General features: G+C 36.6%; 86 protein-coding genes and 2 tRNA genes (2 of these 88 running past the window's edge). 43 read left to right on the forward strand and 45 right to left on the reverse strand.

Annotation, left to right across the window (positions count from 1 at the left end; translation table 11 throughout):
• Both cysD and cysN read left to right on the forward strand, forming a co-directional pair.
• A protein-coding gene (gene cysD, locus EO244_RS04910) for a sulfate adenylyltransferase subunit CysD (RefSeq protein WP_129253525.1) crosses the window boundary here: on the forward strand, window positions 1-268 show its end. Its footprint begins 638 nt before the window's first position; the window shows 268 of its 906 coding nt (coding positions 639-906); the start codon falls outside the window, past its left edge; it ends in the stop codon at window positions 266-268.
• A 106-nt stretch (window positions 269-374) separates the two neighbouring features.
• Window positions 375-1,646 carry a sulfate adenylyltransferase subunit CysN gene (gene cysN / locus EO244_RS04915; protein WP_129253527.1) on the forward strand — a complete coding sequence of 424 codons (1,272 nt, stop codon included), beginning with the start codon at window positions 375-377 and terminating at the stop codon, window positions 1,644-1,646.
• 100 nt (window positions 1,647-1,746) lie between these two features.
• Here the strand turns inward: cysN and EO244_RS04920 are convergent, their stop codons facing one another.
• The gene (locus EO244_RS04920) at window positions 1,747-3,237 is read right to left on the reverse strand and encodes an OmpP1/FadL family transporter (protein WP_129253529.1); all 1,491 of its coding nucleotides are present in this window, start codon (window positions 3,235-3,237) and stop codon (window positions 1,747-1,749) included.
• Window positions 3,238-3,301: 64 nt separating this feature from the next.
• The gene (locus tag EO244_RS04925) at window positions 3,302-4,741 is read right to left on the reverse strand and encodes a hypothetical protein (RefSeq protein WP_129253531.1); all 1,440 of its coding nucleotides are present in this window, start codon (window positions 4,739-4,741) and stop codon (window positions 3,302-3,304) included.
• Between the two features lie 282 nt (window positions 4,742-5,023).
• Between EO244_RS04925 and proS the strand changes: the two genes are divergently transcribed.
• From proS to EO244_RS04945, 4 genes are all read left to right on the forward strand, one after another.
• Window positions 5,024-6,499, forward strand: a complete 1,476-nt coding sequence (proS, locus tag EO244_RS04930; protein ID WP_129253533.1) for a proline--tRNA ligase — start codon at window positions 5,024-5,026, stop codon at window positions 6,497-6,499.
• A 141-nt stretch (window positions 6,500-6,640) separates the two neighbouring features.
• Window positions 6,641-7,327, forward strand: a complete 687-nt coding sequence (locus tag EO244_RS04935; RefSeq protein WP_206734483.1) for a hypothetical protein — start codon at window positions 6,641-6,643, stop codon at window positions 7,325-7,327.
• A 39-nt stretch (window positions 7,328-7,366) separates the two neighbouring features.
• Complete coding sequence (gene pepT, locus EO244_RS04940) at window positions 7,367-8,593, forward strand: peptidase T (protein WP_129253535.1); 1,227 nt, start codon at window positions 7,367-7,369, stop codon at window positions 8,591-8,593.
• A 140-nt stretch (window positions 8,594-8,733) separates the two neighbouring features.
• Entirely contained in the window at window positions 8,734-9,240 is a 507-nt protein-coding gene (locus EO244_RS04945; protein WP_129253537.1) for a hypothetical protein, read from the forward strand.
• A gap of 7 nt (window positions 9,241-9,247) precedes the next feature.
• Here the strand turns inward: EO244_RS04945 and EO244_RS04950 are convergent, their stop codons facing one another.
• On the reverse strand, window positions 9,248-9,565 hold the full coding sequence (locus tag EO244_RS04950) for a winged helix-turn-helix transcriptional regulator (protein WP_129253539.1): 318 nt from the start codon (window positions 9,563-9,565) through the stop codon (window positions 9,248-9,250).
• A 149-nt stretch (window positions 9,566-9,714) separates the two neighbouring features.
• On the opposite strand from EO244_RS04950, the gene EO244_RS04955 reads away from it, so the two are divergent.
• The 3 genes from EO244_RS04955 (at window position 9,715) to tilS (ending at window position 13,531) form a co-directional block, all read left to right on the forward strand.
• Entirely contained in the window at window positions 9,715-10,713 is a 999-nt protein-coding gene (locus EO244_RS04955) for a YhdH/YhfP family quinone oxidoreductase (RefSeq protein ID WP_129253541.1), read from the forward strand.
• A 104-nt stretch (window positions 10,714-10,817) separates the two neighbouring features.
• Window positions 10,818-12,131 (forward strand): aminodeoxychorismate synthase component I, encoded by a 1,314-nt coding sequence (pabB, locus tag EO244_RS04960; RefSeq protein WP_129253543.1) that lies wholly within the window; start codon window positions 10,818-10,820, stop codon window positions 12,129-12,131.
• Between the two features lie 77 nt (window positions 12,132-12,208).
• Complete coding sequence (gene tilS, locus EO244_RS04965; protein WP_129253545.1) at window positions 12,209-13,531, forward strand: tRNA lysidine(34) synthetase TilS; 1,323 nt, start codon at window positions 12,209-12,211, stop codon at window positions 13,529-13,531.
• A 70-nt stretch (window positions 13,532-13,601) separates the two neighbouring features.
• On the opposite strand, the gene EO244_RS16870 is transcribed toward tilS, so the two are convergent.
• The 3 genes from EO244_RS16870 to EO244_RS16880 form a co-directional block, all read right to left on the reverse strand.
• Complete coding sequence (locus tag EO244_RS16870) at window positions 13,602-13,769, reverse strand: hypothetical protein (RefSeq protein WP_164977405.1); 168 nt, start codon at window positions 13,767-13,769, stop codon at window positions 13,602-13,604.
• A 26-nt stretch (window positions 13,770-13,795) separates the two neighbouring features.
• Entirely contained in the window at window positions 13,796-13,972 is a 177-nt protein-coding gene (locus EO244_RS16875) for a hypothetical protein (RefSeq protein WP_164977406.1), read from the reverse strand.
• Window positions 13,973-14,054: 82 nt separating this feature from the next.
• Window positions 14,055-14,231 carry a hypothetical protein gene (locus EO244_RS16880; protein WP_164977407.1) on the reverse strand — a complete coding sequence of 59 codons (177 nt, stop codon included), beginning with the start codon at window positions 14,229-14,231 and terminating at the stop codon, window positions 14,055-14,057.
• A gap of 546 nt (window positions 14,232-14,777) precedes the next feature.
• Here EO244_RS16880 and EO244_RS04970 point away from each other — a divergent pair.
• Window positions 14,778-15,860, forward strand: coding sequence for an alpha/beta hydrolase family protein (locus tag EO244_RS04970; RefSeq protein WP_206734484.1), 1,083 nt, complete (start codon window positions 14,778-14,780; stop codon window positions 15,858-15,860).
• A 73-nt stretch (window positions 15,861-15,933) separates the two neighbouring features.
• On the opposite strand, the gene EO244_RS04975 is transcribed toward EO244_RS04970, so the two are convergent.
• The gene (locus EO244_RS04975; protein WP_241687942.1) at window positions 15,934-18,144 is read right to left on the reverse strand and encodes a S9 family peptidase; all 2,211 of its coding nucleotides are present in this window, start codon (window positions 18,142-18,144) and stop codon (window positions 15,934-15,936) included.
• 342 nt (window positions 18,145-18,486) lie between these two features.
• Here EO244_RS04975 and thrS point away from each other — a divergent pair, with 342 nt between their 5' ends.
• The 4 genes from thrS to rplT all read left to right on the forward strand — a co-directional run bounded on the left by thrS (window position 18,487) and on the right by rplT (window position 21,691).
• Window positions 18,487-20,439 carry a threonine--tRNA ligase gene (gene thrS, locus EO244_RS04980; RefSeq protein ID WP_129253547.1) on the forward strand — a complete coding sequence of 651 codons (1,953 nt, stop codon included), beginning with the start codon at window positions 18,487-18,489 and terminating at the stop codon, window positions 20,437-20,439.
• A 22-nt stretch (window positions 20,440-20,461) separates the two neighbouring features.
• A complete protein-coding gene (infC, locus tag EO244_RS04985; RefSeq protein ID WP_129253549.1) occupies window positions 20,462-21,019 on the forward strand; it encodes a translation initiation factor IF-3 in 558 nt (185 codons plus the stop codon).
• A 37-nt stretch (window positions 21,020-21,056) separates the two neighbouring features.
• Window positions 21,057-21,245, forward strand: coding sequence for a 50S ribosomal protein L35 (gene rpmI / locus EO244_RS04990; protein WP_449371682.1), 189 nt, complete (start codon window positions 21,057-21,059; stop codon window positions 21,243-21,245).
• Between the two features lie 92 nt (window positions 21,246-21,337).
• Entirely contained in the window at window positions 21,338-21,691 is a 354-nt protein-coding gene (gene rplT, locus EO244_RS04995; protein WP_129253553.1) for a 50S ribosomal protein L20, read from the forward strand.
• A 178-nt stretch (window positions 21,692-21,869) separates the two neighbouring features.
• Here rplT and EO244_RS05000 read toward each other — a convergent pair whose 3' ends face one another.
• The 6 genes from EO244_RS05000 to EO244_RS05025 are packed head-to-tail and all read right to left on the reverse strand — an operon-like array spanning window position 21,870 to window position 28,915.
• Window positions 21,870-22,823: a YitT family protein gene (locus tag EO244_RS05000; RefSeq protein WP_129253555.1), complete on the reverse strand. Its 954-nt coding sequence runs from the start codon at window positions 22,821-22,823 to the stop codon at window positions 21,870-21,872.
• A 49-nt stretch (window positions 22,824-22,872) separates the two neighbouring features.
• On the reverse strand, window positions 22,873-24,171 hold the full coding sequence (locus EO244_RS05005) for an AmpG family muropeptide MFS transporter (RefSeq protein ID WP_129253557.1): 1,299 nt from the start codon (window positions 24,169-24,171) through the stop codon (window positions 22,873-22,875).
• Between the two features lie 25 nt (window positions 24,172-24,196).
• Window positions 24,197-25,522, reverse strand: coding sequence for a SpoIID/LytB domain-containing protein (locus tag EO244_RS05010; protein ID WP_129253559.1), 1,326 nt, complete (start codon window positions 25,520-25,522; stop codon window positions 24,197-24,199).
• Window positions 25,523-25,537: 15 nt separating this feature from the next.
• Window positions 25,538-26,500, reverse strand: a complete 963-nt coding sequence (locus EO244_RS05015; RefSeq protein ID WP_129253560.1) for a DUF4922 domain-containing protein — start codon at window positions 26,498-26,500, stop codon at window positions 25,538-25,540.
• A gap of 56 nt (window positions 26,501-26,556) precedes the next feature.
• Window positions 26,557-27,456 carry an N-acetylmuramoyl-L-alanine amidase-like domain-containing protein gene (locus EO244_RS05020; RefSeq protein ID WP_129253561.1) on the reverse strand — a complete coding sequence of 300 codons (900 nt, stop codon included), beginning with the start codon at window positions 27,454-27,456 and terminating at the stop codon, window positions 26,557-26,559.
• A gap of 4 nt (window positions 27,457-27,460) precedes the next feature.
• Window positions 27,461-28,915, reverse strand: a complete 1,455-nt coding sequence (locus tag EO244_RS05025; RefSeq protein WP_129253562.1) for a glycosyltransferase family 2 protein — start codon at window positions 28,913-28,915, stop codon at window positions 27,461-27,463.
• A gap of 398 nt (window positions 28,916-29,313) precedes the next feature.
• On the opposite strand from EO244_RS05025, the gene dapB reads away from it, so the two are divergent.
• The 4 genes from dapB (at window position 29,314) to EO244_RS05045 (ending at window position 33,782) form a co-directional block, all read left to right on the forward strand.
• Window positions 29,314-30,027, forward strand: a complete 714-nt coding sequence (gene dapB, locus EO244_RS05030; protein WP_129253563.1) for a 4-hydroxy-tetrahydrodipicolinate reductase — start codon at window positions 29,314-29,316, stop codon at window positions 30,025-30,027.
• A 66-nt stretch (window positions 30,028-30,093) separates the two neighbouring features.
• The gene (gene lepB / locus EO244_RS05035; RefSeq protein WP_129253564.1) at window positions 30,094-31,485 is read left to right on the forward strand and encodes a signal peptidase I; all 1,392 of its coding nucleotides are present in this window, start codon (window positions 30,094-30,096) and stop codon (window positions 31,483-31,485) included.
• Between the two features lie 166 nt (window positions 31,486-31,651).
• A complete protein-coding gene (lepB, locus tag EO244_RS05040) occupies window positions 31,652-33,043 on the forward strand; it encodes a signal peptidase I (RefSeq protein WP_129253565.1) in 1,392 nt (463 codons plus the stop codon).
• Window positions 33,044-33,143: 100 nt separating this feature from the next.
• Window positions 33,144-33,782: a WbqC family protein gene (locus tag EO244_RS05045; RefSeq protein WP_206734485.1), complete on the forward strand. Its 639-nt coding sequence runs from the start codon at window positions 33,144-33,146 to the stop codon at window positions 33,780-33,782.
• Between the two features lie 124 nt (window positions 33,783-33,906).
• Here the strand turns inward: EO244_RS05045 and EO244_RS05050 are convergent, their stop codons facing one another.
• Both EO244_RS05050 and nth read right to left on the reverse strand, forming a co-directional pair.
• Window positions 33,907-34,341: an NUDIX domain-containing protein gene (locus tag EO244_RS05050; protein WP_206734486.1), complete on the reverse strand. Its 435-nt coding sequence runs from the start codon at window positions 34,339-34,341 to the stop codon at window positions 33,907-33,909.
• Complete coding sequence (gene nth / locus EO244_RS05055; protein ID WP_129253567.1) at window positions 34,341-34,991, reverse strand: endonuclease III; 651 nt, start codon at window positions 34,989-34,991, stop codon at window positions 34,341-34,343. Before nth ends, EO244_RS05050 begins: the two co-directional genes overlap by 1 nt.
• Before the next feature lie 495 nt (window positions 34,992-35,486).
• Here nth and EO244_RS05060 point away from each other — a divergent pair, with 495 nt between their 5' ends.
• Both EO244_RS05060 and EO244_RS05065 read left to right on the forward strand, forming a co-directional pair.
• Window positions 35,487-36,344, forward strand: coding sequence for a C1 family peptidase (locus EO244_RS05060; RefSeq protein WP_129253568.1), 858 nt, complete (start codon window positions 35,487-35,489; stop codon window positions 36,342-36,344).
• Between the two features lie 153 nt (window positions 36,345-36,497).
• A complete protein-coding gene (locus EO244_RS05065) occupies window positions 36,498-38,363 on the forward strand; it encodes an ABC-F family ATP-binding cassette domain-containing protein (protein WP_129253569.1) in 1,866 nt (621 codons plus the stop codon).
• Between the two features lie 60 nt (window positions 38,364-38,423).
• Here the strand turns inward: EO244_RS05065 and EO244_RS05070 are convergent, their stop codons facing one another.
• The 4 genes from EO244_RS05070 to htpG all read right to left on the reverse strand — a co-directional run bounded on the left by EO244_RS05070 (window position 38,424) and on the right by htpG (window position 45,803).
• Entirely contained in the window at window positions 38,424-39,545 is a 1,122-nt protein-coding gene (locus tag EO244_RS05070) for a mechanosensitive ion channel family protein (protein ID WP_206734487.1), read from the reverse strand.
• A gap of 7 nt (window positions 39,546-39,552) precedes the next feature.
• A complete protein-coding gene (locus EO244_RS16885; protein ID WP_164977408.1) occupies window positions 39,553-42,588 on the reverse strand; it encodes a hypothetical protein in 3,036 nt (1,011 codons plus the stop codon).
• Between the two features lie 485 nt (window positions 42,589-43,073).
• Window positions 43,074-43,517 carry a hypothetical protein gene (locus tag EO244_RS05080; protein WP_129253571.1) on the reverse strand — a complete coding sequence of 148 codons (444 nt, stop codon included), beginning with the start codon at window positions 43,515-43,517 and terminating at the stop codon, window positions 43,074-43,076.
• A gap of 234 nt (window positions 43,518-43,751) precedes the next feature.
• Window positions 43,752-45,803 carry a molecular chaperone HtpG gene (gene htpG / locus EO244_RS05085; protein WP_129253572.1) on the reverse strand — a complete coding sequence of 684 codons (2,052 nt, stop codon included), beginning with the start codon at window positions 45,801-45,803 and terminating at the stop codon, window positions 43,752-43,754.
• A gap of 238 nt (window positions 45,804-46,041) precedes the next feature.
• Here htpG and EO244_RS05090 point away from each other — a divergent pair, with 238 nt between their 5' ends.
• From EO244_RS05090 to EO244_RS05110, 5 genes are all read left to right on the forward strand, one after another.
• Window positions 46,042-46,833 carry an ABC transporter ATP-binding protein gene (locus tag EO244_RS05090; protein WP_129253573.1) on the forward strand — a complete coding sequence of 264 codons (792 nt, stop codon included), beginning with the start codon at window positions 46,042-46,044 and terminating at the stop codon, window positions 46,831-46,833.
• 3 nt (window positions 46,834-46,836) lie between these two features.
• Complete coding sequence (locus EO244_RS05095) at window positions 46,837-48,492, forward strand: hypothetical protein (protein WP_129253574.1); 1,656 nt, start codon at window positions 46,837-46,839, stop codon at window positions 48,490-48,492.
• A gap of 106 nt (window positions 48,493-48,598) precedes the next feature.
• Window positions 48,599-50,059 (forward strand): aminoacyl-histidine dipeptidase, encoded by a 1,461-nt coding sequence (locus tag EO244_RS05100; RefSeq protein WP_129253575.1) that lies wholly within the window; start codon window positions 48,599-48,601, stop codon window positions 50,057-50,059.
• Between the two features lie 214 nt (window positions 50,060-50,273).
• Window positions 50,274-52,292, forward strand: a complete 2,019-nt coding sequence (locus EO244_RS05105; RefSeq protein ID WP_129253576.1) for an alpha amylase C-terminal domain-containing protein — start codon at window positions 50,274-50,276, stop codon at window positions 52,290-52,292.
• A 124-nt stretch (window positions 52,293-52,416) separates the two neighbouring features.
• Complete coding sequence (locus EO244_RS05110; protein WP_129253577.1) at window positions 52,417-54,108, forward strand: alpha-amylase family glycosyl hydrolase; 1,692 nt, start codon at window positions 52,417-52,419, stop codon at window positions 54,106-54,108.
• A 145-nt stretch (window positions 54,109-54,253) separates the two neighbouring features.
• Here the strand turns inward: EO244_RS05110 and glgP are convergent, their stop codons facing one another.
• The 3 genes from glgP to EO244_RS05125 form a co-directional block, all read right to left on the reverse strand.
• Window positions 54,254-58,501 carry an alpha-glucan family phosphorylase gene (glgP, locus tag EO244_RS05115; RefSeq protein ID WP_129253578.1) on the reverse strand — a complete coding sequence of 1,416 codons (4,248 nt, stop codon included), beginning with the start codon at window positions 58,499-58,501 and terminating at the stop codon, window positions 54,254-54,256.
• A 168-nt stretch (window positions 58,502-58,669) separates the two neighbouring features.
• A complete protein-coding gene (locus tag EO244_RS05120) occupies window positions 58,670-59,869 on the reverse strand; it encodes a glycoside hydrolase family 57 protein (RefSeq protein WP_129253579.1) in 1,200 nt (399 codons plus the stop codon).
• 44 nt (window positions 59,870-59,913) lie between these two features.
• Window positions 59,914-61,227, reverse strand: a complete 1,314-nt coding sequence (locus EO244_RS05125) for a glycosyltransferase family 4 protein (RefSeq protein WP_129253580.1) — start codon at window positions 61,225-61,227, stop codon at window positions 59,914-59,916.
• Window positions 61,228-62,237: 1,010 nt separating this feature from the next.
• On the opposite strand from EO244_RS05125, the gene EO244_RS05135 reads away from it, so the two are divergent.
• Window positions 62,238-62,468 (forward strand): hypothetical protein, encoded by a 231-nt coding sequence (locus tag EO244_RS05135; protein WP_129253581.1) that lies wholly within the window; start codon window positions 62,238-62,240, stop codon window positions 62,466-62,468.
• A 64-nt stretch (window positions 62,469-62,532) separates the two neighbouring features.
• Here EO244_RS05135 and EO244_RS05140 read toward each other — a convergent pair whose 3' ends face one another.
• Window positions 62,533-63,081: a hypothetical protein gene (locus EO244_RS05140; RefSeq protein WP_129253582.1), complete on the reverse strand. Its 549-nt coding sequence runs from the start codon at window positions 63,079-63,081 to the stop codon at window positions 62,533-62,535.
• Between the two features lie 169 nt (window positions 63,082-63,250).
• Here EO244_RS05140 and EO244_RS05145 point away from each other — a divergent pair.
• Window positions 63,251-63,334: transfer RNA gene (locus tag EO244_RS05145), tRNA-Leu, on the forward strand.
• Window positions 63,335-63,536: 202 nt separating this feature from the next.
• Here the strand turns inward: EO244_RS05145 and EO244_RS05150 are convergent.
• The 3 genes from EO244_RS05150 to EO244_RS05160 all read right to left on the reverse strand — a co-directional run bounded on the left by EO244_RS05150 (window position 63,537) and on the right by EO244_RS05160 (window position 70,241).
• The gene (locus EO244_RS05150) at window positions 63,537-64,244 is read right to left on the reverse strand and encodes a DUF5715 family protein (protein WP_129253583.1); all 708 of its coding nucleotides are present in this window, start codon (window positions 64,242-64,244) and stop codon (window positions 63,537-63,539) included.
• 317 nt (window positions 64,245-64,561) lie between these two features.
• Window positions 64,562-68,398 carry a translocation/assembly module TamB domain-containing protein gene (locus EO244_RS05155; RefSeq protein ID WP_129253584.1) on the reverse strand — a complete coding sequence of 1,279 codons (3,837 nt, stop codon included), beginning with the start codon at window positions 68,396-68,398 and terminating at the stop codon, window positions 64,562-64,564.
• A gap of 31 nt (window positions 68,399-68,429) precedes the next feature.
• On the reverse strand, window positions 68,430-70,241 hold the full coding sequence (locus EO244_RS05160; RefSeq protein WP_129253585.1) for a BamA/OMP85 family outer membrane protein: 1,812 nt from the start codon (window positions 70,239-70,241) through the stop codon (window positions 68,430-68,432).
• A 527-nt stretch (window positions 70,242-70,768) separates the two neighbouring features.
• Between EO244_RS05160 and EO244_RS05165 the strand changes: the two genes are divergently transcribed.
• Complete coding sequence (locus EO244_RS05165) at window positions 70,769-71,125, forward strand: hypothetical protein (protein WP_129253586.1); 357 nt, start codon at window positions 70,769-70,771, stop codon at window positions 71,123-71,125.
• 27 nt (window positions 71,126-71,152) lie between these two features.
• Complete coding sequence (locus EO244_RS05170) at window positions 71,153-71,467, forward strand: putative quinol monooxygenase (RefSeq protein ID WP_129253587.1); 315 nt, start codon at window positions 71,153-71,155, stop codon at window positions 71,465-71,467.
• A gap of 74 nt (window positions 71,468-71,541) precedes the next feature.
• Here EO244_RS05170 and EO244_RS05175 read toward each other — a convergent pair whose 3' ends face one another.
• The 3 genes from EO244_RS05175 to accC all read right to left on the reverse strand — a co-directional run bounded on the left by EO244_RS05175 (window position 71,542) and on the right by accC (window position 75,198).
• The gene (locus EO244_RS05175) at window positions 71,542-73,077 is read right to left on the reverse strand and encodes an acyl-CoA carboxylase subunit beta (RefSeq protein ID WP_129253588.1); all 1,536 of its coding nucleotides are present in this window, start codon (window positions 73,075-73,077) and stop codon (window positions 71,542-71,544) included.
• 66 nt (window positions 73,078-73,143) lie between these two features.
• A complete protein-coding gene (locus tag EO244_RS05180) occupies window positions 73,144-73,653 on the reverse strand; it encodes a biotin/lipoyl-containing protein (protein WP_129253589.1) in 510 nt (169 codons plus the stop codon).
• A 21-nt stretch (window positions 73,654-73,674) separates the two neighbouring features.
• Complete coding sequence (gene accC / locus EO244_RS05185; protein WP_129253590.1) at window positions 73,675-75,198, reverse strand: acetyl-CoA carboxylase biotin carboxylase subunit; 1,524 nt, start codon at window positions 75,196-75,198, stop codon at window positions 73,675-73,677.
• 465 nt (window positions 75,199-75,663) lie between these two features.
• Here accC and EO244_RS05190 point away from each other — a divergent pair, with 465 nt between their 5' ends.
• From EO244_RS05190 to EO244_RS05210, 5 genes are all read left to right on the forward strand, one after another.
• On the forward strand, window positions 75,664-75,900 hold the full coding sequence (locus EO244_RS05190) for a VF530 family protein (protein ID WP_129253591.1): 237 nt from the start codon (window positions 75,664-75,666) through the stop codon (window positions 75,898-75,900).
• 201 nt (window positions 75,901-76,101) lie between these two features.
• Complete coding sequence (locus EO244_RS05195; RefSeq protein ID WP_129253592.1) at window positions 76,102-76,605, forward strand: GbsR/MarR family transcriptional regulator; 504 nt, start codon at window positions 76,102-76,104, stop codon at window positions 76,603-76,605.
• A 128-nt stretch (window positions 76,606-76,733) separates the two neighbouring features.
• Window positions 76,734-77,897 carry an efflux RND transporter periplasmic adaptor subunit gene (locus tag EO244_RS05200; RefSeq protein ID WP_164977409.1) on the forward strand — a complete coding sequence of 388 codons (1,164 nt, stop codon included), beginning with the start codon at window positions 76,734-76,736 and terminating at the stop codon, window positions 77,895-77,897.
• A 42-nt stretch (window positions 77,898-77,939) separates the two neighbouring features.
• Entirely contained in the window at window positions 77,940-81,122 is a 3,183-nt protein-coding gene (locus tag EO244_RS05205; RefSeq protein ID WP_129253594.1) for an efflux RND transporter permease subunit, read from the forward strand.
• Window positions 81,123-81,197: 75 nt separating this feature from the next.
• Window positions 81,198-82,613, forward strand: a complete 1,416-nt coding sequence (locus EO244_RS05210) for an efflux transporter outer membrane subunit (RefSeq protein ID WP_129253595.1) — start codon at window positions 81,198-81,200, stop codon at window positions 82,611-82,613.
• Between the two features lie 90 nt (window positions 82,614-82,703).
• Here EO244_RS05210 and EO244_RS05215 read toward each other — a convergent pair whose 3' ends face one another.
• A complete protein-coding gene (locus EO244_RS05215) occupies window positions 82,704-84,056 on the reverse strand; it encodes an SO_0444 family Cu/Zn efflux transporter (RefSeq protein WP_129253596.1) in 1,353 nt (450 codons plus the stop codon).
• Window positions 84,057-84,256: 200 nt separating this feature from the next.
• Between EO244_RS05215 and EO244_RS05220 the strand changes: the two genes are divergently transcribed.
• On the forward strand, window positions 84,257-85,435 hold the full coding sequence (locus EO244_RS05220; protein ID WP_129253597.1) for a hypothetical protein: 1,179 nt from the start codon (window positions 84,257-84,259) through the stop codon (window positions 85,433-85,435).
• A gap of 88 nt (window positions 85,436-85,523) precedes the next feature.
• Window positions 85,524-86,045: an FMN-binding protein gene (locus EO244_RS05225; RefSeq protein WP_129253598.1), complete on the forward strand. Its 522-nt coding sequence runs from the start codon at window positions 85,524-85,526 to the stop codon at window positions 86,043-86,045.
• On the opposite strand, the gene EO244_RS05230 is transcribed toward EO244_RS05225, so the two are convergent.
• The 4 genes from EO244_RS05230 to nadB form a co-directional block, all read right to left on the reverse strand.
• Window positions 86,042-88,177: a tetratricopeptide repeat-containing sensor histidine kinase gene (locus tag EO244_RS05230; RefSeq protein WP_129253599.1), complete on the reverse strand. Its 2,136-nt coding sequence runs from the start codon at window positions 88,175-88,177 to the stop codon at window positions 86,042-86,044. The genes EO244_RS05225 and EO244_RS05230 overlap by 4 nt on opposite strands.
• Before the next feature lie 212 nt (window positions 88,178-88,389).
• On the reverse strand, window positions 88,390-89,316 hold the full coding sequence (gene nadA, locus EO244_RS05235; RefSeq protein ID WP_129253600.1) for a quinolinate synthase NadA: 927 nt from the start codon (window positions 89,314-89,316) through the stop codon (window positions 88,390-88,392).
• 12 nt (window positions 89,317-89,328) lie between these two features.
• Entirely contained in the window at window positions 89,329-90,180 is an 852-nt protein-coding gene (nadC, locus tag EO244_RS05240) for a carboxylating nicotinate-nucleotide diphosphorylase (RefSeq protein WP_129253601.1), read from the reverse strand.
• Between the two features lie 17 nt (window positions 90,181-90,197).
• Window positions 90,198-91,772 carry an L-aspartate oxidase gene (gene nadB / locus EO244_RS05245; protein WP_129253602.1) on the reverse strand — a complete coding sequence of 525 codons (1,575 nt, stop codon included), beginning with the start codon at window positions 91,770-91,772 and terminating at the stop codon, window positions 90,198-90,200.
• Between the two features lie 406 nt (window positions 91,773-92,178).
• On the opposite strand from nadB, the gene EO244_RS05250 reads away from it, so the two are divergent.
• The 3 genes from EO244_RS05250 to EO244_RS05260 all read left to right on the forward strand — a co-directional run bounded on the left by EO244_RS05250 (window position 92,179) and on the right by EO244_RS05260 (window position 94,266).
• Complete coding sequence (locus tag EO244_RS05250; RefSeq protein ID WP_129253603.1) at window positions 92,179-92,976, forward strand: sulfite exporter TauE/SafE family protein; 798 nt, start codon at window positions 92,179-92,181, stop codon at window positions 92,974-92,976.
• A 130-nt stretch (window positions 92,977-93,106) separates the two neighbouring features.
• A complete protein-coding gene (locus EO244_RS05255) occupies window positions 93,107-93,886 on the forward strand; it encodes an HD domain-containing protein (RefSeq protein ID WP_164977410.1) in 780 nt (259 codons plus the stop codon).
• 158 nt (window positions 93,887-94,044) lie between these two features.
• A complete protein-coding gene (locus tag EO244_RS05260; protein WP_129253605.1) occupies window positions 94,045-94,266 on the forward strand; it encodes a (2Fe-2S)-binding protein in 222 nt (73 codons plus the stop codon).
• Between the two features lie 139 nt (window positions 94,267-94,405).
• Here the strand turns inward: EO244_RS05260 and trxB are convergent, their stop codons facing one another.
• Entirely contained in the window at window positions 94,406-95,401 is a 996-nt protein-coding gene (trxB, locus tag EO244_RS05265; protein WP_129253606.1) for a thioredoxin-disulfide reductase, read from the reverse strand.
• 508 nt (window positions 95,402-95,909) lie between these two features.
• Between trxB and EO244_RS05270 the strand changes: the two genes are divergently transcribed.
• Window positions 95,910-96,326, forward strand: a complete 417-nt coding sequence (locus EO244_RS05270; protein ID WP_129253607.1) for a BT0820 family HAD-type phosphatase — start codon at window positions 95,910-95,912, stop codon at window positions 96,324-96,326.
• Between the two features lie 168 nt (window positions 96,327-96,494).
• On the opposite strand, the gene EO244_RS05275 is transcribed toward EO244_RS05270, so the two are convergent.
• From EO244_RS05275 to EO244_RS05285, 3 genes are all read right to left on the reverse strand, one after another.
• Window positions 96,495-96,944 (reverse strand): DUF3859 domain-containing protein, encoded by a 450-nt coding sequence (locus EO244_RS05275; RefSeq protein ID WP_129253608.1) that lies wholly within the window; start codon window positions 96,942-96,944, stop codon window positions 96,495-96,497.
• Window positions 96,945-97,383: 439 nt separating this feature from the next.
• Window positions 97,384-97,457 (reverse strand) — tRNA-Pro (locus tag EO244_RS05280).
• Window positions 97,458-97,623: 166 nt separating this feature from the next.
• Complete coding sequence (locus tag EO244_RS05285; RefSeq protein WP_129253609.1) at window positions 97,624-98,817, reverse strand: pyridoxal phosphate-dependent aminotransferase; 1,194 nt, start codon at window positions 98,815-98,817, stop codon at window positions 97,624-97,626.
• A gap of 177 nt (window positions 98,818-98,994) precedes the next feature.
• Here EO244_RS05285 and EO244_RS05290 point away from each other — a divergent pair, with 177 nt between their 5' ends.
• The 3 genes from EO244_RS05290 (at window position 98,995) to EO244_RS05300 (ending at window position 102,021) form a co-directional block, all read left to right on the forward strand.
• A complete protein-coding gene (locus EO244_RS05290; RefSeq protein ID WP_129253610.1) occupies window positions 98,995-99,507 on the forward strand; it encodes a DUF7935 family protein in 513 nt (170 codons plus the stop codon).
• Between the two features lie 99 nt (window positions 99,508-99,606).
• Window positions 99,607-100,935: a DEAD/DEAH box helicase gene (locus EO244_RS05295; RefSeq protein ID WP_129253611.1), complete on the forward strand. Its 1,329-nt coding sequence runs from the start codon at window positions 99,607-99,609 to the stop codon at window positions 100,933-100,935.
• Window positions 100,936-101,094: 159 nt separating this feature from the next.
• Window positions 101,095-102,021, forward strand: coding sequence for a CPBP family intramembrane glutamic endopeptidase (locus tag EO244_RS05300; RefSeq protein ID WP_129253612.1), 927 nt, complete (start codon window positions 101,095-101,097; stop codon window positions 102,019-102,021).
• 127 nt (window positions 102,022-102,148) lie between these two features.
• Here the strand turns inward: EO244_RS05300 and EO244_RS05305 are convergent, their stop codons facing one another.
• From EO244_RS05305 to EO244_RS05335, 7 genes are all read right to left on the reverse strand, one after another.
• Window positions 102,149-103,126, reverse strand: coding sequence for a type I phosphomannose isomerase catalytic subunit (locus EO244_RS05305; protein ID WP_129253613.1), 978 nt, complete (start codon window positions 103,124-103,126; stop codon window positions 102,149-102,151).
• A gap of 112 nt (window positions 103,127-103,238) precedes the next feature.
• Window positions 103,239-106,166 (reverse strand): GH92 family glycosyl hydrolase, encoded by a 2,928-nt coding sequence (locus EO244_RS05310; protein WP_129253614.1) that lies wholly within the window; start codon window positions 106,164-106,166, stop codon window positions 103,239-103,241.
• A gap of 79 nt (window positions 106,167-106,245) precedes the next feature.
• The gene (locus tag EO244_RS05315; protein ID WP_164977411.1) at window positions 106,246-108,270 is read right to left on the reverse strand and encodes a basic secretory protein-like protein; all 2,025 of its coding nucleotides are present in this window, start codon (window positions 108,268-108,270) and stop codon (window positions 106,246-106,248) included.
• Between the two features lie 40 nt (window positions 108,271-108,310).
• A complete protein-coding gene (locus EO244_RS05320; protein WP_129253616.1) occupies window positions 108,311-109,780 on the reverse strand; it encodes a basic secretory protein-like protein in 1,470 nt (489 codons plus the stop codon).
• Between the two features lie 90 nt (window positions 109,781-109,870).
• Window positions 109,871-112,213 (reverse strand): GH92 family glycosyl hydrolase, encoded by a 2,343-nt coding sequence (locus EO244_RS05325; RefSeq protein ID WP_129253617.1) that lies wholly within the window; start codon window positions 112,211-112,213, stop codon window positions 109,871-109,873.
• A gap of 75 nt (window positions 112,214-112,288) precedes the next feature.
• Window positions 112,289-114,595 carry a GH92 family glycosyl hydrolase gene (locus EO244_RS05330; RefSeq protein ID WP_129253618.1) on the reverse strand — a complete coding sequence of 769 codons (2,307 nt, stop codon included), beginning with the start codon at window positions 114,593-114,595 and terminating at the stop codon, window positions 112,289-112,291.
• 70 nt (window positions 114,596-114,665) lie between these two features.
• Window positions 114,666-115,343, reverse strand: partial view of a RagB/SusD family nutrient uptake outer membrane protein gene (locus tag EO244_RS05335; RefSeq protein WP_129253619.1) — the 3' portion only. The gene runs 837 nt beyond the window's last position; 678 of the gene's 1,515 nt are visible here — the last part of the coding sequence; its start codon lies off the right edge, out of view — the gene reads right to left on this strand; it ends in the stop codon at window positions 114,666-114,668.

Genomic DNA, 115,343 nt, shown 5'->3' on the forward strand with positions numbered 1-115,343 from the left:
ACGTGAAGTATTCTTACGTCATGGTAACTTGTTGTCAGTTTCTGATTTTATTCCTATGCGTGATTCTGAAAAAGTAGAGAAACGAATTGTTCGTTTTAGAACCATTGGTGATGCGACTTGTACAGGTGCTGTTGAGTCACAGGCGAATAGTCTTGAAGATATTATTGAAGAGGTTGCTGCGACAAGAACAACTGAACGTGGCACACGTCATGACGATAAGCGTTCAGAAGCAGCCATGGAAGATCGTAAAAAAGAAGGGTACTTTTAAACCACTTCGAAGCTTTAAATATTAATTCAGGTGATTATTGCTTGAATCAAAAGATAGATTGGAGATTCGGTTCTCGTTTATAAATCTAGAATAAAAAGAAATAAATATGTCAGATAAAACATCAGGATATTTAGATATGGAGCTTTTACGTTTCACTACTGCCGGTAGTGTTGATGATGGTAAAAGTACCCTAATTGGTCGTTTGTTGTATGATAGTAAAGCCATTTTTGAAGATCAAATGGAGGCTATTGAGATTTCAAGCCAAAAGCGTGGAGACACTGAGGTTGATCTAGCTTTACTAACCGATGGTTTAAGAGCTGAGCGTGAGCAGGGGATTACCATTGATGTGGCTTATCGCTACTTTGCAACACCTAAACGTAAATTCATTATTGCGGATACACCAGGTCATATTCAGTATACTCGAAATATGGTGACAGGGGCTTCTACAGCTAACTGTGCCCTTATTTTAGTTGATGCCCGTAATGGTGTGATTGAGCAAACACTTCGTCATTCATATATCGCAAACTTGCTTCAGATACCACATCTTATTGTCTGTATCAATAAGATGGATTTGATGAATTATTCAGAAGAGACTTACGAAAATATTAAGAACGAATATCAGAGAGTTGCAGATAAATTGAATATTAAAGATGTTCGTTTTATTCCTATTTCAGCCAAATTTGGTGACAATGTGGTTGATGCTTCTCAAAATATGGATTGGTATAAGGGTGAGACTTTATTGAGTTTATTGGAAACTATTGAAATTGTTGACGATAGAAATCATGAAGATGCGCGTTTTCCGGTACAATATGTGATTCGTCCTCAGAGCGATGAGTATCACGATTATCGTGGTTTTGCAGGTCGTGTAGCAAGTGGTGTATTCAAACCGGGTGATAAGGTGAAAGTCTTACCATCAGGTAAAGAAAGTACAATTAAAGCTATTGATACCATGACTGGGGAATTGGATATGGCTTTCACACCTCAATCAGTTACTTTAAGGTTGAATGACGAAATCGATACCTCAAGAGGAGACATGATTGTTGCCATAGATAATGTTCCTTTTATGGAACAAGAATTTGATGCAATGGTGTGTTGGATGAATGAGCGTCCAATGATAGCCGGTGGAAAGTATACCATTAAGCATACTTCAAATGAAACGCGTTGTATGGTTCGTAATGTGAACTTCAAAGTTGATATTAATACTTTGGAAGAAATGACGGATGATAAAACGATTGGCTTAAATGATATTGCCTGTTTAAGACTTAAGACTGCTAAGCCTTTGTTTTTTGATTCATATAAGAAAAACCGCAATACAGGGAGTTTCATTTTAATCGATGAAGGAACTAACGAAACAGTTGCAGCAGGAATGATTAGATAGATTTGAGTTGAAATTTACTTTTGACTATTGTTCATATAACAAAAAAAAAGCTCCGAATAGGAGCTTTTTTTTGTTTGATCAAATCCTGTTTTATTACCGATTAAAATTTGAATCCAAAGCTTAATTTAATTTGATGGTTTTCGTCTTCGAGATTTACTCTATCTGAAGAAATTATGTTTCCATCTAAGTCTGTTGAGTTGTAATACAAAAACGACTCATCTTTATTTGAATAGCTATAAGCAGCATCGAAAAAGAAATTGCCCTGACGAATACCAAAACCAGCTGAATAAACATTGTACGATTCGTCGACAGCACTCGATTTGTAGGGATTACCATAATTTGCAAATCCACCTCTTAAGCTAAATGCAGATGAGACACGGTATTCTAGTCCAGCTCTTAAGTTACCTACACTTTCATAGGATGACTTAATGATATCATTTGCTTCGGGGAATTCAGCAGTACCGTTAAAATCAAAATCATCTTGGCCATCTGTGAATTTTGCTTTTGAGTAATCGATAAATTCATAGTCCAAACTCAGGAGGGCTTTCTTAGATAAAACAACTGCACCACTCAAAGTAAATTTCATTGGAGTTCGATAATTATATGTGTAATTCGATCGCAGGGTTCTGTCACGATAGTTCGAATAGCCATCAAGATCTTCTGTTTTAAAATGAGAAGCCATTTCATTTTGAAACTCATCTTCCATTGAGAAGAAAGTTGGCGTATGAAGCGAGGCTCCTAATCGGATGTTTTGATTAGGCTTATAAATAAGGCCCAGTTTAAGATTAGCACCAACTCCGGTTGTCTTTACATATTCTTCAAAATAATAATTGCTTAAGTCAGAAGCACTATTAGTTAAAGTACTCTCAGTAAAACGAGCTGTTGATTTGTAATTGATACTTTGGATACCGAGAGTAGCTCCCAGATAAAGTTTGTGAGCATAGTTGGCTCCGAAAGATATGTTGAATTCACCCATAGAGCCTTTTTCTTCTACGGTTTTTCTTTGGTTCATTTTTTCTCCAGGAAAGATTGGAAGATCGTAGTCAAGAGGGTTTTCATCTTGTGGATTCAATAAGTAAGTTTCGTAAGCTAGTCTTTCCGTTGGGTTTAATTGGTTTTCAGTAAATCCATCTGCATTTGCTTCAAATACATCAAGCATACTGGTTTCAGAGGCTAAGATTTGAGAGATAGATGATTTTCTAAAATTATTGATACGATTGTAGCCAATTCCAAAGTTGAAATTCTGCCAGCCATCTTTAGACGTTATTCTGGGTTTAAAAGTGGCGACATAACCAATATTACTTAAGCCTAAAGTGAATTTATCATCGTTTAAATTACCACTGGTGCTTTTTCTCATTTCCATTGTAGGTGTAAATGTGAATTCAGAACTTTGGTAGACAGCCAGACCAGCAGGGTTGATACCAATGCTGGAAAAATCGCCACCAAGGGCTCCAAATGCGCCCCCCATAGCTGTTGATCGTGCAGTTCCAGTATAGAACTGTTGAGAATATCGCAGAGCATCATCTGCAGTTTGTGCGTATAATATTCCAGAAAAGACTGTAAGGAATAATAATGTGATGTATCTTTTCATAGTATGTGTATTTATAGTAGGTTATGAAAAATAGTAAAATCAATATCCAGAATTAACGAATCACTTACCTTCTTCTTGAGCCACCCCCTGAACGGCTTCCGCTATTGGATGATCTTGAAGAAGAGCTTGAAGAACGAACAGCACCCGATGAATGTGATGATGAAGATCTTGAAGGGCTGTACGAACTTGAAGAGCTTCTTGTTGAACTTCTGTTAGAGCTAGGCGTACTTCTCACCTTACTATATCCGGATGTTCTTGTGCTTGTACCTCGTGTATTGATCGATCGTTTGGTTCCTGAATTATTATACGATGGACGTGAATTACTTTGAGGTTTTGTATAATTACTTGTTCTTCTTCTTGTGGTTGTTGCACTTTTTGTTCCACTATAGCTTGAGCGGTTTTGTGTCCCGTATCGTGTTGTAGTTCCCTGGTAGTTTGATCGTCTGACAGTTCCTGAAGGATTCATTTGTCTTGTACTTGTTCCAACTCGATTGCTGTATGAACCTCTACTATTTCGCGAACCGTATCTTTGAGCAGCAGTCGATCTTCTGATAGATTCCTGAGCTGTTGTTGCAGAACGAGAAGTTGTAGTTCCCGATTTTGTATAACCAGCAGAGCGATTAATTCGGCTTACTGTACCATTAGTTCTTGTGGCGGCACTTCTGTTTGTGTAAGTTTGGTTTGTACCAAGTTTGGTTCCCATACTTGTTCTGTGCCCGTAATAGTTGTTCGAGTATCTGGCAGAACCATAGTAACCCCCATGGTGATGGTGGTTGTATCCGAAGTATGGATAACATCCGCCATAGTATGAATAAGGGCTGTAGTAAGGATACCCCCAACCAAAGTTCAATGACCAATAGAAATCATCGTAAAATCCATAGCCTAATCCAAATCCAAACCCAAAGCTTGAACCACAATATGGGTAGTTGTATGCAAAAGTTCGACCATAACGAACGGGTGAATATCTGTAAGAACTGTAGTATCTGGGGTTTGTCCAGCTTGGTGTCCACCAAACTTTATCCCCTTCAATATATACGTTCCAGTCAGGATCTCCCGCTAGCCACATGGCTGTGTTGTAGCCGGTGTTATCGTAAAATCCAAAACCTTGAGGATACCAGCGTCTAAGACTTTCAGCGTCTTCACGATCCCATTCACTACCTTTAAATTCGCTTAGATAATAGCCTTGGTCTTCGTTATAGAATGTTGTGTCGATACTCTCAATAGAATCATTCTGAATCATTTTATTGTATTCTTCCTGAATACGTTGGAAATCCCGTTCATCTTTGAAGGTAGACTTAGTTGCAGGTTCAACTGCTTTTGTTTCAATCCTAGGTTCTTTTTTCTCGGCATGAGTCGCGTAGACCGCCATTTCCTGATCAATTAGAGATGCCTCACCAGGAACGTAATAAATGTCATCCTGATAGGCTGATGTTCCCACATAAGATGGAGAACAGGCCGTTGCAATTAGCAAGGGAACGATTAATAATTTGAAGTAAGCTTTCATCTGGATATGATTTAAGTTTTAGCTTTAATGTAATTTAGTCGATTGGATTATTAATCCATTTAGGTATAAGCAAAAATCGCGCCTAAAATGTGTTTAATAATTATTTAATCTCCTAAGTTTCATGACAAGCCTTCAATATGATTATCTAATAATATTTTATACTTTTGTAGCCAAAATTTAAAAGTCTTAAGTCCTTTTATTTGATATTTATCTTATAAAAGGATTTTTTAACAGCTTTTAAGTGTTATTTAGTAAGCAAATACTATACCAAAACAATATAAAATGGCAAAAGTTTTAACCAGTAGAAGCGAAAATTATTCGCAATGGTATAACGACTTAGTAATTAAGGCAGATCTTGCAGAAAATTCTGCAGTTAGAGGTTGTATGGTGATTAAACCATATGGTTATGCTATTTGGGAAAAAATACAAGCAGTTCTTGATGGAAAGTTTAAGGAAACTGGACATCAGAATGCCTATTTCCCTCTTTTAATTCCTAAGTCATTTCTAAGTAAGGAAGCTGATCACGTTGAAGGATTCGCAAAAGAGTGTGCAGTTGTAACCCATTATCGTTTGATGAACGATCCCAATGGAAAGGGTGTTGTTGTTGATCCTGAGGCTCGTTTGGAAGAGGAATTGATTATTCGACCGACTTCTGAAACTATTATTTGGAATACCTATAAAAACTGGATTCAATCATATCGCGATTTGCCTATTTTAGTTAATCAGTGGGCAAACGTTATGCGTTGGGAAATGCGTACGCGTTTGTTTTTACGTACTGCAGAATTTCTTTGGCAAGAAGGGCATACTGCTCATGCTACAGAAAAAGAAGCTTTGGCTGAAACGGAGCAAATGATTAATGTTTACGGCGATTTTGCTGAAGGTTGGATGGCTGTTCCTGTACTGAAAGGTAGAAAAACTGAATCTGAGCGATTTGCCGGAGCTCTGGATACCTATTGTATTGAAGCATTGATGCAGGATGGTAAAGCTCTTCAGGCTGGTACGTCTCACTTTTTAGGACAAAACTTCGCAAAAGCTTTTGACGTAAAGTTTGCAAATAAAGAAGGTAAGGAAGATTATGTATGGGCAACTTCATGGGGAGTATCAACCCGACTGATGGGAGCTTTGGTAATGGCACATTCTGATGATCATGGTTTGGTACTGCCTCCAAAATTGGCTCCAATTCAGGTTGTTATTGTTCCTATTTATCGTAAAGAGGAAGAGTTAGCTAAGTTAACAGAGGTCATCGCTCCTATCGTGGCTAAACTTAAAGCGAAAGGAATTTCAGTTAAGTTTGACGATAGTGATAACCGTAAACCAGGCTGGAAGTTTGCCGAATACGAATTGAAGGGTGTCCCTGTACGTTTGGCTATGGGAGCTCGTGATCTTGAGAATGGAACGGTTGAGTTGGCTCGTCGTGATATCTTAACTAAGGAAACTGTTGCTGTCGATGGTGTTGAAGATTTAATCGAAAATCTTCTTGAAGAAATTCAGAATAGCATTTTTCAAAAAGCACTTGATTTCAGAACAGAGAAAACAACTAAGGTTGATTCTTACGATGAATTCAAGGAACTTTTAGAAACGAAAACAGGATTTTTCTTAGCGCACTGGGATGGCACTGTTGAGACTGAAGAGAAAATCAAAAATGAAACAAAAGCAACAATCCGTTGTATTCCTTTTGATAATGAGCTGGAAGAGGGCGTTTGCATGGTAACAGGTAAGCCATCGAAACAACGTGTTGTATTTGCTAAATCATATTAATATCTCAGATATTACCATTTCTTTAAATTTTGTTGTTTAACGAAATTTAAACTTATAAATAACCGTCACCGATTCTTCGGAGACGGTTTTTTTTTACCTTTATCTGATCATTTTAAATTAGGTTAATTATTTATACGATATATGATGAATATACTTAATACAAAATCAGCCATTTTACAGACGATCCGCGAAAAATCTATTCTAAAACAACTGGTTTATAAGAATACATCCGAAGTTTTTGCTCAATTGAAACAGGTTCTTGAGAATTTGGTTCTGGAATACAATACTGAACTTCAGGACGAATTGGATGCTGTAAAATTGGAATATGTTGATAGAGGAAAATCTGAGGTTCAAATTCGGGTCGCATCGGATATTCTTGTTTTTAGTATGTATTCAAATGTTTTTCAGTTTGATAGAGATCATGCTGTTTGGCAGAAGGATTATGTGAAGCAAAAGCCCGATAATGCTTATTCCGGAATTATTAATATTTATAATTTCTTATCCGATTCATTTAAGTATAACCGATCTGAAGACCTGGGGTATCTGGTTGCTCGTATTTTTATCAATCAGGAAAAGCATTATATCGTTGAGGGAAAAAGACAGATGGGCTTATTGGAGCATGATTTATCTCAATCGATTAGTGATGAGAATAGCTTAAGAAAGATTGTCGAAACAGCGATTAACTATTCCTTAAATTTTGATTTATTGGTGCCACCATATGATGATGTTAAAATTTTGGCTGTAGCCGATATCGAAGAGAAAATTCATAATGCAAAGATCAAGACAGGTAAGCGTTTGGGCTTTCAGTTTAAGTCAGATGATGTTTAAAAAAATATTAGCAATTAATAAAAGACAATAATATAAAAGATGACTGCAGTAGTAGATAAATTTATAAAATACGTTCAGTTTGATACTGAATCTGATACACAAACAGGCCTAACACCAAGTACTCCAGGACAAATGTTTTTAGCCGAAGAATTGGTTAAGGAGTTAGAAGAAATGGGGATGAGTCATGTCTCTCTTGACGAAAATGGTTATGTAATGGCTGTTTTACCATCGAATATGGACAAGGAAGTTCCTACTGTAGGCTTTGTGTCGCACATGGATACCAGCCCTGATTTTACGGGAAAACATGTAAAACCTCAGTTTGTTGAAAACTACGATGGGGGCGATATTGTTTTGAACAAGGAGCAAAACATTGTGATGAAGGTGGCTGATTTCCCGGATTTGAAAATGTATGTGGGACAAACTTTGATCACGACTGATGGAACAACACTTTTAGGTGCTGATGATAAAGCCGGAGTTGCTGAAATAATGACGGCTGTTGAGTATTTGATTAATCATCCTGAAATTAAACACGGTGCTGTTCATGTTGGTTTTACACCTGATGAGGAGATTGGTCAGGGAGCTGATTTTTTCAATGTCGAAAAATTTGGGGCTGATTTTGCTTACACGCTTGATGGTGGTGAGATAGGGGAGTTGCAATTCGAAAATTTCAATGCAGCTTATGCTGAAGTCTCCTTTAAAGGACGTAATGTTCACCCAGGGATGGCTAAGGACAAGATGATTAATTCGATGAATATTGTTCAGGAATTCAGATCGCAATTACCTATGGATGAGGTGCCGGAAAAAACCGAAAATTATGAAGGTTTTTACCACCTTTTAGGTATCGAAGGCAGTGTTGAGAATTCAAAATTGCAATACATCATTCGTGATTTTGATATGGATGCTTATAATGCACGTAAAAACAAGTTTGAAACAATTTGTAAAGACTTACGAGCGAAGTATGGTGAGGAAAATGTGACTCTTCAAATGAAGGATCAGTATTTTAATATGCGTGAGAAGATTGAGCCTGTTAAGTATATTGTTGACATTGCTGAGCAGGCAATGAAAGATGTGGGGGTAACGCCTAAGGTGGTTCCAATTCGTGGTGGAACTGATGGCAGCCGTTTATCGTATATGGGTTTGCCTTGTCCTAATATTTTTGCAGGGGGGCACAATTTCCATGGTCGATTCGAATATGTGCCGGTAGACTCCATGCAGAAAGCTGTTGATGTTATTTTAAAGGTGGTTGACTTAATCGCAAAGCGATAAGCTTAATTTATAATTTATAGAGAACGGTACACATAAATTTGTGTGCCGTTTTTTTCTGCACATGATTCTGTAGAGAAATTAGTTACCTTCGGAACTTTAAAACACAAAAGTTTACTATTTGACCCTAACTCAGAATGAAGATGTCGAAGCTTAAAAAATATAGTGCACCGGAATTGCACAATGAGGTGAGTAGGCTTTATAGCCAAAAGGCTTATTCTGAGATGATTCAATTTGAGCAAGCCTATCTTAAGCTTGAGATTCAAAATATGGATGAACTACAATCTTTGACTGAAATGTTTTCCCGGGCTTATATGATATTGGGTCAGCAAGATAGAAAACTAGCTTTGTCAAGGCAGTATAGAATTGCATTGAAGTCTCTTGCTTGTGGGTTTGATAATTCAGAAATTCACAATTGGAAACTGAATCTGGAAGAAGCGTTTTTTATGCGATATGTGAAAGTGAATAAATATATTCTTTATTTTATTTTGCTTGCCGTTCTGTTGGTAAATTTAGATTTTGTTCCGTCCAATAGTGCTTATATGCCCATACTCACACTTACTGCTGTTGTTTGGTATATTATGAATTATGTGATGAATTGTCGGGTGAAGCGTTTATATTTGAGACTGATTCGTTTTATCTATAGCTAATGCCTGTTTATTCTTCCATTCTTTTCTCAAACAAACGGCCCCCTTTTAGCATGGCTTTTAAAATTGGTGAAATTTGATCACCCAATTCAGTTAAACTGTATTCAACTTTTGGTGGAATAATGGGATAGGCTTTTCTGTTAACAATGCCGGCCTCTTCCAGTTCTTTTAGATTTTTACTGAGCATCCTGTCACTGATATCAGGCAAGAGTTGTCCCAATTCTTTATAACGTTTGGTGCCTTGCTTGAGGTGCAAGATGATGGTCGCTTTTCGTTTTCCTTTAACGAAATTGATGAATGTGTCGACGGGGCAGTAACCTTTTTCCAAAATTTATTAAGATTAGTGACTTGTAAATCAGTATTTCTGACAGAAATGTTAGTGGCAGACCTAAATGTAAGCTCTTGATTGATAGATAAACTCCATGTAACTTTGCACAAGATAAGGATAATCCTGAACAAATAGAATTTAGATTAATTATGGAATCGACTAAAACTTTTAAGGCCTTACGTGTAAACGAAGAGGATGGAAAATATATAAGAAGAATTGAAGAACGTCAACTGTCTGATTTGCCTGAAGGCGATGTGCTTGTGCGTGTCAACTATTCTTCATTAAATTTTAAGGATGCTCTTTCTTGCATTGGGAACAAGGGCGTGACTCGCAATTACCCTCACACACCAGGGATTGATGCTTCGGGTATTGTTGAAGCTTCTTCTGATTCCCGATTTCAAGCGGGTGATGAGGTGATTGTGACTTCGTATGATTTGGGGATGAATACCGATGGCGGATTTAGTGAATATATTCGTGTTCCGGCTGATTGGATTGTTCGTAAACCTAAAAATTTAAGCTTGAAACAAGCTATGGTATACGGAACAGCTGGTTTTACAGCGGCTTTATCGGTTTATCGTTTGTTGGCAGCTGGACAAACGCCGGAAATGGGACCTGTTGTTGTTACCGGAGCACTTGGGGGTGTTGGCGCGGTTGCTGTTTGTATTTTAAATCACCTGGGTTTTGAGGTGATTGCTGCAACATCCGATTTGAATGATGGTGAAGAAGCGCTTAAAAAATTGGGAGCAGCCAGCAGAATTGATAAGACCGAAACGGATGATCAATCAGGCCGTCCTATGTTGCGACCAAAGTGGGCTGGTGCTATTGATGTTGTTGGCGGTAATGTGCTTTCGACACTTTTGAAAGCTTGTCAACCTATGGGAAATGTGACCTGTTGTGGTAATATTGGATCAGGTGATTTGAATGGAACGGTTTATCCTTTTATTCTAAAAGGTATTAGTCTGATTGGTATCGATTCTCAAAACTGCCCAATGGCTTTGCGCCAGAAAGTTTGGGATAAGTTGGCTGATGAATGGCAGTGCGAAAACTTGGAAGAGGTAACTGTTGAGTGTAACCTTGAAGAGTTGGATACATACATTGATAAAATGATTGAGAAGAAAAGTCGCGGTCGTGTGATTGTGAAATTATAATCCTTCGAAAACTAAATATTATAAGATAATGCTTGTCATTTTTATGGCAGGCATTTTTTTATCCTTGATTAATTAATCCTCTGAAATTGCCTTATCTTTGCGGCATGCGTAAAATCTTAAGTTTTCAGATATCGGATGTTGCTCGTTTTAAAGAGCAGTTGTTGATTTGGTCCAGACCATTTAAAAGGTTTGCCATACTCGATAGTCATGAGGTGAATCAGAAAGCCAATTCGAAAAAGGAATACAACTCATACGAATTACTTGCAGGGATAGCTGCTTTGCAGGAGATTCAGATTGAGGCGAATTGTTTTGAGACTTTGAGGCAGACTTATGATGCCAATCAGGATTGGTGGTTTGGTTTTATGACCTACGATTTAAAAAATGAATTGGAAGATCTTACTTCTGAGAATTTTGACGGGGTACAGATGCCAGCTCTTCATTTTTTTCAGCCACGCTGGGTTTTGGTTCTGAAGGAATCCAATCTTGAAGTTCATTATTTTGAGAAAGAGAATTCAGCTGATGAGGCACACGAGTTAATACAGCAGATTCTGGAAATTGAAATCGAGGCGCCCAAGGCCTCGTTAGTTCCCAATATTAAACATCGCATAAGCAAACAGGAATATCTCGATGCGGTGAATGCTTTAAAGGAGCACATTCGTTTAGGCGATATTTATGAGGTGAATTTTTGTCAGGAATTTTATGCTGAACACACTAAGATTGATCCATTGGAAACCTATCGAAGTTTGAGACAGGTTTCACCTACACCTTATTCATGCTATTATGCGTTGGGGGATAAATTCCTTTTGTCGGCATCACCGGAACGATATATCAAGAAGCAAGGTTCTAAAATTATATCGCAACCCATTAAAGGCACTGCCAAAAGAGGAGCGACTCCTGATGAAGATAATCAGATTAAGGAATTTTTATTTACCGATCCTAAAGAGCGAGCTGAGAATATCATGATTGTGGATTTGGTTCGCAATGATTTATCCAGAACTGCGGCCAAAGGGACTGTCAAAGTGGAGGAATTGTGTGGAATTTATACCTTCCCTCAGGTGCATCAGATGATTTCAACTGTGGTGTCGGAATTGAGGGAGGATGCACATTTTGTAGATTGCATCAAACACAGTTTTCCTATGGGATCGATGACCGGAGCGCCAAAGGTTCGTGCCATGAAATTGATTGAGAAGTATGAGGTGACCAAGCGTGGCCTTTTTTCAGCGGCTGTAGGATATATTACTCCCGAAGCTGATTTTGATTTTAATGTTGTGATTCGTAGCATACAATATAACGCCAAAGATGATTATCTTTCCTTCATGGTTGGTGGTGCTATTACCATGCAATCTGAACCTGAAAAGGAATACCAGGAATGTCTGCTGAAAGCAAAGGCAATTAAGCAGGTCTTGGGAAATGACTAGTACTTAACCCCGTTGTCTGTTGTCAGTTGTCGGTCTTTCGATAATTGTAAATGGATAGCTGATAACCGATAACTGAAATGCTTAGGAAATTAGTTCGTCATATCGAAAAGGAAGACTTGTTTTATAGAAACGAAAGAATTTTAGTTGCTGTTAGTGGTGGTCTTGATTCGGTGGTTTTGCTCCATCTTTTGCACAAAATGGAAATGGATTGCGTGGTGGCACATTGCAATTTTCAATTACGGGATAAGGATTCGGATGGTGATGAGATTTTTGTGAAGAATCTGGCTGAACATTACAAATTTCCCGTTTACTCAGTCACTTTTGAAACCACTGAGTATGCAAAAGAAAAAGGTATTTCTATTGAGATGGCTGCACGCGATTTGCGTTACAATTGGTTTGAAACCATCCGAAAGGAAAATGATTGTCGGTACATTTTAACGGCTCATCATGCTGATGATGTGATTGAAACGGTTTTGATCAATCTGGTTCGGGGCACGGGTATTCATGGCTTGACAGGTATAAAAGCAAAGAAAGGGAAATTGGTTCGTCCCTTATTGCCATTTACCCGAGAGGAAATCAAAACTTATGCTGAGCAAAATGAGTTGGAATATCGTGAGGATTATACCAATATTCAGACTGATTTTGTAAGGAATAAAATCCGCCATCAAATTATTCCGGTTCTTCAGGAAATCAATCCGGCTATTCAAAAAACAATGAATGAGAATGTGGGACGATTTCGTGATATTGAGCAAATTTATAATCAGGAAATTGCAAAAAGGCGTTTGAGTTTTGTTGACCAGGAAGATGGTCGTTTGTTGATATTAATTGCAGAATTGAAGAAATTGACATCTCCGAATTCTCATTTGTATGAGCTTTTGCATCCTTATGGCTTTCATTCTCGTGAGATCATAAACATTTTGGAATCTTTGGATTCAATTTCTGGTAAGATGTTCTATACCGAAAATTATCAGCTGCTCAGGGATAGAGACTATCTGGTGTTGACCGAGAAAGGAGAAAAAGATTATCGTGAATATCAGTTGGATAAAAATGATCGAATAGAGCTTGGAGAATACATTGTTGAATGTGAGGTTTTCGATCGGCCTTCTGATTTTAAATTTTCTACTGATAGCCAAATTGCTTGTTTCGATGCTGATAAATTGACTTTCCCTCTTGAGCTTCGCAAGTGGCAGGAGGGGGATGTGTTTCAGCCCATTGGAATGAAAGGACGAAAAAAAGTATCTGATTATTTTATCGATAATAAGTTTTCGTTGACTGATAAAGAAAATGCCTGGCTCTTGGTTTCGGGAGATGATATCATTTGGCTAGTTGGTCATAGAATGGATGATCGTTTTAAAATCACAAAAGACACGATTTCAGTTTACCAGGTGTGTATTAGTTGAATGCGTAATAATTATATTTGAAAAGAGGACGTCATAGCAATGAACGTCCTCTTTATTGTTGAAATAATACTTATTCTGGAAATTCTGTGGCACATATATTGTTTGTAATACATGTATATCCTTCAGGACAAAGACCATCTTTCTGACAAGGTATTGAACCCTTAAAACCGCCTTTAATAGTTTGCTGTTCCTTTTTACTAAGCGTTTTAACTCCAGCTAGTTTTTGTAATTTTTTCATAATAATAGATTGTTTAAATTATTTATTTAGCGACAAATCCAACATACACCATTAAATACAACATCACACCAAACAGCGGGATTATTACTGATAACTCCGCCAGCTTCACCACATGGATGCAATTGTTTTATTCCACCTTTAACAGCTTGTTGTTCTTTTTTACTAAGCGTTTTAACACCAGTTATTTCTTGTAATTTTTTCATAATAATTTATTTTTAGTAATATAATTTCTCGAACATTTTAAAACTGTTGAGACTTCAGTTAGAATCTTTAGTGTATTTGTGTTTAATGATATCCTTCTCCTTTTGGCATGCAAGTGTCACCAGCACATTCCCATCCTTCTCCACAGCTCTCATCATGTATGCAAGCTATTTGGTCTAATGGCGAGTATCCTCCTTTAACTGCTTTTTGTTCTTTTTTACTAAGTATTTTAACTCCAATTAATTCTTGTAATTTTTTCATAATAATTTATTTTTAATAGTATAATATCTCGAACATTTTAAAACTGTCGAGATTTCAGTTTATGAGTTGATAGGATGAGTTTATAAGCCTATGGCTAATTCTTCTTTTGTAGCTTCTTCAATTTCTATTAAATCTTCAATGAAATATTGAGCATCTTCAAAATCATATTCCTTAGAGTATGATTTACCATTTAATAGCACTTTGGGTATAAAAAGAATATTGTTCTGAGGATACCATTGGTAAATATTATAGTTTATAAATGCGCTTTTATTATGTTGGATTATCGATATTCTAATTTACTAAAATATTTATTTAAACAATAATTATTTTGGCATAAGTTACTGTGGTTGAATGATGGACTTGTTGTTGAGTGTTTCTGTAGGTTATGCTGAATGTATTGTTATTGCAATTGTTTTTGTTAATTGAAGAGATTGGGAATATATATGTCAAGGACATTATTGATTTGTAGATAAGTAATGTCGAATTATTTCTATCGATTTGTGTAAATTAGGCATGCAATTTTATTGCTAACCTAAAACATAAACAATGAACAAACGAATTAACTTTAGTCTTTTAATCCTGATGCTTTTAGGGCTTGGATTAAAAGCGCAAACTCAGGATCCCGTCCGGGAAGAGTTGAAAGATCTTAAAAATTACAATGCAAATTTGGAACATCGGATGGATCGTCTTCAAAAAATGGTAGACGATTTGATTTGGTTCGAAAGAGTGGGCGATGTGGCTCATATTGATAAGCTTTATATTTACGGGCCTCCAAAATGGAAAGAGAAGAATCCGACTGCATTGGGAGCAGGGAATCCGGTAAAATTTTGGACTTATACCTTTATTCCTAAAAGCATTGATCCTAACAAAAAATACCCTTTAATTGTGTTGCCCCATGGTGGTGTACATGGCGATTTTACGACCTATTATACACATATTATTCGTGAGTTGATTGCTCAGGAGTATATTGTTGTTGCGGCTGAATATCGTGGTAGCACCGGTTATGGGAAGGGACATTATGAGAAGATTGATTATGGTGGATTAGAAGTTGAGGATGTATACGCAAGCCGAAATTACATGATAGAGAATTATGATTTTGTTGATAAGGATAGAGTGGGAATTATGGGCTGGAGTCATGGTGGCATGATCACGCTTTTTAATTTATTCGATCATCCTAATGATTACAAGGTTGGATTTGCCGGCGTTCCGGTGAGCGACTTGGTTGCCCGAATGGGATATATGACTCAGGACTATCGCGATTTGTATTCTGCAGATTATCATATTGGCAAAACGGCTAATGGTAATTTGGCCGAATACCGACGTCGTTCTCCGGCTTGGAATACTCATAAGTTTCAGAATACGCCTTTGTTGATTCACACCAATACCATTGACGATGATGTGAATGTTTTAGAGGTTGAGCATCTGATAAAATCGTTAAAAGCAGATGGTAAGAAATTTGAGTACGAGATTTTTCAGGCGGTGCCAGGTGGGCATTCATTTGATCGTATGGATACAAAAAAAGCTAAAGAGATACGAGTGAAGATTTATAAGTTTATTGGGAAAGAATTGAAGCCTAATAAACCGATTACCAATTTAAAACAATTGCAAAAGGCGGGTTATCGATTTTAACGGTCGGTTTCTGAAAATAAAAAAGAGGCTATTCATAGGGAATAGCCTCTTTTTTAGTATCTGTTATTATCTATTATAGATTGTCCTTCAGGAATTTATTGAATCGGTTGTATAGGTGCAAACGTGTTTTACCACCGTAAATGCTGTGATTACGATTGGTGTAGATTTGCATTTCGAATTGTTTGTTGGCTTGAACCAAGCGTTCAGAAAACTCGTAGGTGTTTTGAATATGAACGTTATCATCATCTGTACCGTGGCACAACAATAACTTGCCTTTTAATTTGTCTGCATGGTTTATCGGTGAATTATCATCATATCCCGATGGATTTTCAGCAGGTGTTCTCATGAAACGCTCAGTGTAAACACTATCGTAGTAGCGCCAGTTGGTTACCGGAGCAATTGCAATGGCTGCGGCAAACACATCGCTTGCTTTTTCGATACAAAGTGATGACATGAAACCTCCAAAGCTCCATCCCCAAATCGCAATTCGATTTTCGTCGATATAATCTTTCTCAGCTAAGGCTTTTGCAGCAGAAATCTGATCATCAGATTCCAAACGTCCCAATTGCATGTAAGTACACTTACGGAATAGCTCACCTCTGGCACCTGTACCCCTTGGGTCAACACATACCACGATATAGCCTTCCTGCGCCAGGTAGTTGTACCAATCAATACCCCAATTGTTTAAAACTTGTTGTGAGTTAGGCCCGCTGTACTGAGTCATCACAAGAGGGTATTTTTTTGAAGGATCAAAATCATGAGGTTTGATTATCCAGGCATTTAGTTGAGAGAGTTCGTCGGCTGCCGGCAATTGAATGAATTCTTTTGTCCCCGGTTGATAGTCCTTAAGTTTTTCAACTAGTTCCTTATTGTCCTCAAGTGTACGGATTAGTTTTGCTTTAGCATTGTAAAGACTAACGGTTTTGGGCTGCGTAGTACTTGAGAAGTTGTTTATGAAATATTTAAATCCTTTAGAGAAAGAAGCGTCATTGGTTCCTTTTGCAGGCGTTAAGTTTTTCTTTGACGTTCCATTCAATTTAATTGAATAAACGTTGCGATCCATAGGCGAAACTTCTGCCGATTGATAATAACATACTTTTTTCTTTTGATCGTAGCCCAAAAATTCAGTAATATCCCAATCGCCTTTTGTGATTTGCTGAACCTGTTCACCATTCATATCGAATAGATATAAATGAAGGAAAGCATCTTTTTCACTGGATAAAATGAAATGTTGATTGTCATCTAAAAAAGTAAGATCGTCTAAAGTATTGCTGTCGATATAATACTTGTTGCTTTCGGTATATAAAACAGATGTTTTACCGGTTTTTGAATTTGCCAGTAAGATGTCCAGTTTGTTTTGATGACGATTCAAACGGCAAATACTAAGCATTTTAGCATCAGCAGTCCATTTGATACGCGGAATATATTGGTCGGTTTCAGTACCAACGTCCATTTTTTTAGTCAGTCTATCATTAACATCGTAAACATATACCTGAACGATTGAATTTTTTTCACCAGCCTTAGGGTACTTATATGTGTAGTTTTCCGGATAAAGTGCATTCTCTTTAACCTGAGGATACATTCCCTCAAATCTGTTCATATTGAACATTGGCACTTCACTCTCGTCAAATTTCATATAAGCCAGGGCTTTGCTGTCTGGTGACCATTCAAAAGCCTTATTGAATTCAAATTCTTCCTCATAAACCCAGTCAGGTGTTCCGTTTTGGATTTTGTTGAATTCCCCATCTTTAGTCACTTTACTTTCCGATCCGAAAGCAATATTGTGAATAAAAAGGTTGTTGTCACGAACAAAGGCGATACGTTTTCCGTCAGGAGAGAAGGTTGCTAAACGCTGTTTGCCATTTTTAGAAAGCGGTTTTAGCTCTTTATTTTTAAAACTGAAAATAAAGTAGTTGGCTGTGAATGAGCGTCGGTAAATACGCTCACGGTCAGTCATTAATAAAATACGACTTTCATCAGCATTAAAGTCATAATCGAAAATACTGGTTAATTCTTCCGATTTTAAATTATTTAGATCTAAAAGTGTTTCTACAGCTTCACCTGTTGCATAAGCATATTTCACAATTTTAGTTCCATTTTCTTCGAGAGTGGTATAGTGAATACCATCATTCATGGAGCGTAAGCCGTAAACAGATTTCTGCCCGAAACTGTGATTGAGCATGAGATCCTCCATGGTGATTTTTTTCACATCCTGCTGGGCAAAGAGTGAAATCGAAAGGCAAAGGAATAAGCCTAAGGCAAGCATTTGCTTGAAATTTTTCATACTTTATGAATTGATTTTTGTTTTAGATTGTTTAAGGTTATACTGTCATTAAGAAATGCATGATTTTAATTTCCATTATTGCCCCAAAGGTTTCATTTTTTTGAAAAATAGAAAAGGATTTATGTCATTAAAGTACAGTTTTTATCTGCTGGTGAATTGAAGAGCATAAATGAGACTTTTTTATCCAGAATGTTATATCTTTGTGGATTGAATTTTAGGATGGCTTGTTTTCGTCGAAAATGAGCCTGTTTATTCTAAGTGAATAGGTACAAAATTCGAGTTTTCTATTCGAGTATATCATGCCGGTTTGTAGCGGTGTGAATAAAAATTAAAAACAATAGGATGATTAAAATTACATTTCCAGATGGAACAGTAAAAGAATTTGAAGTAGGCATCTCAGGGATTGAGATCGCGAAAAGCATTTCAAGTCGATTGGCAAAAGAAGTTTTGTCGATTACCGTGAACGACCAGTTGTATGATCTGACACGCTCGATTAATGAAGATGCAAGTATCAAGCTTCATACATGGGATGATGAAGAAGGTAAGCATGCCTTTTGGCATTCGTCAGCTCACCTAATGGCTGAGGCACTTCAAGAGTTATATCCAGGCGTTAAGTTTGGTATTGGCCCGGCTATTGATATGGGTTTCTACTATGATGTAGATTTGGGAGAAGATCGTATGCTAACTGATAAAGATCTGCCTCTTATTGAGCAGAAAATGTTGGAATTGGCACGAACTAAAAGTCAATACACACGCAAGGATGTGACTAAAGCAGAAGCTCTTGAGTATTTTAGCTCAATAGATGAGGGTTATAAAGTTGAGTTGATCAACGACTTGGATGATGGTACAATCAGCTTTTATGAGCAAGGAAACTTTACCGATCTTTGTCGTGGACCACACTTGCCGGATACATCATATATTAAAGCAATCAAAATAAATTCTATTGCGGGTGCTTACTGGAGAGGAGACGAAACCAGAAAGCAACTGACTCGTGTATATGGAATTACTTTCCCAAAGAAAAAATATCTGGACGAGTACGTTATCTTGATGGAAGAGGCTAAGAAACGTGATCACCGAAAGTTGGGTAAAGAGATGGAACTGTTTACTTTTTCTCAAAACGTTGGTCAGGGAATGCCGCTTTGGTTACCTAAAGGTGCTCAATTAAGAGAAAGCCTTGAAACCTTCTTGAAGCGTGTTCAGAAGCAATTCGGTTATGAGCAGATTATCACACCTCATATTGGGAATATCAATTTATATAAGACTTCTGGTCACTACGATAAATATGGTGAAGATTCATTTCAGTCAATTAAAACTCCACAAGAGGGAGAAGAGTATTTGCTAAAACCAATGAACTGTCCTCACCATTGTGAAGTTTACAAATTTAAGCCACGTTCGTATAAGGATCTTCCTGTTCGTTTTGCTGAGTTCGGTACTGTTTACCGTTATGAGCAAAGTGGTGAGCTACACGGTTTGACTCGTGTTAGAAGCTTTACTCAGGATGATGCTCACCTTTTCTGTACTCCGGATCAGTTGAAGGATGAATTCAAAAAAGTGATTGATATTATCTTTATTATCTTTAAAGCGCTTAATTTCACCGAATATACAGCTCAGGTTTCTTTACGCGATAAAGAAAAGAGTTCAAAGTATATTGGTTGTGACGAGAACTGGGAAAAGGCTGAAAGAGCAATTATCGAAGCAGCAGAAGAAAAAGGATTGAATACAGTTGTGGAATATGGAGAGGCGGCTTTCTATGGTCCAAAACTGGATTTTATGATTAAGGATGCTATCGGACGTAAGTGGCAATTGGGAACGATTCAGGTTGACTATAATTTACCTGAGCGTTTTGACTTGGAATATGTAGGCAGCGATAATCAAAAACATCGTCCTATTATGATTCACCGTGCACCATTTGGATCGATGGAGCGTTTTGTTGCTGTCTTGATTGAACATACCGGTGGTAAGTTCCCTCTATGGTTAACTCCTGAGCAAACGGTGATTATGCCTATTAGCGAAAAATACAATGATTATGCGAAAAAAGTTTTAAATTCGTTAAATAATTCCGATATTCGCGCCGTGTTAGACGATCGAAATGAGAAGATTGGTCGTAAAATACGTGATAATGAATTGAAAAAGATTCCATATTTACTAATTGTTGGTGAAAAAGAAGCGCAAGAAAATGCCGTTTCTGTTCGTCGACAAGGAGAAGGTGATATGGGAACAATGCAAATCACTGAATTTGCTGAATTAATTAAGAAAGAAGTAGAAGGACAGATGTCTTCTATTTCAAATTATTAACTAACTAAAGGAGGAACTAGCCATAGCTGGATTTCAACAAAGAAACAGAAGAGGTTCTTTAAAGCCTCGTGAGGCTCAACATAAGATTAATCAGTTGATTAGAGCCCGTAGTGTTCGTATCGTTGGTGACGACGTAGAACCAGGTGTATATTCTATTGCTGAAGCATTGAAAATTGCTCAGGATAATGAATTAGATTTGGTGGAAATTTCACCTAATGCCGATCCGCCTGTTTGTAAGATAATCGACTACAATAAGTTTCTTTATCAGCAGAAAAAGAAACAAAAAGAGATTAAAGCAAAAGCTGTTAAAGTTGTTGTCAAGGAGATTCGTTTCGGCCCAAATACCGACGAACATGATTATAACTTTAAACTGAAGCATGCTGAGAAATTTCTTAGTGAAGGCGCTAAGGTGAAAGCTTTTGTATTCTTCAAGGGACGATCTATTCTTTTTAAAGACAAAGGAGAGATTTTGTTGTTGAAATTTGCTCAGGATCTGGAGGATCTTGGTAAAGTTGAACAATTGCCACGACTTGAAGGTAAGCGTATGACGATGTTCATCGCACCCAAAAAGAAAAAGTAATTTAGTATATAATCAATAAGTTTGTACAATGCCTAAGATGAAAACAAACTGCAGCGCAAAGAAAAGATTTACTTTGACTGCATCTGGAAAGATCAAAAGAAAGCACGCTTTCAAAAGTCATATCTTGACTAAGAAAAGCACAAAAAGAAAGAGAAATCTGACTTATTTTGGTGATGTTCATAAGTCTGACCAGAAGAATGTTAAGTTAATGCTTAACATGTTGTAAAAAATCATTTTTGATTTTTTCAGTTTATTAACCGAGTGATTTAGCACAAAAGGGTCCCTGTTGGGAACGCTAACATTCTAAAAATTAAAATTATGCCAAGATCAGTTAATTCTGTAGCATCTAGAGCTAGAAGAAAAAGAATTCTTAAGGAAACTAAAGGTAACTTTGGTGCAAGAGCTAATGTTTGGACAGTAGCTAAGAATACCTGGGAAAAAGGTTTGCAGTATGCATACCGTGATAGAAAAAAGAAAAAAGGAAATTTCCGTTCATTGTGGATTCAGCGTATCAACGCTGCTGCAAGACTTGAAGGTCTTTCATATTCACAATTAATCGGATTAATGCATAAAGCTAACATCGAAATTAACCGTAAGGTTTTGGCCGATTTAGCAATGAATCACCCAGAAGCTTTCAAAGCTGTAGTGGGAAAGGCTCAAGCAGCTAAATAGCATTATAGATTATTTTACTTTGAAAAGGACTTGCTCATGAGCAAGTCCTTTTTTTTATGCATTTATATGGTTTTACTGATAAAATAGATCCGTATTTATTTGTTCTGTATTTCAACTGAGTTAGAACTTGTTTTATATAAGCTTAATCTGTGACAAAAATGCTGGAGGATTTAATGCATTATTCCATTGGTCTTTTTTTTATCATTCCGCCTTTTGCATCTTTAATGCTATGCATTACCGTAAAGGCCTCGCTATCTATTTTATCTATTTCAGTTTGAAGTTTTGTTAATTCTAGTCTTGTAATTAAAGTGTAAATGATTTCTGTTGTTTCCAAACCATAGCCTTTTTTGCCCAGATAGATGGTGCAGCCACGGCCTAGCTTTTTTATTATAGCTAATCTGATTTCTTCACTTTTGTCAGAAATAATCGTAACACCAACATATTCTTCTATTCCTGAAACAACAAAGTCAATCGTTTTTGATGCAGCCAGGTAGGTAAGCATGGCATACATAGCAATCTCAATATTAAAGACATAAGCTGCAATTAAGAAGATGAAAATATTAAATATCAAAATCACATCTCCAATTGTTAATGAGGTTTTCTTGCTAATAAATATGGCAAGAACTTCTGTTCCATCAATTACGGAGCCGCCACGAATTGCTAAACCAATTCCGAGACCTAAGAAAAAACCACCAAAAACTGCAATCAGTAATTTGTCATCGGTTATTACTGGGACCGGAATAAAGTGAACTGATACGGCAAGTAACAAAATTGCAATAATGCTTCTAACAGCAAATTGTTTGTTGATGGTTGAGAATGCCATCAGTAAGAACGGAATATTAATAGCAACCAGTAGTATTGACAAAGGAAGTTCTGTCAATTCGCTAATAATAAGAGAAATACCTGTCACACCCCCATCAATAAATGAATTGGGTAATAGAAAGCCTTTGAGCCCGAAACAGGCTGATAATATCCCAATTATAATAAAGAAGCTCTCTCTAAGTAGGTGTGATAATTCAACTTTTGTTTTAATAAGAACACTTTCAAAATCTTCTGATGTTGTGGTTTGATGTTTCTTCTTAAGTTGAAGTTTTACTGTTTCCGCAATGATGTATTGAAATAGTGGATTCATATGTATGAGCTCCTATTATTAGTAAAACATTAATAATTATTTCTATTGGTCAAATCTCTTTCGTTTTGATGCCAAACTTAGGATTGATATCGATGAGTTTAATCATGATAAAGCTTGGAATGGTGCATATCATCACCCAAATAAAAAAATGTTGGTAGCCGATTAATTCTTGTATCCATCCTGAGATCATTCCTGGAAGCATCATTCCCAAAGCCATAAAGCCTGTGCAAAAGGCAAAGTGTGCTGTTTTGTGTTCACCTTCTGACACATAAATTTGATAGAGCATGTAGGCCGTAAAGCCGAAACCATAACCAAATTGTTCGACAGCGACTGAAGCACTTATCAGTAAAAATGAATCAGGTAAGGCTTGAGAGAGGTAAACGTAAACCAGATTGGGCAGGTTGATGGCGATAACCATCCACCATATCCAATGTTTTAGTCCATTTCGTGAAGCCAGGTAACCACCTAATATCCCTCCGATTGTAAGAGCAAGAACTCCTATAGTTCCGTATATAATGCCGACCTCAGAGGTTGATAGAGCCAAACCTCCTACTTCTTTACTATCCAGAAGAAAAGGGGAGGCCATTTTAACCAATTGAGACTCACCCAGGCGATAAACAAGCAGTAAACCCAGAATTTTGAAGATATCTTTCTTTGAGAAAAAAGAAATGAATGTTTCTGCAAAATCCTCAAATACCGAAGAAAAGCTTTTTATCTCTTTATTGGCATCATCCTGAGGTTTTGGTAATGCAAATTTATGATACAAAGCAATAATCAGGAAGCTGAGGGCAATAATCACGAAGGTAAGCGACCAGGCTAAAGGGATGTTTTTCTCATTTTGACTGAATAGTTTAATGGATTCAAAATGTCCTGCAAGCACGATTAGAAGGCCTTGACCAGTAATCATTGCAATACGATAAAATGTACTTCTGATACCAATGAAATAGGCTTGCTTGTGTTTGTCTAAACCATGCATATAAAATCCGTCAGCTGCAATATCATGTGTGGCAGAACTAAACGCCAGTATCCACAGAAATGCCAGTGAAGATTGAAAAAAGTTGCTGGTTGGTATGGTGAAAGCAACACCAGCCAAGGCTGCGCCTATAAGCAATTGCATGCTTACAATCCACCAGCGTTTGCTTTTGATGATATCAACAAATGGACTCCAAATGGGCTTGATCACCCAGGGTAAATAAAGCCATGAAGTGTATAAAGCAATATCTGTATTCGAAATGTCCAAACGCTTATACATGATGACGGCTACGGTCATAACCACCACATAGGGCAGTCCTTCTGCAAAGTAAAGGGATGGAATCCATGCCCAAGGCGATCTGTTTTGTTTGTTCATATCCTATTCTATTGCTTTTTTGGATTTAGTATCTTTTTTCTAATTCGGCATTTTTGAAATAATGCAAAAGTATTTCTTTGTGCGAATAGCCTTTGGCTCCCATAACAGCCGCTCCAATTTGGCATAAACCGACGCCATGTCCCCAGCCTGCACCTTTGAAAGTAAAGTGTGATGGAATAGTATTCTTGATATTCTCTTTTTCAACGATGAAATTTGAACTGTACAGATGTGATTCTGAAAGAACTTTACGAATTTCAAGTTCTTTGCCGATGATGAAACTTTTTTCATCACCAACAATTTTAAGCCGGATGATACGTCCGGATAAACCTCTTTCGAGAGGAATGAGATCCTGGATTTGTCCAAGGTTTTTCCCCGTTTTTCTTTTGATCAGATCAGAAAGTTCGTCTTGAGTGTACTGAACTTCCCAACGAAAAAAATCAGGCGTTTCCATATCGTAATCATTTAACACCTGAGAAAGAATGGCCTTGTCGTTGTTATTGCAGAAAACATCAGGTGAGTTCAGTATCCAATTTTTGGCATTCGACTCAATTTTTAAGTCAAGCTTCAGACTTGATTCTTTTCCATCGGTAATGGCTTGAAGATATTTATGTGTTTCGGGTTCCCAAACATTTTCAAAGGTCTCAGAAACCCCACCACAGCACTTCGAGAAACGGGCATCACAGATTTTGCCATCGCTGGTTAGTACTATGCCTTTTGTTGCCTCAATGGCTCTTAAAACAGCATTGCTTGATTGTCGTGTGATTCCCTGATAGCGTTGGCAGTGATCATCTGCACACACATCGAAAGTGTTGTGATCTTCTCTATCGTACCATTTAATTAACTCCTCTGAGCTTTCAGTTATGGTTTGGTAGATTTGCTTTGAAGATTGAAGGGCTTCACTTTTTAGAACTTGTGCCATCAACCATGAGCGGGAAATGATAGCATGTGCTTTTAACAGTTCCATACTACTGCTTGCTTTCATTTCCGAAGAGATTACACTTGCCAGATAATCTTCCAGTTTGAGGACATTAATGGCGGTCAGTTTTTCATTTTCAATTAAGATATGCAGACTTCCCTTGAAACACTGATTCTCTTTTCTTTCCCAATGAAATTTTATTCCTATGGTTACATCAAACAATTCGAAAGAGCTGTTTTCGTAATTTTCAGGCTTAAGAATGAACTCTTCAGTTTTACACCTCAAACCATCAAATTCGATCTTGCCGTTTATGTATTTAACCGTTTGTTTGCCCGTGTAGGTTTTATCATTTTGTTGAAGTGTATAAATCCCATTCAGTTGAAATGCGATTTCCTCTTCATACATTATACCGACACGTATTTTAGGTTCTTGCATATTGATTCTTTTGAATTAAATCATGACCAGTTTTGTGAAATCGTGACAAAGTTTGTCGAAAACCAAGTCATCTAAACTAACCTGTTTGTAAATACTGATGATATCCTCTTTGGTGATTTTATCGAAATCTTCTTTTCGAGGCGTAATAATAACACCACCCATGTCTACCGCACCCGGGCTAATTACTAATTGGTCTTTCCCTTCTGCAAAAAATTGAGAGGGACGATGCTGCTTACGAGGGAAAATGTGCATGCGGTATTTTTTGTTTTTGTAAACACAAATCGCATTCAGCATAGGTTCCGTTTCGTTAGGTTGTAGTTTTTCCAGAAAACGATAAAATATTTTGCCGGCACTCACAATATCCTGAGCTCTGTCTGCTTCAATACTAATCATTTTTCTGAGGTATTGATTGAAGCGATAAACCTCAAATCTGCCATTCCATGTCACTAATTTCCCATAATTCTTTTTCCTCTCGAAATACTCTGTATCAATAGGCATAAAATCATTCTCTCCAGCTTGAAAGTGCATGTGATCGGGGGCAGAGGCGCCGGATTTTGGCCCATTATAAAATACGGAATAGCCTTCTAATGTTTCGGAAAGGCTAACCATTTCACCAATATGATTTACGAAATTTTGATCGATATGATCATTTTTTGATATTGTGAAATGCTCTTTGAGAATAGGAAAGGGGTTGACTAAAAGGCTGTAGTTATTTTCTAAATCAATTTTTCCTTGCTCGGCAGGTCTGTTTTCGTCACACAAAAAACAGGCTCTTTTCTGAATGTTTTCTTTGTCAACTTTGGCAGCAGTTGATTTTATACGTTCCGGATTGAATTGAACCTTTATTTTAAAGCCTTCGAATTGGAATTCTTTTTCTTCTACTTTATCTAAGCCTTTATAGTTGGTTTTGGCCAAGGGCCATTTTTCCTTTTGTTCCTCTAAGAACGTTTGTAGGTTTTCTTTATTGATATTTTGCATTAGTTCTCTTTTAAGTAAAAGTAATTCTCATTAAGAGAAAATAATTAGTTGAATATTTACTGTTTTCGAATAAGCCTTGCCACCATTATGCCTGATTGAAGGCTATTTTTTTGAATCATTTCAGCCAATGGGATCTCAGATATGACGACTTTTTTTGCTTTACTTGATGCGTGCATTAAATGCAGACGATCGTTTATATGAATAGCAATTCCCGTATGAGAAATATCCAGCCCCTTAATTTTTGTAGTAATTGCGATTAAGTCACCATCTTCAATTTGATTTTCAATTTCTTGAATTTTGTTTTCAGGAATATAAAAATGTTCTCGCTTATTGATTTCATTTTCACACTGTGTGACCGTTTCGATTAAAGAAATGTTCCCAACAAGTTTTGGGTATGAGTTGATGTGTGAACTCATAAAATTGATTTTTTTTTGATAAGCCTCACCACCAATTTTTTTTGTTATATCAATAAGCAATCCTTTTCTTTCGTTATCAAAAATCCAATCGGTAAAATAATGTAGACGTGAACCATAGCCTTTTAATTTACCATTGCGGTAGCGAATAAATTCCAGCTCTTTAGCGAAGTCATTAATGCTTAGTTTAGATTGATTTGTTATTTTTGAAAGAGCTAAAATATTCTCGATATAGGTGGTGCAATCAAGTTGATGCAAATTGATTACTAATCTTTCAACCTCATTGTTTTCAAGTGTTCCTCCCACATAAGGTGTTTGTAAAAATAGCTTACCTGTTTCAACAATCAGCTTGTCATTTGAAAGCGCATCAAATGAAGCTCTTGTTATAAATTGCTGTAGAGATTTGAAAATTTCAATATCCATAGAATCCGTTTTTAGAGATTCTTGAGTAGAAACAGCTTGATTTTTACTTTTGGTTTTGGCCTGACAAGAAGCTAAAACAAGAGTTAATACAATAAAAATGTGAATAGCCTTGAATTTCATGTCTCTATCTTTTTAGATTTCGTCTTGCTTTTAATTCAATTGTTCTAATTCTATCCTTATAGTAGTTGTGAGCATTCATTTTCTCTATACTTAGCGAGGCATCGGAATTTTCATCCCAACGACGGCACAGGTATAATGATTTATAAATACGACCAATTTGATATTTTCGAGAAATGGCTAAACCTAAAGCATAATCTTCACCATAGTTGACATTGGGGAGTGGCGTTTCCCGAAGAATTGGTGTGTAAAAAGCACGAGGTGCTCCCAGGCCGTTTATTCGTAATGCATTGTTGCGTCCGTTTTCTGGTGTCCATTCTTTATGGTCGATTAAGCCGGGAGGTATTTCTTCCAATTTAAAATTGACCATTTGATAGCTGCCTACTACCATTGCACACTTTTCTCTATGGAAGCTTTCAATAATTTTTTGGATTGTTGTTTCGTCTGCATACAAATCATCACTATCCAACTGAATAGCAAATCGGCCACAACTGTCATGATTAACGGCTTCATTCCAGCATCCGCCTATTCCTAAATCTGTACGTTCAGGAATGATGTGTATGATTCGATCATCTTGTTGTGCATATTTCTGAATCAGTTCAGTCGTTCCATCAGTCGAGTGATTATCAACGATGATCAGGTTAAAAGAGAACTCACTCTTTTGAGAAAGAACCGACTGGATGGCATCTTCAAGTGTTTTGACGCGATTGAGAACCGGAATAATCACCGAAGCGTCTGATTTGAAATTTTCAGTTTTAAAGTCAACCTCAGTAAACTTAGGCTCAAGATAGCCGCCAGTTCGTTTCAAATATTCGGTGCATACCGTTTCCATTTCTATCTGTACGGCCCGATTTTTAGGATCGACATAGTCAAAGATCTTTTCGCCCGATTTTCTGGTGTCTAATTCTGTTTCGGTATACAAATATTCAGGAATTCGAATCAATTCAGATTGCTCAGAAAGAGCCAGACGAAGCGAGTATAAAGCCGCATACTGATTGGTGATATCTACAGATGCTACTGCTTTTTTTAGAGATTTGTTGTTGATAAAAAGAAGTGACCCAAAATCAAAATCATCTCTTAAACTTCCTTCCTGATAGTCAATAACGGGGTGGTTTTCAATTTTACCATCTTTAATCATTTTCAGGTCAGAGTACATTAAACTTGCTTGCGTGTCATTTGCGATCTGAACGAAACGATTTAGAGCGAATTGACCTAGTTTTAAAGCACTTGTTTTTGTATAAATCAAGGTGAAATCACCTGTTGATTTTGCTGCAATTTCATGGATTGTTTCACCCGAGAATAGCGATTTTGTTGATAAGAAGCTTACTCCCTCAATTTCGAAACAGGTATCTCCAATAATGAAGATTTCTGAAACGAGTTTCGAGTTTTTTAATTCTTTTATAGTGCTTCGTGTTTCAGTCTGTTCACCAACAGGTAGAAAACATGTAATGGTTTGATTCATCTAATTATTTGTATTTAATCTTTTCGAGCGATTCTTTGTTGTCCGGATTAACGGCAATTAATGAGTTCGTATTTTATTTTCTAACGATTCGGTCTGAAATATATTGCCATTTTTTTGACCTATGAATATAAGACTTCTGAAGCAGAATTAGGACAGTGTGGGTGTAAATATTTTAAAGGCTAAATGTTTCATTTGTGGTGTAATATAATGGGATTATCGAAAAAAAATGGGGCTTAAGTTTTATTAAGCATTCAAAATGCATCATTCTTCTTTGGATTTGCTATTTTTGGAATTCAATTTATGGATAAGTAGCCGATTCATATTTATCCGCCCCTATGTTTGTTGATAAAATTAAGTTCAAATTTATAAGCCTGAATAGGCTTGAAAAAGATATAAAGATGAAGATTGCGCTGATTGGTTATGGTAGAATGGGAAAGGAAATTGAAGGCATTGCTCGTGATCGTGGTCACGATATCGCTTTAATTATTGATCAGAATAACCAAGCTGATTTAACCGTTGATAATCTGAAAAACGTTGATGTTGTGATTGAGTTTACCAATCCGGATTCAGCATATCGGAATTATATGATTTGTTTTGAAGCGGGGGTTCCGGTGGTATCGGGAACTACAGGTTGGTTGGATCAATTGGATGAGGTAAAATCTCTTTGTGAAAAAGGAAAGGCTTTCTTTTATGCTTCAAACTTTAGTTTAGGGGTTAATTTGTTTTTTGAATTGAATAAGAAATTGGCACAACTGATGTCTGGTTTCGATCAGTATAATGTGGATATGGAAGAAATTCATCATATCCATAAATTAGACTCACCGAGTGGAACGGCTTTGACTTTAGCTGAAGGGGTTCTTGAGAATCATCCTGTGAAAAACTCATGGGTTGAAGGTTTAAGTACAAAGGATTCTGAAATGAGTATTGTTGCCAAGCGCCATGGTGCGGTTCCGGGAACTCATAGTATTACCTGGCATTCAGAAGTTGACGAAATTCAGATTCAACATCAGGCTTATAGCCGCAAAGGTTTTGCTTTGGGTGCTGTTTTAGCCGCTGAATTTATGCCTGGAAAATCCGGATTTTTTGGAATGAAAGATCTTTTGAAACTGTAAATGATAATTTGTGTAGATTCGCACAAGACAATCTGAAATTAGATTTCTAAATAAAATAATGACCCTATGAAGGAATTTTTAAAGAATAAATGGTTTAAGTTTTCACTGGCCGCTCTTACCTATCTGTTAATGACGATTTGGATTGGTAATTTTTGGCTTGTGTTAGGTTTACCTATTCTTTTTGACCTTTATATTAGTAAGAAAGTGCATTGGGCATTTTGGAAAAAACGTGGCGTTAAAAAGCAAGGTTTTATTGTTGAATGGGTTGATGCTTTAATATTTGCAGTTGTAGCAGCAACACTTATTCGCATGTTTTTTATTGAAGCGTATACAATTCCGACGTCATCAATGGAGAAATCGATGTTGGTTGGCGATTATCTATTTGTTAGCAAATTGGCCTACGGTCCTAAGGTGCCTAATACACCGCTATCATTCCCTTTTGCTCACCATACTATGCCTGGAACTCAGTCTACTAAGTCGTATTTGGAATTAATCCAGTGGCCTTATCATCGACTAGCAGGATTTGGCGATGTTGAGCGTGATGATGTTGTGGTTTTCAATTTCCCTGCCGGTGATACGGTATGGATGGGAGACACTCAGTCTGATATTTATTCTCTTATCAGGTATTATGGCAAGCAATTTAGGATTGGGGATGAACAAAAAGGGAATACCTTAAAAACGGATACTTATTACAACAAAAAAGCGTATAAATTTCTGGAGAGTAAGAACGAGATTCGTATTCGTCCAATAGATAAAAGAGAAAATTATATTAAACGTTGTGTTGGATTACCTGGAGATACGCTAATTTCGAAAGATGGTCAATTGTTTGTGAATGGAAAAGCACAAGCGGCTATTGAAGATATGCAGTACAATTATATTGTAAAAACCAATGGTAGTTCTATCAACCCCAGAAAATTAGATGAGTTAGGTATTGCTTTGGCTGACAGAGGCAAGCGTAGTTCTTCTGAGTATGAAATGCCTTTAACTCAGGAAAAAGTTGAGGCGCTTAAAAAACTTAATAATATTGTTTCGATAACACGGGTTTTATATCCGGTTGGGATGTACGAAGAGGTTTTCCCATTTAGTCGAGATTACAGCTGGAATCGTGATAATTTTGGTCCTTTAGTTCTGCCTAAAAAAGGAGTAACTGTTAGTTTGGATAAGAAAACGCTACCCTTGTACGAAAGAATTATTAGGGCTTATGAAGGCAATAAGTTAGCTCTGAAATCAGATGGCATATACATTAATGGTAAGCTGGCGAATTCTTATACTTTCAAAATAGATTATTATTGGATGATGGGTGATAATCGTCATATGTCAGCCGATTCCCGTTATTGGGGATATGTGCCCGAAGATCATATTGTAGGGAAAGCTTCTTTCGTATGGTTATCACTTGATAAAGATAAATCATTCCTTAGCAAGATTCGATGGAATCGAATTTTTAAAGGAGTAGAATAAAACGTGAATTGGCACGACGGCTATCTTTAAAAGGTAGCCATTGTACTTCTGTAAGTGTTTGGTTCTATTTAACTTTTACAGAATATTAATCGTCGAAACAATTGATAATTTGTGTAGATTCACACAAAAAATCTGAAATTAGATTTCTAAATAAAATAATTACCCTATGAAGGAATTTTTAAAGAATAAATGGTTTAAGTTTTCACTGGCCGCTCTTACCTATCTGTTAATGACGATTTGGATTGGTAATTTTTGGCTTGTGTTAGGTTTGCCTATTCTTTTTGATGTTTATATTAGTAAAAAAGTGCATTGGGCATTTTGGAAAAAACGCGGCGTCAAAAAGCAAGGTTTTATTGTTGAATGGGTTGATGCTTTAATATTTGCAGTTGTAGCAGCAACACTTATTCGTATGTTTTTTATCGAAGCTTATACGATTCCGACTTCTTCAATGGAGAAATCTATGTTGGTTGGCGATTATCTTTTTGTCAGCAAATTGTCTTATGGACCTAAGGTGCCTAATACGCCGTTATCATTCCCTTTTGCTCATCACACCATGCCTGGAACGCAGTCTACTAAGTCGTATTCTGAATTGATTCAGTGGCCTTATCACCGTTTAGCAGGTTTTGGAGAAGTGGAGCGAAACGATGTTGTCGTTTTTAATTTCCCGGCAGGAGATACGATTTGGGTTGGACATGAGAATCCGGATTACCATTCTTATATTCGTCGATACGGTCAGGAATTTAAGGCAGATGATATGAGCAAAGGTCGTTTATTGCAATCAGACGAAGCTTATAAAAATATGGCTCGTAAGTTTATGAAACAGCGTTATGATATTCGTTCACGTCCGGTTGATAAGCGAGAAAATTATATTAAACGTTGTGTTGGATTACCTGGAGATACGCTAATTTCGAAAGATGGTCAATTGTTTGTGAATGGAAAAGCACAGGCAGCTATTGAAGATATGCAGTATAATTATATTGTGAAAACTGATGGTAGTTCTATCAATCCCAGAAAATTGGATGAGTTGGGTATTGCTCTAGCTGATAGAGGTAAACGAGGTTCTTCTGAGTATGAAATGCCTTTAACTCAGGAAAAAGTTGAGGCACTTAAAAAACTTAATAATATTGTTTCGATAACACGGGTTTTATATCCGGTTGGAATGTACGAAGAGGTTTTCCCATTTAATAGAGACTACAGCTGGAATCGTGATAATTTTGGACCTTTAGTTCTACCTAAAAAAGGAGTAACTGTTAGTTTGGATAAGAAAACGCTACCCTTGTACGAAAGAGTTATTAGAGCTTATGAAGGCAATGAGTTGGCTGTGAAATCAGATGGCATATACATTAATGGTAAGCTGGCGAATTCTTATACCTTCAAGATGGATTATTATTGGATGATGGGTGATAACCGTCATATGTCAGCCGATTCTCGCTACTGGGGATATGTGCCCGAAGATCATATCGTAGGGAAAGCTTCTTTTGTTTGGCTTTCATTAGATAAGGATAAATCGTTCTTAAGTAAGATCAGATGGAACCGTATTCTTAAAGGAATCGAATAATAGTAATGAATCGAATATAATTAAGGCTGTCTTTCCGGAGATGGCCTTTCTTTTTATAAATTGATTATTTTTGTGCTTTCGAATTAATCAAGAACAGAAGATGAAAAACACAATGCTATTGTCTACGGCATATTTTGCTCCAATCCAATACTACTCAAAGCTGGTACAGTGGCATGATGTGATGATTGAGCAATTTGAGAACTATTCCAAGCAAAGCTATCGGAACCGATGTCATATTTTGGGTGCTAATGGCGAATTGGCTCTGACTGTTCCGGTTGTTAAGGCAAGTTCAAAAAAAATCCTGACAAAGGATGTGCGAATTTCTTATGATACTGATTGGCAAAAACTACACTGGAGAGGTATTGAATCAGCTTATAATTCATCTCCATTTTATGAATTTTACATCGACGATTTAAGACGTTTTTTTGATAGAAAATGGGATTTTCTTTTGGATCTCAATCTCGAAATTCAAGAAGAGATTAATACATTGATTGATTTGGATTGTGTGATTAAGAAAACTGAGGATTATGTAGAGGATTTGAATGGGATAATCGATTTTCGCGAGGGAATACATCCCAAAGCATCCAAAGCGATAGTTGATCCGGATTTTGTTTCGAATAAGTATTATCAGGTTTTTAGCGACAAATGGGGATTTGTTGAAAATTTGAGTATTCTGGATCTTTTATTTAATATGGGGCCGGATAGCTTAATTCATCTTGAAAAGAGTGTAAAAGGATAAAGGAATTTAAAAAGTTAAAGAAAAAAGTACAAAGGTTAAAGTGAAAAATAAATAGAACTCTAAAATAGCTTGAGAGATTATCTTTTTATTTTTCACATCCTCACATCCTCACATCCTCACATCCTCACATCTTCACATCCTCGAGTAAGTCGGACATAATTAAGTCATGGTCAAAAGCCAGATTGGGCAGTTTGTCAATTGGCCACCATTTAGCCTGTTTGGCATCATCCATACCAACCACTTGTGGTAATTGATTTAAGTGTAATTCTCCTGTATAGACCACGGATACCGTTCTTCCACGTGGATCACGATTGACAGACCCATAGGTTTTAAATTGTTTTAACTCACAGTTTTCAAAGCCGGTTTCTTCCTTTAGCTCACGATAGGCAGCCTGATCCAAATCTTCATCCATATCAACAAAGCCACCAGGGAATGCCCAAGTGTTGGCAAAGGGGGCTTGTGCGCGTTCAATCAAAAGGATGTGTTTTACACCCTTGTAGTTGCAAAATATGGCACAATCAACTGTTAGTGCAGGACGGGGGTATTGATAGCTGTACATTATTTAATTTTCTTTTGTTCTTTTTGATAGTATTTACAATAGTCCTTAAGTCCACAGGATTTACATTTGGGTGTACGGGCTATACAGACATAGCGCCCATGCAATATTAGCCAATGATGTGCCGTAGCAACATGTTCTTCCGGGATGAATTTCATCAACTGTTTTTCCGTTTCAAGAGGGGTTTTAGCATTGGTGGTTAAGCCCAAACGAGCTGATACTCTAAAAACATGAGTATCTACAGCCATGGCTGGTTTGTCGTAAATAACTGATGCAATCACATTGGCGGTTTTTCTTCCTACGCCAGGTAGTTTCTGCAACTCTTTAATGTCATCAGGGACTTCTTCTTTAAAATCTTCGACCAACATTTTTGCCATGCCTAACAGATGTTTGGCTTTGTTGTTGGGATAAGAGCAAGATCGAATCAGTTCGAAAATATCATCCTGTGTGGCATGAGACAAGTCAAATGCACTTGGGTATTTATCGAAGAGAGCCGGTGTCATCATATTCACTCGTTTGTCAGTACATTGAGCGGATAAGATAACGGCAACTAATAATTCGTAGGGATTGCTATAATGAAGTTCGGTTTCGGCTATGGGCATATTTTCCTGAAACCAGCTTATGATTTTTTCAAAACGTTCTTTTTTTCGCATTGTTGAATTTTCATATTGTTTTCACGAAAGTAATGAATTTTGATAAAAGACTTTCTTGTCTGTATAAGAGATGTTGAAATATTATTTTATTGATTTTTTATCGTGAAAAGGATGATTGTTTAAATAGAAGTAGAGTATAGATTTAAAATGAATTTACATTGAAATGTTTTAAACATATTTTTGTTTAATTAAGAGTCATTTCTGTTGAATATAAATATCTATTGACATTTATTTTTAATCTAAATAATATTAATGATTAATTGATGAATGTTCTTTTATTATTGATTAATGTTTATTTTTAAATGCTTAAGTTCGTTTTATTATGATTATCACATTCTTGAATTTATTTTTGTGATTTTATGTTTTAGTTTATTTTAATATATATTTGATGTCGAAATATAAAGCATAATCCCCCTTGTTTAGAAATAAATATGATGTTTTATAGGCCTCAACTAGCTATACTATTTAGTATTACTAACCAAATTAATTGAAAACATGAAAAAGTTATTTTTAAGATCAACTTTATTGGTCTTTTCTGCAGCAACCCTAATTCTTTCATTCCCTTCTTGTGAAAATTCGGAAACTGATATTCAGGATGAGCTTATTCAGGAAGAAAATGTGATGATTAATTCAGGATATTTAGCTTTACCTGAGGCAGAGTACAATAAAATTCCATTGGCAGCAGCCATTAGTAAAACCAAAGCTTACCCAACTTCAGTAGCACTTAATTGCCCACCTGTTAGAAATCAGGGCGGAGAAGGTTCTTGTGTATCCTGGGGTGTAGGTTATGCTGCAAGAAGTATTTCCTGGCAAGCAGCAAATGGTGGAGCTTACAGTTTAGATTACAATATTTTTAGCCCCGAATTTATATACAATCAGATTAAAGTTGGTGATTGTGGTAGTGGCTCTTACGTGAGTGACGGTCTGAATTTAATTCAAAACGACGGTGTTTGTTTATGGGCAGATATGCCTTATACAGATGTTTCTTGCGACTTATTGCCTAATAATACGCAAGTAGCTTTAGCAGCCAATTATAAAATTGCAAATTACACCCGTTTATCTATAACATTAGATGCTTTTAAAGATCAGTTAGCTGCCGGGAAACCAATTGTAGTAGGTGGTTCGGTATATAAGTCGTTTATGTACTTAGGCTATGATGAGATTCAAACTTCAACCAAAGGTCGGGTTTTAGGCGGACATTGCTATTGTGTTGTCGGTTATGACGACTCTAAGAACGCTTTTAAAGTGATCAATTCATGGGGAACTACATGGGGTACCGATGGTTTTGGATGGGTTTCATATGATATCATGTTAAAAGTTTGGCAAGAAGCCTATGTTTTAACTGAAAAATAAAATAAAAAGTTAGTTAGTTGAGGTTAAGTTTTAAAAATCCTGTTGCGAATTCGTGACAGGATTTTTATCGTTTGAATAATTCAGATTAGATAATGAGATAGGGTGTCGTTTCTAATTTGTAAGTTTGCAACTTAATCGAAAGCAAAGTCATTCATGATATCATATTTACAAATAGAAAACCTTAGTAAAAGCTATGGTGACCAGATTTTATTTACCGACATCAGTTTTGGTGTGGGACAGGGACAAAAGATTGCTTTAATTGCAAAAAATGGAACGGGAAAAACCTCCCTTTTAAATATCATTGCAGGAAAGGATGCTCAGGATAATGGAGAGGTGACTTTCCGTAAGGATATTAAATTGGGCTATCTGGAGCAGATTCCTGAAATGGAGGAAAGCAATACGGTCATCAATGAGCTGTTTAATTCTGCTGATCCGGTTTTATCAGTTATTCGCGATTATGAGAGAATGATTGAATCGGGTGATGAGGAAGGTATGACAGAGATTCTTGAGAAGATGGATCTGTTTAAGGCCTGGGATTATGAAGTTAAGGTGAAGCAGATTCTTTCTAAGCTGAAGATTACTAATTTTGATCAGCCTATATCTCAATTATCGGGCGGACAAAAGAAACGCGTGGGAATGGCTAAAGTTTTGATTACTGATCCTGATTTCCTGATTTTAGATGAGCCCACTAACCATCTTGATTTGGAAATGATTGAGTGGTTGGAAGACTATCTGAAAAAATCGAAGTGCACCCTTTTGATGGTAACTCACGACAGGTATTTCTTAGATCGGGTTTGTAATGAGATTATCGAGATGGATGCCAACAACATTCATACCTATAAGGGAAATTATTCCTATTATCTTGAGAAAAGAGAAGAGCGAATCCTAAATCAGAATGCTGAAGCGAGTAAGGCCAAAAGCTTATTGAAAACGGAACAGGAGTGGATGCGACGCATGCCACAGGCGCGAGCAACAAAGGCAAAATCGAGAATAGATGCTTTTTATGAATTAAAAGAGAAGGCTAAAAATAGTTATCGTGAGGACAAAATGGACATCGATATCAAGTCTGCTCGTTTGGGAACCAAAATTCTTGAATTTGATCACTTGTATAAGAGCTTTGGAGATCTGAAGATTCTCGACGATTTTTCATATAAATTTCAGAGAGGTGAAAAAATTGGTATCATTGGTAAGAATGGGACCGGGAAGTCAACTTTCCTAAATATCATTACGCAGAACCTTGAAGCTGATTCGGGAAATATTGAAATTGGTGAAACGGTTGTTTATGGTTATTATAAGCAAGATGGTATTACCATTAATGAGGATCAGAAGATTATTGAAGTCATAAAAGAAATTGCCGAGAGTATCGACCTGGGGAACGGAAAGGTGATGTCAGCCTCGCAATTTTTGGAATATTTTCTGTTTCCGGTCAAAACGCAATACAATTTAGTGTCGAAATTGAGTGGAGGAGAAAAACGTCGATTGTACCTGATGACGGTGCTGATGAAAAATCCAAACTTCCTGATTCTGGATGAGCCAACCAATGATTTGGATATTATGACTCTGAATGTCTTGGAGGATTATCTGATGAATTTTAAGGGCTGTTTGATCATTGTCTCTCACGACCGTTATTTTATGGATAAGGTGGTTGAGCATTTGTTTGTATTCGAAGGGCTGGGGCAGATTCGAAATTTCCCGGGTAACTATACCATTTACAGAGAGACTCAACTCGAGGAAGAGAAAGAGCAAAAATTGGTTGAAAAACCAGTGAAAGTAAAAAAGGAAAAGCCTAAGCAGACAACTAAAACCAAATTGACCTTTAACGAAAAACGTGAATTTGAGCAGTTGGAAAAGGATATGGAAAGCCTGAATGAAGAAAAGACTGAACTTGAAACAGCGATGAGTTCAGGAACCCTATCAAACGACGATTTAATGGCAAAATCAGCTCGTATACAGGAGGTCATCGACTTGCTTGATGAAAAAGAAATGCGCTGGTTAGAGCTTAGTGAAATAGGAAATTAAGTACAAAGGATATTAAATGAAAATACCGACTTCTGATGAGGTCGGTATTTTTATTGGTATCTAAAAGAGTTCATTTTTTGAAATAAGGCCTTCTTTTAATAATTCACGTATAACAATTTCAGTCATGTCGCTTTTGAATTGGAACTCGTAGCGGATATCCATAACATAGGCTTTTATCCTCATTTTAAGATAAGAACGCCTTTCCTTGACTTCATTGAAAAATAAAACCGTAATGGGTTTGTTGAGGTAAACGAATCGGGAAACTTGTGCACTTTCAGTCGCAATTTTTCTGACTTTAAACGTGTCGATATCAATAGGCAGGTAAATTTCAGCAACCACCTGACAATTGAGTTCTCCCGAGTTTGCATTCGAAACAGAAGAATTAACCAGTTCGGCATTGGGCACAGACACAACCGAATCGTCAGCCGTAACCAGCCGTGTGGCTCTTAATCCGATTTCGATAACTTCACCGTAATATTTTCCACTGTCAATTTTATCTCCAACCTTAAAGGGTTTGTCGAGTAACAAGGCCATACCACCAAATATATTTTTAAGCAAATCCTGTGCGGCTAAACCAACAGCAATACCAACCGAAGCAGTAAAGGCAATGACAGTTTCGAAGGGTGGGTTGTAAATGCCCTTGATGATGGCAAAAATGATGATGGCCCAAAAGACGATTCTGAAAACGGGAATAATCCCTTTTATAGTGATTCGAAATCTGGCACTTCGCTCTGAAACGATATCGAGAATTTTAATGACGAGTTTAATAAAATAGTACCCAAATAATAAAAGAACAATCGTCCAGAAGATTTTTGACAAAGAAATTACTTCGAATACGTCTTTGGGTTTATTAGGCACTTTTTGTTCCAGGTTTTCGAATAGTTTTGTTGCACTAAACTGTGTCGTGTCAGCTTGAAGCGAATCGACCTGTTTGTTTATGACTTTTGTGTGATTAGTCTCTTTTATGTCAGGTGTGGACGTAGAGCTTTCTTTATTTATTGCAGGGCTGTTTGTGTTGACAAGACTGTCCTGCTTTTTATGCTCTAATCTAAAACTACCGAGCGATGAATCATTTTGATTTATTATGGTTTTGGCTTGAGTTGTATCCTGAGCCAATGATATGGAAAGAGATAGGTAGCCTGTCAGCAAATATATGAGGAGGGTAGAAAATTGTTTCATCATGATAAAATTAGTTGATAAAATTATGCGATTTTAATAAACTAACAACCTGTCTGAAAATGATAGGGTTGATGTTGTATTTTTCTTTTGGACGAATAAGGAGTCCTTTTTCCAGCATGGGAATCAATACATTTCGGCAATTATTTACGGGTAAGTTTAAGGATAGCGCATAATCCTCTACTCTCAAACCATCGTGTATCAGCAGGGTATGCATGGCAAACAAATGCTCCCTTGGCAAATCCTTAACGAATGACACATCAATCTCTCTAAGAGAAGCAATTTTGATGGTGTCGTCGCTTACTGAATGTGTTGAGCGGAGCCAATAGAGTTGGGCTAAACTAACATTGCCATTAGACATTTGATTAAGCTCGATGAAAAACTGTTTTCTTAAAAAGGCTTGTCTTTCATCTTCATTCATTTTCTGAAACGATTTGGAATGTCGATTTTCTCCTGATGGTTCAAATTTAATTTTATAGCCACTCAGATTGTTGCGTTTAAAAATAACATCATCCAGACTTTCTCCGTCAAATTTTTGCAATTCAATTTCTCGTATAAAATGTTCTGAAACGCCGACTGTTTTCTTTAGGTATTCCCAGGAGTGAATGGTATAAGAGCCAATCCAAAAAACCTTTTTTGACGTTCTTGACATGAGCTCAAACAGCATTTTCTGACATTCGAAACCATTTACTTTTTTTATGAAAAAGTGATGAAGGCTTTCCAGAATAAGAATAAGGGGCTCGGTCCGGTTATTTAGGAAATCAACTATTTCTTCGTTTGAGTCAAATTTATTCTGCTGAAGAATGTCTGCAAAAAAGGCAAAGTAAGCTTCCAGAGTATAGATTTTATTAACCGATGATTGATGAATGATAGGAATATCGGTTTCAATTTTACTCAGGAAAATTTTTAGTAGAGAGGTTGCGCCATTTCCCTTTTCTGATATAAGAGCCGTTGTAATAAAACGCTCTTTACTCCAATCCGAAAAGGCTTTATCCAGATTTTCCAATTCGCTTTGTCGATTAACAAAAAAGCGTTCTTCATCGGTTGGTGTGAGTTGATAAAGACGTTGGTAAACAAAGGGGAGTTTTTTTAATGCCAGCTCGGTTTGCCTTATAAATTCAGGCAACTCGTGAGAGATCTGAACTTTTTCGACACGAACCCCCAGTTGTTTTTTTATTTCAGCAATGTAGCCTGTGGTACCGGAAATGTGCTTTTTTATAAAATCAACGATTCTTGGAATAATATTTAGAATCCAATTCAGGATATCCTTTCGTATTTTCTTTGATCGTTCAATCGCTTTTATTTTCACAATCTGTAAATTCAACTCAAGTATGGTATCGATGTTTTTGAGTTTCTGAATTTCGGTATTGAATGTGGTAATGGTTTGGCGAAGCTGTTCCTGAGGGACTTTTTTAATTTCTGTGATGAGAAAAGTTGCTTCATCCAAATGGATTAAGGCACGATTCAGGCCTTCTTCAGCCACTTGTGCGGTTGATTTCAGTGCACTTTTTTTCTTTTGCAACATGATTTGAGCCGATTCGAGACTAAAATCGCTAACAGTACCTAAAGCAAGAAGTTTAAATCTTGCCTTTTTCATATTTTCGTCGATAAATTGTTTTATTTCCTGAATAGATGCCTCAAAATGTGGAAGGGCTTCAAAGTTTAAAAGTTCTTTGGGCGAGATCCAGTTGATTTCAGAGCTGCGAATGCCACGTTCGTAATTTTTACTTTTTATAAAGCTGCGTTTGTCTGATACTTTATTGATGAGGCCAATTGTTCGGGTATTAAATTTCTCAAGATCCTGATTGATGCTTCCGGATAATTTTTTAATTGTTTGAGCCAAAATCTTATCAATAAAATTATTGGTGATATTTGCTCTTTCTGTATTGAGTGTATCCGTTAGTGTTTTGGAAGATGTTGCATTTTCTTGGATTCGTTTGCTTGTGGATGTGATAAATTGGCGTAATTGCTCAATATTCAGGCTTAAATGTTCATCAATAAACTGATCTATTTTTGAATGCAAGCGGGTGTAATCATCCAGTACTGTAAAATACAGTTGTGCAATTTCAAGATCTAATGACCAATCATCGATTAAGGTTGTATGTGTATTGTTCCATTTCTGATTTTCCAAATCGATAGCGGTAACAATTTGGTTGTGTTCTTCTTTGATATTATTTGTCTGGAATTCTTTTCCTGGCATTTCCAGTGTATCTACACTCAGTAATGCCTGGTCAAGTTTTTCAAACTGAACCGAGTTTGCTGAAGCAATATCAACTTTTAGTTTGTTGCTTAAATCATTAAGACCTTGCTTTTGTTTTTCAATGATTTCATTTATCGATTTATTAAAAGAACTCAACTGAATTTGATCGGTCTGATTTTCTAATAACTGACTTTGAATTTCAGCTTCCAGATCCTGGTTAAATTGCCATAAGTCGAGTAAAACCGAGCTTTTAATTTGCATGGTTTCTTTAAAATTGTCTGCTATTGTTTTGGGAAGTTCAACACCAAAATAATAGTTTACCATATTTTTAAAGGGAATTTTACGAGCTTGGAATGTATCAAGACTCAAAAGATTCAGATTAAACATTCTGCGGAAGATGTTGAGAAGTTTTCTTCTTCTGACCTTAAATCTAAATTTGGTATTAATACTTAATTTTTGGAGCAATAGGGATAATTTATCCTTTTTGTTATAAGTGTAAGGGGTGAATTTTTCTCTTCGTGTTATGGTTTTGTTTAAGCTTAAAGCATCGATTTCGGATAAATAGGCTTGAGCTATTTTTCTAAAGTCTCGTTCAAGCATTTCTTCCTGACTCTTTAATAAAAGCTTAAGTATGGATTGGCTAAAATCACATAGTCTGGCAAAATCGGTTTTATTCTTTGTTTCCGATTTGTTAAGCGTGTCGAAGTAAGCTTTATAAGAATTGGAAATATTATGGAGTTCGCTTATGTGTACATTGAAACATTCATACAATTTTTCTTGAGAAATTGGACTGAAATTTTCCCATAACTGTTTTGTTTCATCATTGCTGAAATCTTTCTCAACTTTCATATTCGTAGGTTTTATGCTAAAATACATCTTTTTTATGATGAGTGAGAAATAATTTGTAATTCAGTCTTTTTTTTGGGAATAAATGTCTTTTTATTTAAATGAATGGGGTGAATGTGTGTTGCTTTTGAACTTTTAGTTAAGCTTGGGCGTTCTCCCAAAGCCAGAAAAAGTCTTAGGGAAGGCTTGGGAGTTTGTTAAAAGCTCCGGGAAACACTTGGGGAAGGGTTGGGAATTTTCCCAAAGCCTCAAAAAAGAAAAAGAAAGGCTTGGGAGTTTGTTCAAAGCCAGAAAAAAGCCTTAGGGAAGGCTTGGGAATTTTCCCAAAGCTTCAAAAAACAAAAAGAAAGGCTTGGGAGTTTAATCACGAGCCCAACTAGCTTTACTTGAAGGTTTGGAGGTTTAACCATGAGTCCAACTAGCCTTAGTTGGAGGCTTAGAGGTTTAATCATGCGTCCAACTGGCTTTAGGTCTCTTTATTATTTGAGCTATTGCTTTAAGGAATCAATAGTGGCTTGCTGTTTTTCAATCTGAGCCTTTTGATCTTCTATAATTTTGTTGTCATTATTTTTTGTTACCAAAAGCATGGCAATAAATAGGGCCAAAAGAAGATTCAGAACCAGACTAATTGTTTTTAAGCTAACAGCAGGTTTTATTTTAGGAGCTGGCTGCATATAGGTTTCCATAAAAGCCGTGTACGATCCAAATACATTAATGATATCACGCCCTTCAGGTGTTAAAACCAGAAAACCCAAACCTTGATCTACAGCCCATTCGTTCATTAAAAACTCTTCGATGATGGTTTCGTAAATAGGATCTTCATCATTGATATTAAGGTGTTCCATTCCCCAACATGCAATATCTAATGATTCATTTTCGGGTTGAGCGTAAAGCGCATCAAAAATATAATTAATGATTTCTGTTCTTTCCATAGGTTTTTATCGTATCAAAATATGATGCAAAGATAAAAGCTTTGTCTTTGAAGCATCTAAATAATATCAATTTTTAAAATTATCTGATGATTTTTTGTCTGTATGTTAATTCATCAGATAAATGAATATCTTCAGATAAATGAATATCTTCAGATGAATTGATATAAGAAAGCCACATTCCCAAAGGTTGTGGCTTTCTATCTTGAACTGGATTCGAATTCTTATTCGAACAGACTATTTAATTAGGTTGATGCTACGCTTTACAAACTTAGCCAACTCTTCACCTTTAAGCATGTTATTGGCCAGTAGAGCAAGGTCGATCAATTGTTTTACAATTTGATTATCCTTACCAAAACCTGTTAGCAGGGCTCTGCGTTCAGCATTAATCTCTGTAATTTGTTTCTGTACCTCAGCCATTTTATCTTTTTCTTCCTGAGGAACTTCATCTTCTTTTTTGTCCTTTTTAAGGGCTTCAAGAGCTTCTTTTTCAGCAATTACCGGACTCAGTTTAGCTGTGATTTCAGCAATTTTATCACTTAGTTCGGTGTCTTTGCTTTCAAGAATTTTTTCGATAAGTGCATGATCGGTATTTACAACCAGATTGTATGAATCGGGCATTTCGCCATACATAGCCATCCCAGGATTCATAGCAGCCATATCTTTCATACGACGCATAAACTCAGCCTGAGTAATCATTAAAGGCTGTGCTTCGGCACCAAGAGCTTCGAAAGTCACAATATAGTTAACCTTTTCGTTTGGCAGTTGAGCATTAAATACAGGAATCAAATCGTTTTTCTGTTCTTCAGTCAGGCTCGACGCTTTAACCTCGTCTTTTTGAATTAACTTCTCAATCACATCAGAATCAACACGCACGTATCTTGTTGTCGTTGTTTTTTGCTCAAGCGTATTAATCAAATGATTATCCAATTGGCTATCCATCAATAAGACATCGTATCCCTTAGCTTTTGCCAGGTCGATATAAGTGTATTGTTCTTCTGTATGGGTTGCATAAAGGCAAATCATATTACCGTCTTTGTCAGTCTGATTTTCCTTAACAATTGTTTCGTATTCTTCAGTTGTAAAATACTTGCCATCGGTATTCTTAAGCAACATGAACTTCTTGGCACGATCGTAGAATTTCTCTTCAGTCAACATACCATATTGAACGAAAATTCTCAAATCATCCCACTTCTTTTCGAAGTCTTCACGATCTTTCTTGAAGATATCAAACAAGCTATCAGCAACTTTTTTAGTAATGTGGTTCGAGATTTTCTTCACGTTACCATCACTCTGTAGATATGAACGCGATACGTTTAATGGAATATCCGGAGAGTCGATTACACCATGAAGAAGTGTTAGGAATTCAGGAACAATACCTTCAACTGAATCGGTTACAAATACCTGATTGCAGTACAATTGAATCTTGTTCTTTTGAATTTCAACTGAGTTTTTAATTTTTGGGAAATAAAGAATACCCGTTAAGTTGAATGGGTAATCAACATTTAAATGAATGTGAAATAAGGGCTCATCACTCATTGGGTAAAGCTGACGGTAGAAGTCATTGTAGTTTTCCTCAGTTAAATCAGCTGGTTTCTTTGTCCAGGCTGGTTTAGTATCGTTAACAACATTAGCCTCTTCTGTCTCAACTTGCTTGCCATCTTTCCACTCTTTTTTCTTACCGAAAGTGATTTCAATAGGTAAGAATTTACAGTATTTGTTTAAAAGCTCCTGGATACGACCTTCTTCTAAAAATCCTTTTTCTTCATCCGAAATGTGCATGATGATATCCGTACCACGATCAGCTTTTTCTGCAGCTTCAAGTGTATACTCCGGATTTCCTTCACAGCTCCATCTTACAGCCTGAGCACCTTCTTTGTGTGAAAGAGAAAGAATTTCAACCTTATCGGAAACCATAAATGAAGAATAAAAACCTAAACCAAAGTGTCCGATAATGGCATTGGCTTGGTCCTTATATTTATCCATGAATTCTTCAGCGCCCGAAAAGGCAATCTGGTTGATGTATTTTTCAACTTCTTCTTTTGTCAGACCAATACCTCTATCTGAAATGGTAAGGGTTTTGGCTTCTTTATCGATTTTTACATCAACGGTAAGCTCACCAAGTTCACCTTTAAATTCACCTGTTGAAGCTAAAGTTTTTAGTTTTTGAGTTGCATCAACTGCATTCGAAACGATTTCACGTAAAAAGATATCGTGATCTGAGTATAAGAACTTTTTAATGATCGGGAACAGATCCTGACTGGTAACACCAATTTTTCCTGTTGACATATGCTTAAATTTTTGATTGTTATATTAAAAATTAACGATGAGCTTTAATCAAAGCCTGTGCCATGTTGTATAGCCTGACAAAAAGACATAAATAAAGAAAAGTTTGCAGTTTCCTGATTGAGTAAAGATGACAGATTGGTTTTTTATTCTTGGATAAAGGGTTTATTCCCATTTAACATTGTCAGGATTTGAGTTTTTATTGTAGATTTAAAGCTCATTTATCAAAAAAAACAATAAGATGGAAACTAATACAGTCATATCAATAAAAAACTTACATAAAGCATACAAAAACGGGGCTTCTGTTAATCAGGTTCTAAAAGGTGTCGATCTGGAAATTCAATCGGGGCAAATTATTGGATATATCGGACCTAATGGGGCAGGGAAATCGACTACGGTGAAGATTCTTTGCGGTATACTCACCGATTTTGAAGGGGATATTAAAGTCTTGGGAATGGATTTGCGCACCCAAGATATTGAGATTAAAAAGCGTATTGGTTATATTCCTGAAAATGCAGCTCTTTATGATACCCTAACCCCAAGTGAATATTTGCAGTTTGTTGGCGAGCTTCATGGGATGGAAGAGGGTAATATTCGAACCAAAATAGCACGTCTTCTGGATTTGTTTGAAATGAAAGCCCATGCCAACGAGCGTATGAACAGTTTTTCGAAAGGGATGAAACAGAAGATTCTTATTATTTCCGGTTTGATTCATAACCCGGATATCATTTTTATGGATGAACCTCTTTCGGGATTGGATGCCAATGCTGTGATTATTGTAAAACGCGTTTTACAGCAATTGGCAAAAGAAGGAAAAACCATTTTTTACAGTTCACATATTATGGATGTGGTAGAGAAAATCTCGGACCGAATTATTCTGATTGATAATGGTGTTGTGCTGGCGGACGGGAGTTATGCCGATCTTAATTCGGAATCTGACAATGAGTCATTGGAGAATTTATTTACCAAACTGACGGGAAATTCGGGACACAGCGAAACAGCAAACGAGATTATTAACGTATTCGAAAATTAAGCTATGGTTAATTTTATTATCAGAATAATCCGTCTTTTTAAGGGCTTGTTTCGTTTGATGGGAGTCGATTACAAACAACTTGAGAGTATTCTTCGGGTAAAGCTAACAATGGGGAATCGTCGTGGATTTTCGACTTCATCCAAAAAGAAAGATTCGAGTAATCAGTTGTTATTACAGACCTTTGTTTATGCTGTATTGGGCATTTTTGTCGGGACATTAATCAATTCGGTAGGGCACACCTTTACGGCTTATGTATATATTTTCTTAGTCATTATGTCGATGATTGCTTTGATGATGATTTCTGAGTTTTCAGTTGTTTTGATTGATACCCGGGATAATGCCATTCTTCTGCCTCGCCCCATAAATAACAGGACTTTAACAGTGGCTAAAATTTTGCATATTGCCATTTATCTTTTACAGTTAAGTTTGTCTTTATCCATTGCTTCTTTTGTATTCACGATATTTAATTATGGATTTGCGGTGGCCTTGTTCTTTTTGTTCCTGATTTTTCTAGCCACCTTGTTTACGCTTTTTCTGACCTGTCTGTTTTATTTGGGATTGATGCGATTGGTGAACGGAGAAAAGCTGAAAGATATTTTGGTGTACTTTCAAATTGGAATGGCCATCATTTTTATGGGAGCCTATCAGCTTTTGCCACGCTTGATTGAGATGAATGATCTGTATAATGCCCAACTGGCTGTAGAGTGGTGGACCTATTTGATTCCTCCGGCTTGGTTTGCTGGTTCGATTGCCAGTTTAACCACATCGGTTTTTAGTACAGGCGATATTTTGTTTCTCGCTTTGGCTTTATTTGCCCCAATTTTGGGACTTTGGATCATTGTTAAATACCTGTCTCCGAAATTTAATTACCGCTTGAGTCAGATGGAAGCAATATCTTCAAAGCCTGAGAAAAAAACGATTCAAAAAGGTAAATCGGTCAAGTTTGTTGATAAACTAGGTGAATTGTTGACGCGCAATATCACAGAAAAAACGGCATTTAAGATGATTTGGAAAATGAGTGGGAGAGATCGAAAATACAAGCAAACGGTATTTCCGGCTTTTGGTTATGTTTTTGTTCTGATCGCGGTGACAGTTTTGGGTAAACATGGTGAGGCAAAATGGGAGAATTTGATCGAGTCGAAACTCTATTTGCTTTTTTTGTATTTGAATGTTATGGCTGCTTTTTCTGCCTGTTTGAATATTATTTACAGCGATGAGCCTAAATCAAGCTGGTTCTACAAAGCTTTGCCGATAGCGCGTCCGGGAGATATTATTGCGGGTTCGATTAAAGCAATACTGACCAAATATTTTGCCCCACTGCATCTGATTATTGGAGCTTTGATTGTTTATTTCTGGTCGTATACGATTTTGCCTGATATTTTTTATTCTTTGATCTCCATTACTGTTATTTCGGTATTTGTAACTGCCAGTCAGAGTAAAGCTTTGCCTTTTTCGCAGGAAAAGATGTCACAGGATTCAGGTTCAAATTTTATTAAGGGGATTCTAATTATGATTTCAGCCGGATTTTTGGGAGCAATTCATTGGGGATTGACTTTTATCGATTACGGGGTATTATTTGCCTTGCCTTTTATGTTTGGACTTCAGCATTTAAGTTTTCGATATGTCAAGAAAATACAGTGGAATCAGATTGAAGATTAATGGTTTTTGTCAGCTTTTATTACCTTTGGATCTACTAAATTTAAAATACTAACACGTATTGAATTAACAAGAATTTTAATTGTTGATTCAACTAAAAAAAATAATAATGAGCATACTAAACGGATTAGAACCTAAAGTTATTTGGGAACATTTCGAGGCCATTTGTCAGGTTCCTCGTCCATCGAAAAGAGAAGATAAAATTATTGAATTCCTTATGGACTTTGGTAAGAAACACAATCTTGAGACCAAGCGCGATGAGATTGGTAACGTGTTGATCAAAAAGCCGGCGACACCTGGTAAGGAAAATCTTAAGACTGTTGTTTTGCAGTCGCATATGGATATGGTTTGTGAGAAAAATTCTGCAACTGAGCACAATTTCGATACCGATCCTATTATTCCCTGGATCGATGGCGAGTGGGTGAAAGCTAAAGGCACAACGCTTGGTGCTGATGACGGTATTGGTATGGCTGCTGAAATGGCTTTGTTGACTTCTACGGATATCGAGCATGGTCCTATTGAATGTTTGTTTACTGTTGATGAAGAAACAGGTTTGTCAGGAGCTTTCGCTTTGCAACCCGGTTTTGTTAGTGGCGATATTCTATTGAATCTTGATTCAGAAGACGAGGGTGAGATTTTCTTAGGTTGTGCGGGTGGTATAGATACTTTGGCAACCATGTCGTATACCAAAGAGGATGTTCCTGCTGGCTATTTTGCTGTGCGTATTGATGTAAGCGGTTTGCAGGGTGGTCACTCTGGTGATGAGATCAACAAAAATCGTGGTAATTCCAATAAGATTTTGAACCGTTTCCTTTGGGAGATCAATAAGAAATACGATGTTCGTCTGGCTGATTTTGCCGGTGGAAACTTGCGTAATGCGATTCCTCGTGAAGCTTCAGCTGTGGTGGTTATTCCTTCTCAGTTTAAAGAGCAAATCCGTGTTGACTTAAATCTTTATGCAGCTGAAATGGAAAATGTTTGGTCTATTGCTGAACCCAAATTGAAAATCAATTTGGAGTCGACTGATATGCCGGCATTTGTTTGCGATAAGAAAACATCGAATAACTTGTTTGATGCGCTTTATGCTTGTCCTCATGGTGTCTTTTCAATGAGTTCTCGTATGCCGGGTATGGTTGAAACGTCTAACAACTTGGCTTCAGTTAAGTTTATCGAAGGCGATAAAATTTTCATCACTACTTCACAACGAAGCGATGTGGATAGCGAGAAGTACAATATTGCACAAAATGTGGGAGTTGCCTTTACAATGGCAGGTGCCGAAATTGAGCATACTGATGGTTACCCTGGATGGGCTCCAAATCCAAGTTCTGAGATTTTAAAAGTGGCTGTGGCTTCTTACGAGCGTTTGTTCAATGTTGAGCCTATTACCCGTTCGATTCATGCTGGTTTGGAGTGTGGTCTATTCCTTGAGAAATACCCAAATATGGATATGATTTCTTTCGGACCAACTCTACGTGATGTGCATTCACCAGACGAGAGAATCAATATTGAGACTGTAGATAAGTTTTGGAAACACTTGTTGGATATATTAGTGAATGTCCCTTCAAACTAGGCCTGACTTATAAAGATAATATGTATAGCGACTCCTTTTGGAGTCGCTATTTTTTATGCTTAAGTTTTTTTTTATGTGATTAATATGGCTCTAAATTATTAACTTGTAGAGAGTTTGGGGAATTGTCAGATTGAATGTTTGTTTGTTTGTTTGTTTGTTTGTTTGAGATTTTTTTATCGTTGAGTAAAGTTTGTTTACAACAAGAAGTAACATCATGCCTCCTACTTTGAAACTTATAAATACAGACCCTTTATTAGAGAATTATCAACTAAAAATTGAAGGAAGAAAAATTGCAGCAGAACAAAAAGAAAGAGAACTTTTGCAAGGATCGGATTCGTTAACTGATTTCGCTAATGGGTATTTATTCTTTGGATTGCATTTGACTGATTATGGTTGGATACTTCGGGAATGGGCTCCCCATGCGACTCAAATTTATTTAGTTGGAGAATTAAACAACTGGCAGGATTCTGATGAGTTTGCATTTACAAGGAAAGAGCATGGCGTGTGGGAGTTGGCTCTGGCTGCAGAAGTCCTTCATCATGGTGATTTATATCGACTTTCAGTTTATTGGGAATCGGGGCATGGGCATCGTTTGCCTGCCTATGTTACGCGTGTGGTTCAAGATCTCGAGACCTTGGTTTTTAGTGCTCAGGTCTGGCAGCCGAAAACAAATTTTATTTGGCGAAATACTGGGAGGATTTCTAAACAAAAATCGCCTTTGATTTATGAAGCTCATGTTGGTATGGCTACTGAAGAAGAAAAAGTAGGTAGTTTCAATGAGTTTAGACATAACGTATTACCCAGAATCCGTAAAGCAGGTTACAATACCATTCAATTGATGGCTGTGCAGGAACATCCTTATTATGGCTCATTTGGTTATCATGTATCCAATTATTTTGCGGTTTCATCTCGGTTTGGCACGCCGACAGATTTGAAAGCTTTGATTGATGAGGCGCATGGTATGGGCATGCGAGTAATTATCGATTTGGTGCATTCACATTCTGTGAAAAATGAGAACGAAGGTTTGGGCAATTTCGATGGGAGTGGTCACCAATATTTTCATGAGGGAGCGAGACGAAACCATCAGGCTTGGGATTCTTTATGTTTCGATTATGGTAAAAATGAGGTCTTACATTTTCTCTTATCCAATATCAAGTATTGGATGAGCGAATTTCATTGTGATGGATTCCGTTTCGACGGGGTGACGTCCATGCTTTATCTCAATCATGGCTTGAATTGTGATTTTATCTCCTACGATATGTATTTCGACGGCAAACAGGATGAGGATGCGATTGTGTATCTGGCATTGGCAAATAAGTTAATGAAACAGATCAATCCGAATTCGATTTCTATTGCAGAAGAAATGAGTGGTTACCCGGGACTTGCTGCACCTATTCCGGATGGTGGCTTAGGTTTCGATTATCGGCTGGCTATGGGGATTCCTGATTATTGGATCAAGCTGATAAAAGACGTTAAAGAAGAGGATTGGCGTGTTGGAGACATCTTTTTTGCCTTATCGAATAAGCGAGTGGAAGAAAAAACAATAAGCTATGCCGAATCTCACGATCAGGCTTTGGTGGGGGATAAAACCATTATTTTCCGACTGATTGATAAAGCTATTTATTGGAATATGCATAAGGGGAGCCAGTGTATTGAAGTGGAAAGGGGAATAGCTCTTTACAAGATGATTCGTTTAATCACAATTGCCAGTTCTGGGGGAGCTTATCTTAATTTTATGGGAAATGAATTCGGACACCCGGAGTGGATCGATTTTCCTCGACAGGGCAACAATTGGTCATATAAATATGCCCGAAGACAATGGAGTTTGGCTGATAATAAGGAATTGCGATTTGAGAGCTTAAATAATTTTGATCAGGCTATGATTCAGTTAATCGATAATAAAATAGAACTTAATAAGAGCCTTCCCGAGTCGATTCTACAGGATGAAACCCATAAGGTTTTGGCTTTTTACCGGGATAATCTACTCTTCGTGTTTAATTTTAATCCTACAGTATCATGTTTTGACTATGAAATTCCTGTGCGTCCGGGAAAATATAAATTGATATTGAGCTCCGATGCTGAAGTATTTGGAGGCTTTGGTCGTGTTGATGCATCTCAATTGTATTATTCTAAAACATCGTTTCCTATGGCAAAGATTCAGATGCTTAGTTTGTATGTGCCGTCGCGTTGCGCTTTGGTTTTTGAGTCCATTCCTTCTAAGAGAGTTATTTAATTTGATCATGTATTCAGTTGTCGGTCAGATATATTTTTTTGTTCTATTCAGTGAGTATTAAGAATGGTGTCATATTATTTAAATTAAGTTAGATCATAAAAAATAATTAACCGTGATAGTAAGAATGAAACCAGTTATATACCAAATATTTACCCGCTTGTTTGGCAATACCAATAAGGATTGCATATGGAATGGAAGCCGAGACAGGAATGGGGTAGGGAAGATGAATGACATCACTGAAAAGGCATTATCTGAAATTCATCAACTAGGAATCACTCATATATGGTATACCGGTATTATCGAACATGCTCTTGTTGAGGGGTATCCCGAATACGATATTCCTAATGGCAATCCATTGCTTGTAAAAGGGAAAGCGGGTTCGCCTTATGCTATCAAAGATTATTATGACGTAGATCCGGATTTGGCTGTTGATGTGGGCAGACGAATTGAAGAGTTTAAGGACTTGATAGAGCGAACGCATCAATCGGATATGAAAGTAATAATCGATTTTGTACCGAATCATCTTGCCAGAGAGTATTACTCGGATGAAAAACCTGATGGTGTTAATGATTTTGGTGAGGATGATGATGTTTCTAAAGCTTTTGATCAAAATAATAATTTTTATTATTTGCCTGATGAATATTTGGTCTTGCCAGATGAGCTGTTGCAAGAACAGCCTCATGTTAATTATTATGAATATCCTGCTAAAGCTACTGGGAATGATATCTTCTCGCCCTATCTGAGCAAAAATGATTGGTACGAAACCGTAAAATTAAATTATGGTGTTGATTATCTGAATGAAAGAAGCACGCATTTTGATCCTATTCCTGATACCTGGATTAAAATGGAGCAGGTGATTTCTTATTGGGCCGCAATGGGGGTAGATGCTTTTCGTTGTGATATGGCTGAAATGGTGCCGGTTGAGTTTTGGAATTGGTTGATTCCTCTGGCGAAATCGAAATATCCTGAGTTAATTTTTATTGCTGAGGTTTATGATCCGGACCAATACGATAACTATATCGATAAAGGGAAATTTGACTATTTGTATGATAAAGTTGGTCTGTATGATATATTAAAAAATGTGATTCAAGGGCATTCTTGGGCATCAGCGATTAGTCAGTCGTGGCAGGGGCTTAATGGTAAGGATGCTTATATGTTACGATTCCTTGAAAATCATGATGAACAGCGTATTGTGTCACCTTATTTTGCGGGTGACCCCTGGAAAGCAATTTCGGCAATGATTGTGACTGCGACTTTAAATAAAGGGCCATTGATGCTTTATTTTGGACAGGAACTTGGAGAGGCAGCTGAAGGGACTTCAGGTTTTAGCGGGGATGATGGCCGAACGACTATTTTTGATTATTGGTGTGTGATTCAGCATCAAAAATGGATGAATTACGGCAAGTTTGACGGTAGACAGTTGCAGGCGTCAGAGAAAGAGTTGAGAAATTGTTATCGGGAAATCATTGCTGTCTCGCAAAATGATGCAGTTGTCAATGGCGAATTTTATGATTTGATGTGGTTTAATCCGCACTCAGAGGAGTTTGATCACTCGAAAATTTATGCCTATCTGCGTTACTCTAAGAAGCAAAACTTATTGATTCTTACAAATTTTGATGATAGAGCCAGGGAACTCAGATTGAGGATTCCTGAGCATGCTTTTGAATTAATAGGGATAGACAAAAATGAAAGTTTAAGCCTAAAAGTTGATAGAGCAAAGTCAGAAGTTATTTCTTGTGAGGAGTTTATCAATAGTGGGAATGTGTTTAAACTTTCGAAATGGGGCTTTTTGATTTGCGAAATGTCTGTAATTTAAAAACGATGTTTGTTTGTAAGGTTAAGTGTTTGGTTATTAATAAAATACAAAAAGGACTGAAAGTCATTTCAGCCCTTAATACAATTCTTATTTGTTCATAATAGTTTCACAAGAAAAGAGAATAAATTTTAATTTGCTTGTATCCCTACAGCCATCTTACATAACTGAAATCCTGTCGGTGAGGCAAATTTGTATTTTTTGCATACATTCTAAGTCCAAAATTAAAAACCCCGGCATCTTCAAGTGGTAGAGCAAGTTTATAGAAAGCCAAATTGTTAATTTTTTTCTCAAGTACAAGTTCTCGTTTCTGTATTTCTCCCAGATTTTCATGATCCATAGCTGACTGGAATACCAGTTCAATACCGATGGAATCGTTTATGAGTTCTTTTAAATCCAACACAACTTCAATGTTGTAGTTTTCGCCAGCGAGATATTGTTTTTTTCGTGTATTAGGTGCATCTACCGAAATGACCTCTATTTTGTTCCAATGTTTTAGAATGTGCAGTTTCCATTTAACGATATCTTTAGCTCTCTGGAAGTTGTTTTCTTGCAGGATCTTAACATTCTTGAACATTTCAGAGTAGAATTTTTGGATATAGTCATCAATCATTCGTTTAGTTGTATAATGAGGTGCAATTTCGGCGATACATTTTTTGATGTATTGGATCCATTTTACGGGTAAATTTCCATTTTCACGATCGAAGAATAAAGGAATGATGTCATTCTCAAATATACTGTAAATGGTTTGAGCATCTAACTGATCCTGAAATTCCTGATTTTCATAAGTTTTTTTCTCGGTAATTGCCCAGCCAGCCCCTTCTTTGTAGCCTTCGAGCCACCAGCCATCGAGAACACTGAAATTAAGCACGCCATTCATGACAGCTTTCTCCCCTGAGGTGCCAGATGCTTCAAGGGGGCGGGTAGGGGTATTCATCCAGATGTCTACTCCTTTTACAAGGCGTTTCCCGAGAACAATATCATAGTTTTCGAGAAATAGAATTTTGCCTGCAAACTCAGGGCGATGAGAGATCTGTACGATATTTTGAATTAAATCCTGACCTGCTTTATCAGCAGGATGAGCTTTACCAGCAAATATGAATTGAACAGGATACTCTGGATTATTTAAAAGTTTAGACAAGCGGTCCAGATCGCTAAATAAGAGATGTGCCCGTTTGTAGGTTGCAAATCGTCGGGCAAAACCAATGGTTAACGCATTTTCATTAATAGACTCAATAATGTTCAGCATTCTGCGTGGATCTTCGTAGCGACGAATCCAACTTTTTTGGAATCTGATTTTGATATAATTGATAAGTTTTTTCCGAAGTTTTGTGCGAATTTCCCAAATTCTCTCATCACTGACCTCGTATATCTTTTTCCAATGTTCAGGATTCGATTGATCCTTAATGAAATTCTCTGAGAATTCTAATTCGTAAAGCGAACGCCACTCTTTTGCAGTCCAGGAAGGATAGTGTACGCCATTGGTTACGTAGCCTATATGCGACTCCTCGGGAAAATATCCTCCGTATAGATTATTGAACATTTGTCGCGATACCTTTCCATGTAGCCAGCTCACCCCATTTATTTGATGAGATGTATTGGCGGCTAAATTACTCATAGAGAATTTTTCGTTGTGATTCTTAGGGTTTACTCTTCCTAAAGCAAGAAATTGCTCACAATTAATTCCCAGTTGTGAAGGAACATGAGGAAGGTAATAGCGAATCATACCTTCGTCAAACATATCGTGGCCAGCTGGAACGGGGGTATGTGTTGTAAATAAGGACGAGGTTCGCACAATTTCCAGAGCTTCGGCATAGGTATGCGATTGGGTTGTTAGTTGAATCAGTCGTTCAACATTGATTAGTGCTGCATGCCCCTCGTTGCAATGATATAAATCAGGATAAATACCAAGAGCTTTAAGCGTTCTTATACCACCTATCCCCAACATTATTTCCTGTTTGATTCGATTGTCCCAGTCACCGCCGTATAGTTGATGAGTAATACCTTTGTCTTCATCTGCATTGGCTTCGGTATCGGTATCCAGCAAATAGAGGGAAACACGCCCTACATCAACACGAAATATCTTAGCAAGTACCCTGTGATTTGCAAGTTCAACACCAATTGTTAAGGGGAGTCCTGATAAATCTCTCATCAGGGTCATTGGTAAGTGTGTAAATTTTTGCTCTTCCAGAGTCACCTGCTGCTCTCCATTTATGGATAGAGTTTGAGTAAAATACCCCAATCGATACATTAAACCGATTCCAATCATATTGATATTTGAATCGCTGGCCTCTTTCAGATAATCACCAGCCAATATACCAAGCCCTCCTGAATATATTTTAAGATTTTCGTTCAGGCCATATTCCATACTGAAGTAGGCAATTTTGGCCTGATTTTCATCGGGTTTTATGGACATGTAATCGTTAAAATCCTGATAAACGCTTTTGTAGTTAGTTATAAAATTATCATTATTTACCAACTCCTGAAGGCGTTTACTCGATAGCTGTTTTAAAAGAAGGATGGGATTCATATTACATTTCAACCAGAGTTCTGGATTGATGGTTTTAAATAATTGTCGGGCATTTTGATTCCATGACCACCATAAATTCATCGAAAGTTCTTCAAGTCCTTTGATAGATTCAGGCAGGTTTGATCCAATAAATAATTTTCTCCAGTTGAGCTGATTGGTTTTTGGTATTTCCAGTTGTTGGTTTAACTCGTTAAAGTTAATATCGCGACCAGCTATGCTATGATATACATTGTTTTGTATGGCTATTTTGTAGGCCTGATAATAATAGTTAATAAAATTTCCCCATAGAGCTTTTTTTGAAAAATTCTGAGCTTCATTTCTAATTTGTTGTAAATCGGTAGTGTAATTTTTTGATAAATAAAGTATTGACAGGCTGAGGTTGTCGATGAGTTCCGGAGTATTCGTGTCGGTTCGTTCCAAAACCTCAATCCCGCTGTTATTAAAATGAAAATTATCTGTTTCGTTTACCCATTTTCCAAAGCCTGCCAAAGTTGTGGTGATAGTGGGCACTTTAAATGCGATACTTTCAAGAGGTGTATAACCCCAAGGTTCATAATACGATGGAAAAACAGTTAAGTCCAGGCCGACAAGCAGGTTGTAATATGACAAATTGAAAATGCCATCATCCCCATTTAAATAGGTTGGACAAAGTATCACTTTAACTTTATCGTTTATTGAATTATTTAAACCCAATTGTTGTATTTCATTGAGAATAAAATCGTGATTTGGGTGGTTTAATTCATGAGTGATAAAGGGTGACGAGAGGCTATGATTATTAGTTGAATTTGCGATGTTTTTGATTAAATCTTGTCGGGGACCTTTCTGGTCTCCCGGAATTAATAGGTAGGCTACGATTTCCCGATTAAGACTTCTGTTCTGATTGAGTTTGGCTAAAGATTTTAAAAAAATATCAATGCCTTTATTTTTGTACTCGTAACGGCCACTGGTTCCGACAAATAGGGTGTCTACAGAGAGTTGATGTCCAATTAAAGCTTCGGTAACCTGTTTGAATTTTTTTCGTGCCAGGCTTCTTTTTTCCTCAAGTTCACTATCTGTAGGTACAAAATCGTCTTCGAAACCATTAGGGGTGATGATATTAACCGGACGATTATAAAATTGTTGGCATTCACGAGCCGTAATCCGGCTTACTGTAGTCAGGCAATCAGCGGTATTGGCGGCTGCATTTTCCAAAGAACATTTTGATTCAACATGGTATTGTTTTGCTTTTAATTTTGTATCGAAAAGAGACAAGTTATCGTACAAATTTTCGTTATTACTTGCTAATACCCGCCCCATCATAGTCGCATGTGTGGTAAACATCGTGGTGATTTTCGGAGATTTCATCTCAATATAAAGGCATCCTGCACCTGACATCCATTCATGGAAATGAGCTAGTGGGATATCAGAATCGGATAAATGAGCGTTGATGAAATTTTCGATCACCATCCCACTGGCATAACCAAATAAAGCTGCCTCAACATATTCCCATTCAGCATTCAGAGATTCCAATTTATACACTTCCCATAGGCGTGTGAATATCTCATTTTGGCGGGGGATTAAACTCTTAAAATCGATAAGAATGGCAATTGGATTTCCGGGGATTAACCAACGACCAATTTTTAGATTTAATCCAGAATCAGCCATTTGAACTCTCCATTCCTTGAATAGAGTTAAATCTTCTTCGAATTCCTGACATGGGTTGTTTTCATTCCAAAAATCAGGGCCGATGTAGATGATGTTGTCACCAAAAGTTTTTTTTAGGGATAAAGCTTTTGTTGAAATAACGGTATGTATACCTCCAACTTTATTACAAATTTCCCAACTAACTTCAAAAATATGACTTGGTTTTGCATTTATCTCCTTCATAATTTATCTCCTCAAAAATTATCAATAAAAAAAATATTTGTCATAATTAGATTGTTGTCAAGCTATTAAAAGGTTTTGTTTTGATTTTTTAACGAACCTGCATGTGCTGTATTTTGTAAAATGCATCCTTGTTATTGAAACTTCCGATGGTCGTTATATAAGCTTCATTTAAGATTCTGATGTTGATGTTATTTTTGGTATATCCTTTTCTTTCAGGCAGATTTTGAAATCGCTTAAAATATTCATATAGTTAATAAATGCTTCATAGGGTGAACTGAATGGGTTGTTATGAATATTGTTATTTGTGAAAGGCTTTGTACACATAAAATAGAAGTGGTCTGATGCTTGCAGAAAGCGCCAATCTTTGTTTAAGCGGGCGTCGTTTATTTTTACGATGCTAGCGTTTAACTCATACAATTTATTCAAAGCTTCGTTTTGAATATGATTCCCCAGTAAAGGGGATAGGTCTTGTTCTTTATCGACACAAGCAATAGGGACTGGAATCTGTATTTTGGAAACAGCTTGGTAATTTGAGACAATCTCGGATACTTTGGCAAATTTGAATTCTGAGTCTCGTATAACAGTTTCAGGTAAGTATCTTAAGAAATCAAATATTCCTGTTTCTTTGGATTGATATCCTCCGATGGTTTCATAATTTAAAAAAATATTGACGATTTGTTCTTTTTCATCAAGTTGATTAAGATTTGCAACAAATCTCTCAGTTGTTAAGCCACCATCAAAATTGAATCCCCAAGCAATATCGTTACTAAATTTACAATTTCTCATTAAGACTTTAAGTTTAGGGGATATTGAATTGCAATAGAGGTAGTTTGGGCTTTTCCATTTTAAAATATGTTGAGCTCCTTCAGCTAAAATGCCATGGAAGCCAAGTTCAGCTATTGTTTCGCCTATACTATCGGAATAAATGAGTTCTGTATTTTTGAAAACCTGAGGTTTTTGCCCAAAAAGGTCTTCTATACGCTGAGAGTGTGTCTCTATTTGTTTGATGAATTCAGCCTTATTTTTGAGTGAAACTAAAGAATGTGAATCTGTTTCTGATAAAAATTCAACATAACCTGTTGTTGCCAGCTTTTGAAAGCTTTCAATGACTTCTGGAGCATAAAGTTCAAATTGATCAAGAGCTAAGCCCGAAATTGAAAAGGATATTTTAAATTTTCCTTTTAGTGCTATAAGTAAGTCTAACAGAACTGCATTGGCTGGTAAATAGCAGGTGTCTGCAAGTTTTCTTATAATGTTTTCGTTGGTGTAATCATCGTAATAATAGTGCTCGTTACCAATATCAAAAAAACGATATTGCCTCAGTCTTAGTGCTTGGTGTACCTGGAAACAGAAACAGAGAGCTTTCATATTTTTTAGTGTTTATTTGTTTATATTTTTTACATTTTTTACATTCAAAATGCATTTATCAGGTGATTTGATGCTTCAACGGCTTTTTTGTAGACGTCATAAACATTGAGTGCCGAGTTTTCCCATTTTAAATCATCGACTTCGGCCCGGCCACATTCTTTAAACATGATTGGAAGTGTATCGTAGCTTATGATGCCATAAATGGTATCGGCTATCGCATCAATATCCCAATAGTCCAATTTGGCTACATAATTTAGAATTTCAGAAACGCCTGATTGTTTCGATATAATGGTTGGGACATTGGATTGCATGGCCTCTAATGCTGAAATGCCAAAGGGTTCCGATACGGAAGGCATCACATAAACATCACTTAGGTGAAACATTTTATATACATCTTTCCCCCTCAGAAATCCGGTGAAATGGAATTTATCTGCGATACCGAGCTGAGCAACACGATCAATCATTTTCTCAAGCATATCGCCACTTCCTGCCATAACGAATCTGACGTTGTCACTTTTTGGTAAAACTTTATAAGCCGCTTCAACAAAATATTCGGGTCCTTTTTGAAATGTGATACGTCCCAAAAAAGTCACAATTTTTTCTTTAACACCTTTAGGTGTTTCCTTTTTTTCTTGCAGATTAAGACTGTCAACAGCATTGTAAACAGTCGTGACTTTATCAGGATTTTGTCCGTATTTATCAATTACAATCTGGCGGGTTCTATTGCTGACTGTAATAATCTGATCGGCTGCATCCATCCCCATTTTTTCCAGGTCAAAAACTTTAGAATTCACAGACCCATCACTGCGGTCGAATTCAGTAGCATGAACATGAATGACCAATGGTTTTCCGGAAACGTCTTTAGCAGCAATGCCTGCGGGGTAGGCTAACCAGTCATGGGCATGTATTACGTCGTGATCATTCTCGAGACTGATAGCGGAAGCAACATAGGCATATTTGTAAATTTCCTCGATGAGGTTTTCACCATAATTACCTGAAAAGTCGATTTTACCTTCTGAACTGATATTCAGGAAACGTTTTTTTTCAGTAAGGTCTTTACTCCTGAAAGTATACTGCTTCTCAGGGTCGTTGTATGGAATAAGGGTGGCACTAACTTCGAGATATTTGTGTTTTTGTTTAAATTCCTCAATCTGTTCCTTAACTTGAGTTATTTTAGTATTATTGGCTCCCATCAATTTTATGGTATTGTGCTCTTCGTCGCCATAGGTTTTGGGGACTACAAACACAATATCAAGCTCCTTAATTTTGGACATCCCTTTTGTTAGTCCATAGCATGCTGTACCTAAACCACCCGAAATATGGGGTGGAAACTCCCATCCAAACATTAATACTTTCATATTGATAGTTTTTTTAAAACTATTGGGTGTATAGGTAGGAAAGTAAAATTCTAAATGACAGCCTGTTGGTATATGTTAAATCATTTTTTTAAAAATATATTTTAAAATCCAGATTGAGCTTTTGTTAAAATTATTTTAGTCAGCCATAGAATAAAGTTCAATGTTTATTTTATAATTCTATCGGGTAATAAAGGTATTGAAAAATAATTTAAAGAAGGAATTTAGTATTTGTAATTATTTAGTTATGATGTGTTTATGGGCGTATTATCTTGTTTTTTTGATTATTTATTTAAAGAATTATTTTACTCTAAATAAACTTTATGTTTAATTTAACATTGGCTGTATAGCGCATTTATTGAATGGGCATTTTTTTCAAAATATGTATTTTAAAATTAGTTAGTAGTCATAATCTGAAACTAAAATTATTTCATATTTTCATCATTTTGAACTGTTAATGAGCAGTATGTTTTTATATTAGATTTGACAGTTGTAATTGAAATTGAGTATACAGCTTATTAGCCGGGATGGGCTCCAAATTCAAGTTCTGAGATTTTAAAAGTGGCTGTGGCTTCTTACGAGCGTTTGTTTAATGTTGAGCCTATTGCCCGTTCATTCATGCGGGTTTGGAGTGTGGTTTGTTCCTTGAGAAATACCCAAATATGGATATGATTTCTTTTGGACCAAAACTACGTGATGTGCATTCACCAGACGAGAGAATCAATATTGAGACTGTAGATAAGTTTTGGAAACACTTGTTGGATATATTAGTGAATGTCCCTTCAAACTAGGCCTGACTTATATAGATAATATGTATAGCGACTCCACAAGGAGTCGCTTTTTTTGCTGTTTATTCTTATTCGAAATTGTTTGTTATTGATGGCTTTTGGTTTTTTATTAAAGAAAAAAATCCCGATTATATTATTATTTTATGACATAAAGACCTAACTTGTAGACACTAATCAATATTGTATTACAATATACAAAGTCCAAACCTAAACTAATTTGACAAGATGAATTTGCAAACTGAAAAATTAGAATTAATTGAATGGCTCGTAAAACAAAGTGATTCAGATGTAATCGAGAGTATTAAAAAGATCAAAGGTGAACACATCAACTCGTATAATGTTGAAAGGGTGTTGACTCATGAAGAAAGATGCCTCCTTTATAAAATTCAATTTTTAGAAGGAAGAAGTCCTAAAGAGCAAGATGAGTGCCGAGAGTTCTATGAGCAGTACTTGTAGAATACAAAAACGACTGATCAATTGATCAGTCGTTTTTGTTTGTTGTGTAAAGAGAATAAATTCTTTAAATCTTCACGCCATTGTTATGAAGAATTGTTTTGACTTCGCTACCCAGTTGCGAGTAGATTAAGCTTACCTGAGCATTTACTTTATCGTTATCCATGTCTAACAAACCGAGTAAAATATAGGCCGAGCGGGCATCATTTAGGTCATTTTTTATCAATTCCAACAGAATTTTGGCCCCCGAAACGGCTTCCTTATTTGATATGATAGAAAGGTTAACAAAGAATTGACTGGCTGTACGAATGATATTGGCATCCTCTTCAACCTGAATGAAAGGAAAAAGGGCCATAATGGATTTGGGCTGTTTCTTTCTGATGTTTGCACTTAAAGCGGTTAGCATTTTTGTTCGCTCAGTAGTCGTGGTTTGTGTGGATAGAAACTCATACATTTCGAAAATGGTGAGTATCATGTTTTTATTTTGCGATTGTCCGTAAAGCAGGAAGGTTCTGAAGCACATCACCTGTAATTCAGATTTATTCAGTTGATTCCATTTCTCTTTTTGAGGGGCTATTTGATCAAGGTAGCTATAGTCTTGTGTTTTTTCTGACATATTGAATAAATTATAATGTGGCACAAAGATATAAAAAGCCTTGAAAGCATATTTGAGCTTAGGCTTTGAAAATCAGTTTCTGATCGATTTTTTAAGAAACTTTAATTCGATTTGCAGCCTTTATTCCTTTTTTAATGGAACATATTTATTACTTTTGCTATCGCAACAAGCCCAGGTGGCGGAATTGGTAGACGCGCCAGCTTGAGGGGCTGGTGACCTTATGGTTGTTCGGGTTCGAGTCCCGATCTGGGCACAGAAAGCTTTGTAAATCGTTGATTTGCAAAGCTTTTTTTATGTATTGAACGTTTGTGTCAAAAGCTTCTTTTTCTTGAGAAAGAATAAGTCCTCAAATCAAAGCCCCAGTTATTTATGGATAGGATATATTTTTTACTTTAAAAGCTAAAAAAATAAACGGGTTATATTATACTGTTTCTTTAAAAGTCAACACCTAAACATTATCTTACAGTGACATGAATGCATTTTGTTTGACTTTCAAGCAGAACGTAACATTTACCTTCAGCCTGCAATTTAATTAATACGCGAAGCAATATATTTCGAAGGCGGTATGTGTAAACAGGTGCACTGTTACCTCTCTCAAAAAAACGCGTTTGTGAGATATCAAAGCTCCGGCCATAATAATGCGATGAATTATTTGGTGTTGCGTTTACATTGTTTTTGCGCAGCGATTTTTGATCTTCGAGAGTCCGTAATATTGATGTTACTGAAAATCGATATTTTCGAATTCCCAATTCTTCGAGTTGGTCACAAAAAGTTTCGCCAAGCAGGTCTAAAAATTCGCCAGCTGGTTCTTGCAGATAAGGAAGTGAATTTGTTAAATGCGGTATTTCGTAGTATTTGTTATCGGTTATTTCGTCAAGATCATAGTGGCGCTCAAACTTTTTTGGGTTTGTCTTATATTCGTCTTTTGAAACCAAAGGCTTTTTCAAACCTTTTGCTTGAGCCAGCTCAAGATGAAAATTATTATTATAACGGCGTAGAGCTCTATTTTCGTTTTTTGTAAGTATTGGAACAGAGACCTGGGCTTCGGTTTTGCCTTTGGGTGTTAGGTTTAGAGATGTGATCAGTAACAATATAATACCTGCGAATATTGCCGCGGCCATTAAAATTTTACGAATACTATATCTTTTGTTTTTTTTATTCATGTCAAGTTTTTAATCACATAAAAGTAAAAAAAAACAAACTACAATTATTTCCAGACTCTCGTTATTTTGTTGAATGAATACGATAAGTTGACTAGTCTTTCAATACTTTACTTGCTCAGATTCAAAATTGAACATCAGGCTTAGAATTTATTCTATGACCAGCAGTAACAATGTCTTCCAGGTTTTAGCATTTTATTTTACGAGTTATTGTTCTTTTTCTTATGGGCGAATTTCTAAGGATTCTTCAGGTGTCGAATTTGTGTTTAATTTTCCTGATTTAGAGTTGTTTTTTATGTAATTTGATTGTGTCGCTATTTTTAAAGTTTAATCTTCCAAAGCAAATCGAAGCCTGATTTACTCCCCTCGTTGGAAGCTTGCAAAAGTAGAGAACGAATGATATGATATTCAATAATCAATCGATAAGGCACCAACTGCTTGTTTTCACTATCGATAGAAAAAAGTTGAGAGTAGCTCATATATAAATCATTGGTAATATATTTTCCAAAGGTTACAGCTCCGGTTTCCCAGTTGTCTTCGCCACTGATCTCTATTGTATCCAAGCCTAGATTTTTGGCAATTAATTTCTGAAAAAGGTTTGATACTTGTGAGTATATCAATGATTTTGCCTGATTGTTTTGACTCGATATCTGCCCCTGCTCACTACTGGCCAGTTCATCCATTTTTTTTCCAAATAGAAGGTAGGCAATTGCATCTTTTTCTTCAAGATATTCATTGTTTAAGCTAAAAGCGAATGTTGGATTTTTTAATGTTCCGCTTATCTTAAGTTCCAGTAATTTTGAGTTTCTATTGACATCTCGGAATTTATAGTTCATCACAATATCAATATTAGGGTCAATTTCAGATCCACCTCGAAGATCAATATCTCCTTTGCTTATTTTGAATCTCCGTCCGGATATTTCTACTGAACCTCTGACTAATGTGATGTTGCCGAAAAATTGGGGTTCATCTTTTGTTTTGATCATTTTTATGAGACCCGATAATTCGAGTTGCATATTAGTGCCAATGACCCATGTGTTTTTGGGAATATCGATATTAAATTCACCACGGAGATTCTTAAAAAAAAGATTATGAATAAGAATTAACGAATCGACCGTTTTTTTGCTACTGTCAGCCTTAAGCTTCATTTTTGCGTCTTCCTCTAATGCTGCGATTAATAGCGGTGTATCGAGTGATTTCACAGAAGAGTCTTCGATAAAAGGGTCGATATTAATTTTGCTTCGTACAAGGGTTAAACCTCCCGAAATAATAGGCTTTTTAATACTTCCCTTCAGTTGGGCATCGGCATTAAAAGTTAGCTGCGTATAGTATGATTTGAGGGCTGTAAAGTTATTAGCTTCCAGGTGTAAGTTGATATCGTGTATAACATCTCTCATGTTTTTGGGTAATTTAGCTTTTCCTTTTATTGACAAATATCCCTTATCTCCTGAGGCTATATAAAGCGAGTCCAAATTCATTTCATCCTTATTTAGTGAAAAGGACAGGTTTATTTTTTCGTAATTAATACCATGCTTTTGCATTTTAAAAAGGCCCTCGCTTAAATTGAAGTCACCCTTAAAATCGATTTTATTATGCTCTATTTTGGCTTCAATTTCGGTATTTAGTTTCCCACCCATTTTCTGCCCCTCGTCTGTTATCAGTTCGGTGAATTGTGATAAATCAAGATCCGTTGTTTTAAGGCGTAAATAGTTTTCTTTTTCGGCAGAAATAAGATATATCGAATCTTTTAGTGAAAGATGAACAGGCAAGTAAGCTTCTGTTTTTAAAAGAGTCGTGTTGTTTCTAATTAAAATTCCTTCGTGTTTGAGTTGCTCCTTTTTGTAGTCGAATTTAAAATAAAGAGAATCGAGGCTAAATGTACCAAAGTGTCCTTTTACAAGAGATAATTTGCTTGTTATTTCTGGCTCTGACGCATTCCCTTTTAGTATCAGATTTCCATTTATTTCTCCGGATAAAGGGTAGGGAATAAGTCGATTTAGTTCAGGAATATGGGCGAGTTGTATGTTCGTGAGTTCGAGTTTTAAATCTTCTTCCCCCTTAAAAGAGTAGGTTCCATTGAGTCGGATATATTGATCTTTTGAAACGAAATTGACATCGGTAAATTTCAGTTCATGGGGCTTAAAAATAAATTGAGCGGTATCTTTTTCGTTTTTCCAATGCTGAGAGAATGCGTTGAGTGAAAATTGCGATACTTGAACAAGTATACTGTCCTTTTTGCTTACACGCAGATGTGTATTGAGTTCGATAGAATCGCCTGATTGTATTTTATAAACGCCGTTGAGTACGTTGTTTTTTATGGTTTGTTCGCTTTTAAAATGACTTATAGCTAGGTTTTTGCCCACTTCTATTTCATCGATCTCCAAATCAGAGCTTCCGTTTAATATCTCGTTTATAAGTGATAAATGGGCTTCTCCACTAAGGCTTTCTAGTTTTAAAGTATCATAATGAAATTTTGATAAATGAAGTTTCGAATACAGTAGTAAACTATCCTGTTTACCCGATATTTTACCCTCAATTTGTCCTGTCCCATTTATATCAGGAAGTCTAACAAAGGACGATAGAGAATTTAAGGATTTAAGCTGAATTTTATACAGCCACCTGTGTTTATTATTTATATTTCCTTTGCCATCGGCTTCAATATCAATGTCATTACTTTTAAGAAGAAGCGTGTCGATATTGTAATTCCCTTGTGAAATATGCCCCAGAAGCTCAGCTTCGTTTATTTTAAAACCATTAATGCGTGAGGGGGCTATTTTCAGGGCTAGTTGACTTTCCATTTTCTGAGGCTCGCGTCCAACACCTTTAAGATTTATGTGGGCATTTATGTTTGTGTGTAATTTTTTTTGTTGGATGATGCGTCCCATATCAACTCGCTGTAAGTCAGAGCTTAGCTGATAGGTCATACGATCGAAAAGATTTATGACCTTTGCTTTCATGTTAAACTGACCAAACAAACTTGAAACGTTTGTTTGTACTGAAAGAGAATCACCTTGCTTGTTAACAGATAGGTTCATTGAGTCTAAAGGGTAGCGATCCATCTGGCTTCCTTTAAATTGAGATTGAATCGTAAACCGACTGTCTTTAGGACTGAGATTTTGGCCTTTAACAAACAGCTGTCCGTTTATATTTGTTTGTAAATTGTTATTGGCAAGCCAATGTCCCAGATTAAATTGTTTGCTATTTAACTGAGCTTGATAGCTGGCATTACGATTTAAACTCGTAATACTGCCTGTAAGACTTATATTTTGAGATTGTTCTTTAATTCTAATATCGAAATTTGATGCTTGATTCTCATTATGGATATTTAGTTTTATTTCTGGAGCCCCCTGTATTTTTTGATCGATAAAGGGCTGAAATTCTTCTAAGGCAATGGGGCTGAACCGAGCATCTATTTTTCCTTCTAAAATCGTGTTGAGAGGAATTTCTGCATTTGCTGATAAGGACGATTTTGGGGTTTTAAGCTCTAAGTTATCAAGTTTAAATAGAGTAGGGCTGAATAGAATATCTGTTGTTAAACTAAGCACTTCAAAATTGGGATTTTCACATTTGAAATTGAAGCTTTGCAGTTTTATATTGCTGCTGTCAGAACTTATTTTTGCCGATATCCGGCCATTGAAAGCTATGGTTTTAGGGATTTTAGTTGAATCGGGAAAGTTTAAAAAAACAGTACTGCGTTCTAGTTCAAATTTTCTTAGATCAATATTTAGTGGCAGAGATTTATCAGGCTTATCCTCGTCCTTATCCTTGTTATTTTGTTTTATTAGGTTTTGGATAGAAATAGAATGATCTTCGTCTTCAAAAATATATAGATTTAACGAATCGATTTCGATCGCTTTTAGTAGGAGTGTTTTATGGATCAGTGTTTTCAGGTTCCACTCTGCTTTAAGATAATGAAGATAGATAACACGATTGTTCATGCTATCTTTCACCTCAAGTTTGTGTAGTTCTATGCCCGAAAAAATATTTCCCTCCAGGGAGGCTATATTTAAACTGCCGTGTATTGCCTGACTAGCATAAAGCTCTATGGTTCTTTTCAGATTATTCCTAAAACTGTTGCTTTGGGTATAAAGCAATAGGATACCAATTAGGAATAAAATGAGACAACAAGAGATGAATGCTATTTTTCTTTTCTTCATAAATTTGCTGTTGTATTTTCAATACCCATGCTTAGAAAGCATGACCAAAAGTGATATATAACTGCATTTTAAAAGTATCCCATACAGGTGCTGCAACATCGAGGCGAAGAGGACCAATGGGTGTATTGTAACGTAAACCTATTCCAAAACCATATTTAAGATCGTTTAAACGATATTGGCCCGAATCAGCCCAAACATTTCCAGCATCGCCCAGTAAAACGCCTTCCAAAGCGTTGTAAATAGGGAATCGAGCTTCGATACTCATCTCTAACATGCTGTTACCCCCAATGGTTTCAGAACTTTTATCGGTATTGGCACTTATCGAATTTCTTTGGTAGGCCCTTATCGAATTTCCTCCTCCCAAAAGGAAACGGTCTTCAATGGGCGTTAAATTCGTTTTATTGGTTGATGCGATATAGCCCATGCGTAATTGGCTAGCAAAAACCCACCTCCTCCAAAGTGGTTGATATGTTCTTCCATCCAATAGGAGTTTAAAATATGGATAATCCGTCTTAATACCCAATCCATTATAACTGGTTAAACTTTGAGCATACCATCCGCTTGTCGGGCTAAAATAATTGTCAACATTCCGATATTGGTAACCCCATATAAGACCTGATTTTTGCCTAACTCCTTCGATAATTTCAGAATTTGCATCACTGCTTTCAAGAGTTATAGTCACATCTGACGATTCAATATTATAAGTTAAGAAAGTTGATGCTTTTCTATTTAGCTTTTTTTCAAGAGTGAAGTTGGTGCCTAGTCGTTCAACATTATAGCTTCGTTCTCGTTCTTTATTGTAGTATGGATTCCAAATAAAATCGATTTTATCGGCAAATATATTGGGCTGTCGAAATTTAAGATACATATTTATCGGCTCAAAATAGGAGGTTTTAATCCCTAGATTTAATTGCCTGATTCCTCCTAAAAAAGCTCTTTTTGTTAGCAATATTTGAGCCCTTATCCTATCCTCAGTACCATATCCAAGCCCCAGATTAAGGTCCCATTTGTTCAATTCTTCCAGTTTAACTTTATAGTCGATAATATGGGGTTGTGTGGAATCTTTCTCGGGGCTGATTGTAATGTATTTAAATAACTGCATATTAAAAGCACGACTTTGAGCCTCGTTAAGCTTTTCTGCTGAAAACACATCTCCTGATTTTAAATTTATTCTTTTCGACAGAAGTTTTTTTGAAACCTGTTTCAGTCCTTCAAAACTAATTTTCCCGTTCACATACTTATCTCCTTGCGAAACCTTAATTTTGACATCCACTGTTTTATTTGTGGTATCTATTTTAAATAAAGCTTTGGTTTGAGCATACACATATCCTTGATTCCTGAATGAGTTTTGGGCACTCTCCATTAAATTGTATATAGCCTTATCAGTAAATATGTCATTCGTTTTTGCAAGCTTCTGTTTGGGTAATATCTTCAAGATATTTTTTTCTTCAAAACTGTCCGATTTCTCTATTTCCCAGGCGAAGGATTTAATTCGTGTAGGTGAATTCTCGCTTATTATAAAATAGACGCGCACACTCATCTTTTTCTCGTCAACAACAAGGCTATCTCTTATCTTAACGTCTATATAACCTTGTGATTGATATATTTTATGAAGGTTGTCTAAATCTTTAACGGCTAATTCCTCCTGGTAGGTAGAGGATTTTTTCCAGAATTGTAATTTGCCAAACACATTCTTTGCTTTCAAAGAAGTGACGTTTTTCAGTTCGCTTGATTTTATGTGATTATTTCCCTTAAAATCAACCTTCTTTAATTTATATTCTTCTTGAGCGGAAGAAGAAAAAGGAAGGAATAGTGATATTATAAGGATGAATTTTTTAATCATTTCCCAAGTTAGTTTCAATAATTTAGCTTGTTTTGTTCGATACAAAACGATTAAATTTAACTTTTGGTTGAGTACAAGCCTTACTGTTTTTGTATTCTTTTATCTTAGCAATTGGATGTACGACCTTTAAAAAATAATTGCAACTTGATTCTAATAGATTAAATGTACAGGTATTCATGATTATAACCATGAATTGAGGGGTGTTTTTTTGACGGTGATATTTTATGGAGGAATTACTTTGTTTTTATTCTTAAATGAATGATTTAGATTACTCACAGGTTGATTTTATCCCAACTGTGGATAAATCCTACCATATTCAATGCCCTGTTTTCAAAACCTCTTTTCTTTTGTGCCTGTATTATTATTTACAGATATCATCACGACAAATAGTATGGGGTTGAGCAATACTTTGGGTAAGTTTCTGAAATCCCAAATAAAAACTTATTTTTAGGTTCTTCTATTTATGATAGGGCGTACTCAGGAAGGAAAAGGAGAACGGCCTTTATTGAACTTTAAAAATGAGTGTGATGAGTCAAACTAAAGAACTGGTTGATTATTATTTAGAGAAAAAGAAATCGGGGATGGATTTCTCCGAAATAAAAAAAGAGCTGAAAGCAAAAAATATTGATGAAGCTCAAATCAAAAATATTGTAGCAGAGATTGATGCCAGGGTATTGGAAAATGTTCAAACCTCAGGTAAAATGAAACCTAAAGATTTGCGTATGATTGGTTATGTCCTGATGCTAATTGGAGGTGGGTTGACTTTTGCTGTATATTTTAAACTTTTGGTTTTAGGTAAGTTCTTATTTGCAGCTTATGGTCCTGTTATCATTGGTTACATCCTTGTTGTTATGGCCCGTCGTCAGCAAAATAAATTAAAGTAATCGAAAATATTTAAAAATCATTGAGATATGGATATTAGAAAAAATGAAAGCCAATTGGTTTGTATTGCTAAGTTTATAGCCCTTCCGGGTGAGGTGAATGAGTTGATTCAGAAGTTACATGCTTTGATTCCCGTTACACTTCAGGAGGGAGGATGTATTCGTTACGAATTGAATCAGTGTATTGAGGATGAGAATCGAATCACTTTTATTGAGAAATGGTTTGATGAGAAGACTTTTAATGAACATTGTGCTAAACCTTATATTGCCGATTTTTTTAATGAAGGAAACCCATTTCATGTTAAGGAGTTTGAAGTGACGCTTCATAAGCAAATTTTACCATAGAGTAAAATGGAAACGAAAAAGAGAAGGCTACTGAATTTTGAGTTCAGTAGCCTTATTTTTTTGTAATTGATATTTTAAAGAGGAATGTTTCCGTGTTTTTTTGGAGGATTGTGTTCGCTCTTATTGCGACACATTTCCAAAGCCTGAATTAGCTTGTAACGCGATTGCTTAGGCTGAATCACTTCGTCGATATACCCCATTTCAGCGGCTTTATAAGGATTGGCAAACTTATCCCGATAGTCTTCAATGGCTGCTGCTCTTTCTTCATCACTTAGATTTTTAGTCATGATATTCACGGCGCCTTCGGCCCCCATTACGGCAATTTCACCTGTTGGGAAAGCGTAATTGATATCGGCTCCAATGTGCTTGGAAGCCATCACATCGTAAGCCCCACCATAAGCTTTCCGGGTAATTAGGGTAATTTTAGGAACGGTAGCTTCGGCAAAAGCATACAGAAGTTTTGCGCCATGTTTGATAATTCCACCATATTCTTGTTCGGTTCCGGGTAGGAACCCAGGGACATCAACAAAAGTAACCAGTGGAATATTAAAGGCATCGCAAAAGCGAACAAAACGCGCGGCTTTAATTGACGAATTGATATCCAGAACACCAGCCAAAAATGCAGGATTGTTAGCTACAATACCCACTGGTTGTCCTCCCAAACGAGCAAATCCAATGGTGATGTTTTGTGCATAAAGGGGCATCAATTCAAAGAAATTCTTATCATCTACAACCGTTTCGATGATGTCTTTAATATTATAAGGTTTGTTGGGATCAGCAGGAACGATCTGTTGCAACTTTTCGTCTTCACGATGAATATTGTCTGTACAGGGTTTCATCGGTGGATCTTCCATATTATTCGATGGCAAAAAGGTCATTAACTCTCTTAGCATCATCATGGCCTGTTCATCGTCATCAGCAACCAAATGTGCCACACCTGATTTTGAGTTGTGTGTAATAGCACCGCCCAATTCGTCTTTTGTAACCTCCTCGTGCGTCACCGTTTTAATCACATCGGGTCCCGTTACAAACATATAGGAGGTATCTTTTACCATCATGATAAAATCGGTAAGGGCAGGGGAGTAAACGGCACCACCAGCGCAAGGCCCCATAATGGCTGAGATTTGTGGAATAACTCCTGAGCCACGAACGTTTTGGTAGAAAATGTCAGCATAGCCGGCAAGAGATTGAACCCCTTCCTGAATACGTGCTCCACCTGAATCGTTTAGACCGATAATGGGTGCCCCCATTTTCATGGCAAGCTTGGTCACTTTTACAATTTTGTCTGCATTTGCACTGCTGAGTGAACCTCCAAAAACGGTAAAGTCTTGCGCAAAAACATAGCAAAGTCGACCATCAATTTTACCGTAACCTGAGACGACTCCATCGCCCAGAATCTTATTTTTTTCCATCCCAAAATCACTGGAACGGTGTGTCACCATTTTGTCGATTTCGGTAAAAGTATCCGGATCCATCAGATCTAAAATCCTTTCGCGTGCCGTTTTTTTGCCACCGGCATGGTGTTTTGCAATTCGTTCTTCGCCACCACCCAGTTCGGCAGTTTTACTCAGGGTTTCAAATTTTTTTATTTTATCTTCTATAGTAAGCATGATTCTTTTTTTTGTTGATAGGAATTGGAATATCGATGAGGAAATGATTCTAATTTCGTTTTTGATTTATTCGATATGAACCAAAGCCTGATTGGCTTTGATTGTATCATCTTCGTTGACAAAAATTTCAGAAATGATTCCATCTTTCCCTGCTTTGTATTCACTTTCCATTTTCATTGCTGAAATAATAATAAGGGTATCGCCCTTTTTGACTTCATCACCCAGATTAACGGGTATTTTAACAACCTTTCCAGGCATAGGTGAAGTGATAGTGCTTTGTTCATCTTGTAAATCAGCACCTTTTCGGGCCTGTAAATACTTGGTTTCAGCATCAATAATTTCAGCATCATACGAATGATAAAATGTATTGACGGCGTATTTCTTGGGAGAATCTGTATCAATCAGCTCAACATTGTATGAACGACCTTTGAATAGAATGGAATAAATTCCTTTCTCAACCTGATAACAATCCAAATCGTATTCATTATCATCCACCATTATTTTTATCTGATTGCCTGATTCTGCTAGCAATTCGACTTTGGCAGTTCTATCGCCTAGTTTGATTTCCAGTGACATAATCTAAATTTAATATGTGGATTAATTTTTGTTTGCTCGATGCATGGCCGATCGTCGACCAAATTCTTTCCATTTGGTGCCTGATGAGATACTATTGCTTCCATGTGCATTTTTAAGCTTGTCTTGATAATCGAGAAAAGCGGCTACTATGGCCAGATCTTCAAAGCGGCTTTTTGCCGAATCCGGAGCCATCAGGAAGTCCTCATTATTCTGAATAAAATGCGTGTCGTATTTTCCCTCTTTAAAATCAGGGCATTCCATGATTCGTTCAAGGAATTTTATTGAGGTCTTTACACCAGTAATTTTGTATTCGAACAAGGCGCGACTCATCCTTTCTATTGCTTCAGATCTGGTTCTAGCCCAAATCACAAGCTTTGAAATCATGGGGTCGTAATGAATTGGAATCTCATAACCTTCATAAACATAGCCATCAGTTCTAACACCAAGTCCCATGGGTTCTGTGATATGAGTAATCAGCCCGGGACTTGGCATAAAGTTGTTGTCGGTGTCTTCCGCATAAATTCGACATTCAATAGAGTGTCCAAACTGGAATACATCTTCTTGTTTGATTTCCAGAGGGCGTCCTTCAGCAATTTGAATTTGTGCTTTTACCAGGTCGTAGCCTGTTACTCTTTCAGTGATCGGATGTTCAACCTGAAGCCGGGTGTTCATCTCTAAAAAGTAGTAGTTGTGATCGTTATCAACCAGAAATTCTATGGTTCCGGCTCCGTGATAGTTTACAGCTTTGGCAGCTTCAACAGCAGATTGCCCCATTTTTTCCCTTAATTCGGGAGTCATTAGTGGAGAAGGAGTTTCCTCAACAACTTTTTGGTGTCGGCGTTGTACCGAGCATTCTCTTTCGCAAAGATGAATGACGTTGCCGTGTTGGTCACCAAGAATTTGAAATTCGATGTGATGAGGTGAGGATATGTATTTTTCCACATAAACAGAATCGTCGCCAAATGAAGATTTGGCTTCAGAGCGGGCAGCACGAAGTGAGCTTAAGATATTTTCTTCTTTATCCACCATTCGCATTCCTTTTCCACCACCTCCAGCCGAGGCTTTAATCATAACAGGAAGCCCGACTTCTTTAATAACTCTAAGAGCCATTTCATTATCTTTAAGATTTTCTTTGGTGCCGGGGACAACCGGAACACCTGAGTTAATCATCGTGGTACGGGCTGTAATTTTATCTCCCATTGTTGAGATAATCTCAGGGGTAGGACCTATAAAGATGATGCCTTCGTCCTGACATCTTTTCGAAAATTCAGCATTCTCACTTAAAAATCCATAGCCAGGATGTATGGCGTCAGCTTTTGATATTTTAGCTACTTCAATAATTTTTTCGATATTCAGGTAGCTTTCATTTGACGGAGCAGCTCCAATGGAGTAGGCATAGTTGGCATATCTAACGTGCATAGATGTTCTATCAACGTCCGAATAAACCGCAATGGTTTGTATGCCGATTTCCCTACATGATCTCATAACTCTTAAGGCTATTTCACCTCTATTCGCTACAAGAACTCGTGTTATTTTTTTGGTCATAATTAGGGTTTTGATTTTAAAATTATGCTCAGTAAAGAGCCTGTTTTTTTGTAGGCAAGTGTGGTTAACTGATGCGTAATTTTGAATTAAGCAGTCTAAATATAAATAAAAAAAGAGAGCTTACCTTATTTATTCCTGGAATAAAAAGTTGGGGTGACCTAAATATTAAGGAATTTTTGAGATGTTTATTGTGTTGTAATCTTAATATTACTAGGGCTTTGTGTTTATTTATATTGTATATTGTTTAAATGGATAAAAAGATGATAAAATCGTTAATTTAGAGTTTAGCCATATGAGTCATTTTTGTTTTATTGCCTTAAGGATAGATTAGCGTTTTATTTCGTTAATAATGCAAAATGTATAATAGAACTTTGTTTTTTTATAGGAATGAAGATTCCCCTTTTCTTTCCTTACATTTGTATGGAAATAATAATGAAGATTGTCGGGACTCAATATTTTAAATAGATGGAAGAGAATAATAAGATTATGCAGGAACAGGTAAATAATCCGCTTCATGGGGTTAAATTGCTTGATATCTTAGAATATTTACATGCCGTTTATGGTTGGAAAGAATTGGGGGATAGAATACAAATTCGTTGTTTCCAGTCTAATCCATCGATTAAATCGAGTTTAAAATTTCTTAGAAAAACCCCTTGGGCCAGAGAGCAGGTTGAACAATTATATTTGGAAACCTATAAATAGGTCATTTTTAATATAGATATTTAGCTTTAATTCAATTGGATATTTTAAATCCAGGTCAGTTGCCATATGCTGATCTGGATTCTTTTTTTGCTGTTATTCGCTGGTTTTATGACTTGATTTGTGATTTTTTTATTTTTTAACACTTGTTAGTTCGGGGATAACCGAACTAATCGTATATTTGCATCATTAAATGTTAAAATTATGAATTCAGATAAGAGTTTGGAAGTACGCAAAAAGGAATTGGTTGAGAAGTTTGGTCTTTTCATGGAACGTCAGGAGAATTTACCTCCTATTGCAGCCCGTATTTTTGCCAGCCTGTTTGTTAATAAAGGTGATGGAACGACTTTTGACGAATTAGTCAATTTCCTTTCTGCCAGCAAGAGTACGATTTCTACTAATATACAGTTGCTTACAAATAGGGGGATGCTCACTTTTTTTACCAAACCTGGTGATCGTAAGAAGTATTTTATTCTTTCACCTGAATCACTTTTGGCGCGTGTTGATGAAGAACTGATTCAATATCGGATGGAGTATCAAATTGTAAAGGAAATTATTGACTTCAGAGAAGAAATTAATGAACTGGATACCAATACAATTGAAGTTAAATCTTATCCTTATCTCGATTTTCTTTCAAATTCGTTATCCCTTTTGGAAACCCTTAAAGAAAATGTAAAAGCGAATTGTCGTATAAACAGACAAGACTAATCAATTAATTTATGGCACTTTAATCAAATACAGATTTGCTGTATTTATTTTTGCGCCCCATGAGTTCGGTGGTTAACGAACTAAACGAACCAGTTAATAAAAACCTATAAAATATTAATGCAATCATGATGAAAGGTAATTTTAAAATAATTATTGGCATGGCTCTATTGGCTTTGTCTTCCTGTGGTCAGCCAGAAAAAACTCAGATGGCTCATAAGGCAGCACCTTTTCAGGTTCAGACCATCGAGAAGTCGAATGTAACTATTTATAAAAAGTATGCGGCCAATATCGAAGGTGAACAAAATGTTGAAATTCGTTCAAAAGTAGCTGGCTTTATCGAAAAAATTTACATTGACGAAGGAGCTACAGTAAAAAAAGGACAACTGTTATTTAAACTTAGTGCTGAGACATTAAATCAACAGCTTAATGCTGCTAAAGCAAATATTGAGGTTGCCAAATCTCAGGTTGAGGTTGCACAAGTTGAGTTGGAGAAAATTAGCCCTTTAGTTCAGAAAAATATTGTTAGTTCAATAGAGTTGAAAACGGCAAGCAGTAAGTTGAATGCTGCTAAGGCTCAATTAAGTGTTGCTAAGGCTAACTATTTAAATGCCAAGGAAAATTTGGAATATACTATAATTACCAGTCCTGTGGATGGAATTGTGGGAAGTATTCCTTATAAAGTTGGAAGTTTAGTCGGGAGAACTGAAGTACAGCCTTTAACAACTGTTTCTGATATTAAGAATGTGTATGCTTACTTTACGATGAATGAGAAACAATTGCTTGAATTCATTCGAAGTCTGAATGGTAATAGCATGACAGAGAAAATTAAGCAGATGCCAGCAGTGGAATTGTATTTGGCTGATGGCAGTTTGTATACGAATAAAGGAAGAATTGAAACGATCAATGGGATGGTAAACCCCAGAACGGGTAGTGTGAATTACCGTGCTATCTTTCCAAACCCCGACCGATTGTTGCGTAATGGTAACAGTGGTACAATAAAGTTGCCAACTCAAATTAGCAGTGCAATTTTGCTACCTCAAAAATCAACTTTTGAATTGCAGGGGAAACGCTTTGTTTATGTGGTTGGAACTGAAGATAAGGTTAGTTCGAAAGAGGTTATTGTTTCGGAAACCGTGGGCGATCAGATTATTGTACAAAGTGGTTTAAAGTCTGGTGAAGTTATTGTAAATGATGGCTTGATCAAGCTGAGAGAGGGCATGCAGATTATACCCAATCCTATTGGATTAGCTGTTCAGCAGGGATCGAATAAGGAAGTTTTATCTGACAAATAATCTAAATTATCAAATGATAATAATTATCTAAAAAGGTATATAATGTTTCAAAAATTTATAGAACGGCCGGTACTATCGACCGTTATTTCAATATTAATTGTTATTCTGGGAATTTTGGGATTGACGTCTCTTCCTGTTCAGCAATTTCCTGAGATTGCACCGCCAACGGTGAAAATTTCAACTTCTTATCCGGGTGCTAATGCCGAAACGGTTTTGAAATCGGTGGTTGTTCCTATCGAAGAGGCAGTGAATGGGGTAGAGGGCATGACTTATATGTCATCGAGTTCGAGTAATGACGGTTCTGCTACTATTAATGTGTATTTCGAATTGGGTACCGATGCTGATATTGCTGCAGTGAAGGTGCAGAATCGAGTGGCTACGGTAAACAGCAAATTGCCATCACAGGTAATCAAAAATGGACTCACAACTGAGAAGGTTCAGAATGGTGTTTTGATGTTTTTCTCTCTGTATTCTGAAAATCAGGATTTAGATGCAACTTTCGTTGAGAATTACGCCCGTATCAATATGATCCCCTTAATCAAACGTATTAATGGTGTGGGTGATGCTAAAGTATTTGGTTCACGTGATTATTCGATGAGAATTTGGTTAAATCCCGAGAAGATGGCTGCTTATGGCTTGTCTCCACAGGATATTGCAAATGCATTAAATGAACAAAATATTGAAGCTGCTCCGGGTAAGTTTGGTGAGAATTCTTCTCAGTCTTTTGAGTATGTGATTCGTTACAAGGGGAAATTTTCTGAAGTTTCTGAATATGAAAATATCATCTTGCGATCGGAAGGGAATAATAACTTTTTGAGATTAAAGGATGTGGCTAAAATTGAATTGGGTGCCTTTAATTACTCTATAACAAACAAAACGGCTGGCAATCCTTCGGTGGCCATGGCTGTTTATCAAACGGCAGGATCTAATGCGCAACAAATTGTAAAAGATATTGAGAACGTTTTGGAAGATTCTTCTAAAGATTTTCCTGCAGGTATTAAGTATGTTATCCCCTTTAATACCAATGAGTTTTTGGATGCTTCTATCCATCATGTAATTATGACTTTGATTGAGGCATTCCTTCTTGTGTTTTTGGTGGTTTTCTTGTTCCTACAAGATTTTCGTTCGACATTAATTCCGGCTATTGCTGTACCCGTTTCAATTATTGGTACTTTCTTTTGTCTGCAATTATTCGGATTTTCAATCAATATGCTGACTCTGTTTGCCTTGGTATTGGCTATTGGTATTGTGGTGGATGATGCCATTGTGGTGGTCGAGGCTGTGCATGCCAAGCTTGATGCTGGCGCCAAGAGTGGAAAGAAAGCGACACTTTCTGCTATGAATGAAATTACAGGAGCTATTATCTCGATTACGCTTGTTATGGCAGCGGTTTTTATCCCTGTTTCTTTTCTTGAAGGACCGACAGGAGCTTTTTATCAGCAGTTTGCTATAACGCTTGCAGTAGCAATTGTTATTTCGGCTATTAATGCATTGACTTTAAGTCCGGCACTTTGTGCCCTATTGTTGAAACCCCATAATCCAAGTGAGGCTCACAAAAAGGGATTAATGAGTCGTTTCTATACTTCATTCAATACCGGTTTCGATGCTGTGACGGATAGATATACCAATTCGGTTCGTTTCTTGATCAACAGAAAATGGTTGTCGGGTTTAATACTTGTGGTCTTTGTTGTGTTGGCAGGCTGGATGTTTAAAACCACTCAGACAGGGTTTATTCCCAACGAGGATCAAGGTATTATTTTTTGTGATATCACTTTACCTGCCGGAAGTACTTTGGATCGTACGGTTGAAGTCACTGATAAAGTTGATGCCATTATTAAGGAAATGGATGTTGTTGAGACCCGTATGTTTGTAAATGGATTTAGTTTGCTGAGTGGTACGCGAGGAGGATCAAAGGCATTTGCGGTTATCAAGCTTAAACCATGGGAACAGCGTAAAGAGGCCCACCAGAAGGTAAAAGCTGTGGTTGGACAATTGTTTGGTAAAACAGCAGGTATTTCAGAGGCTCGAATTTTATTTTTCACACCGCCAACGGTGAGAGGTTTTGGTAATTCGGACGGTTTTGAAATGCAGTTACAGGACAAAAGCAACGGGAGTTTTGATGGGTTAATGACCAATACGAATAAGTTTTTGATGGCACTAAATCAGCGTCCTGAAATTAAGTATGCTATTACCTCATTCAATACGGGATTTCCTCAATATAAAATGGATGTTAATGTCGAAAAAGTGAAAGAGGCAGGTATCTCTGTTAATGGCCTATTTGCAACTTTGCAAGGCTATTATGGTAGCTGGTATGCAGCCGATTTTAATCGATTTGGGAAACAATACCGGGTGATGATACAGGCTGATCCTGAGGATAGAGCCACTGTTGAATCACTTAATAACATTTTTATTAAGAATGGTAAAGGTGAACTGGTTGCTGTCAGTCAGTTTGTGCAAATGACCAAAGTGAATGGTCCTGATGTGGTGAATCGTTTCAACTTGTTCAATTCTGCAACTGTAAATGGTAATGTTAATCCCGGTTACAGTACGGGTGATGCCATTCAGGCTGTTAAGGAGGTTGCTGCAGAGGTCTTACCAGCAAATTATGGGTATGAATTTTCCGGAATGACTCGTGAAGAGCAAAAAGCAGGAAACAAATCGATTATAGTTTTTGCCCTGAGTTTGATCTTTGTGTATTTCCTTTTGTCGGCTCAGTATGAATCTTATATATTACCTTTTTCAATTCTATTGTCACTACCGATTGGTATTTTTGGAAGTATCTTTTTCATCAATATGGTTGGCCTGGATAATAACATTTACTTTCAGGTGGCCCTGATCATGTTAATTGGTCTATTGGCAAAAAATGCGATTTTGATTGTTGAGTTTGCTTTGCAACGTCGACGTGAAGGCATGACTTTAGTTTTAGCTGCAGTTGAAGGAGCTAAGGCCCGATTGCGTCCAATCTTAATGACTTCATTTGCTTTCATTCTTGGCCTAATGCCTTTGATGTTGTCAACGGGTGCCGGTGCAGTCGGAAACCGTTCAATCGGAACGGGTGCTGTGGGAGGTATGCTAATTGGAACCCTGTTTGGTGTTTTTGTAATTCCTGTCTTTTTTCTTGTATTCCAGCATATTCAGGAGAGAATAACGGGTGCTCCCAAGTCTGAAGAAAATACTCTGGAAGCTGTTGAATCTTTAAAAGAACATGAAATAAATCATGTTTAAAACGTTTAAGAATGAGAAAAAGTTGATGTGGCGACGCTTCAGTAGCTGCATCAACAAAAATTAACTTACAATCAAATGCAAAAGAGAACTATCATATATCGATTAGTGTTGATGCTGGTTGTTGCTGCAAGTCTTCAGTCTTGTTTTGTAGCCAAAAAATATCAGCGTCCGGAAATAGAAACTGAGGATTTGTATCGAAATGTATCAACGAATGATTCGACGACTCTGGCTCAGATGCCTTGGGAGGATTTATTTACAGATTCGAAATTGAGAACCCTTATCAAGACAGGATTAAGTGATAATCTTGATTTGATGATGGCTGTAGAGCGTGTTCGGGCTTCAGAGGCTTATTACAAACAAGGAAAAATGGGCTTTTTACCTAGTTTGAATTTGGGTGCCAATGTAGGAAAATATGAAGCTTCTGATAATGGACTGTCTGGTGTTTCAGCAGGAGGGAATGGTCCAAGTTATGAGAATTATCAATTAACAGGGAGTCTTTCATGGGAAGCTGATATTTGGGGTAAAATCCGAAGTCAAAAGCGAGCAACACAGGCTTCTTACCTTAAAAGTGAAGCTTCACGCAGAGCTGTTGAGAGCACATTGGTAGCGAAGATTGCCTCGGCTTATTTTCAGCTGATTGCTTTGGATGCCCAGGTTGAATTAGCTAAGGAGACTGTGGCCAATCGTACGGAAAGTTTAAAAACCATGCAAAGCTTAAAAGCCGCAGCCCGAGTGACTGAAACTGCGGTGAAACAAACTGAAGCTCAGCTTTATTCAACTCAGATTTTATTACTTGACTTGGAGCGTAATGTAAAGCTTTTGGAAAATACTTTGAGTTTGCTTTTGGGCAAAGAGTCGGGAAGCATTGAGCGAGGAAGATTGGCTGATCAGGTCATCACAGTAGATTTAAAAATGGGTTTTCCGGCTCAGTTATTGAGAAACAGACCGGATGTTATGCGTGCTGAATATGGACTAATGAATGCTTTCGAGTTGCGTAATGTAGCTTACAGTCGTTTTTATCCTAGCATTAGTCTGAGTGCATCAGCTGGTTTGGAAAGTATTAGTTTCGATAATTGGTTTAATACCAGTTCGATCTTCAGTAATTTAATTGGAAACCTGACACAGCCGCTTTTTAATAAGCGACAAATTAGAACGCAGTATGAGGTGTCTAAAGCTCAACAGAAAGAGGCCACTTACAATTTCAAAAGAGCTTTGTTGGTAGCAGGCAAAGAGGTGTCTGATGCCCTTTATACTTATCAGGTAGAGAAAGAAAAGTATGAAATACGAAAGCAGGAATTACAGGCTTTAACCGAAGCGGTTAGTTTTTCTGAAGAACTATTGAATAGGGGCTATGGCAATACAACATATTTAGAAGTATTGACAGCCCGTTCGAATGCTTTGTCTTCAGAAATCAATACCATTGATTCCAGATTTAAGCAGCTGAATGCAGTTGTTGAATTGTATCAGGCCCTAGGAGGAGGATGGAAATAATCTATTTACTTACACTACCATATTATAAATAAAAAGACGGCTGCCAGGCCGTCTTTTTTTTGTTTGTACATTTGGAGTACTGTATGAAATTTAGTTCTCAATAATCCCACCATATTCAAACCCCAGACTTTCAATTTCTTTTTGGATTTGAGATAGGTCAATATGTTTGCCTTGAATTCGAAGTCGTTTCTGTTCCAGATTAACCTCAGCAGATTTAATATTTGACAGAGCACCTACGTGTTTTTCAACTGAGTTTTTGCAGTGATTACAACTCATACCCAATACAGCAATTAAATAATCTTCAGTTTCGATTTTTGTTTCGGTAGTAGTTAACTTTTTACGTTTTAAAAGGAATTTTTGTATATACCCATTGATGATTAAAAGTGTAAGCGTAATAGAGCTACCCCATTGAAGCCAGATGGGTAAGGAAAAATGACCTTCGTGTGCATCCATGTGGGTGTGTAGTCCGGTTAGTGTAAACCATTCTCGGGGAAGTACATAGTCGATTAATAAACCAAAAACGAGTGCTCCTAAAATGATTGAGCTTAAATATGCTAAAGTGGTTTTTCGTCCCAATACCTTATTCAAAACTGTTATTGTAGCCGCATTTGTTGCCGGGCCTGCCATTAGAAAAACTAAAGCTGCTCCGGGTGAAACGCCTTTCATCAGGAGGACTGCTGCTACAGGAACCGAAGAAGTGGCACAAATGTAAAGAGGTATAGATGCAAGGAGAATAACCAACATCCCAACGAAATCATTCCCAATAAAGTTTGCAAAGAAATTATCCGGGATCAGAACTGAAATTAGAGCAGCTAATACCAAACCAATGATCAACCATTTCGAAATGTCTTGAAGAAAATCGACAAAGGCATACTTGAACATGGTATGTAGTTTGGAATTTTGTTTGCTTGGTTTGGTTTCGCAAGAATCACCACAGCCACATTCTTGTTTCGATTCGGCCGATTCCTCAGAACAGCAGCTTTCTGTTTTTGCAGCTTTAGTTGGTTCGGTTCCACTTTCTTGTTTATCGAAACGATTCGCTAACATGCCACCAGCATAACCGGTAATTAAGGCAATTATCGGACGAATGATGGCAAACGGAAGGCCTAATAGCGAATAGGTGACTAATATGGAGTCAACCCCGGTTTGAGGAGTTGAGATGAGGAAGGAGACTGAAGAGCCCTTACTCGCACCACTTTTGTAAAATGAAATCCCAGTCGGTATAACGCCGCATGAACATAAAGGAAGAGGGATGCCCAATAGTGTGGCATTGAGGACCGATCGGCCATTTTTCTGACCTAAATATCGATCGATAAATTTTTGAGGGAAAGCTATTTTCAATACCCCTGCAAAGAAAAATCCGAGCATTAAGTAGGGCGACATTTCATTCAAAATCTGAATGAAATCGTAAGCAAATTGCTGTATGTATGATGTGATATTCATGATTTTTGTTTTGATCTAGTTATATAGGCGAAAGTATAAAAATATATGGATTTTTGGATATGTTTATGGTGTGATTATTTGGATACATTAAAAATACCTACATCTAGGTATTTCCCTTTATTAAGATTAGGTCTAGTTTAGCGGTGTCAAAAGGATGATAATTTCTGTTTAAAAACGATTACAACTAAATAATATAAAAAATGAAAAAAGGATTATTGTTTTTTGCAGCTGTAGCTGTTGCTTTCGGATTAAAAGCTCAGGAAAATGTTGATCAGTACAAAAGTATTGGAACGACTATTTTGGATAAGGTAAAAGACGAAAAATTGAGTATTGGTGGTTACGGTGAAGTGCACTACAACCAACAGGTGAGTGGGCAGACACGTTACAATGGTAACATGGATGTGCATCGTATGGTGATGTTTTTTGGATATCAATTTAATGATAAGACATCATTTGTTACTGAGCTTGAGTTTGAGCACGTTAAAGAAGTTTACGTTGAGCAGGCTTTCTTAAATTACAATGTAAGACCAAATACAAGCTTACGTGCTGGTTTGATGTTGATCCCAATGGGTATTGTTAATGAATACCACGAGCCAACTACATTTAATGGTGTTGAGCGTCCAAGTGTTGATAAAAATATTGTTCCAACTACCTGGAGAGAAATAGGTTTTGGAATTAACGGTCGTTTAGCCAATGCGCCATTAAAATACCAAATGTATATCATGAATGGCTTTAATGGTTTTGACGGATCAAGCAAACTGAGAGCGAAGGATGGTTTACGTAAAGGTCGTCAAAAAGGTGCTGAATCAACTTTTACATCACCTTCGTTGTCTGCTAAAGTTGATTACTATGGTGTTAAAGGATTAAATATTGGCCTTTCAGGTTATTTGGGTAAAACTCAGTCATCTGCATTCGACGGTTTAGACAAGGATGATAGTATCGCTGAAAATTATGCAGACTCAACTCGTATTGGTATCAGCATGATTGGACTGGATTTTCGTTATAAGCTGGATGCACTTCAATTAAAAGGACAGTATATTCACTCATTCTTAAATAATGTTGATGAATACAATAAAGTTGCTGATGGTGCTGATTTAGGAAAGCAAATGATGGGATATTATATTGAGGCTGGTTACGATTTATTGCATGGAAAAGAGCAGGCTTTAGTTCCATTTGTTCGTTACGAAAATTATAACACTCAGCATAAAATGGCTGCAGGTGAAACTGCTAATAAAGCAAATGACCGTCAAGATTTGTTTGTTGGTTTGAGCTACCATTTAGCTAAAGGTGCTGTGGTGAAAGCTGATTACCAGAATTCAAAAGATGGAAACGATGTTAAATCCCACTTTGTAAACTTTGGAATTGGTGTTTGGTTTTAATTGAATACTGAATTTATATATCACATGTAAGCATTGCGAAGTGAATGGTTTTCCAATCACTTCGCAATTTGCAGTTTAATATCTTGTTATGAGAAAATTTGTAATTGTTCTTTGCCTGATGGCTTGTGCTTTTGTTGTAAATGCCGTTCAGTTTCCAAAATCAGTTCAGAAGAAGATTGATAAAACATTAATAAAGCTTTATCCTAATAGGGTGGTTGAATTAAAGGATATCGATTTATCTGAAGAGTTGGCAAACCGTTATTCTTCGATAAAAAATGTAAAAATATCTGTCTTAAGATCGGGGGGAGATGAATTAGGTTTTGCTTGTTTTGCTTCTTCCAAAGGGAAAAAAGATTACTTCGACTATATGGTTATATTCGACACACAACTGCTTATTGAAAAAGTCGTGGTGCTTGTTTACCGATCAACTTATGGTGGTGAAATTATGTCGCGTTCCTGGCTGAAACAATTTATAGGGAAAACCAAAGGCGAATCGATGGAAATGAATAAGGATATTGATGGTATATCCGGAGCAACGCTTTCAGCACCTTCAATTACGCAAGGCGTTAAAGATTTGAGTTTATTGATTACCGAAATTCAGACTAATTAGATAGATACGTTTGGGGATAAAGGAAGGGTGAATGTGAAAGTCGAACCCTTTTTTTCCTCACTTTCAATCCAGATTTGTCCACCGTTTGCTTCTACAAATTCTTTGCAGAGGATTAGCCCTAATCCGGTTCCTGTTTCTTGTTTGGTTCCAAGAGTTGATACATTATTTTCGATACTAAAGAGTTTGCTTTGTTTGTCCATGTTCATCCCAACACCAAAATCCTGCACTGCCAGTTGAATGGTATCGCCATTAAGTTGTGCAGAAATAATAATCTCAGATTCGGGATATGAAAATTTCAAGGCATTACTAAGAAGGTTCCGAATAATTGTATTCACCATATTAATATCTGCAAAAACGGGCATATTCGAATTCAACTTCGATATAAAAGTGATGGATTTCTCTTTTGATTTTAGTTTCTGAATTTCAATGTTTTCCTGTACAATTTCTGAAAGATCGAAATCGATAGCCTGATACTTCATGTTGCCAAGTTGAGATTTTGACCATTGCAATAAGTTTTCAAGCAGTGAATTCAGGTTGCGAGCAGATTGATTAAGATAAGTATTGTATTCGTTTATAAGACTAATTTCCTGAGATGAATTGCTTTCGTCGTGAATCAGGTTCGAGAAACTGAGTATGGCTCCAAGAGGTGATCTGAGATCATGGGCAATAATTGAAAAGAATTTATCTTTGGTTTTGTTGATAATTTTAAGTTGCTCATTCGAATCTTCAAGCTTAAGGTTGATGTTTTTAATTGTTTTGTTGGCTTTTGTCATATTACGCAAGAGTATAATGATGACAAGCAATAAGGCCAGTGTCAGAACAAGACCAATAATGACTTGATCTTTACGTTGGATTTCTTTTTCAAGATTGAGTTTTGATAATTGATTTTGTGTCTTTAGGAGAGCATTCTCTTTTTCTTTCTTTTCGGTTTCATAAAGAGTTTGCATTCTTATGATTTGTTCCGTTTTTTCATTTTTGATAAAATCTTCCTTTAATGAATCATAACTGAAAAATGCTTTTTTTGCCTGATTTATTTTTCCTGTTTCAAGATAGTATTCTGTTTGTACTTTGGCTAAGTCAAGTTTCTTGTTTATTAAGCCAAGTTCATCAGCTAGTTTAATGGCTTTTTTTAGAAAGTCAGAAGCTTTGTCAAATTTTTTTGTTTTAATATAGACTTTTGCCAAGTATTCATAATTGTAAATAAAATCAACTTTTAAGTTGTTTTCTTTTGCAATGGCTAAGGATTTATGGAGAAAGTAAATAGCTTGTTCATAATCTCCCAGCTCATAGTTTACAGATCCCAGATTGTGATAATTAGATGAAAGTTCCGGACTTCCTTCTTCAGATTTGCGTAGTTCCAGAGCTTTTAGGTAGTAGATCAGTGCTTTTGTATAATCTTTTTGAGATTCATATATAGTTCCAATATTGTTATTAGCGATTGCTTGATTGGCAATATTATTACTTTCTTTTGATAGTTCTAAAACTTCGTTTAGTTTGGCAAGTGCTTTTTCATACTGATTATCAGCGATGTATATATTGGCAATATTTACAAGTGTATTTGTTTTTAATGATTCAATATTATTTTTTTCAATAATGGTGTTGGCGTTTAAGAATGCCTGAAGGGCTTTTTGTATATAACCTTGTTCCCAATAAGCATTGCCTAATTCGTTATATGAGATTGCTTCATACTTTAGGGCATGATGTTGTTGGGCCAAATCTAGAGCTGTTTGGTACTGCTCAATGGCTTTTCTGTAATCAGATTGGGTGATATAGTAATATCCCAATATTATATGTGATCTGATCGAAAGTTTAGGAAATTCATGTAATTCCGAATTGATAAGGGCAATATTTAAATAATAGATGGCAGAATCCAACTGGTTACGATCGAGGTGCAGCCATCCCAGGTTTTGTTGTGTTCTGATCATCAAACTATCCTGATGATTTAATTCTGTATGTTTGATCAGACGGCGGGCATAAATTACAGCAGAATCAAAATTATTTTCTTGATGTTTTTGATATTGTTTTGATAAATAATTAGAAATCGAGTCTGTGTTTTCTGTAGGACTTGTAAAGGACAAGCTTATTATAGAAATTAAAAAAAGGAGTAGTAAGGGTGTAAAATATTTAGACATAAATTAGTCTTGAATGTGGTTAGCTAATAAAGTGGTTAATTGAGAAAAAATGTAGAAATAATAAGGCAACATTTTTAAATAGCAAATAAAGGTATCATTTTCTAACTATTTTCATTCGAGTTCATCTTAAGAATAGATCTAAATAATAATACTTAGTCGAAGATTTTTAGCATAAAAAAAAGCCTTGTCAAATTTAACAAGGCTTAATGAATTTATCCTATATCCAACATTCTGTTTATAGAAAGTTGAGCTTTTTTTGTGATTTCTGGATCGACCACAACTTGATATTGTTCATGAAGCAAGGCTTCGTAAAGGCTTTGCAAAGTTACTTTTTTCATCGAACCACAAATAACTTTGGGGTGAACCAAAATGAATTCCTTTTCAGGATTTTCTTTTTGAAGTTGGTGAAGTGTTCCTTTTTCAGTTGCAATAATAAATTGTTTCTTATCTGATTCCTTAGCGTGTTTTATAATTCCCGCCGTTGAATAAAAGAATGTTTTAGGATGAGCTAAAATCATATCGTCACCTGAACAATTACTTTCAGGATGAATTAAGATATCAGCCTCCGGGTATTGTTGGTGCATGTCCAAAACCATATCCGAAGATATTCTCTCATGAACACAACAGTCTCCATCCCAGAGTTCCATATTAAAACCTGTTTTCTTATTTAAATAAGCGCCCAGGTTTTTATCCGGAGTAAAGAATATTTTTTGATCTTTACCTAAGTGTTCAATCACCTGCAATGCATTGGATGACGTGCAGCAATAATCAGTTTCTGCTTTAACTTCGGCTGTGGTATTGACATAGGAAACAATTAAGCCATCAGGATTAGCAGCCTTCCATTTTCGTAGATCTTCACCTGTAATACTTTCAGCTAAGGAGCAACCACAACGTTGAGCCGGAATTAGAACCTTTTTCTCAGGTGAGGTAATCGCAGCTGTTTCAGCCATGAAATGAACTCCGCAAAATACAATGATGTCTGCAGTTGTGTTTGCAGCTTGTCGAGCCAATCCCAATGAATCCCCGATATAGTCAGCTAAATCCTGAATATCGGTGTCTGTATAATAATGTGCAAGAATAACCGCATTCTTCTTTGCCTTCAAGTCTTCAATTTGCTTGATTATTTCTTGTTTTTCCATCTTTAATGTCGATTATATTTGGCAAATATTCTGACTGATATCTAAAGCAATAACAGAATGTGTAAGAGCACCAACAGAGATCACGTCAATTCCGGTTGCAGCGACTCCCTTTAGGCGAGCAATATTCATATTTCCTGAAGCTTCGACAAGACATCTGCCATTAATCAGTTTAACAGCTTCAGTCATCATCTCGTTGCTCATATTGTCCAGCATGATAATGTCTGCACCCGCATCAGCAGCTTGTGCAACCTCTTCAAGTGTTGTTGTTTCAACTTCTATTTTAATATCGGCAGGAATTGCTTGACGAACCTGAAGAACTGCCTTGGAGATACCACCTGCAATTTTAATGTGGTTGTCTTTTATCATAGCCAGATCAAATAAGCCAATTCGGTGATTGGTTCCACCACCCATTTTTACAGCATACTTATCGAATGTGCGAAGTCCGGGTACGGTTTTGCGGGTATCTAATATCTTAACCTTGGTGCCTTCAACTTCTTTCACATATTTCGCCGTTTCTGTGGCAATACCTGACAGACGTTGCAATAAATTCAAAGCAAGACGCTCGCCTGTAAGCAAGGCTCTAAAGCTGGCTTCAATTTCAACAATTAAATCACCTTTTTTAACTCTGTCACCATCTTTAACAATTGGCTTCCAAATTAGGTTTGAATCTAATTTTTCGAATACTTTTCTTGCAATGGGCAATCCTGCAATCACACCATCGGCTTTTGCAGTCATACTTGCTTTTGCAGTTGTACTTTCAGGAATTAAGCTGTTGCTTGTTATGTCGCCACTTCCGATATCCTCTCGAAAGGCGTGATCTATAATGAAATCGACTTCCTTTAAATTTAGTCCGGTTTCTTCCATTTTTATATTTATGTTATTTATTTTTCGATAGGAACAAAGCGCAAGTCTTTGTTTATTGTTTGTATTGAATGGGCTATATAAGCGCTGTTTTCACCTTCAAAATCTGTTCTGATATGTCCACCACGACTTTCTTTTCTTTCAAGAGCAGCTTGAGTCATGAGTTGGCAAACCTGCAATAGGTTTTGCAGGCGGATGCTGTAATATTCATTTTTTTCGAAAGGGAAATCTTGTTTAATAAATTCGATTGTTTCGATGAGCTGATACATACCTGTTTCGTTACGAACGATACCCAGATTTGTATTCATGATATTTGCCATATCATTGACTTTACTCAAAAAGTTTTCTTCAAGTTTAGAATTACAATACAATTCTTCTAGCTTGAAATTCGGGCTGTTTATTGATGTTGTTTGTGTAGCGGCATGTTTAATCGCTCGTTTACCAAAAACTAAACATTCTAAAAGTGAATTTGATGCTAAGCGATTTGCACCCATCACACCCGATGAAGCGAGTTCGCCAAAGCAATATAGGTTTGCAATATTTGTTTCGCCATTTAAGCCGGTTTTTATGCCTCCCACCATATAATGTGCAGCAGGAGCAATTGGGACTTGGGTACACATATCTACACCAAAATCAGCACATTTTTTGTAAAGTGTGGGGAAACGATCTTTAATCTTATCAGCATCAAGATGATCTAATTTTAAGTAGACGAATTTATCCTTATTGGTTTGCATTTGTTCAAAGATTGAACGCGCAACGACATCCCTGGGGGCTAGCTCTGCCAGCTCATGTTTGTCGACCATAAAACGTTCACCCTTTAGGTTATATAGCTGGGCACCTTCGCCACGAACTGCTTCACTGATTAAAAAGGTATTACCATCTTCAGAGTAGAAAGCACTTGGGTGAAATTGAACAAATTCCATATCTGCAATTTCAATACCCTCGGCGTAAGCCAGGGCAATACCATCGCCAACCGTTGTATTGGGGTTGGTGGTTCGTTGATAAATTGCAGAAGCTCCCCCCATTGCTAAGAATGTATGTTTGGCTATAATTTTAAGATTGCTGCCATCATTGGGTTTATAAGTAAGTGCACCAAAGCATTGGTTGTTCTGGCACAATAATTTGTAAACCATTTGATTTTCCAAGACCTCAATGTTTTTGTTGTTGAGGATCTTTTCAGTCAGGAATTTAACCAGTTCTTTTCCTGTAGAATCGCCACCGGCATGCAAAACCCTTCTTCTAAGATGACCACCTTCAAGACCTCTGGATAGTTCACCTTCCAGTGTGTCAAATTGCATACCCATTTCGATGAGATCTTTAATTCGATCAGGTCCTTCGTTGACGAGTATATTTACCGGAGAATAATCACATAGGCCTCGTCCGGCTTCAAATGTATCTTTTAAATGCAGATCAGGCGAATCGTCTGAATTTGTCACAGCAGCAATACCGCCCTGTGCATAATAGGAGTTGCTAACATTGAGATCAGCTTTGGTTACAAGAACCACGCGTCCCAAATCAGCTGCGCAACTAGCTGCATAGAGTCCAGCTAATCCGCTACCAATAATCAAGAAATCAAACTCTTTTTCTGTAAACATTTTTTTTAAGAAATCGTTTTTATCCCGTTCAAATGAAGACTTTTTAATCTTGCTGCGAAAATAGGACTTTTTAACGGTTTAGTTCACAAAAAAATAAGCTAAAATTAAGATTGGAGCTTGCTTTGGCTACAAAAATGGGCTGTAAATGCGATATTTTAAACCTTTTGACTTATTTCTATTTTGTTTTCAGTCTACTTATTAATTGAAATTTAGTCTTGTGGAATTCACTCGCTTGTTGGAAAGAATTTTCTGTGTTTTTTTATGAAATAAAGGGAGAGATTTTTCTGCGAAACAGCTCTTGTATTTGGGAATTGATCTAACTTGCGTACTAAAATATTATGAATTCAACGAACAACAAGAGCTCCTATGTTATTGGAGTGTTCGGCAAAAGATTTAAATCGGGATTATGGCTGAAATGATGCAGTATTTGCAGGATTTGGATATCTATTCCTGGCCCATTATTATTTTATTAATAGGAGCGGGTTTTATGGTCGGGTTTATAAATACTTTGGCCGGAAGTGGTACGGTTATATCATATTCCTTGTTTATGTTTTTAGGTTTATCAGCGCCATTTGCTAACGGAACCATTCGTTTAGGGGTGATTATGCAGACCCTATCTGCTAGTTTAAGCTTCAGACGACAAGCTGTTCTTGATGTTAGAAGAGGTTTGTTTTTAGCTTTGCCAACTGTTTTGGGGTCAGTTTTAGGAGCTCAGATTGCTGTTAAGATTGATAAGGATATATTTGAAACAGTTATAGCTGTTGTGATGCTGATTATGGGCGTTTTTATTTTTCTAAAACCTCAAAGATGGCTTAAAGGAGTAGATGGTCTTCAAAAGAAACGTTTGGGTATAAAATCATTTTTTCTTTTTTTTCTCATTGGCATATATGGTGGTTTTATTCATATTGGTGTCGGTATTTTTCTTTTGGCTGCCTTGGTATTACAAGGGGGCTACGATTTGGTTAAAGCCAATGCATTGAAAGTATTTATCGTCTTCCTGTACAGTCCTTTTGCATTATTGGTTTTTATGCTTAATGGTCAGGTGCATTATGGTATGGGATTGATTGCATCAGTTGGAAATATTATCGGTGGGCTCATAGCTTCGTATTTTGCTGTAAGTTGGGGAGCAAATTTTGTGAGGTGGTTATTGATCCTGATTATTTTACTTTTCTCTCTGCGTCTATTAGGCTTTATTGATTTGTAATTATCTGGTAGTCATGAGTGTGTGTCGTGATTTTTTATGTTGAAAATGAAATCATCAAGCATCGGTTCAAAATTCTTTTGGATTTTGAGGAAAAGCTGTAGATTTGCAGCAATTATCAAATAAATTTAAAGTGATAGAAGAATCCTATAATAAGATTAATTCTTGGTATGAAGCATACGCTTCAGAGTTTTCCAGTGAAGACAATGAAATTCAGATCAATATTGATCTGGTAAAAGCACATACTGCCCGTGTCGTTGAAAATGTGAATGAGTTAGGAAGTAGTATAGATATTGAAGAATCCGACTTGTTTCTAATTCGAATTGCAGCTCTTCTTCACGATATTGGAAGATTTGTGCAGTTGGTAGAACATGACACTTATGCAGATACTCCCGATTCGAATCATATTCAAATTGGTTTAAGGGTAATTGAGGAGCATGAAGTGTTAAATGGTTTGGAAGACGCTGAAAAGGCTTTGATTATTGATTGTGTGAAAATGCACGATTTAAATATCTTACCTAAGATTTCTGATGAGCGTTCGTTTACTTTAATTCATTTACTTCGCGATGCGGATCGAATTGATGTGTTACGAATTGTTTCTGATTATTACACACACAAAAAGGTTCATCCAAACAGACATTTGGATATGGAACTAAAAGATTTGCCGGGAATAGCTAAGAAAATTTCTAAAGATATTATGGCAGAAAAAGTTGCTAATCGGGAGGATGTTGAAACATTAAACGATTTGAAATTATTTCAGATGTCCTGGATTTTTGACATAAAATATAAGCGAAGTTTTAAAATGGTGAGTGAAAAAAGCTATATAAAAGCCATTTTTGAAACCTTGCCTAAAAGTGATGTTGTCATTGATATGTATCGAAACATGAAGATTTTCATGGAAAATCAATTGTAAGTTTCAATCCATAGATCAATAATATTTATATAGACTCGTTAAAAATAGCGAGTCTTTTTTTATATCTTTGTCTCAATAAGGAAAGCATAAGAGACCATAAGAATCAAAAGATATTGCTTTCCCAATCAAAGTCTAATTTTTGAATATAAAGATATATAATGAGAGATATTGTTTGCAACTGTCAGATGGTTGACAGAGAGACTATAGATAAAGCAATTCATGAGAAAAATGCTACAACAATTGAAGAAATTCGCCGATATACCGGTGCCAATACAGGCTGTGGTAAATGCATGAGTTATATTAATTCTATTTTGGATACAGAAGTACCCAAGCTTGTTGCTAAGAAACCTGCAGCTCAAAGTAAGTTTAAGCTTTGGTAATTTTCAATAAATAGGTGAAAAATTTATAAACGTCCTTTATTAGGGCGTTTTTTTATGTCCAATATTTGCGTCTGTTTTAAAAAGAAAACGCTATCAAAGTCAATTGATAGCGTTTAAATTCTTTAAATACCGATGTAGATTACTCGCGTTCTGCAAGAAATTTTTCAGCATCCATTGCCGCCATACAACCTGAACCTGCAGATGTAATAGCCTGACGGTATACTGAATCTTTAAGATCGCCACAAGCAAATACACCAGGAACATTAGTTCGGGTAGAATCCGGCTCTGTGATAACATAGCCGTTTGCGTCTGTTGTAACATATTGCTTAAAGAAATCAGAATTTGGCGTGTGACCAATTGCAAGGAAGAAACCATCAACATTGATCTTAACTTCTTGCTCATCTTCTTCACCAAGACGCTTGATTAGAGTAGCACCTTGAACAACACCATCACCGGTAATTTCTTTTGTATTGTGTTCGTAAAGAACTTCGATATTCTTTGTGCGATTTACTCGGTCTTGCATTGCTTTAGATGCACGTAAATACGGCTTACGAACAATTAAATATACTTTATTACACAAACCTGCAAGATATGTGGCTTCTTCAGCAGCAGTATCACCACCACCAACAACAGCCACATCTTTACCACGGTAGAAGAAACCATCGCAAGTTGCACAGGCAGAAACACCTGATCCTGCATACTTGCTTTCTGATTCTAGACCCAAATATTTGGCTGTAGCACCAGTTCCCAGAATGACAGTTTCAGCTTCAATTGTTTTGTTGCCATCAACCACAACCTTGTGTGGATATGAAGAGAAATCAACATCAGTTACAATGCCCCAACGGCAATCAGTACCAAATCGTTCGGCTTGCTTTTTCAAGTCTGCCATCATTTCAACACCTGTAATTCCATCAGGATATCCAGGGAAGTTGTCAATTTCAGTTGTCGTCGTCAATTGTCCACCAGGTTGCAAGCCTTCAATAAGGACAGGGCTAAGGTTTGCTCTTGCAGCATAAATTGCAGCAGTATAACCCGCAGGACCCGATCCAATAATTAGACATTTTACTTTTTCTATATCACCTTCAGGTGTAGTCGATTTTTTTTCCTCTAAGTTCATAGGCTTAAAAAGATCCATTTTATGTTTTTTTGTTCTAATTCTAAATAGTTTTGAGTGAGCAAATCTATAAAATATCTATATAAGTTCATGTATTCAGTCTCTTAAAAAGCATTATTTATCAATAAGATGTTTAGTTTGTTTTCGATTTCTGGCTGCTCTACTTGAAATTCTAAATTCTGTATTTGAATTATGCTATTTCATGTGATGCCCATTTCTACTCACTTAGGGCTTTATGTCAGGTTTTATAGTCCCGTTCTGGAATACAATTTCGGAATAAAATTTTTATGCCAGACTAATCGTTTTAGGCTTTTTTTAGAATAGCTTTTTTTTCAGTTTGAAACTCGTATTCTCTAAGAAGAGACTACTGATCTATTTGTCTGTTTTTATAAGAGTGGAAAAGCGGGTTAAATGATTAAGTCTTAGACGTTGAATAACTTATTATCGAATTGGTGATCTTGCTTAAATCAAATTTTGATATCTTTGGTAGTAGTAGTGTTAATATAAAGGTCTTTCAAATTGGTTCAATATGATTATAGCTGTAGATTTTGATGGTACCATAGTCGAGCATAAATACCCCAATATTGGTGCTGAGATTCCTTTTGCATTTGAAACTCTGAAAATGTTGCAGGAAAAAGGGCATCAGCTTATTTTATGGACTTACCGGAGTGGAACAGAATTGGATGAAGCTGTAGCATATTGTAAAAAGAACGATCTTGAATTTTATGCTATTAATAAGAACTATCCTGAAGAGATTTTTGATGATACTATCAGCAGAAAGATCATTGCCGATATTTATATTGACGATCGAAATATTGGTGGTTTACCCGACTGGGGTGAAATTTATGCCCGGATAATAGGTGTAGAAGAAAATCCATATCTACAAGATTCTCAGAATAAAGCTAAAGGCATCAATAAACTACTGAAAAAATATTTTTCGATATAGTGCAGTTTTCAGAAGGGAGAATTCAATATTAAATTCCCCCGATGATGGTGCGAGCGTCTTTCTCACGGATCCATTTTATAGAAAATGATCAAATACGTTTGCAGGGTAGCAATTCTTATCTCGTATCTGAGTTTTTTATTGTACAACCTTAGTAGGCTACGGCTCATCTTAATTCAGCCTTAAGGATTCTCCCAATTCCTTCAAATAAAACGATTGACTAGCCAAAACTTTTCCGTCATGGATAATCTCAAAAATCCACTCCCCAAACTGAATCTCCCAGTCAAACTCTAAAGTATAGAAATCAAATCCCAGCTCATCACTCCATTCATCTTTAGCCTCTACGATTTCAGTAAATACTTCATTGGTTGTAGGATTGATCATCTTAGGATGCTTGATTCTACATTCATATTCAATAATATCTGCGACCTCTGTGTCAGTTTTAAATTGGTAGCTAATACCAAAACTCAAACCAAGCTTCGGATAAATGACATTTGTTCTTTCCAGGAACGCCATATCATCAGAATGCAAAAAATACCCTGTCGGACTATCTGGAACAATATCTTTGGTTGTATTTCCAATCGCTTGGCAAATACCATAATCAACAATCTCTATATTCATGATTTACTTTATTAATGCTTGAAACTCTCACGAAGAGAGAACGATAGATACATCTGCAATCTATCCTATATCTTTCGTAAGATTTGTAAAATAGGCTAGATGAGGTGTAATTAAAAGATCTCAAAGCTACTTCTTTTAGATAAAAATTAGGAGCTTTACTTAGCCTATTTGAAAAATAAAATAATTGAATAGTCTATACTGCCGCATGATTTCAGTTACCTGATTTGCCAGGCGATATTGTATTTCGGGGTCTTACTTCAGTTGAGGCTCCGAGTAAGTTTTGAGCTCAGTTCTATTAACGCAACCCTGTCATACTTTTCGCCCTTCGCCCTTTGTCGTTCACAGCAATTCCCGGCCCTTTTGTCTCGTGCCTGTTTTTAAAGAGGTTTCAATGTAAATAAAAAAAGGAAAACACTTTCGTATTTTCCTTAATAATTCGTCGGGATGACAGGATTTGAACCTGCGACCCCTGGTCCCCCAGACCAGTACGCTACCGGACTGCGCCACATCCCGAATTGTTAGTACAAATATAGTTTCAGAATCATAAATCGCAAATAAAATAGAAAGATAAATAACAGGCATTGCTGAATTACTTATTTATTTTATTGATTCATATCAGTTTATCGGGCAAATAAAAGCCACCTTTTTGAGGTGGCTTGGTATATTCAATATTTAGGGATTAATTTAATTGTTCTATTGCTTTTTTAATTCTTGAAATTGCGGTAGTCATAATTTCTTCGCTGGTTGCATATGACAATCTTAAGCAATCAGGCGCACCAAACGCTTCGCCTGTAACTGTCGCAACTTTAGCTTCTTCAAGAAGATAGAGGCTTAAGTCAGTTGGGTTATTAATGGTTTGTCCATTCCATTTTTTACCAAAAAGTTTTGAAACTTCAGGAAAAAAGTAGAAGGCTCCATCGGGTTTTTTAATTACAAACCCAGTGATTTCGGAGAGTAGTTTAAAAGCAGTTTCTCTTCGTTGTTTGAAAGCTGTTTTCATCTCTTGTGTGCACATCTGATCCCCATTGAAAGCTTCAACCGATGCCATTTGTGCGATAGTCGATGCACCCGATGTCATTTGTCCCTGAAGTTTAGTACAAGCCTGAGCAATCCAAAGCGGAGCTGCAATATAGCCAATACGCCATCCGGTCATGGCATAGCCTTTTGACACGCCATTGATAATGACCACACGATCTTTTATTTCGTCAAATTGGGCCAAACTTTCGTGTGAACCGATATAATTAATGTGTTCGTATATTTCATCTGAAATAATAACAATTTCAGGATATTTTTCGAAAACCTGTGCAAGCGCTTTTAATTCTTCTTTGGAGTAGACACTTCCTGTCGGATTATTAGGCGAACTAAATAAAAAGGCTTTGGTCTTAGGTGTTATTGCAGCCTCAAGTTGTTCAGGAGTGATTTTGAAGTCTTGGTCGATACCTGCAGGAACAAAGACGTTGATACCTTCTGCTAATTTTACGATCTCAACATAACTCACCCAATATGGACTAGGAATAATAACTTCATCACCAGGATTAACAACTGACATGATGACGTTTAGAATGGATTGCTTAGCCCCATTTGAAACGACAATTTGCTCTGGTGTATATTGCAGATGATTGTCTCGTTTCAGTTTGGTACAAATCGCTTTCCTTAATTCTAAAAAGCCTGGAATTGGGGAATAGTATGAATAGTTGTTAATAATGGCATTATGAGCAGCCTCTTTAATATGATCCGGAGTTTTAAAATCGGGTTCTCCTACACTTAAATTAATCACATCAATTCCTTGATCTTTAAGTTCTCTGCTTTTTTGAGACATGCCAAGTGTTGGAGATAACTCCATTGAAGCGATGCGATTTGAAACCTTTAACATTCTTGGTTAATTTTAGGGATTTATAAAATTGCTTGATACTTTTGTGGTTGTCAAATTTACATTTGAACTACAAATGTAATGTTTTTAAACACATTTCATATGTTGGGACGCATGTTTTCATATTTGATAATGTAAGTTGAAATTGATTCTATTTTACTCATCTACTTAATTAATACTATGCTTGAATTATTAAAGTACACATTACCTGCCCTTGTTGTTTTTGCAACAGCTTTTTTTCTGATAAAAGCATTGCTTGGGAAAGAAGAAAAGAAAATGAAATTAGACGTTTTCTTAAATAATCAAAAGGCAATTACTCCAATTCGACTGCAGGCATACGAAAGGCTCATTATTTTATTGGAAAGAATACATCCTGAATCTTTGGTTATTCGCGAAAATCAGCCTGATATGACCAATCAGCAACTTCATCAGGTTTTGCTAGGCATGATTAGAGGTGAATTTGAGCATAACTTATCTCAGCAGTTGTATGTGACACCACAAGCCTGGATGCTGATTAAGGCGGCTAAGGAAAGTTTGGTGCAATTGGTAAATTCTGAAGCTCTTCAATTAGTTCCAACGGATAGTTCTATAAATCTGAGCAAAGCCATCATCGAGGCACATATGCAGGATAAGCAATCGGGCCATGCTAAAGCGATTGCATTTTTAAAAGAAGAAGTTCAAAGCTTATTTTAGATTTGAAATCTGCGTTTTTGATTATAAAGTCTGTCTATATTAAACTACTCGGAATAAAATGACTACTTTTGCGCAAATTTCTACAAACAAAAAAAGAGTATGAGTTCATTTGACGACATCAAATTAAGTAAGCCAATTTTAAATGCCCTTATCGATGCAGGTTTCGATAAACCCACTTCGATTCAGCAAGAGGTTTTTTCGCCTGTTCGTTCGGGTAGAGACGTAATCGGTATAGCCCAAACCGGTACGGGAAAAACTTTGGCTTATCTGATGCCAATTCTGATGAAATTAGGTTATGCTCAGGGAATGGATCCCAGGGCTTTGATTGTGGTGCCCACCCGTGAGTTGGTTGTTCAGGTTTGTGAAACCATAGAACTTTTAACTCCTTATATGGATATTAGGGCTTTAGGGCTTTATGGTGGCGTTAATATCAATACGCAAAAGGAGAAGGTATACGAAGGTGTGGATATTCTTGTTGCGACTCCGGGGCGTCTGATGGACATCTATATGACCCGAATTCTGAAGTTTACAAATATTAGAACTTTAGTGATTGATGAGGCTGATAAAATGATGGATTTGGGATTTATGCCTCAACTAAAGGCAATTTTTGAGATTCTTCCCGAAAAACATCAGAATCTATTGTTTTCTGCCACTTTCTCAGATATTGTAGCTAAACTATCCGATGATTTTTTATTGTTGCCTCATCGAATTGAGGTGGCTCCTCAGGCAAGTACAGTTAAAAATATCCATCAGAAACAATATCATGTTAAGAATATTCTGAGTAAGGTAAACCTTTTGAAATTTCTTTTGGAAGATAAAGAGGTTTTCAATAAAGTGATGATTTTTACTGAAACCAAGAAAAACGCAGATCGTATTGTTGATCGATTAGAGGAAATGTTGGGTGATGATATGAGTGTTATTCACTCGAATAAAGCTCAGAATACTCGTTTGAATGCCTTGAATTCTTTTAGAGAAGGAAGAGCCAGAGTTCTTGTTTCATCTGATGTTGCCGCTCGTGGTATCGATATCGAAAATGTGAGTCATGTGATCAATTTTGATATGCCAAGCAACTATGTAGAGTATGTTCACCGTGTTGGTCGTACGGGGCGTGCTGATAAAGAAGGTATTGCTATTAGTTTTGTGAATGAGAAGGAAGAGGAGTTGATGGAAAAGGTTGAGGCATTAATTGGTCAGCCTGTAGCATTGGAAGAAATTCCTGAAGGTGTTGAATTAACATCTCAGCTTTTGGAAGACGAAAAGATTCAAACCCGAAACGTAAGAATCAAGTTAGCAGCGAAGAAGGGGAGTGGTTTCCACGAAAAATCAGCTAAAAATTCTAAAACGCCATCCGGATCGAAGGGACTAATGAAGCAACGTGAGAATAGAAAGAGAAATGCTAAGAGAAATGCTAAAAGGAAAAAGAAATAATATTTCTTTAAAATATAAATCTTGTTATTACTATGCTTTGTAGTTTGTAATCAGGATATCATCTAAAAAACGCTCAATTCAACTGAGCGTTTTTTTTTGCTTTATGTTATTTTTACTAGGTTTGGAATTCAAAATAAACAATCTATTAAATCGTATTATATGAAATTTCTGGAGCGCGCCCTAAAAGGACCCAATGAGTGGTGGAAGTATCTTCTGCTTCCCATTATTGCATTTTTAATTGCTAATACTCTTGGCGCTATTCCCTTGGGCATAGCTGCAATTTTTGGTGCGGCTACAGGGGGAACGCTTAATCCGGACAATCCGGGTGATCTGACTGGACTGGGGCTTGATCCTAACTTGAGTTTATTTCTGTTGATGTTTCCATTTCTTGTTGGGCTGATAGGTTTTATTTTGATTTTAAAACCTTTTCATAAACGAAATGTGAAGGAGGTTATTAATGGTACGCAGCGTATTCGTTGGAACCGTTTTTTCTATTCGGCGGCAATTTGGGCAATGATTTCCGGTTTGATGTTGGTCGTTGATTATTCTATGAATGGACAGTATTATGAGCTGAATTTAAATTGGTCTTTATTTCTTCCTTTAATCCTCGTTTCTCTTTTAATTATTCCTTTTCAAACTACCTTTGAAGAGCTTATTTTTAGAGGTTATTTGGCTCAGGGGGTAGCCCGATGGACACGCAGCCGATGGCTAGCAGCCTTATTACCAGCTGTGGCTTTTGGTTTGTTGCATATTATGAATCCTGAGGTTAAGGAATATGGCTTTTGGATTACCATGCCTCAGTATATTATATTTGGTTTAGTCTTTGGACTGATGTCCGTACTTGACGATGGGATTGAAACGGCCATGGGAGCTCATGCGGCCAACAATATTTTTATCTCAATATTTGTGACAGCTAAGGCATCTGTTCTGCAAACACCAGCTTTGTTTATCAACAATCATGTTGATCCGGTGAAAGATTTGATTATTATGGTACTTGCAGCAGTTATTATGATTGGGATACTTGCTAAAAAGTACAATTGGAATTTTGCTATCTTGAATCAGAGAGTAGAAGGAGAAAAGGAGTAAGGATAAAGGATACAGTTTATAGGAGAAAGTTCATCAGTTAAGATAGAAACTTTCTCCATTAACGACTAACCAAAAACCATTTTTACTTATCCTAAATCCTTAGTCCAAAATTGTTTGTTTATCAGTTTTAAATGTATACTTCAAGACAACTAGCCTGAGTTTTAGGTTTAAGACTTAAATTATTTAGTTCAGCTGGAATTAAAAAACTTTCTCCTTTTTTTACTAGTGTTCTATCAAGATTATTATAGCAGATTTCAAACTCCCCTTCCAAACAGATATAAATGATAAAGGAATCTAAAAGGGAGTAATCTCGCATAATTTCTAAATCAAATACCAGATGATTGGTAGTGAAGTAATCGCATTGTGCCAGGCTTGTTGTTTTATTTATCTCAGAGGTATATGGTGTTGCATATTCTTCTTCCAAGCTATAATCAATAGCATCCACAGCCATTTCGGTGTGTAGTTCTCTCGATTTCCCTTGTTGATCAACTCTGTTCCAGTCGTACATGCGGTAGGTGATATCAGAATTCTGCTGTATTTCAGCTAAAAGAATCCCTTTCCCGATGGCATGAACGCGACCAGCAGGAATGAAGTAGCAAGAGCCATTTTTAACTTGTTCCGTATTTAGAATATCTTCCAGATTACCTTCTTTTAGCTTTTGCTGATAGAGTTTCTGGTCTACTCTTTGATTGAAGCCGACAATCAAATTGGCATCTTTTTCTGCATCGATAACATACCACATTTCGGTTTTTCCAAATGAATTATGACGTTTTTTCGCCAGTTTATCATCGGGATGTACTTGTATGGAAAGGGCATCGTCAGCATCAATAAATTTAATGAGTAAAGGAAATTCATTTCCGAATTTTTCATACAATTTATGACCTAATAGCCGACTTCCGAATTTGTCAATTAGTTTATTTAAGGATTCTCCTTTTAAATGACCGTTGGCTACAAGTGAGATATTATCTTTCACCCCAGATATTTCCCAACTTTCACCTATTTTTTTGTTTGTAGGAAAGTCTTTTGATAGTAAACTTTCTAACTTGTTTCCACCCCATATTGTTTCTTTAGGAATGGGGACGAATTTAATTGGATATAAATGCATACTCAATAGTTTAGAAATTAAACCGCCATTTGCGTTTTAATTTAAACCTTACTCCCCAGTTATGTTTTAACTTTATGGGAGTAAGGTAGTTGTTGTTTGTTGTTGAGTTTTACTATTTTGAATGATAAAAGACGTTTGCCGGAATATTTTGTCTTTTTATATTTGGGCCTTCCCAATCTACAATTAGGTCAATATTATCTGAACATTGGTAGAAATCGAACTCGATTTTGTGATAGCCCTTTGACAATTTAATACTAGATTTTTGACCAAATGCATGTGATTTTCGACCGTCGCTTTCAAATTGTTCTTCACCATTAATAGTCAATTTACAACCATCGTTAGCTGACATGTAAAATGTATATTCTCCAGAATGAGAAATTTTTATATAACCGTTAAAATTTAGACCTATCCATTCATTTCTATTACATACTTCAAGGCTTGGTACTGCAACAATTCCGGTTTTAACTGGTGTATCCAGTGAATAATCGTAAACCGATCGGTAAATGCCTTCATAATATGAATAGCGAAGGCCTGTTTTAATTTCAGAAGCCTTTAAATTTAATGCCTCCTGTTTTTTGATTTGTCTGTGTACTACATATCCTGGCAGACAGCCTTTTTTGTACGATCTCATTCTTAAATCGGTACTTTCTTTAAGGATGAAGGCATCTTTGAATTGCTTACTTGTTTGGTTTGGTGTAGAGCCATCAAGTGTATAGTAGATTTTAGCATCCGGATCATTACATTTAATATCTACAATAAATTGATCGATAAAAACATCTGTGGGTTCTGACAGATAAACTATCGGTGATGATGGATAAGTCGATGTTGAATTGGCAGTTTCAATGCCCCAGTTTCTGTTTGCTTCTTTACTCATATTGAGTATTAATTCTCCACCTTTTGTTATCTCAGAATGAGATAAGATGGTACGACTCCATTCTTTCCCATTTAAATGAGCAGATTTGATATATGGTTGTTTTTTACCATTGTTTTTAGCATTTATTATGAAGGTTTTATCATTGTCAAGGTGCAATGTCACCTTGTCGAATATTGGAGATCCAATTGAATAGGTAGGAGATCCAGGACAATCGGAATATAATCCCATAGCACTTAAAACATACCAAGCAGACATTTGACCGCAATCTTCATTACCACAAAGCCCATCTGGTGTATCGTTGTACTGAGTTTCCATAATATGGCGAACCATGTGTTGTGTTTTCCATGAGGCATTGGCATAATTGTACAGATAGGCCATATGATGGCTTGGTTCGTTACCATGAGCGTACTGACCAATTAAACCACTCACATCGGTTAGTTCCTCAAGTTCATGTTCCATTTCGGTTGTGAAAAGGCGGTCGAGCCAATTTTCAAGTTCTTTTTTACCTCCCAGTAAATTGGTGATACCTGCAATATCGTGTGGAACAAACAGACTGTATTGAAATGAATTTCCTTCGGTATAGTTGTAACCAACAGCTGTAGGATCAAAATTTTTCACCCATGTATGATCATCGTTTTTTCCTCGCATGAATCCCACTGAAGGGTCATAAATATTTTTGTAGTTTGAAGCACGATTCATGAAATAATCGTAATCCTCATGTTTGTTTAGAGCTTTAGCAACTTGAGCAATACACCAATCGTTATAGGCATATTCCAAAGTTTTAGATACACCTTGACTACTTTTATTAGAAGGGACATAGCCTAAAGTTTTGTAGGCTTTTAAGCCTCGCTTATTGAGCATAGCCGTTTTTTTCATCTCAATGTAGGCCTCCTCAAGATTAAAATTAGTGATGCCCTTAACATACGCATCAGTAATAAGTGATACGGCATGATAACCGATCATGCAACGGGTATCATTTGAGGCAAGTTCCCACATTGGTAATTCACCAAACTCTTTACTTTTTTGTACCAGACATTTTACAAAATCACCTGTTCGTTCAGGTTCTACAATGCTAAGTAACGGGTGTAAGGCTCTGAAGGTATCCCATAAAGAGAATACAGTATAGTTGGTAAAGCCAGTAGCTTGATGTACCATGCCATCCATACCTCGGTATTGGCCATCTACATCCTGAGAGATATTTGGTGTTAAAAGGCTGTGATAAAGAGCTGAATAGAATATTCTTTTTTCTTTTATTGACCCACCTTCAACTTCAATTTTGCTCAGGCTTTTATTCCATTTGGTACTTGCTAATTGTCTGGCTTTGTCAAAATCGAGCTTTGCAGATTCATGTTCTAAATTCTTTCTTGCTCCTTCAGCACTTACTGCTGATAGTGCGACTTTTATTTCAAGTTGTTCACCTTCTTTAACTGAGAAAAGTGCGGTTGCTTGCAATTTTTTTCCTTTGATACTTTGAGAAGATGCCGTTTCGTTTTGATTGTCAAATATTTTTGTTGCATTGAAGGGTTTCGAAAATTCAATGGCAAAGAATAAGTGTTGATCCCCTGCCCAATATTTTGATCTTCTTTTTCCTTGTATGGTTTTTGGGCCAGTAATTTCAATTTCGGAATCAATTACTGGATCTCTATGTATTAGGTCAAGCAGAATATTGATATCACCTGTTTGGGTGAATGTGTAGCGGTGAAAACCAACTCTTTCGGTAGCTGTTAGTTCAGCTTTTACCTGATAGTCATCTAAAAATACGGAGTAGTAGCCTGGGGTAGCAGTTTCGTTTTCGTGAGAAAAACGTGAGCGATATCCAGAATCGGGTTTTTGACTTGTTCCGGAATTCAAATCGACCTTACCAGTAATTGGCATTAACAAAATATCTCCATAATCAGAAACTCCGGTACCTGACAGGTGAGTATGGCTAAAACCGATTATAGAAGAGTCAGAATAGTGATAACCACCGCAGCCATCCCAGGATTCATCATTTCGGGTATCAGGACTTAGTTGAACCATACCAAATGGGACTTGTGCACCAGGATAGGTATGTCCGTGTCCTCCGGTTCCGATAAAGGGATCAACCCATTGCGTATAGTCTTTAGCTGTGTGGCAAGAATAGATACTGAGACTTAAGGCTAAAAAAATGAGAATATTTTTAATCATGACACTTTTGTGTTGTCTTATTTAAAGACCACTATCTAAGCAATAGTGGTCTTTTTATAGTTGGTTGAGTTTAATTTTATTATTCTGCAGTTCCGAACAATTCCATTTCTCCAATCATTATTCTTTTGTTATCTCCCTCTTCAATTTCGGCAGACAATGTGATTTTATGGAATTTATAGTATTCAGAATTCTCGAAAGCAAATTCTTTTCTTTCTTCAAATGCAATAATGCCAGTTTCTGCAACGGTGGTAATCTCGGTCCAGTTTTGGCCATCATTAGAGCCTAACAAAATAAATTCATCAGGTGTAAACACGAACTCAATTCCGAAAAGATTAGCTGTTGCACTAATTGAAAGTCTGTTGACATTGTATTTTTTTTCTGTTTCAAATACAAACCAGGTATTGTTATTCATATTGAAAAAGGAGCTTCCAGGATTATTATCATATGCAAATTCTGGTAGTCCCCAATCAAAAAAGGCGAAATCTTCAGCTTGAACGGCAGCTGAAATAATTTTCTCTGTGATGTCAACTTCACCTTCGTCCTCTTCTTCTTTATCTTCTTTTACAGGAATACCATTAAATAATTCAACTTCGGAAAGCTGGAATATATCACCTTCAGTATTTTCAAACTCGAATTTGAAGAACTTATAAGCATTTGTGTTTTCAAATTCAAATTGTCTTGTTTCCATTCTGGCAGAAAAGGATTCGCCAGAACGAGAATCAATCTCCGCCCAGTTAGTACCGTCATTTGATCCTAATAATGTCCAATTTTTTGGATCTCTGCCAGGAGCATCATTACCTGAAGTAAGAGTGTAAGCTTTAAGAACTGAAGCTTTTTCACAGTCAAATCTAACCCAGGTGTTGTTTGTGAAAATTAGATATTTAGAAGCAAAATTGTTATCAATTAGTTTTTCAACGCTTTCGTTTTCAGGAGAATCAGCAGACATATCCCTGCTTATGGTACATCCCGATTCTGTAATGTCAACAACTTCTCCAGAATCACTTGGATAGTCAACATCTTCTCTGTTTTCTCTCATCTCTTTTAGCTCAGCATCTATCTGAGTAATTTTACCAGATGTAAGATCACTTTGATACTCGCTCCATAGTTCTGCAACAGAAGTGTCTGAACCTAATATCTTTTTTATTGCGGCTTCCCATGACCAAGGATTAATGGTTTTTGCTGATTGGTTTAGTTTGTACGCAAAATAATTATCCTTTGTATGCAACCAGTCGATAAAGAAAGCTGAGGTGTTGTAACCATCTTTCCAGTTTCCACCTGTTGAACGGCGAGAAGTAGGTGTGAAGCCTTCAACGTATCTTACGTAATCAGCAATACCTTCGATAAAACCAAAGAAATCAGTTCCCTGAGCATAATTACCAGCACCCTTAGGTTCATATTGGTATCCATGAGTAATTTCGTGAACCAATACACCTTCAATTTCTTTAATCAATTCTTCATCAGACAAGCCTTCATTTTTTTTCTGCATTAAATAACTTGAGCTGAAACTGATGTTAATATGTGGGGGAGTTCCACCTTTTGCAGATAAAACGTCAGTATCTTCAACGGTATAAGTGATGTCTGTAATGGTGTTTACTTCATCAACGCTTTTAAATAACTCTACACATACTTGTAAACAGACCTTTTTGATAAACTCTTGTTCGTTAGGGATCAAATCGGCATATAAACTACCATTTCCGTTGATTGTTTTATTTGTGAAATGGATATTTGGGAATTGAAAATTTGCCCAACCAGCATCGTCAGTAACTTTTATGTAAGAGTCTTGAGTGTTTGTGTTTTCACCATACTCATTGGTTATTTTTAGGCTTACCTTATAGTCGCCTAATTCGGAATAGGTTACTATTGGGTCTTTGTCAGTACTTGTTGCAGGTTCACCGCCTTCAAAAGTCCACTCATAGGTGTTTCCATAAACCGTTCGATTCGTAAACTGTACGCTTGTTCCAACAAAAATAGTTTGTTTGTCCGCTACAAATTCAGCCTTTACTTTGCTTTCAATCTGCGAAAGATTAAGACTTTCATCTTTATCACAGTTTGTGAATAAAATTACAGCTAGAAAAACTAAGCTGAGGTTTAGTAATTTTCTCATAATTTGATTGTTTTTAGTATAGATATTAATATGAATTGGATTAGACATTTTGTTTTTCATCGGACTGGGCATATGATTTTAGATATTCTTGATATTCATTCCATAAATCAGAAACTGAAGCCGAAAGAATTTCCTGAGTTGCTTTTTCCCATGACCATGGAATAATCGTTAAAGCAGTTTGATTGAGCTTATAAACAAAGTCTGAATCTTTGGTATGGAGCCAATCGATAAAAAATGCGGATGTTTTATAACCATCATTCCAATGACCTCCGGGTTTTCTGTAGCTAAGGTTTGAGTAGCCAGCTTTGTATCTCACATAGTCAGCTGTACCTTCTAAAAATCCGAAAAAGTCAGTGCCTTGTTTATAACTCCCAGCACCCTTAGGTGAGTATTGATACCCATGTGTTAGCTCGTGATAAAGAACGCCTACGATTTCAGATATAAGTTCATCATTACTCATATCATTCTTCTTTTTAACCAGGTAGCTTGAGCTAAAAAAGATGTTAATATGCGGAGGATTTCCACCTTTTGCAGAGATCGTTTCGATATCCTCAATGGAGTAATCCAGTATATCAAGAGTGTTTATTTCGTCAACACTGCGGTAAAGAATTTTACATACATCCAGACAGACTTCGTTAATTAAATTGATTGGTTGTGGAACAAGCTCCTTGTAAAAATCACCATTGCCTCCTAGGGTTGTGTTTACAAAATTTGTTTTAGGGTATTGAAATTGATCCCAAGCACCTTCTCGTTTCACAACAACATAGTCATCGAGTGTAATTGTGTCTTTAAGTTCATTATTGCCAGCAATCAATTGAACTGTATATTTGCCGTGAGATTTATAGTTGACTACAGGATTAGCTTCCTGACTTGATTCTGGTGATCCCCCCTCAAAATACCATTGGTGGCTATCTGATTTCTCAGAAAGGTTGGTGAAACTTACTTCTCCTTTATTGAAGAATGATTGTTTATTGGATGAAAATAAAGCAATTGGGTTTTTGTCTGATGAATCCCAATGCCCCCAAAGTTCAACTTCGGAAACTTGAAGAATATCACTAGCCTTGGTTGAAAGATTTAAACGGAAGAATTTATAGGAGTCAGCGTCCGTTATTTTAAATTCTAAGTTTTGATTTCTTTCAGAAAATTCTATGTTTTCTTGTGTATCAATCAGTGTCCATGATATACGATCATTACTTGCTTCAAGAGTCCATGTATACGGATCTCGAGATTCTTCATCGCCACCTGAAACAATAGAATAACGACTTAGTGTACACTTTTTCAATATTTGAAATTCAACAACGCTGTTATTGCTAAATGTTAAGAATTTTGAATAAGGATCATTGTCTGTTAGTTTACTAATGTCTTCACCCACAGGAGAATTTTCAGAGTTTGATTCGGTGATACATTTGTAATTTGTAACATCAACAGGAGCCTTTCTTTCATTTGAACAAGATATAGTGATGGCTGTTATACATGCTAGAAGCATGCATTTAGATATTATTTGTGTCATGTTATTTTAGTGAGTTTTTCTCAGAAAGATTGATTGTTCTAATGAAAACAGAGGCATAATAGTCCCTGTTTTCAGTGAAATATGGCTTATTTAATTTTTAGTGTTTGAGTAAGGGAACGTATCCTCAGAATTACCCCACTTTTTGTTAGGGCGATGAGTCATTTTGAAAACAAGTTCACCACCGTTTACAATATCTTTGTGGTTGATAAAATTATATTTCCATGGTTTTCCGTTAAGAGTAACTGACTTGATGTATATATTCTTATCAGAGAAATTTGGAGCTTTTATCACAAAGGTTTTTCCATTTTCCAAATTTAGTTTGGCTTCCTTAACCGATGGCGCTCCAATAACATATTGCCCCGAACCCGGACATACAGGATAGAAACCTAAAGATGAGAAAATATACCAGGCTGACATTTGTCCGCAATCATCATTCCCACATAAACCATCAGGTTTATTCAGGTACTTTGTTTTCATGATCTTGTGAATGCGCTCTTGTGTTTTCCAGGGTTTCCCAGCCCAGTTGTACATATATGCCACATGATGACTAGGCTCGTTTCCATGAACATAGCCCCCCATAATACCTTCTCTGGTAATATCTTCAGTATGAGCGAAGTATTTGTCCGGGATGTGCATGGTAAAAAGCGAATCCAGATGTGCTGCAAAACGCTCCTTACCACCCATCTTATTAGCCAAACCACTTACATTCTGCGGAACATATAAGGAGTAGTTCCAAGAATTTCCTTCAATAAATCCTGCGCCATGAGTATCCAGAGGATCGAAAGGTGAAACCCATTCACCAGCTTTAGTTTTTGCTCTGACGTATCCTGATTCGTCATCGAATAAATTTCTCCAGCTTTCAGAACGTTTTAGATACTCTTTTTCGATATCAGATTTTCCCAATGACTTAGCAAATTGGGCAATGGTATAATCATCGTAAGCGTACTCAAGTGTTATAGAAGCACCAACTTTACTGGTTTCGTGTGGCACATATTTGTATTTTTTGTAATCACCGATTCCATCATACATATTGTAATTAGCACTGGCTAAACATGCTTCCAAAGCTTTTTCAGGATCAAAGCCACGTAGGCCATTTATCCAGGCATCTGCAATAACAGGTACAGCGTGATAACCAATCATACACCAATTTTCATTTCCAAAGTGACTCCAAACAGGTAAGACTTTATGCACAGATTGCTCATAATGTGCAAGCATCGAATTAATCATATCAGATGAACGCTTGGGTTGAATAAGTGAAAGCAAAGGGTGTTGTGCTCTGTAGGTATCCCATAGTGAGAATACGGTGTAGTTTGTAAAACCTTCAGCCTGATGAATATTGTGATCTAAACCTCTGTATTTTCCGTCCACATCCATATATTCTACTGGATTGATAAATGAATGATACAGAGATGTGTAGAATGTTGTTTTCTTTTCGTTTGACGCTGTTACATTAATCTTGCTTAATTCGTTATTCCATGCTGCTTTTGTTTCCGCTCTTGTACGATCAAAATCGAAATGCGGAACTTCTGCTTTTAGATTTTTTAGTGCACCTTCGGTACTAACTGCTGACAGAGCAAATTTGATTTTTACTTGTTCATTTTCTTCTGTTGAAAAATCGAAATTGGCTGTCAAAGCTTTACCTGCCATTTCCGGGAAGTTCTTGGTTTCGTCGAACTTTCTCCAGAAACCATTATAAATGACTTTTTCATTATTCTGACAACCGTAATTTTTAATTGGTTTAGAAAAGCTAATTGCAAAATACAGGTAGTTGGTTCTTGCCCAGCCGCGAGTAATTCTATAACCTGTAACCAGAGTGTCGTTTTCAACTCGAATCGTCGACCATAATACTTTACCATCGTAATTATAGATACCATGATTAAGGTCTAAAATAATATGGGCATCATCTGTTTTAGGGAATGTGTATTGATGAAAGCCGACACGTTGTGTTGCTGTTAATTCAGCTTTAATTTTGTAATCATCCAGTTCAACGGTATAGTATCCGGGCTCTGCTTTTTCAGTCTCTTTACGATACATCGAACGGTAGCCATTTTTTGTGTTTTCGATTGTGCCAGGATTGTAATTGACTTGACCAATGGTTGGCATAATTAAAAAGTCACCCAGATCAGAATGACCGGTGCCACTTAAGTGTGTATGACTAAAACCAACAATAGATTTATCTGTGTACTGGTAACCTGCACAGTAACGGTATACGTCTTTATTGTATTTTCCGTTAGTAGAGAATAAGATACTATCGGTATCAGGACTTAGTTGAACCATTCCAAATGGAGCACAAGCCCCAGGGAAGGTATGTCCCATTTCCTGAGTACCTATAAAAGGATCGACGTATTGGGTCAGATCTTTATCTTGGGCACTTAAGTTGGTATAACTTAAAATGCCTAATGTCGCAATAAGTAAATAAGTCAGTGACTTCATATTAGTTGATTTTTGAATTTGCTTTTTTATATCCCACATTTTTTATTTTATGAAAAACATGGGATAACTGGTTGTTTATTTTTTATCTGAGAACGAAGGTGGTGATACCTTTTCAGAAGAGCCCCATTTTTTGTTTGGATGATCTCCCAGTACGAATTCCATTTTACCTCCGTCTTTTATATCATTGTAAGATAACCATGTTTTATTCCATTCTTTGCCATTAATTTTTAAAGATTGGATATAAACATTTGTTTCTGAATAGTTTTCTGCAATAATTTCAAGGCTGTTACCATTACTCATATTCATTTTTACTGAAGGAACAGCTGGCGATGTAATGATGTACTCATCGCTTCCTGGACAAACGGGATAAAATCCCATGGCATTAAAAATATACCAAGCTGACATTTGTCCGCAGTCGTCATTGCCGCATAAAGAGCCAGGGGTGTTGCCATATTGTGTTGCAATAATTTTTCGAGTTAACTCTTGTGTTTTCCATGCTTGTCCTGCGTAACTATACAGGTGACTGATGTGGTGACTAGGTTCGTTTCCGTGCCAATACTCACCAATTCTACCATGTATATCATCCACACCCAAATAGTCTTTATCGTTACTGCTAGCAAAAACGGAATCCAATTTATTCGTGAAATTTTCATTCCCACCATAAATGTCAATTAAGCCTTGAACATCGTGAGGAACTGTCCATGTATACTGCCATGTCGTTCCTTCAGTAAAAGCACCCATGTGTTTGAAAAAGTGAGTATCAAAGTTTGGCATCCATTCCCCTTTGCTGTTTTTGGGACGCATCAATCCAATTTTAGGATCGAAAAGATTTTTATATGACATGGCACGTTTCGAAAACCGTTTATAATCTTCGGTTTTACCTAATGCTTTAGCCATTCGAGCAATACAGTAATCGTCATAGGCATATTCCAGTGTTTTGGAAACTGATTCGTTCTCGATATCGTAGGGTACGTAACCTAGTTTTTCGAATTCTTTCGTAGCATCATATTGAGGGTGTGTTGCTGCACGAACGCAAGCTTCGTAGGCTAATTCCCAATTCACACCTTTAACACCTTTGAAATAGGCATCAACAATTACAGGAACAGCATGATAGCCAATCATACACCAGGTTTCATTGTTCCAGAACGACCAAATAGGAAGTAACTTATCCGGGCTTTGTTTATAGTGTTCCAACATTGAATTAATCATGTTGGCATTTCTATTTGCCTGAGTCAGGCAAAATAGGGGATGAGTTGCTCTATAGGTATCCCATAGAGAGAATACGGTATAATTATCGAAGTTTTCTGCTTTGTGAATATTTTGGTCAAATCCACGGTAGGAGCGATCAACGTCGAAATAATTTGTTGGTGACATAAAAGCGTGATAGGCAGCTGTATAAAAAGTTTCCTTTTGTTTTTTTGTACCTGTTACTTCAAATTTAGCAAGTTCTTTATTCCATAATGTTTTGCCATTTTCTTTCACTTGATCGAAATCCCAATTTGCGATTTCTGTATCCAGATTTTTCATGGCGTTAGCTGTGCTAATGGCAGATATCCCAACTTTTACAAGTATTTGTTCCGAATCGTCAGTTTTGTAGTCAGCTACAAATTGAATATCGGGTCCAGCAGCTTCAATGCTACTTTTAAATCGGTAGGTTTTATATGAATCGTATTTTTCCTCTTTTTTATTGGAGAAAATACGGGTATTATCGAATGGACGTGAGAATTTTGCCGCAAAATACACATAGCGCTCTTTTGCCCATCCTTTTACTTGGTGCATTCCTGTTATGGTTGATTCATCTTCAACTCGAATATTTGACCAAATCACTTTGTGGCGTAATACATGACTCAAATCCAGTACGATATGAGCACTATCTGATTTTGGATAAGTAAAACGCATCAATCCAGCTCTGTTAGTGGCTGTTAGTTCTGCTTTGATATTATAATTATCTAATAATACAGAATAATAATTGGCTTCTGAGGTTTCATTTTTGTGAGAAAAACGAGATAAATAGCCAGGTTCTGAGAGATCTTTACTCCCACTATTTATATAAAGTTTACCCTCTGTTGGCATAAATAAAATATCACCAAGATCTGGAATACCAGTACCATGTAAATGTGTCATAGAGAAGCCATAAATGGTGCTGTCAGAATATTCATAACCCGAAGCAGCTCCCCAATTCCATCTTTCTGTGTCAGGACTTAATTGTACCATACCGAAAGGCACTTGTGCACCAGGGTAGGTATTTCCTTCTCCTAGAGTCCCAACAAGTGGTTTTACATATGGAGTATAGTCAGCAGATTCTTTTTGTGTTTCATTTTGTTTGCATGCAGTTAGAAACAGACAGAAAAGAACAATTTGAGTGATAATAATTTTATGCATTGATAAACATTTAAAGCTGATGGTGAAAAAAACAACTTGCCTGCCAAAACAGACAAGTTGTATTGGTTGTTTAATAGCCCAAGTTCTGGTCAAGATTTGGATTAAGATTGGTTTGTTTAAGAGGAATAGGGAAAAGAGTTCTGTAATCTTCACTTACATTATCTTTAGCCCATCTGGTTCCAGTAAACTTTCCAAAACGGATAAGATCAGTTCTTCTTTGTCCTTCATAGGCAAACTCTCTACCTCGCTCAGCCAACAATTCATCCATTGTAAGATTTGTTGTTGTGTATTTATTAGCTTCGTAATTTGTTCCAAATGCTCTTTTTCTGATTTGATTAACTAAATCAACAGCTTCTTGAGTGGCAATACCATTATTAATACGCATAAGAGCTTCAGCTTTCATAAGAATTACATCGGCAAATCTTAATACAACTAAATCTGTTTCATGAATATGACCTTGAGAATTCTCTCCAAACACATACTTGTAGTTTCGTGCACCTTCGTCAAGTCCAGCATTATTGATACTAGAAATATGTTTATCTATAGTAACCAGAGGCGTGTTGGGATCAGAACCATATTGAGGACCTACTAAATATTGTTCTTTTCGTTTGTCAGAATCATTATAACTGTCGTAAAATTCTTCAACAGTGTACATTTCGTTAAATGGATCGAATTGTAAACCAAATTTATTTTTTAGTACATTGGGTAATGTAAATGCACTAATATTATATGACCATCCTGTTACACC

Source organism: Ancylomarina salipaludis (assembly GCF_004122035.1).
Taxonomy (GTDB): Bacteria; Bacteroidota; Bacteroidia; order Bacteroidales; family Marinifilaceae; genus Ancylomarina; species Ancylomarina salipaludis.

Excerpts from the sequence above, each read along its gene's own strand:
- cysN (WP_129253527.1), top strand. The coding sequence starts at position 375 with ATGTCAGATAAAACATCAGGATATTTAGATATGGAGCTTTTACGTTTC.
- EO244_RS04920 (WP_129253529.1), bottom strand. The coding sequence starts at position 3,237 with ATGAAAAGATACATCACATTATTATTCCTTACAGTCTTTTCTGGAATA.
- EO244_RS04925 (WP_129253531.1), bottom strand. The coding sequence starts at position 4,741 with ATGAAAGCTTACTTCAAATTATTAATCGTTCCCTTGCTAATTGCAACG.
- proS (WP_129253533.1), top strand. The coding sequence starts at position 5,024 with ATGGCAAAAGTTTTAACCAGTAGAAGCGAAAATTATTCGCAATGGTAT.
- EO244_RS04935 (WP_206734483.1), top strand. The coding sequence starts at position 6,641 with ATGATGAATATACTTAATACAAAATCAGCCATTTTACAGACGATCCGC.
- pepT (WP_129253535.1), top strand. The coding sequence starts at position 7,367 with ATGACTGCAGTAGTAGATAAATTTATAAAATACGTTCAGTTTGATACT.
- EO244_RS04945 (WP_129253537.1), top strand. The coding sequence starts at position 8,734 with ATGTCGAAGCTTAAAAAATATAGTGCACCGGAATTGCACAATGAGGTG.
- EO244_RS04955 (WP_129253541.1), top strand. The coding sequence starts at position 9,715 with ATGGAATCGACTAAAACTTTTAAGGCCTTACGTGTAAACGAAGAGGAT.
- pabB (WP_129253543.1), top strand. The coding sequence starts at position 10,818 with ATGCGTAAAATCTTAAGTTTTCAGATATCGGATGTTGCTCGTTTTAAA.
- tilS (WP_129253545.1), top strand. The coding sequence starts at position 12,209 with ATGCTTAGGAAATTAGTTCGTCATATCGAAAAGGAAGACTTGTTTTAT.
- EO244_RS16870 (WP_164977405.1), bottom strand. The coding sequence starts at position 13,769 with ATGAAAAAATTACAAAAACTAGCTGGAGTTAAAACGCTTAGTAAAAAG.
- EO244_RS16875 (WP_164977406.1), bottom strand. The coding sequence starts at position 13,972 with ATGAAAAAATTACAAGAAATAACTGGTGTTAAAACGCTTAGTAAAAAA.
- EO244_RS16880 (WP_164977407.1), bottom strand. The coding sequence starts at position 14,231 with ATGAAAAAATTACAAGAATTAATTGGAGTTAAAATACTTAGTAAAAAA.
- EO244_RS04970 (WP_206734484.1), top strand. The coding sequence starts at position 14,778 with ATGAACAAACGAATTAACTTTAGTCTTTTAATCCTGATGCTTTTAGGG.
- EO244_RS04975 (WP_241687942.1), bottom strand. The coding sequence starts at position 18,144 with ATGAAAAATTTCAAGCAAATGCTTGCCTTAGGCTTATTCCTTTGCCTT.
- thrS (WP_129253547.1), top strand. The coding sequence starts at position 18,487 with ATGATTAAAATTACATTTCCAGATGGAACAGTAAAAGAATTTGAAGTA.
- rpmI (WP_449371682.1), top strand. The coding sequence starts at position 21,057 with ATGAAAACAAACTGCAGCGCAAAGAAAAGATTTACTTTGACTGCATCT.
- rplT (WP_129253553.1), top strand. The coding sequence starts at position 21,338 with ATGCCAAGATCAGTTAATTCTGTAGCATCTAGAGCTAGAAGAAAAAGA.
- EO244_RS05000 (WP_129253555.1), bottom strand. The coding sequence starts at position 22,823 with ATGAATCCACTATTTCAATACATCATTGCGGAAACAGTAAAACTTCAA.
- EO244_RS05005 (WP_129253557.1), bottom strand. The coding sequence starts at position 24,171 with ATGAACAAACAAAACAGATCGCCTTGGGCATGGATTCCATCCCTTTAC.
- EO244_RS05010 (WP_129253559.1), bottom strand. The coding sequence starts at position 25,522 with ATGCAAGAACCTAAAATACGTGTCGGTATAATGTATGAAGAGGAAATC.
- EO244_RS05015 (WP_129253560.1), bottom strand. The coding sequence starts at position 26,500 with ATGCAAAATATCAATAAAGAAAACCTACAAACGTTCTTAGAGGAACAA.
- EO244_RS05020 (WP_129253561.1), bottom strand. The coding sequence starts at position 27,456 with ATGAAATTCAAGGCTATTCACATTTTTATTGTATTAACTCTTGTTTTA.
- EO244_RS05025 (WP_129253562.1), bottom strand. The coding sequence starts at position 28,915 with ATGAATCAAACCATTACATGTTTTCTACCTGTTGGTGAACAGACTGAA.
- dapB (WP_129253563.1), top strand. The coding sequence starts at position 29,314 with ATGAAGATTGCGCTGATTGGTTATGGTAGAATGGGAAAGGAAATTGAA.
- lepB (WP_129253564.1), top strand. The coding sequence starts at position 30,094 with ATGAAGGAATTTTTAAAGAATAAATGGTTTAAGTTTTCACTGGCCGCT.
- lepB (WP_129253565.1), top strand. The coding sequence starts at position 31,652 with ATGAAGGAATTTTTAAAGAATAAATGGTTTAAGTTTTCACTGGCCGCT.
- EO244_RS05045 (WP_206734485.1), top strand. The coding sequence starts at position 33,144 with ATGAAAAACACAATGCTATTGTCTACGGCATATTTTGCTCCAATCCAA.
- EO244_RS05050 (WP_206734486.1), bottom strand. The coding sequence starts at position 34,341 with ATGTACAGCTATCAATACCCCCGTCCTGCACTAACAGTTGATTGTGCC.
- nth (WP_129253567.1), bottom strand. The coding sequence starts at position 34,991 with ATGCGAAAAAAAGAACGTTTTGAAAAAATCATAAGCTGGTTTCAGGAA.
- EO244_RS05060 (WP_129253568.1), top strand. The coding sequence starts at position 35,487 with ATGAAAAAGTTATTTTTAAGATCAACTTTATTGGTCTTTTCTGCAGCA.
- EO244_RS05065 (WP_129253569.1), top strand. The coding sequence starts at position 36,498 with ATGATATCATATTTACAAATAGAAAACCTTAGTAAAAGCTATGGTGAC.
- EO244_RS05070 (WP_206734487.1), bottom strand. The coding sequence starts at position 39,545 with ATGATGAAACAATTTTCTACCCTCCTCATATATTTGCTGACAGGCTAC.
- EO244_RS16885 (WP_164977408.1), bottom strand. The coding sequence starts at position 42,588 with ATGAAAGTTGAGAAAGATTTCAGCAATGATGAAACAAAACAGTTATGG.
- EO244_RS05080 (WP_129253571.1), bottom strand. The coding sequence starts at position 43,517 with ATGGAAAGAACAGAAATCATTAATTATATTTTTGATGCGCTTTACGCT.
- htpG (WP_129253572.1), bottom strand. The coding sequence starts at position 45,803 with ATGTCAACAGGAAAAATTGGTGTTACCAGTCAGGATCTGTTCCCGATC.
- EO244_RS05090 (WP_129253573.1), top strand. The coding sequence starts at position 46,042 with ATGGAAACTAATACAGTCATATCAATAAAAAACTTACATAAAGCATAC.
- EO244_RS05095 (WP_129253574.1), top strand. The coding sequence starts at position 46,837 with ATGGTTAATTTTATTATCAGAATAATCCGTCTTTTTAAGGGCTTGTTT.
- EO244_RS05100 (WP_129253575.1), top strand. The coding sequence starts at position 48,599 with ATGAGCATACTAAACGGATTAGAACCTAAAGTTATTTGGGAACATTTC.
- EO244_RS05105 (WP_129253576.1), top strand. The coding sequence starts at position 50,274 with ATGCCTCCTACTTTGAAACTTATAAATACAGACCCTTTATTAGAGAAT.
- EO244_RS05110 (WP_129253577.1), top strand. The coding sequence starts at position 52,417 with ATGAAACCAGTTATATACCAAATATTTACCCGCTTGTTTGGCAATACC.
- glgP (WP_129253578.1), bottom strand. The coding sequence starts at position 58,501 with ATGAAGGAGATAAATGCAAAACCAAGTCATATTTTTGAAGTTAGTTGG.
- EO244_RS05120 (WP_129253579.1), bottom strand. The coding sequence starts at position 59,869 with ATGAAAGCTCTCTGTTTCTGTTTCCAGGTACACCAAGCACTAAGACTG.
- EO244_RS05125 (WP_129253580.1), bottom strand. The coding sequence starts at position 61,227 with ATGAAAGTATTAATGTTTGGATGGGAGTTTCCACCCCATATTTCGGGT.
- EO244_RS05135 (WP_129253581.1), top strand. The coding sequence starts at position 62,238 with ATGAATTTGCAAACTGAAAAATTAGAATTAATTGAATGGCTCGTAAAA.
- EO244_RS05140 (WP_129253582.1), bottom strand. The coding sequence starts at position 63,081 with ATGTCAGAAAAAACACAAGACTATAGCTACCTTGATCAAATAGCCCCT.
- EO244_RS05150 (WP_129253583.1), bottom strand. The coding sequence starts at position 64,244 with ATGAATAAAAAAAACAAAAGATATAGTATTCGTAAAATTTTAATGGCC.
- EO244_RS05155 (WP_129253584.1), bottom strand. The coding sequence starts at position 68,398 with ATGAAGAAAAGAAAAATAGCATTCATCTCTTGTTGTCTCATTTTATTC.
- EO244_RS05160 (WP_129253585.1), bottom strand. The coding sequence starts at position 70,241 with ATGATTAAAAAATTCATCCTTATAATATCACTATTCCTTCCTTTTTCT.
- EO244_RS05165 (WP_129253586.1), top strand. The coding sequence starts at position 70,769 with ATGAGTCAAACTAAAGAACTGGTTGATTATTATTTAGAGAAAAAGAAA.
- EO244_RS05170 (WP_129253587.1), top strand. The coding sequence starts at position 71,153 with ATGGATATTAGAAAAAATGAAAGCCAATTGGTTTGTATTGCTAAGTTT.
- EO244_RS05175 (WP_129253588.1), bottom strand. The coding sequence starts at position 73,077 with ATGCTTACTATAGAAGATAAAATAAAAAAATTTGAAACCCTGAGTAAA.
- EO244_RS05180 (WP_129253589.1), bottom strand. The coding sequence starts at position 73,653 with ATGTCACTGGAAATCAAACTAGGCGATAGAACTGCCAAAGTCGAATTG.
- accC (WP_129253590.1), bottom strand. The coding sequence starts at position 75,198 with ATGACCAAAAAAATAACACGAGTTCTTGTAGCGAATAGAGGTGAAATA.
- EO244_RS05190 (WP_129253591.1), top strand. The coding sequence starts at position 75,664 with ATGGAAGAGAATAATAAGATTATGCAGGAACAGGTAAATAATCCGCTT.
- EO244_RS05195 (WP_129253592.1), top strand. The coding sequence starts at position 76,102 with ATGAATTCAGATAAGAGTTTGGAAGTACGCAAAAAGGAATTGGTTGAG.
- EO244_RS05200 (WP_164977409.1), top strand. The coding sequence starts at position 76,734 with ATGAAAGGTAATTTTAAAATAATTATTGGCATGGCTCTATTGGCTTTG.
- EO244_RS05205 (WP_129253594.1), top strand. The coding sequence starts at position 77,940 with ATGTTTCAAAAATTTATAGAACGGCCGGTACTATCGACCGTTATTTCA.
- EO244_RS05210 (WP_129253595.1), top strand. The coding sequence starts at position 81,198 with ATGCAAAAGAGAACTATCATATATCGATTAGTGTTGATGCTGGTTGTT.
- EO244_RS05215 (WP_129253596.1), bottom strand. The coding sequence starts at position 84,056 with ATGAATATCACATCATACATACAGCAATTTGCTTACGATTTCATTCAG.
- EO244_RS05220 (WP_129253597.1), top strand. The coding sequence starts at position 84,257 with ATGAAAAAAGGATTATTGTTTTTTGCAGCTGTAGCTGTTGCTTTCGGA.
- EO244_RS05225 (WP_129253598.1), top strand. The coding sequence starts at position 85,524 with ATGAGAAAATTTGTAATTGTTCTTTGCCTGATGGCTTGTGCTTTTGTT.
- EO244_RS05230 (WP_129253599.1), bottom strand. The coding sequence starts at position 88,177 with ATGTCTAAATATTTTACACCCTTACTACTCCTTTTTTTAATTTCTATA.
- nadA (WP_129253600.1), bottom strand. The coding sequence starts at position 89,316 with ATGGAAAAACAAGAAATAATCAAGCAAATTGAAGACTTGAAGGCAAAG.
- nadC (WP_129253601.1), bottom strand. The coding sequence starts at position 90,180 with ATGGAAGAAACCGGACTAAATTTAAAGGAAGTCGATTTCATTATAGAT.
- nadB (WP_129253602.1), bottom strand. The coding sequence starts at position 91,772 with ATGTTTACAGAAAAAGAGTTTGATTTCTTGATTATTGGTAGCGGATTA.
- EO244_RS05250 (WP_129253603.1), top strand. The coding sequence starts at position 92,179 with ATGGCTGAAATGATGCAGTATTTGCAGGATTTGGATATCTATTCCTGG.
- EO244_RS05260 (WP_129253605.1), top strand. The coding sequence starts at position 94,045 with ATGAGAGATATTGTTTGCAACTGTCAGATGGTTGACAGAGAGACTATA.
- trxB (WP_129253606.1), bottom strand. The coding sequence starts at position 95,401 with ATGGATCTTTTTAAGCCTATGAACTTAGAGGAAAAAAAATCGACTACA.
- EO244_RS05270 (WP_129253607.1), top strand. The coding sequence starts at position 95,910 with ATGATTATAGCTGTAGATTTTGATGGTACCATAGTCGAGCATAAATAC.
- EO244_RS05275 (WP_129253608.1), bottom strand. The coding sequence starts at position 96,944 with ATGAATATAGAGATTGTTGATTATGGTATTTGCCAAGCGATTGGAAAT.
- EO244_RS05285 (WP_129253609.1), bottom strand. The coding sequence starts at position 98,817 with ATGTTAAAGGTTTCAAATCGCATCGCTTCAATGGAGTTATCTCCAACA.
- EO244_RS05290 (WP_129253610.1), top strand. The coding sequence starts at position 98,995 with ATGCTTGAATTATTAAAGTACACATTACCTGCCCTTGTTGTTTTTGCA.
- EO244_RS05295 (WP_129253611.1), top strand. The coding sequence starts at position 99,607 with ATGAGTTCATTTGACGACATCAAATTAAGTAAGCCAATTTTAAATGCC.
- EO244_RS05300 (WP_129253612.1), top strand. The coding sequence starts at position 101,095 with ATGAAATTTCTGGAGCGCGCCCTAAAAGGACCCAATGAGTGGTGGAAG.
- EO244_RS05305 (WP_129253613.1), bottom strand. The coding sequence starts at position 103,126 with ATGCATTTATATCCAATTAAATTCGTCCCCATTCCTAAAGAAACAATA.
- EO244_RS05310 (WP_129253614.1), bottom strand. The coding sequence starts at position 106,166 with ATGATTAAAAATATTCTCATTTTTTTAGCCTTAAGTCTCAGTATCTAT.
- EO244_RS05315 (WP_164977411.1), bottom strand. The coding sequence starts at position 108,270 with ATGAGAAAATTACTAAACCTCAGCTTAGTTTTTCTAGCTGTAATTTTA.
- EO244_RS05320 (WP_129253616.1), bottom strand. The coding sequence starts at position 109,780 with ATGACACAAATAATATCTAAATGCATGCTTCTAGCATGTATAACAGCC.
- EO244_RS05325 (WP_129253617.1), bottom strand. The coding sequence starts at position 112,213 with ATGAAGTCACTGACTTATTTACTTATTGCGACATTAGGCATTTTAAGT.
- EO244_RS05330 (WP_129253618.1), bottom strand. The coding sequence starts at position 114,595 with ATGCATAAAATTATTATCACTCAAATTGTTCTTTTCTGTCTGTTTCTA.